Origin of the sequence: Streptomyces sp. NPDC085900, from assembly GCF_044540925.1 — a bacterium.
In the GTDB taxonomy this organism is placed as follows: domain Bacteria; phylum Actinomycetota; class Actinomycetes; order Streptomycetales; family Streptomycetaceae; genus Streptomyces; species Streptomyces gilvifuscus.
This window is the reverse complement of record NZ_JBITSP010000011.1, coordinates 168296-280983: the sequence shown is the minus strand read 5'-3', so window position 1 is coordinate 280983 and position 112688 is coordinate 168296. Positions and strand designations below refer to the sequence as shown.

Here is a 112688-nt window from a genome sequence, read left to right as displayed (position 1 = left end):
CAGGGGTGACACGGCGGGGCGTCGGCCGCGCGCGGCACCGTCAGGGCTGGTCGCGGGTGGGCCGTCGGGCTTCCGCGGCGCCGTCAGGGCTGGTCGCGCAGTTCGGCGCGCGGGACGTTGCCGTTCACGGACGCCAGGGGAGTGTCGGCCACTCCCAACTCGCCTGCCCTGTCGAGCAGTTGCCGCAGTGCGACCGAATCCGCCCCGCCCGTGTTCATCAGCTTCAGCAGCAGCGCCGAGACGGTGAGGTTCTGTACGTCGGCGGTGGAGACCGAGCCCAGCACGCGGCTCACGTCCTGCGTGAAGCTCGCCGTGCCGTCGAGCCAGGGCTTCGCCAGGGCCTGTGCCGTGTGCGAGTTGTCCATGAACCCGTCGACGCCCTTGCCCAGCGAGATCGCCGACACCAGCCGGTCGAAGAAGACGGACTCGCCGCCGACGATGTCGATGTCGGCGTTCTCCAGGCCGGTCGCCAGGACCGTGGCCTGCGCCTCGGCGACCTGACGCTGCGTGTCGAGGCCGGCCAGGCGGATCTCCTTCTCCGCCGCCAGCCGCAGCCGGTACTCCTCGTGGCCGCGGGAGGCGTCGTCCAGGGCTGCCATCGCGACCGCCTTCTGGCTCAGGCCCTCGGCCTCGGCCTTGAGCTTCTCGCCGATGCCGGTGGCCTCCGCGAGCGCCTTGGCCCGCGCGCCCTCGGCCTCGGCACGCAGCCTGGCCTCGGCGCCCTCGGCCTCCGCGAGCGTCTTCGCCCGGGTGCCCTCCGCCTCCGCCCGCAGCCGGGCCTCCGTGGCCACGGCCTCCGCGCGGCCGGCCTTCTCGGTGACCTCGGCCTCCTTGTCGCGGACCTGCACGGCGGCCAGTCCCGCGGCCGCCTCCTCCGCCTGTACGCCTTCCGCGAGCCGCAGCTTGGCCCGTGCGTCGAGGTCGGCTGACTTCAGCCGCGCCTCGGCGAGGGTGAGCTGCTCGGCCGCCCGGTGCCTGGCCGCGGACTCGGCCGCCTCGGCGGCCTTGATGTCCTTGACCAGCTTCTCCTGCGCCTCGGCCTCCGCGGCGATGATCACCGACTGGCGTTCGCGCTCGGCCTCCTCGACGACCCGCAGCTTCTTGATGGCCTCCTCCTGCTCGGCGACCGTCCGGTCGACGGCGATCCGCTCCCGGATCACGTCCGCGACGGTCCGCCGCTCGGCCTCGACCTCCTTGTCCTTGGCGATCCCGGACAGGGCGGTCTCCCGCTCCCGCGCGATGACCTCCAGCAGGCGGTCCTTCTCGATGCGCTCGTTCTCGACGGCGATGACCCGCTCACGGTTCTTCTGCGCCACGGCGATCTCGCGGGCCTGGTTCTCGCGCTGGACGCCGAGCTGTTCCTCGGTGCGCAGGAAGGCGGTCTGGGCGCCGAGCCGTTCCTCCTCCTGCACCTTCGCGGTGACGGCCTCCTCCTTGGCGCGCAGGGTCTCCACCTCGCGCCGCTGCCTGATCTCCGCCTCGGCCTGGCGGCGCTCCAGCTCCAGGATGGTCTCCCGGGCCTCGACGTTCTGCCGGGTGATCTCCTTCTGCTCGGTGCGCTCGTACTCGTTGGTGCGCACGTGCTCGACCGTGGTCAGCTCGGTGATCTTCCGGATGCCCTGGGCGTCGAGGATGTTCGCCGCGTCCAGCTGGGTCATCGGGGTCTGCTCGAGGAAGTCGATGGCCGCGTCGTCGAGGTGGTAGCCGTTGAGGTCGGTGCCGATGACCTGGATGATCCGGTCGCGGAACTCCTCGCGCTTGGTGTAGAGGTCGACGAAGTCCAGCTGCTTGCCGACCGTCTTGAGGGCCTCGGAGAACTTCGCGGCGAAGAAGTCCTGGATCGCCGCAGGGTCGCTGGCGGTCTGCGTGCCGATGGCCTGGGCGACCTTGATGACGTCCTCGACGGTCTTGTTGACCCGTACGAAGAAGCTGATGTGGATGTCGGCGCGGATGTTGTCCCGGCAGATCAGGCCCTCGCGGCCGGTGCGGCGGATCTCGATGGTCTTCACCGAGATGTCCATGTACTCGGCCTTGTGCAGCACCGGCAGGACGACGGCCCCGGTGAAGGTGACGTCGACCTTCTTCGTCTTGGAGATGATCAGCGCCCGGCCCTGCTCCACCTTGCGGAACAGCCGGCCGACCACCAGCAGCAGGGTGAGCGCGATGAGCAGCACGACGGCGACGAGCACGCCGATGCCCACGGTGATGGCGTTCATGACATGAGTCCTCGAAGGATGAAGTGAGTGGGTGAGCCGGAACAAGGCGAAGCGGGGGGGCGGGCGGTACGGGGATACGGCGGTACGGGGATCAGCCGGAGCCGGGACGCCGCGGGTCGAGCGCGCTGTCGTAGGGCGCGACCCAGAAGAACTCGCCGGCCTCGTCGTACGCGTACAGAAGCCCGGTGCTGCCACTGCCCAGGGCGTCGTCGCCCGACTGGCGCACCTGGACCAGCGCGCTGGAGCCGTCGGCCGGCCTGACCTCGGCCTGTCCGAAGCCTCCGTCCACCCGGCCCGTGCGGATGGTGCAGGTCAGACCGACGAAGTCGTGCCGCGAGGGGCCGGGGGCGTCCGGGAGGAGGTGGCGCAGCGGGCGGACGAGCAGCCGGGTCGTCCGCCAGGCGACCAGCAGTGCGACGGCCAGGACGGCGACCCGGAACGCGGCCCGGGCGAGCCCGAACGGCACCAACGGGTCCAGCAGCACGGTCGTACTGAGGCTGACGAACCAGGCGACCGCGGTGAGCAGGGAGAACGCGACCGTCACCGGCACCCCGCCCATCCCCCACGCATCGAAGTGCTGGTGCCCGTGGAAGCCGTGGTGGTCGGCGGCGCCGACGGCGGTCAGCAGCCAGAAGACGACGACCACGACGAGTGCCGAGCTGAACAGGATGGTGGGAAACCCCGCGGCGGCCGCGAGAAACGCCCCCATGATCCCCGACCCCCGTCCCATGGGTCCCGATGCCGGAGTCCGGCATCGGGACCGTCCGTCGTGCTCCCCTCGGTCCATGGTGCGCGCCCTGCGCACGCCCGCGCATTGCCGGTTTCCGGCAGTGTTCACTAGGGTCTCGATGCCGGGGCCGCGCTAAGAAACCGTCACCGGCGCGTCAGGAAACGGGGGACGAGGTGGCGGAGCGTGAGATGTCCGGCCAGTATCTGGACGGGTATGCCCAACTGCTGGCGGACGTGTCGGCGACCGGCCGGCGGCTGACCCGCGACGAGATAGCGGCCCGGCGCGCGCTGGGCGAGCAGGCCGCGGAGGCCGGTCACGGGCTGCGCGCCCTGATCGTCGCCCACCTCACGGCCACCCGGGCCGCCTGGCCGGCCACGCCCGGCTCCGCCGACAGCACGCTCGCCGCCATGACGCAGGTCGTCGACGCCTTCGCCGAGGGCTACGAGCACGCCCAACTGGTCGCCGTACGCCGGGAGGAGGCCGCGCGCCGGGAGTTCATCGACGACCTCCTCTACGGCCGCAGCGATCTCGGGCACCTCGCCGAACGCGCCGAACGCTTCGGCCTGCGCCTCTCGCACGCCCACGCCGTCGCGGTCGCGCAGGGGCCCACGGCCTACGACGAGGGCGCGCCGGTCCCCCGCCGGGTGGAGCACGCTCTCAACGCCCGCTTCGGCGAGCGCAACATCCTGCTCACCACCAAGGACGGACGGCTGCTGTGCGTCGCGCCCGGCGACCAGGACGAGGTGCTCGCCCACTTCGCCAAGCACGCGTACGCCGCCACGGACGGCTGCCGTGTCGCCATCGGCCGGCCGCAGCAGGGTCCCGGCGGGGTCGTCCAGTCCTACGAGGAGGCCCTCAACACCCTCGAACTGGCCGAGCGGCTCGGGCTGGACGGGCCCGTGCTGCGCGCCGCCGACCTGCTGGTGTATCCCGTTCTCACCCGGGACCGGCAGGCCATGGCCGACCTGGTGCGGGACGCGCTGGGTCCGCTGACCGCGGCGCGCGGCGGCGCGGAGCCGCTGCTGGAGACGCTGAACGTGTACTTCGAGTGCGGGTGCGTCGCCGCTGAGGCCGCGCGGCGGCTGGCGCTGAGCGTGCGGGCGCTGACCTACCGGCTGGCGCGGATCCACCAGCTGACCGGGGCCGATCCGTGCGACCCCGGCCACCGGTACACACTGCAGACGGCCGTCATCGGGGCGCGGCTGCTGGACTGGCCGGCGAAAGCGCTCTGACTACAGGGCGCTCCAGTCCAGCGTCCGGCTCGTCAGCCGGGCCACGTCCGCCAGCAGGGACAGTCGCGCAGCCCGGATCCCCAGGTCGAGGTCCATGACCAGCACCTCGTTGAAGAACGCGTCGATCGCCTCGACCAGCGGCGCGGATGCCCCGACCAGCGCGGTGAGGTCGTCCTCCCGGCCCTGAAGGACGCCGCGGACCGCCTCCGTCGCCTCGGCCAGGCGCAGTTCGGCCGGTGCCGTGAGCAACGAGCGGTCGGCGTCCTTGGGTTCGTCGGCGGGAAGGATGCGCACCACCCGCTGCAGCGCCGCCACCAGCGCCCCGAACTCCGCTGTCTCCACGTGCTGTTCCAGTGCCGCCAGCACACGGTCCCCGGTGGCCGGGCGGTCCGCCCACACCCGTACCGCCTGCACCAGACGGTGTTCGTGCCCCGCGTCGGTGAGCTGCTGCTCATAGCGGCGGGCGATCAACTCGGCGGCCTCGGTGAGGCGTTCGGCGGGGACCTCGATGCCCTGGGCGGTGTAGCGGGCGGCCGCCGCGCGCAGGCCGTCGCTCACGCCGACGGCGGCCGTCGCCGGTACCGCGCGCAGGACGTTGACCAGGCCGATCGCCGCCCTGCGCACGCCGTACGGGTCGGAGCTGCCCGTGGGCACCGCGCCGATCACGAACATGCCGGTCACCAGGTCGAAGCGGTCGGCGAGGGAGAGCACGGCGCCCGCGTCGGAGGCGGGCAGGGCGCCGCCGGCCGAGCGCGGCAGCTCCATCTCGGCCAGCGCCCGCGCGACCTCCTCCGGCTCACCGGCGCGACGGGCGTACTCCTCCGCCATCACCCCGGCCAGTCCGGAGAACTCGACGACCATCTGCGAGGCCAGGTCGAACTTGGCCAGCTCACCGGCGCGCCGGACGGTCGCCGTCGTGTCCTCGGCAAGGCCGGCGCGGCCCGCGAGGTCGAGGGCCAGGGCGGCGATGCGGGTGGCGCGGTCGGCGACCGTGCCGAGGCGGTCCTCGAAGGTCAGCTGGTCCAGGCGGGCACGGAAGTCGGCGGGCGCCACCTTCAGATCGGCCCGCCAGAAGAAGGCCGCGTCCTCGTAACGGGCGCGCAGCACCGCCTCGTTGCCCGCCCGCACCACGTCGTCGTCGCAGGCGCCGTTGGCGAAGGTGACGAAGTGCGGCATCAGGCGGTCGCCGTCCAGCACCGGCAGATAGCGCTGGTGCTTGCGCATCACGGTGGTCAGCACGCTCGCCGGGAGGTCGAGGTAGCGCTCCTCGAAGGAGCCGCGCACCGGGTGCGGGAACTCCAGGATGTCGGTGATCTCGTCGATCAGCCCGGCCTGCCCCTCGGCGTCGATGCGGCCGCCGACCTCGGCCGCCAGCCGCTCGGCGCCGCGCACCACGGCGTCGTAGCGGACCTCGCGCTCCAGCACGATGCCGTGCATCTTCAGGAAGTGCGAGTAGCCCTCGGCGGTCGTCACCTGGACGACCGGGTCGGCGGCGGTGCGGTGAACCCGGGTGGTGGTGCCGGAGGCCAGCGCGGAGACCGTCACGGGCAGCGGGGTGCGGCCGAGCAGGGCCAGCAGCCAGCGGACCGGGCGGGAGAAGGAGAGCGCGGGATCGTTCCAGCGCATGTTGCGGGAGGCTCGCAGCCCGGAGACGACCTCGGAGAGCAGGTCGCTGAGCACCTCGGTGGCCGGGCGGCCCGGCTCCTCGCGGGTGACGGCGACGTAGTCGGTGCCCTTGACGGTGACCGTCCGGACGGCGTCGGGCTCGACGCCCTGGCTGCGGGCGAAGCCCAGCAGGGCCTGCGTCGGGGCGCCGTCCTTGTAGGCGGCCGCCGCCTTCGGCCCGCGCACGGTCTTCTCGGTGTCCGCCTCGCGCGGCTCCACCCGCTCGACGGTGACGACGACCCGGCGCGGGGTGGCCATCACGTTGATCTGCCCGTGCCGCAGGCGGGTCGCGGCCAGCTTGGCGGTGACCGACTCGCGCATCGCGTCGGTGGTGGCGACGACGTCGGCGTACGGCAGCTCCTCCAGGCCGATCTCGAACAGCAGCGTCTCGGTCCCGGGCACGGTGGGCAGTGGGGCGCGCACCGCCGGGGCGGGCTCGGGGGTGACACCGAGCGGGTGACCCAGCGCGGTGCGGCGCGCGGCCCACAGCTTGGCCGACTCATGGGTCAGGCCGCGCATCAGGGAGAACGCCTTGGCCCGCTCGGTGGTGCTGATCGCGCCGCGCGCGTCGAGGACGTTGAAGGTGTGGCTGCACTTGAGGACGTACAGATACGCCGGGACCGGCAGCTCCAGGTCCAGCAGGCGCCGTGCCTCGGCCGCGTACGCCTCGAACAGCCGGTGGTTCGTGTCCACGTCGGCGTCGTCGAGGTAGTAGCGGCTCATCTCGTACTCGTTCTGGCCGAACACCTCGCCGTAGGTGATGCCGGGCGCGTAGGCGATGTCCTTGAAGTGGGAGACGCCCTGGAGGTTCATCAGGATGCGTTCCAGGCCATAGGTGATCTCCACCGAGACCGGGCTGAGGGAGACGCCGCCCACCTGCTGGAAGTAGGTGAACTGGGTGATCTCCATGCCGTCCAGCCAGACCTCCCAGCCCAGTCCCCAGGCGCCCAGCGCGGGCGAGGCCCAGTTGTCCTCGACGAACCGGATGTCGTGGGCGGTCAGGTCGACGCCGAGCGCCTCGAGGCTGCCGAGGTAGAGCTCCTGCGGGTTGCCCGGGTCGGGCTTGAGGATCACCTGGAACTGGGTGTGCGTCTGCAGACGGTTGGGGTTCTCGCCGTAGCGGGAGTCGTCCGGGCGCACGCTGGGCTCGACGTAGGCGACGCTCCAGGGCTCGGGGCCGATGACCCTGAGCGCCGTGGACGGGTTGGCCGTACCCGCGCCGACCTCCGTGTTCAACGGCTGCGTGATCATGCAGCCGTTGGCGCTCCAGTAGTTCTGGAGCGTGAGGATGGCGTCCTGCATCGTCAGCGGGGTCTGGCCGGTCGTCATGGGGCGCATGATGTCACAGGGCCGACATGAGTGACCTGCTGTTTCTCGGTGCGGACAGCGCGGTGGCGAGGCGCGTCAGTTGTTCCAGCTCTCGTCGTACGGGTCCTTCGGCGTCGCCACCGGGGTCGCGGAGGTGACCTTCAGATACGGGACGGGGCCGTCGTTCACCGGGTCCCTGGTCTGCCGGGCGGTGTAACTCCCCGTGATCTCAAGCCACTTGTCGGGTTGCAGCACCGGAGGGATCTTGCCGGTCAGGGCGATCTTCACCGGCTGGGCGTCGGCGGCGCAGCAGTTGAGGGCCATGCGGACGAGGTAGGGGGCGCCGGAGCGGTCGAGGGCGACGAAGCCGGTGACCTTGATCTCACGGCCCTTCAGGGAGCGGCCGTGGTCGTAGACGGCGCGGGTGGCGTAGTCGACCACGTTGAGGTCGAGCGGGCCGGTGGCGGGCAGCTTGCCGTAACCGTACGGCTGCTGCAGAGCCGTACCGGTGCGCATCGCGCTGTAGGAGCCGAGGGCCGGCGGGGCGACCAGGATGAGGGCGAGCAGGGGCAGGACCAGCAGCCAGGAGATGCGGGGTTCGCGGTGGGTGTGCCCGTGGTCGTCGTGGGCGTCCGCCTCGTGGTTCCGGCGGCCCCGCCACTCGTACCAGATCGTCGCCAGCGCCGCGACGATCAGCACCGCGCCGGAGGCCAGCAGCAGCGGCTGGAGCCCCGCCTTGACATAGCGCAGGTAGAGGTTGGTGAAGCCGGCGTGCAGCAGGGCCGCGCCGGTCAGGAACAGGATCGCCGCCTGCGCCTGCCGGTTCACAGCAGCACCGCCCCGGTCAGCACCGCGCCCGTGATCGCGAGGACGAAGGTGGCGGGCGCGAAGCGCAGGGCGAAGCCGCGGCCGAAGGTGCCCGCCTGCATGGCGAACAGTTTGAGGTCGATCATCGGGCCCACCACCAGGAACGCCAGCTTGGCCGTCAGCGAGAACTGCGTCAGCGACGCCGCCACGAACGCGTCCGCCTCCGAGCAGATCGACAGCAGGACCGCAAGGACGGCGAGCGCGAGGATCGCCACCAGCGGGTTCTCGGCCGCCGTGCGCAGCCAGCTCGCCGGGGCCACCGCCTTGAGCGTCGCGGCGGCCATCGCGCCCACCACCAGGAATCCGCCCGCGTGCATCACGTCGTGCCGGACCGAGTTCCAGAACGCGGCGCCCTTGCTGGGGCCCTCGTAGTGGGAGCGTTGCGGTGTGCGCAGCCAGTCCGTGCGGCCGAGCCGCTGCCACAGCCAGCCCATCACGCACGACACGGCCAGGCTGGCGACGAACCGGCCCACGACCATCTCGGGGTTGCGGGGGAAGGCCACCGCGGTCGCCGTCAGCACGATCGGGTTGATCGCCGGGGCGGACAGGAGGAACGCGAGCGCCGCGGCCGGGGTCACCCCGCGCCGCACGAGCGCCCCGGCCACCGGCACGGACGCGCACTCGCAGCCCGGCAGCATCGCCCCCGCCATCCCGGCGACCGGCACCGCCAGGGCGGGCCGGCTGGGCAGCGCCCGCGCGAAGAACGCCGGTGGCACGAACACCGCGATGGCCGCCGAGAGCAGGACGCCGAGCACGAGGAAGGGCAGCGCCTGCACCAGCACGGCGACGAACACCGTCATCCAGCTCTGCATGACGGGTGCGTTGAGGGCGCCGCGGATGGGGCCCTGCAGCAGCACCAGCGTCAGCAGGAGCATGGTGAGCACGAGCGGCGACCTGGACTCCGACCCGGAGCCGGGCGCCGGCCGCGGTGCCGCATGCGGTTCGGGGGCGGCGTCGCGCGTCGGCTCGTGGGTGTCCGTGCCCGTCGGGGCTGGTCTGGTGATGGCCACGGGCGAGGTACCTCCGGTGGTGCGCTGCGGCGGTGCGCTGGTCCTGCTCCCCCTCAGTACGGCGGGAGCGCCGTGGACGTTCAGTGACCGTACGGGTTCTTCGCTGGAACCACCCGTCCCGGTGGGGCAGTCTTTGCCCTCGTGGCGAGCGTTCCGAATCAAGTTCAGCCGGACGATGGCGGGTCCGCGCACATGGTGGTCTGCGGTGACGACGGACTGGCCCACCGGCTGGCCGCCGAGCTGCGCGGTGTCTACGGCGAACAGGTCACCCTCGTCGTCCCGCCCTCCGAGCGCGGTGTCCGGCTGCCGGTGGTGGGCCGGGCCCGCGCGACGACGACGGCACTGCTCGACCGGGTGACCGCGGCCGTGGGCCGGGCTGGCGGGGCGGGGATGGCCGAACCCGTCGGCGCCCAGCAGGTCGTCGAGGCCACCGAGGCGACCGAGACCGTGCTCGCCGAGGCCGGCGTGGAACGGGCCGCCGCGCTCGCCCTCGTGTACGACGACGACGAGACCAACATCCGCGCCGCCCTCACCGCCCGCCGCCTCAACCCCCGGCTGCGGCTCGTGCTGCGCCTGTACAACCGGCGGCTCGGCCAGCACATCGAGGAACTCCTCGACCAGGCGTCCGCGCTGGCCGCGGGCGGCTCCGACACCACCGGCTTCGACGCGTCCACCACCGTGCTGTCCGACGCCGACACGGCCGCGCCGGCGCTGGCCGCCACCGCCGTCGCCGGCACCAGCAAGGTCGTCCAGACCGACGGGCTGCTGCTGCGCGCCGTGGAGCGCACGCCGCGCCCCGGTCAGCTCCCGGAGCCGGGTCTGGCCACGCTGGCGGTGCTCTCCAGCAACGACCCGGCCGGGGCCGACGGCGTCGGACTCGGCCCCGACCAGGAGCCGTTGCTGCTGCCCGACGCGGAGGCGGTGCGGGGTGCGACCGGACGCGGGACGGTGGTGCTGGAGCAGGTGTCGTACTCCGGGCCCGCGCTGCCGCCGGCCCGGGGTGCCGTGCCGTTCGCGTCGCTGTTCTCGCGGCGGCTGCGGTGGTCGCTGGCGGGCATGGCGGCATGCGTGATCGCGCTCGCCATCGCCCTGTCGGCGGTGACCCGGATGCACCCGCTGCAGGCCTTCTACCTGACCCTGCTCGACCTCTTCGCCATCGACGACCCCGCCATCGGGCAGCCCATCGGCCGCCAGATCCTCCAACTCCTCTCCGGACTGGTGGGGTTGCTGCTGCTGCCGGTGCTGCTGGCGGCGGTCCTGGAGGCGCTGGGCACCTTCCGCACGGCCTCCGCGCTGCGCAAGCCGCCCCGCGGACTGAGCGGGCATGTCGTCCTCCTCGGGCTGGGCAAGATCGGCACGCGGGTGCTGACCCGGCTGCGGGAACTGCAGATTCCGGTGGTGTGCGTCGAGTCCGACCCCGACGCGCGGGGCCTGGCCACGGCCCGGCGGCTGCGGGTGCCCGTCGTCCTCGGTGACGTCACCCAGGAGGGCGTCCTGGAGGCCGCCAAGATCCACCGGGCGGAGGCGCTGCTCGCGGTGACCAGCGCGGACACGACCAACCTGGAGGCCGCGCTGTACGCCCGCTCCGTGCGGCCCGATCTACGGGTGGTGCTGCGGCTGTACGACGACGACTTCGCGACCGCCGTGTACCGGACCCTGCGGGCCGCCCATCCGCGGGCGTCCACCCGGAGCCGGAGCGTGTCCCATCTGGCGGCTCCCGCTTTCGCCGGGGCGATGATGGGGCGGCAGATCCTGGGGGCGATCCCCGTGGAGCGGCGGGTCCTGCTGTTCGCCGCGGTGGATGTGGACGGGCATCCGCAGCTGGAGGGGAAGACGGTCGCGCAGGCGTTCCGGGCGGGGGCGTGGCGGGTGCTGGCGTTGGAGCGGGGGGTGTCGGCGGGGGGTCGGCAGGAGCCGGCCGCCGAGGAGGCGTACGAGGACGCGCGGGGCGTCGGGGGAGCGGGGCTGGTGTGGGATCTGGACGGGGCGTATGTGCTGCGGAAGTCCGATCGGGTGGTGATGGCGGCGACGCGGGTCGGGTTGGCGGAGTTGTTGGGGCGGCGGCGGGAGGCGGCGGGGGCGTGAATTGGCAGGGCGGCGCGGGTGCCGGGGCCGGGTTGGCGCCGGGCGCCGGGGATGGCGCCGGGCGCCGGGGATGACGCCGGGCGCCGGGGATGACGCCGGGCGCCGGGGATGACGCCGGGCGCCCGGAGCCGGGGTTGGCGCGGGGCGCCGGAGCCGGGGTTGGGCAGGGACCCAGGTTGGGGCTGTCCGGGTGGGGTTTCGCTGCCCGCGCTTGCGGGGTGCCGCCGCGCCCACCCGTGCCGCCCCAGCGGCACGACTGCCCGCGGCTGCTGCCCTCGCGGCTATGCCTCTCTCAAGTGCTTTTCCGCGAACTCCAGTTCCAGGCGTACCTGTTTGATGCGTTCGTCCACTACCAGGGAGCCGTGGCCCGCGTCGTAGCGGTATACCTCGTGGACCGCGCCTCTGGCCTCCAGGCGCTTGACGTAGTTCTCGATCTGGCGGATCGGGCAGCGTGGGTCGTTGACGCCGGCCGAGATGTAGACCGGGGCGGTGACCTTGTCCACGTAGGTCAGGGGTGAGGACGCCTCGAAGCGCTCGGGGACCTCCTCCGGGGTGCCGCCCAGCAGGGTGCGGTCCATGGCCTTCAGGGCTTCCATCTCGTCGTGGTAGGCCGTGACGTAGTCGGCGACCGGGACCGCGGCGATGCCCAGGGTCCAGGCGTCCGGCTGGGTGCCGAGGCCGAGGAGGGTGAGGTAGCCGCCCCAGGACCCGCCGGTGAGGACGAGCCGGTCGGGGTCGGCGAGTCCGGAGGTCACCGCCCACTCGCGGACCGCCGCGATGTCCTCCAGCTCGATCAGGCCGACGCGGTGCTTGAGGGCGTCGGTCCAGGCGCGGCCGTAGCCCGTGGAGCCGCGGTAGTTGACGCGGACCACCGCGTAGCCGTGGTCGACCCAGGCCGCCGGAGCGGCCGCGAAGGCGTCGCTGTCGTGCCAGGTGGGTCCGCCGTGGATGTCGAACACGGTCGGCAGGGGGCCGGTGGCTCCGGCCGGCTTCTGGACCAGGGCGTGGATGCGGCCACCGGGGCCGTCCACCCACACGTCCTCCACCGGGACCGAGCCCGGGGACTTCAGGCCGGGCGGGTCGAGGACGACCTTGCCGGTGGTGGAGCGCACCGCCGAGGGCTCGGCGGCCGAGGACCACAGGTACTCCACGCTGCCGTCGGGGCGGGCCGAGGCGCCGGAGACGGAGCCGGGCGGGGTGGGGATCCGCTCCAGGGCGCGGCCGGCCAGGTCGTACCGGAAGAGTTCGCTGCGGGCCTCGAAGCTGTGCACGATGAGCAGGCCCGCGCCGTCCGGGTACCACTCGGCGCTGACGTCGCCGGGCAGCTCCAGGGCCAGGTCGGTCTCCTCGCCGGTCGCCACGTCCCACACCAGCGGCTCCCAGCGGCCGCGGCGCTGGTGGCCGATGAGCAGGCGGGTGTCGCCCTCGACGGGGGCGAAGCCCAGCACCTCCAGGCCCAGTTCCTCGGTGCCGCCCTTGGTGTCGTCGAGCTCGGCGACGGGGGTGCCGTCGGGGCGCAGGACGCGCAGCGCCGAGTGCATGGCGTCGCCGTGCTCGGTGTGCTCGATCGCGATCAGGGTGCCGTCGTGGGAGAGGTCGCCGACGCCCGCCGACTCCCGGTGGCGGTAGATCTCCACGGGGGCCGAACCGGCGCGCGCGAGGTGGATCGTGGTGCCCTCCTCGTCGGTGGAGCGGCCGACGACCGCCGTGTCGCCGTCGCGGCCCAGGGCCAGGCCCGCCGGGTAGGAGGCGTCCAGGCCGGGGGCGGCGAGTTCGTCGGGGCCGCCGTCGAAGGGCTGTCTGCGCCAGACGCCGAACTCGTCGCCGTCCTTGTCGTCGAACCACCAGATCCACGCGCCGTCCGGGGAGAGCACGCCGTCCGTCGTGCCGTTCGGCCGGTCCGTGACCTGGCGCTGAGCACCCGTGGCCCGGTCCCAGGCGTACAGCTCGTACGTGCCCGTGGCGTTCGACACGAACAGGGAGCGGTCCGGGGCGTCCTCGGCCCATTCGGGCAGCCACACCCGTGGCGCCCGGAAGCGCTTCTCCCAGTCGGGCATGTCCTCGTTCCGCTTGGGGGCAGCGAACCCGTTGCTCTCAGTCATGGCCCCATAGTGCCTGCTCGCGCGGACAATTCGCCGCCAGGGTCCGCAGGCTGTGGACAACTTCTACCGCGCCCTTACCGAACACACGTCCAGGCCGTCGAACGGTGGGCGCGGCGGAGCGAACCCCGCGGCCGGGCGTGCCACGGCGGCCCCGTACCGTGGAAGGCGTGTACCGGTTTCTGCTGACGCCCCGGTGGTGGGGGATCAACGTCTTCGTGCTGCTCGCCATCCCCTTCTGCATCTTCATGGGGTCATGGCAGCTGAGCCGCTTCGAGGGCCGGGTGCAGGACCACCGCGCGGCGACCGCGCAGGCCGCCGACAGCAAGCGGGAGGCCGCGCGCCCCCTGCGGGAGCTGCTGCCCGTGGACAAGGCCACCTCGGGCCGGCAGGTCACCGCGACCGGCCGCTGGGGCAAGCAGCTGCTGGTGCCGGACCGCACCCTGGACGGCAGGCAGGGGTACTACGTGCTGACGCTGCTGCGCGTCGACGGCGGCAAGGCGCTGCCGGTCGTACGAGGCTGGCTGCCGGGGTCGGCCGACGCGGCCCGGGCCCCCGCCGCGCCGAGCGGTGAGGTCACCGTCACCGGCGCGCTGCAGGCGTCCGAGACCCCCGGGGACAACGGGGTGAGCGCGCGGGGCGGCCTGCCTGCCGGGCAGACCGCCGCGATCAGCGCGGCGTCGCTGGTGAACCTGGTGCCGTACGACGTGTACGACGCCTGGGTCACCCTGAACACGGCGGACTCCGGGATGAAGGCCGTGCCGGCGAAGGCGCCGGCCGACTCCGGGCTGGACCTGAAGGCCTTCCAGAACCTCGGTTACACCGGCGAGTGGTTCGTGTTCGCCGGGTTCGTGGTGTTCATGTGGTTCCGGCTGGTGCGCCGGGAGGTGGAGTTCGCGCGCGACGCGGCGATGGGGCTGGTGAGCGAGGCCGAGGCTCAGGACCCCGCGAGCAGCCCCGTGTAGTAGACGATTCCGGCGCACGCGTTCGGCACCGTCGCGGTGGCCGTGGGTGATCCGGCCTGCGTCGTGTGCGACACGATCACGCTGCCGTCCGCCGTGCCGTCCGTCCTGAGCATCTGGGTGGTCACGCCGCTGTCCGTGCCCGTGGACGTGGTGCCGCTGGTGCTGCTGGTGGTGTCGCCCGTGGGGGACGGGTCGGCGGTGGGGCCGCCGTCCGTGGTGCCGCCGCTGTCGCCACCGGTGCTGGGGCAGCTCTGGGAGGGCACCCAGGCGAACTTCACCTCGTAGGCCGCGCCGGGCTGCAGGATCAGTGAGGCGAGCTCGGTGGACGGGTCGGGCAGCCCGGCCGCCGCGTCGCCGGACACGTGCCGCATGGTGCTGATCTTCGCGGCGTCCGCGGCGCCCGCCGTCTGGAAGCCCACCGAGCCGAGGGCGTCGACGGTGCAGGAGGCGGTGGAGATGTTCACGACGCGGAAGGTGCCGTAGACGGTGCCCGCGGCGTCCGGGGCGGCGGCGCTGCCGGTGGCCTGGCCGAGCTGGCCGGCCGCGCAGACCGGGGCCGTCGCGGAGGTCGCCGAGGGGTCGGTGCCGGCCGTGCCGCCGGTGCCGGCGCCGGAGTTCTTGCCCTTGTCGTCGCCCTTGGTGCCGTTCTTGCCGGGGTTCCCGGACTTGCCGGAGGTGCCGCCGGCAGTGCTCTCACTGCCGTCGGTTTTTCCCTGGTTCGCCCCGCCCTGGGCCTGTGAGGCCTGGCCGGCGACGGACGGGTTGACGTCCGAGCCGGTGGAGTTGGAGACGTGCACCAGGGCCGGGACGGCGGTGCCGAGGAAGAGTGCCGCGGCCGCCATGCCGACCATCGCCTGCCGCTTGCGGGCGCGCCGGGCGGGCACGGCCCGCCGCAGGTGCTCCAATGTGCCGTCGCGCGGCTCGACCGTCTGCACCGCCTGGTGCAGCATCCTGCGCAGAGCCAGCTCGTCCGAGTCGAACCCGTCCGGGCTCTGGTCGTCGGGGCCGTGGTTCACAGTTCCGTTCCCAGCGTGCGATTGCGTGTGCTCTTGCTCGTGCGGTGCCGTCGGCTCGTGCCAGGCGAAGGGCTCGTGGCGGTCTCGGGAGTCGGGTCCCTGGGCGTCGCGGTTCATGCCGACGCCTCCATCGCGACGCGCAGGGCGGCGATACCGCGGGAGCCGTACGCCTTCACCGAGCCCAGCGATATGCCGAGCGTCTCGGCGACCTGCGCCTCGGTCATGTCCGCGAAGTAGCGCAGCACCAGCACCTCGCGCTGCCGGCGCTGCAGCCCCTTCATCGCCTTGATGAGGGAGTCGCGCTCCAATTGGTCGTACGCCCCCTCCTCCGCGCTCGCCATGTCCGGCATCGGCTTGGACAGCAGCTTGAGGCCGAGGATGCGGCGGCGCAGGGCCGAGCGGGAGAGGTTGACGACCGTCTGCCGCAGATAGGCGAGGGTCTTCTCCGGGTCACGGACGCGCTTGCGCGCGGAGTGGACGCGGATGAAGGCCTCCTGGACGACGTCCTCGCAGGACGCGGTGTCGTCGAGCAGGAGGGCGGCGAGGCCCAGCAGCGAGCGGTAGTGCGCCCGATAGGTCTCGGTCAGGTGGTCGACGGTGGTTCCGGCCGCCACGGCGTCCTCGACGCCGTCGCGCTGACTGGGTATGCGGGCGGGCCGCGCTGCGGGCATGGGCGCGATCACCGGCATGCCGCCGGGCGCGCCGGGCATGCGGGGTCGGCTGCGCGTAGCAGCGCTGAAGTCGAGAACCTGGGCCACGTCAGTTGGACACGCTTCCCCCCGTCAAGGTTGTACGTGCCGGGCGTCACTTTCGCGTCATGTGCCGTGACCGGCCGTCTCGCGTCAGGCAGCACAACCGACCGTGCGTCAAACGCCCTCATGCCTACCCGCTCTTCCCCTATATACCGAATGACCGAGATGTCCCCACACCTCGTACCGCGTCCCTGCCGACTCCCGAAGGCGGTCGGCCCCCTGAAGGACGTTCGACCCTCTGAAGGGCGTTCGCAAAGACGCTCCCCGCCCTTCGCGCGGTTGCGGAAGGACGGGGAGGAAAATCTTCGGACGCCGACGGGGTCCACAGCAAGTGGTCCGGACCATGGACCGGCTCACACTTCGTTCACAGATCATACAAACCGCCCCGGACCCGCGTCCGGGGCGTCTCGCGTCACGCCCGCTCGGCGGCCACCAGCTCGGCGATCTGGGCGGTGTTGAGGGCCGCGCCCTTGCGCAGGTTGTCCCCGCAGACGAACAGTTCGAGCGCGGTCGGATCGTCGAGCGCGCGCCGCACCCGGCCCACCCAGGTCGGGTCGGTGCCCACCACGTCGGCGGGCGTGGGGAACTCCCCGGCGGCCGGGTCGTCGAAGAGCACGACACCGGGCGCGGTGGCCAGGATCTCGCGGGCGCCGTCCACGGTGACCTCGCCCTCGAATCGGGCGTGGACGGTCAGGGAGTGCGTGGTGACGACCGGGACCCGTACGCAGGTGACCGCGACGGGAAGGCCGGGCAGTCCGAGGATCTTGCGGGTCTCGTCCCGCACCTTCATCTCCTCCGACGACCAGCCGTCCTCGCGCAACGACCCGGCCCACGGTACGACGTTCAGCGCCACCGGCTCCGGGAACGGCCCGGTGTCGTCGCCGACGGCCCGCCGCAGGTCACCGGGGTGCGTCCCCAGCTCCGTGCCGGCCACCAGCGCCAGCTGCCGGCGGAGCGTCTCGACACCGGCGCGGCCGGCGCCGCTCACCGCCTGGTACGAGGACACCACCAGCTCGCGCAGCCCGAACTCGGCGTGCAGCGCGCCGAGCGCCACGATCATCGACAGGGTCGTGCAGTTGGGGTTGGCGATGATCCCGCGCGGCCGGCGGCGGGCGCAGTGCGGATTGACTTCGGGGACGACCAGCGGGACCTCAGGGTCCATCCGGAAGGCGCCCGAGTTGTCCACCACGACCGCGCCCCGGGCGGCGGCGAGGGGCGCCCACTGCTCGGCGACCTCGTCGGGCACGTCGAACATGGCGACGTCGACCCCGTCGAAGGCCTCCTCGGTCAGCGCCACCACCTCGACCTGCTCACCGCGCACGGCCAGCTTGCGGCCGGCCGAGCGCGGCGAGGCGATCAGACGGATCTCGCCCCAGATGTCCGCGTGCTGGGACAGGATCTGGAGCATGACCGTGCCGACGGCCCCGGTCGCGCCCACGACCGCGAGCGTCGGCCGTCCGGTCCCAGACATCAGCGCCCGGTGCCCCCGTAGACGACGGCCTCGTCGCTGTCGGAGTCCAGGCCGAAGGCGCTGTGCACGGCGCGCACGGCGTCCGGCACGTCGTCGGCGCGGGTGACGACCGAGATCCGGATCTCGGAGGTCGAGATCAGCTCGATGTTCACGCCCGCGTCGGACAGCGCCTCGAAGAAGGCGGCGGTCACGCCCGGGTTCGTCTTCATGCCGGCGCCGACGAGGGAGATCTTGCCGATCTGGTCGTCGTAGCGCAGCGAGTCGAAGCCGATGCCGACCTTCGCCTTCTCCAGGGCGTCGATGGCCTTGCGGCCCTCGGTCTTGGGAAGGGTGAAGGAGATGTCGGTCAGCCCGGTGGACGCGGCCGACACGTTCTGCACCACCATGTCGATGTTGATCTCGGCGTCGGCGATGGCGCGGAAGATGACTGCGGCCTCGCCCGGCTTGTCCGGCACGCCGACGACCGTGACCTTGGCCTCGGAGGTGTCGTGCGCGACACCGGAGATGATGGCCTGCTCCACCTTCTTGTCCCCAATCGGCTCATTGCTGACCCAGGTGCCCTGCAGTCCGCTGAAGCTGGACCGGACGTGGATCGGAATGTTGTAGCGGCGGGCGTACTCCACGCAGCGGTGGAGCAGCACCTTGGAACCGGACGAGGCCAGCTCCAGCATGTCCTCGAAGGAGATCCAGTCGATCTTCTTCGCCTTCTTCACCACACGCGGGTCGGCGGTGAACACGCCGTCGACGTCGGTGTAGATCTCGCACACCTCGGCGTCGAGGGCCGCGGCCAGCGCGACCGCCGTGGTGTCGGAGCCACCGCGACCGAGGGTCGTGATGTCCTTCTTGTCGGCGCTGACACCCTGGAAGCCGGCGACGATGGCGATGTTGCCCTCGTCGAGCGCGGTGCGGATGCGCCCCGGTGTCACGTCGATGATGCGGGCTTTGTTGTGGACGGAGTCGGTGATGACGCCCGCCTGACTGCCGGTGAAGCTCTGGGCCTCGTGGCCCAGGTTTTTGATCGCCATGGCCAGCAGTGCCATGGAGATCCGCTCTCCGGCGGTCAGCAGCATGTCGAACTCCCGCCCGGCAGGCATGGGAGAAACCTGCTCGGCGAGATCGATCAGCTCGTCCGTCGTGTCGCCCATCGCGGAAACGACGACAACCACCTGGTTGCCGTTCTTCTTCGCTTCCACGATCCGCTTGGCGACGCGCTTGATGCCTTCGGCATCGGCTACGGAGGAGCCTCCGTACTTCTGCACGACAAGGCCCACGTGCGCTCCTCGCTCAGTCCCGTATATGTCGGCTCAGTTTAACGAGCGTCCGAAAATCCCCTCCGCGATATCGCATCGTGAGATCTCGGCCCGCTCGCGTTCCGGACAGCACCTGCCCCCCGAACGTCCGCGCCACTCGGAAAGTGCCCCGGGTCACAACCCGCTCGCTCAGGGGCACCGCCGGGACGCGCCATTGATCACACCCGCCGGTGGGGGGAGGATTCCGAGGCGTGACCGAGGGGTGGGCCGGCGACGCGCTGCTCGCGGGCATCGTGCTGCTCGGCTCGTCGGTGCAGTGGCTGACCGGCATGGGCTTCGCGCTGGTCGCCGTACCCGCACTGGTCCTGCTGCTGGGGCCGGTGGACGGGGTGGTGCTGGCCAACTGCGCCGCGGGCGCCATCAGCGTCGTCGGGCTCGCGGGCGGGTGGCGGCGGGTGCGGCCGGCCGCCATGGTGCCGCTGTGCCTGGCGGCGGCGTGCACGGTGCCGGCCGGGGCATGGGTGACGCGTCGGCTGCCCGAGCCCGGCCTGCTGCTGGTGATGGGCGCTCTGGTGACGGTCGCCGTGCTGCTGGTGATGCGGGGTGCGCGGGTGGCCGCGCTGCGCGGGACGAAGGGGGCCGTCGCCGCCGGTGCCGTCGGCGGGTTCATGAACTCGGCGGCGGGCGTGGGCGGCCCGCCGATCTCCCTGTATGCGCTCAACGCGGGCTGGACGGTACGGGAGTTCGTGCCGAACGCGCAGTTCTACGGGGTGGTGGTGAACGCCTTCTCGGTGGCCGCGAACGGGGCGCCGCGGCTGGGCGGCGCCCAGTGGACGGCGGTGGCCTGCGCGATGGCGGCCGGCGCGCTCGTCGGCAGGTCGCTCGCGCAGCGCATACCGGAGAAGCGGGCCCGACTGCTGGTGCTGACGCTCGCGCTGACCGGCGGGGTGACGGCCGTGGGGAAGGGACTGTGGGGGCTGTGAACGCCTCCGCCGTACGGCAGTTCGGATACGGTCGCCGGATGGAGATTCTGCGATACGTGGCGTTCAGCACCGACCCGGCGGGAGGCAACCCGGCGGGTGTCGTGCTCGATGCCACCGGCGTCGACGACGCGGCGATGCTGGCGGCCGCGGCCGAGGTCGGCTACTCGGAGACGGCGTTCGTGGTGCCGTCCCATGACGGCACCCTGGACGTGCGGTACTTCAGCCCGCTCGCCGAGGTCCCGTTCTGCGGTCACGCGACGATCGCGACAGCTGTCGCGCACGCGGAGCGGCACGGCACCGGACGGCTGGAGCTGCGCACGAAGGCGGGCCCGGTCACGGTCACCACCGACCGGACGGCCGACGGCACGCTGGTGGCGACCCTGGTGAGCGTCGCCCCGCGTTCGGTGCCGGTCCCGGAGGCCGACCTGGCCGAGTTGCTGGCGATCCTGGGCTGGGCCGCCGAGGACCTGGACCCGGCGCTCCCGCCGCGCGTGGCCTTCGCCGGCGCCTGGCATCCGGTCCTCGCCGCCGCCGACCGCGAGCGGCTGGCCGAACTGCGCTACGACATGGGCGCGCTCGCCGCCCTCATGGACCGTCGCGGCTGGACGACCGTCGACCTGGTCTGGCGGGAGTCCCCCACGGTCTTCCACGCCCGCAACCCGTTCCCGCCCGGCGGTGTCGTCGAGGACCCGGCGACCGGCGCCGCGGCGGCCGCTCTCGGCGGCTACCTCCGCGAGTTGGGGCTGGTGGCGACGCCCGCGACCGTGACCGTCCACCAGGGCGCGGACATGGGCCGGCCGAGCACGATCACCGTGACGGTACCGGCGGAGCCGGGCACGGGTATCGGCGTGGCCGGCGCGGCCGTAGCGCTCTGATCCGAGGCCGGAGCAGTCCTAGCCCCGCTTGATGCCCAGCGGGCCCGCGATCTCCTCCGCCATCACCTTGCCCGCCTCGAACTCCAGTGTCTCGTCGCCCATGCTCTGGTCCGTGTCCAGGCCGTCCAGCTCCTCGAGCGGCTGGTTGAGGCGGACGTGGATGAGGACGGACTGCAGGGCGCGCAGGGCGGCGGAGGCCGTGGAGCCCCAGTTGGAGAAGTAGGAGAACTGCCACCACCACAGGGCCTCCGTGACGCGGCCGGCGCGGTAGTGGGCCATGCCGTGGCGGAGGTCGGTGATGACGTCGGCGAGGTCGTCGGAGAGCCGGGCCGGCACGGGGGCCTTGCGAGGCTCGTAGGGGTCGAAGACCTCCGAGTAGACGTCCACCGGGTCCAGCAGGCGGGCGAGGTTCTCGCGGAGTTCGTCCACGTCGGCGTCCGGGCCCGTGTCCGGCTCGTAGCGCTCGTCGGGGACGATGTCCTCGTGCGCGCCGAGGCGGCCGCCGGCCAGCAGCAGCTGGGAGACCTCCAGCAGCAGGAAGGGGACGGCCGAGCCGGGCTCGTCGCCCTTGGCCACCTCCGTGACGGCCACCAGGAAGCTCTCTACCTGGTCCGCGATCTGGACGGCGAAGTCGTCCGGGTCCTGCGTCGCGTCGTGCAGCGTGGCGTCAGACATCTAGGAGTCGTCTCCCCTCGAAGGCGCGACCGAGGGTCACCTCGTCCGCGTATTCCAGGTCGCCACCCACCGGGAGGCCGCTGGCCAGGCGGGTGACCTTGAGGCCCATGGGTTTGATCATTCGGGCGAGGTACGTCGCCGTGGCCTCGCCCTCCAGATTCGGGTCCGTGGCCAGGATCAGTTCCGTGACCGTACCGTCGGCCAACCGCGCGAGAAGTTCTCGGATGCGCAGGTCGTCGGGGCCGACGCCCTCGATGGGGCTGATGGCCCCGCCCAGGACGTGGTAGCGGCCGCGGAACTCGCGGGTGCGCTCGATCGCGACCACGTCCTTCGGCTCCTCCACCACACAGATGACGGAGGGGTCGCGGCGGGTGTCGCGGCAGATGTTGCACAGCTCCTCCTGCGCGACGTTGCCGCACGTCGCGCAGAAGCGGACCTTCGCCTTGACCTCCATCAGAGCCTGGGCGAGGCGCCGTACGTCCGTCGGCTCCGCCTGCAGGATGTGGAAGGCGATCCGCTGGGCGCTCTTGGGACCGACGCCGGGCAGCCGTCCCAGCTCGTCGATGAGGTCCTGGACCACGCCTTCGTACAACGGATCGCCCTTCCTGGAGTCTTTCAGTTCGTACGGTAGTTGCCACAGGCCCCGCTTAGAAAGGCGGTGCCGGCTCCTAGAACGGCAGGCCCGGGATGCCGCTGCCGCCGCCGAGGCCCTGGGCCAGCGGGCCGAGCTTCTGCTGCTGCAGGGCCTGCGCGTTCTCGTTGGCGGCCTGGACCGCCGCGACGATCAGGTCGGCGAGGGTCTCGGTGTCCTCCGGGTCCACAGCCTTCGGGTCGATCTTCAGGGCGCGCAGCTCGCCGGAGCCGGTGACGGTGGCCTGCACCAGGCCCCCGCCCGCCTGTCCGTCGACCTCGGTCTGCGCCAGTTCCTCCTGCGCCCGCTGCAGGTCCTGCTGCATCTTCTGGGCCTGCTGGAGCAGCTGCTGCATGTTGGGCTGGCCACCACCGGGAATCACGATCAGCTCCTGGTTTCGTCGTCTCATCCGTTGTGCTTCCACCGTTGTGCACGAGCCTACGTGTTCCGCGCAGCCATCGCCCCGCCACTCTTTCGAGTGAGATCGCCGCGACTCCCATACCTGATCAAGGCCCCCTTGCGAGCGGAAAAGAGACGAAAGGCAGGCCTTCGCCACCCATTGGGCGGTAGGAAGGGTCCCGCGTCGTCATCCAATGTCACGCAATGTGAACGGTCGGCGTCGGTTCGGGATCAGTGGATCAGTAGGGAGTGCCGGGTGGGTCAGCCGGAGATGCAGCCCGAGGGTCCGCCTCAGGACGGGCGCGGCGAGGGCGCGGCCGGACTGCGGCCGGGCGATCTGGCCGGGCGGTCGTTCCCGCTCGGGGACTGGGGCGAGCCGGCCGAGCGGCTGTACGAGCTGTACCGGTGGGTGGAGCGCGGGGCGATGGACACGGCGGCCTGGTACCTCGCCGACCGGGTGTGGAAGCGGCGCGGCGCGCGGGCGCTGCGGGCCGGGACGGCGGCGGGGGCGGTCACCGGGGCCGCGCTGCCGCTGCTCGACCTCACCGGGGTCCTCAGCGGGGCCGCCACCTGGGGATATCTGGCGCTGCTGCTGGCCGTGGCCTGCGTGGCGGTGGACCGGTTCTTCGGGGTGACGTCCGGGTGGATAAGGGACGTGGCCACGGCGCAGGCGGTGACGCGACGACTGCAGGCACTGCAGTTCGAGTGGGCGTCGGAGAGCGTGCGCGAGGTCCTGGGGCCGACCGAGGGGACCGCCGGGGAGGCCGCCGAGCGTTGTCTGGCGGTGCTGCGGCGGTTCGCGGAGGACGTGACGGAGCTGGTGCGGACCGAGACGGCGGACTGGATGGTGGAGTTCCGTACGGGGTCGGCGCCGATGGGGATCCAGTCGGTGGGCGCGAGTGGCGGCCGCCAGGAGCCGGGGAGCGCGCAGGGGCGGTTGCCGCTGCCGCCCGGCGCGAACTCCCGGCCGAACATGCCGCGCCAGCGGCCGCCGGAGCCGCGGTGAGGGGTGCGGGACGCGGGTGCCTGGTCGCCGTGGGGGTGCGGGGCCGTTCGCGGCTGCGGGTTGCGTGTGGCTGGTCGCGCAGTTCCCCGCGCCCCTAACTAAGGGCGTGCCCGCCCCCTATGTCTGGGGGCTCGGGAAGGCCACCGGGCTGCACTGGCCGCGGGTGTTGCGTGCTCGTACGCCGAAGAAGACGTTGTCCTTCGACAGGTCCACCTCGTACGTCGTGACGTCGCCCGCCGGGATCACGTGGGTCCATTCCGGCGCCGTCGTCTCGCGCCAGACCACCTCGTACCCGGCCAGGTCCGGCTCCGTGCCGCGGCTCCACACCAGCGTCGTGGAGTTGGTCAGGGCGGACGTGACGATCTTCAGCCCCTTCGGTGTCCCCGGCGCCTGGGCCAGGGTCCACAGGGCGGCGGCGTTGACCCTGGCCACTCGGGCGACGAAGCCGAAGTCGCAGAACTCCGGCAGGTCGCCGTACTGCTTTCCGTTCTCGACGCGCACGTCCTGGTGCTGATGGGCGAAGTCCTCGGCGGGCTCGGTGAAGCGGGCGGCCGGGTAGGCGCGTTCGAGGAACGGGATGTGGTCGCCGCCGCGGAGGTAGCGGTCGCGGCGGTAGACCACGCGGACGCGCATGCCGGTGGCATCGTTGTCGGCCACGTCCCGGACGAAGCGGGCCAGCTGGCGGGTGGCCGAGTCGTTCTCGCCGCCCACCGACCTGCGGATCGCGGCCTGTTCCGGGGTCTCGGAGGTGGGCACTCCCTCGGCGAAGAGTCGGATCGTGTGCGGGTCCCGCGTCCCGTCGTCGGCGGTCGGGCTGCCGACGATGTCGTTGGTGAACATCCCCTGCACGTCCGTACCGGCCGCCTTCAGCAGCTCGGCCAGGTGCGTCGACCCGTACAGTCCCTGCTCCTCCCCCGCCACCGCCGCGAACACGATCGTGGCCGCCGGCCGCCGCTTCGCCATCACCCGCGCCAGTTCCAGTACGACCGCCACCCCGGACGCGTCGTCGTCCGCGCCCGGCGCGTCGGACGTGGCGTCCATGACGTCGGTGACCCGCGAGTCGTAGTGCCCGGAGACGACGTACACACGGTCCGGTGTCACCGAGCCGCGCAGGGTGGCCACGACGTTGGTGATGCGGGTGGCGGTGGGGATGCGGGAGGCCGGTTCCTGGACGTACGACTGGAGCTCGACGGTCATACGGCCGGCCGACTCGGCGGCGTACGACCGCAGTTCGGCCAGCAGCCAGTCGCGGGCGGCGCCGATGCCGCGGGCCGGGTCGTCCTGGGCGGAGAGGGTGTGCCGGGTGCCGAAGGAGACCAGCCTGCGCACCGTCGCCTCGATCCGGTCCGGATCCAACTCCCGTAACAGCGAACGGAGTTCCCGTGAGGGGCGTTGGGCCGTCGGTGGCGGCGCCGGGGCGGCGGCCTCGGCGGGGGCGGCCCCCGCGGCGCCCAGTGCGGTCGCGCTCGCCGCCGCCGTCGCGGTCAGGACCGTTCTCCTGGTGGGACGCATGTGCCCTCCCGAGTCTGCCGATACCCCCACCATCGTCATGGGCACGCCAGGCGGGCACAAGGGTGTGGGGCAGGCGCCGGCCGGGTCCGCTCAGCCCCTGGTGTACTTCAGCTTCTCCCCGTTGGTGGTGTTCACGCGCTCCAGGCTGCCGTCGGGCAGCAGGCTGATCTCGGTGGGGTCGCCCGGCTTGCAGTAGCCGGAGTCGCCGACCGTGACGATGGAGGGCCCGAGCTCCAGCGGGCCGTCGCCGCCCGGGTCCTGGGTCAGCTCGGCCTGGAACACGCAGTGGTAGCTGCCGCTGGAGGTGGGGCCGTCGGCCACGAGGGAGAGCACGTTGTCGCCGACCTTGCCCTGCTGGATGGTGAGCCGGCGGGTGTTCTCGCCGTCCGCGTTGGTGATCGTGGCGCTCCAGGTGCCGAGGTAGGCGGCGGGCACCGCGCCGTCGGAGGGCGCGGACGTGGTCGGAGAGGCGGACGTGGGCTGCTGCGTGGTCGGTCCGGGGGTCGTGGGCGCGCTCGTGGAGGGCCCCGGCCCGGGCTTGTCGTCGGCCTTGTCGTTGCCGCCGCCGTTCATGATGGCGTACACCGAGCCGCCGGCACCGAGCGCGACGACGAGGGCGACGGCGATCAGCAACGCCGTGGAGCGGCCGCTTCTGCGGGGCGCCTCCTGGGGGACGGTGGTCGACGGGCCGGTGTAGGGGCCGGGCCCGTACGGCGGGGTGGAGCCGAGGGCGCCGTAGGAGCCGGGCTGGTGGGGGTAGCCGTAGGCGGGGGGCTGTTGCTGGGGATACCCGTATCCGGCGGGCTGTTGCTGCGGATACCCGTATCCGGGTGGCTGTTGCTGCGGATACCCGTAGCCCGGCTGCTGCTGGGCGCCCCCTGTGCCGGACTGCGACTGCGGCTGTTCGGGATGGCCGTGGGCGGACTGGCTCTGAGACTGCGGGGTGGGCGGGGGTGTCGGGGCGGACGGTCCGGCGACCTGCGTCGGGAGGTGGTTCAGGGGCGCGCCGCCGGCCGGCTGTCCCGGCGGTGGCGGCCCGGCGGGCGTGTCCGGGCCCGGCCGCGCCGGCGTGTCATCCCCGGCGGGGGCGTGCTCGGGCGAGACCTCGGGCGCCGGCTTGTCGAGGGACGGTGCCGTGCCCGGGGCGACGGCCGTGGCGCCCGCGGCCCAGGCCCCCTCCGCCGTGCGATCCGGGTCCTCCGTGTCCAGCAACTGCACCGCGTGCCGCCCGAGTTGGGCCACCAGGGCGCTCGGCAGCCACGGGTCCTTCGAGCGTCCGCCCAGCACGGTGTCCTCGGCGCCCGTGCGCTCCAGGACCTGGTCCAGGGTGGGCCGGGCGGCGGGGTCCTTCTTCAGGCAGTCCCGTACGAGGTCGGCGATGCCCTCGGGCACCCCCTCCAGGTCCGGTTCCTCCTGGGCGATCCGGAACATCAGGGCGTGCACGCCGCTGTTGGCGGTGCCGAAGGGCAGGGCGCCGGTGGCGGCGTACGCCAGGACGGAGCCGAGGCAGAAGACGTCGCAGGCGGGCGTGATCCGGTCGCCGCGCACCTGCTCGGGCGCCATGAAGCCGGGCGACCCGACGAGCGCGCCGGTCCGGGTGAGCCCCCCGTCGGTCACGGTCTCCAGCGCCCGGGCGATCCCGAAGTCGATGACCCGCGGGCCGTCGATGGTCACCAGCACGTTGGAGGGCTTGAGGTCCCGGTGCACGATCCCGGCGGCGTGGATGTCCTTCAGCGCGTGCGCGAGCCCGGCGGCGAGGATGCGTACCGACCGCTCGGGCAGCGCCCCGTGGTCGTGTCCGACGACCTGCTGCAGGCTCGGCCCGGCGACGTACCCGGTGGCGACCCAGGGCACGGCGGCCTCGGTGTCGGCGTCCAGCACGGGCGCCGTCCAGTACCCGCCGACCTGCCGCGCGGCCTGCACCTCCTTCCGGAAGCGCTCCCGGAACTCCTCCTGCGCGGCCAGCTCCCGGCGCACCAGCTTGACGGCGACGGTACGGCCGCGGTCCGACCGCGCGAGGTACACGAACCCCATCCCGCCCGCGCCCAGCCGCGCCAGCAGCCGGTATGCCCCGATCCGTCGCGGATCGCCGGCCCCGAGCTTCTCCATCCCCGGCCCCCCGAAATCCCCCGATACCCTGTGGAACGTGCCCACGATAGTGCGGGGCGGGGGGCCTGACGGCCGGAGCGGTGTCTACGGTTCCGTAACAGGGGGTCCGAGCTTCTCGAGCACGTCGGCCAGCCGCTCCAGGGTGCCCACCGCCTCGGCGAGTTCGGCCTCGCCGAAGGCCTCCGCCAGCCGGTCGGCGAAGGCGGCGTGCCCGGGGCCGATGCGCCCGATCGCCGCGCGCCCCTCGTCGGTCGGCGCGAGGAGCTTGGCGCGGCGATGGGCGGGGTTGGGCCGGTACTCGGCGAGGCCGCGCTCCACCAGCAGGTCGGCGATGCGCTGCACACTCTGCCGGGTGATGCCCATGACCCGGGCGATCCCGGCGACGGACAGCGGCTCCGGCAGCACCGCGCCGAGCACCTGCCACCGGGCGGCGGTGAGCCCGGCCGGCCCCGCCAGCTCCTCGGCGACGCCCAGGAACTGGCCGTTGAGCCGGAAGACCCCGAGCGCGCCGCGGCTGAGCAGTTCCTGACGCTCCCTGCTCAACGCGCGTTCTCCAGGACGGCGTAGGCCTCGGCGTCGGAGTCGTGGAACAGCCGGTACCAGGCGTCGAGGACCTTCCCCTCGTACACCCCGAGCAGCCCGAACACCTCCCGCGCGAACGCGACGGGCTCGGTGGGTCCGGCGGTGATCAGGTTCCCGTCGGTGACGGCGTCCGCGTCGACGTACCGCCCGCCGCCGCCGTATCCGGTCGCGGCGAGGTAGAAGGAGACCGCACTGGTGTGGTTCCGGTCGTCGAGCAGCCCCTCCCGGGCGAGCCCCGCGGTGGCTCCGCAGATCGCGGCGACGGGCGTGCCGGCGTCGAGGAACTCCCGCGCCTTGCGGGCGAAGGGCGCCAGCTTGTCGCCCGAGTCCCACAGATCGGCGCCGGGCAGGATCAGCAGCTCACTGTCCTCGGGGCGTACGTCGTCCAGGACGAGGTCGGGTTCGACGCGCAGCCCGCCGATGCTCCGGACCGGCGCCGCGGACGCGCCTACCGTCCGGACGCGATACCCGGCCCGGGCGAGATACGCCGTCGCGTACCCGGTCTCCCAGTCGGCGAGCGTGTCGTACACAGCCAGATGCACGGACTTGGAGTTCATGACAGCAGACTGTCAGTGCGACAGCATGCTGTCAAGAGGTGGGCCGGGTGCCGATGTCGACAACCTGTCGCGGAAACCCCCGGACCACAGACAGGACGCCGATGTCGCATCCCCCTCGGCGCTCCCTACGCTCGCCCGCATGACCCCTCAGCCGAATCCCCGGGCCGGTGCCGCCGTGAAGGCGGCGGACCGTGCGCACGTCTTCCACTCCTGGTCCGCACAGGAGCTCATCGACCCGCTCGCCGTCGCCGGCGCGGAGGGGTCGTACTTCTGGGACTACGACGGGAAGCGGTACCTCGACTTCACCAGCGGGCTCGTCTACACCAACATCGGCTACCAGCACCCGAAGGTCGTCGCCGCGATCCAGGAACAGGCCGCGACCCTGTCCACCTTCGCGCCCGCCTTCGCGGTCGAGGCCCGTTCGGAGGCGGCCCGGCTGATCGCCGAGCGGACCCCCGGGGACCTGGACAAGATCTTCTTCACCAACGGCGGGGCGGACGCCGTCGAGCACGCCGTGCGGATGGCCCGGCTGCACACCGGGCGGGCGAAGGTGCTGTCGGCGTACCGGTCGTACCACGGCGGTACGCAGCAGGCCGTCAACATCACCGGTGACCCGCGGCGTTGGGCCTCCGACTCGGCCGCCGCCGGGGTCGTGCACTTCTGGGCGCCGTACCTGTACCGGTCGCGCTTCTACGCCGAGACCGAGGAGCAGGAGGCCGCGCGGGCGCTGGAGCACCTGGAGACGACCATCGCCTTCGAGGGGCCGGGCACCGTCGCCGCGATCGTCCTGGAGACCGTCCCCGGCACGGCCGGGATCATGGTGCCGCCGCCCGGATACCTCGCCGGCGTGCGCGAGATCTGCGACAAGTACGGGATCGTCTTCATCCTCGACGAGGTCATGGCCGGGTTCGGGCGGACCGGCGAGTGGTTCGCGGCCGACCTGTTCGACGTCACCCCCGACCTGATGACCTTCGCCAAGGGCGTCAACAGCGGGTACGTGCCGCTCGGCGGCGTCGCCATCAGCGGCGAGATCGCCGAGACCTTCGGCAAGCGGCCCTACCCCGGCGGCCTCACCTACTCCGGGCATCCGCTCGCCTGCGCCGCCGCCGTCGCGACGATCGGCGTCATGGCGGAGGAGGGCGTCATCGACAACGCCCGGCGGCTCGGCGAGACCGTCGTGGGCCCGGCCCTGCGGGAGCTCGCCGAGCGGCACCCCAGCGTCGGCGAGGTCCGCGGTGTCGGCATGTTCTGGGCGCTGGAGCTGGTGAGGAACAGGGAGACCCGCGAACCGCTGGTGCCCTACAACGCGGCCGGCGAGGCGAACGCCCCGATGGCCGCCTTCGCCGCCGCCGCCAAGCGGCACGGCATCTGGCCCTTCGTGAACATGAACCGCACGCACGTCGTGCCGCCGTGCAACGTGAGCGAGGCCGAGCTGAAGGAGGGCTTCGCGGCACTGGACGCGGCACTGTCCGTGGCCGACGAGTACACGCAGTAGCCGGACCGCGGTCGGCGAGTACACGGAGTAGCGGGAACGTGGCCGGCGGGCACCGGGCACACGGATAAACGGGCGAATCCCGAACGCGTAAGGTGGCGTGCTCGTAGGTATAGACGTGCACGCCACCCGACCGCCCCGAGGAGACCGCCCGACGATGCCCGGCAGCAGCGGCAACGGCGCCGTGACCCGCAGCACCCTGCGGCAGCAGATCGCCGACGCGCTTCGCGACGAGGTGCTGGCGGGACGACTCCAACCGGGGCAGGAGTTCACGGTCAAGGAGATAGCCGAGCAGTACGGGGTGTCCGCGACGCCCGTGCGCGAGGCGCTGGTCGACCTCTCCGCGCAGGGCCTGCTGGACGCAGACCAGCACCGCGGCTTCCACGTCCACGAGTACTCCGTCGCCGACTACCGCGGCATCGTCGAGGCCCGCAGCCTGGTGACCGACGGCATGTTCCACGCCCTGGAGGCCGGCACCGGGCGTCTGCCCGCACCGGACGACGCCCGCGCCAACGCCGCCCTCGCCGGAGTGCGCCGACGCGGCGAGGAGGCCCAGCGTGCCTCACTGGCCGGCGACCTCACCGTGCTGATCGGCTACGACCTGCGCTTCTGGCACGAACTGGGCAACCTCTTCGGCAACCCCTACCTGGCCGACTTCCTGCACCGCCTGCGCGTGCAGTCCTGGGTGTGCGCGACACAGCACCTGCGCCGGCTCACCGACCTGCGCGGCGCCCTGTGGTCCGGCCACACCGATCTGGTCGAGGCGCTGTCCCGGCGCGACCTGCCGGCCGCGCGGGAGATCGTCGACGCCTACAACGCCCACGCCCTCGCCCTCATCGAACGGCTGGCGAACGGATGAGCGCCCTGGCGGGCGAGGAGCGAACCGCCGGGGAAGGGGAAGAGGGAGGGAACGGCAGCGGCCCAGGGGCGAACGCCACGACCCTCGACCTCTCCGTGGTCATCCCCGCCTTCGACGAGGAGCAGCGGCTCGGGCGCACTCTGGACGCCGTCACCCACTACCTCTCCCACGGCGACGGGCGCTGGGGGACGTGGGAGGTGGTCGTCGCCGACGACGGGTCCGGTGACGGGACGCGCGAGGTGGTCGCCGGCCGTGCCGACCCCCGCGTCCGGCTCGTCGTCGCGGACCGGCACCGCGGCAAGGGCAGCGCGCTGCGGCTGGGCGTCGCCGCCACCCGTGGCCGGCGCGTGCTGGTCACGGACGCCGACCTCGCGTCCCCCATCGAGGAGCTGGAGAAACTCGACGCGGCGCTCGCCGAGGGCAACTCGGCGGCGATCGGCTCCCGTTCGGTGCCCGGCGCCACGATCGGGGAGCGTCAGCATCCGGTGCGCCGGCTGCTGGGCCGCGCCGGGAACCTGCTGATACGCAGCGGCACCGTCCCCGGCGTACGGGACACCCAGTGCGGCTTCAAGCTCTTCGAGGGCGACCGGGCCCGCGAGGCCTTCGCCGCCTCCCGGGTCGCCGGGTGGGCGATAGACGTCGAGGTCCTGCACCACTTCCACCGCGCGAACTGGCAGGTCACCGAGGTCCCCGTGCGCTGGTCCCACCAGCCCGGCTCGAAGGTGCGCGCCCTCGACTACGTCCGCGCCCTCGCCGAACTGGCCCGCGTGCGCGCCCGGTCCGTGCGCCCGGCCGACCTGTTCGCCCTGCTGCTCTTCCTGCTGATGTCGATGGCCCTGTACTCGGGCCGGCTCTTCGACCCCGGGCACCGCTACCTCGTCGACTCCCTGCAGGACCAGAACCAGTGGGAGTGGTTCTTCGGCGTCACCGCCCACAACCTCGCCCACCTGGACAATCCGCTCTTCTCCGACGCCCAGAACTTCCCCGCCGGCGTGAACCTCATGGCCAACACGGTCATGCTCGGCCTGTCCGTCCCCTTCGCCCCGCTCACCCTCCTCGCGGGCCCGGCGCTCTCCCTCGCCGTCGCCATGACGCTGGGCCTGGCCGTCACCGGGTTCGCCTGGTACCGGCTGATCGTCGAGCGGGTCGTGCGGCACCGCCCGGCGGCCTTCCTCGGCGCGTCTCTGGCCGCCTTCGCCCCGCCGATGGTCAGCCACGCCAACGCGCACCCCAACTTCGTGGTCCTGTTCATGATCCCGCTGATCGTCGGCCGCGCCCTGCGCCTGTGCGAGGGCGGCCGGGTGGTCCGGGACGGGGTCGTGCTGGGTCTGATGGCCGCCTACCAGATCTTCCTGGGCGAGGAGCCGCTGCTGCTGGCGGCGCTCGGCCTGGTGCTGTTCGCCGCCGCCTACGCCGTCGTACGCCCGGAGGTGGCGAGGGCCGCGTGGCGCCCGCTGCTCAAAGGCCTGGGGATCGCGGCCGCGGTCTGCCTCCCGCTGGTCGCCTACGCCCTCGTCTGGCAGTTCACCGGCCCGCAGAGCTACGCGAACATGCCGCACGGCGACAACGCCGGCAACAGCCCGCTCGCGCTGCTCTCCTTCGCCGAGCGCTCCCTCGTCGCGGGCAGCGCGGAACGCGCGAACGAGCTGTCGATGAACCCCACCGAGCAGAACGCCTTCTACGGCTGGCCCCTGGTCGCCCTCGCCTTCGCGATCACGGTACGGCTGTGGGACCGGGCCCTGGTCAAGGCGCTGGCGGTGACCGCGGTCGGGGCGGCCCTGCTCTCGCTGGGGGCCGGCTTCCGCATCCCGCTGACGGAGAGGACCTACCCCGGGCCCTGGGCGCTCCTCGCCCACCTGCCCCTGTTCGAGTCGGTCATCGAGGGCCGGGTCGCGATGGTCTGCGCCCCCGCGCTCGGCATGCTGCTCGCCCTCGCGCTGGAGCGTCTGGCGGCCACCCCTGAGAGGGGCACGCAGTACCTGGGCCTGCTCGGCGTCTGCCTCGCCCTGCTCCCGCTGATCCCGGCCCCGCTCAAGACCGTGCCCCGGGCCGAGACGCCGGCGTTCTTCACGAACGGCACCTGGAAGTCGTACGTCCACGGGGGCGAGTCGCTCGTCACGGTGCCGCTGCCCGACGCGGGCGACGCGACGCCCCTGCGCTGGCAGGAGGAGGCGGACTACGGCTTCAGGCTCCCCGGCGGCTACTTCAACGGTCCATGGGGCAAGGAGCGCAGGGGCATCTACGGAGCCGCTCCGCGCTACACCTCGCAGCTGTTCAGTGATGTCCGTGACACCGGTGTGGTCCCCGAGATCGGCGAGAACTGGCGGGCACAGGCCGCACGGGACCTCGCGTACTGGAAGGCGGGAGTGCTGGTGGTGGCGCCGCAGCCGCACGCCGACGCCCTGCGCAGGGCGCTGCGGGAACTGATGGGCCGTGACGGGAAGTGGGTGGACGGCGTGTGGGTATGGGACCTGCACAAGGGCACCTGACCCGACGACCCGGTCCCACCCCGAGCCGCACCGACTACCCTTCCTTGACTGACCACCTCGCTAGGGAGCCCTCTTTGGCCTGTGACCTGTGGCTGGTACCGCTCGTCGACGTGTTGTGCCACACCCCCGACAATCCCTTCGCCGACGAACTCGCGCAGTACAACGACGTGCTCGCCGCGGCGGGTCTGCCGCCGGTGCCGGTGTACCAGTACATGCCGGGCCTGTCCGGCGAGGTCGCCCCGGTGGCCGGCTTCGACTACGACGCGCTGCACTTCCTGCGCCGGGTCTACCTGCTGCAGGTCTGCGGTCTGCCGGTGACCCCCGTCGACGATCTGGGCGGCGACTACGAGCAGTTGCTGGAGATGTTCGACTCGACGGCACAGCAGTCGCACCTGGTCTGGCACTACGACCACGCGGGCGCGTACGTCCCCGTGGACTTCCCGCAGCCCCTGTCCAACGACGAACTGCTGTCCGGCGGCGGCCCCTTGGGCTCCTCGCAGGCGCTGCTGCGGGAACTGGAGTACGTCGCCCCGGCGATCGGCATCGACCCGGCCAACCCGCCGGCCGCCCCGGAACCGCCGCGCGCTCCCACGGAGCTGGAGGAGCCGGCGGTCCCGGCGCCGTACGACCCCAGCCCCTTCGCCCGCGAACGTCACGTCTGGCTGGGGCTGCACGCGGCGGCGACGCGGAGCCTGGCACAGGGGTCGATGATCGTCTTCAGCTGAGCGGCCGCTGCCCTACCGGAGCTGCGAGAGACCCTTCTGCAGGTCCTCGCCGTTCATGACCGGCGTGAGGTCGATCTCGGCGCCCAGGTCCAGGAAGAAGGGCTCGCCGACGGACGGCATCTGGGAGCTGTCCTGGAGGTCGAAGAAGAGGTAGGCGGTGCGTACGCCGTGGTCGAGGGTGAAGTAGGCGGCCTCGGGCTTGAGATTTCCGAGGATCTCCTCCATCAGCTGGGGCATCTTGCCGCTGCGAATGACGTCGTTGGCCTTCTCGGTGTTCATGGACGCTTTGAGCAACACGCGCATCGCACTCACCTTCTCCTGTAGACCGATACGCGGCTTTTTCATCGTATGCCCGATACGCCCTGCCTGGGCGACCGGCCGCTGGACCGCCGGTCGCCCTTCGCCCGCCGCGCTCCGGTCAGAAGACCGGGGTCCCGTCCTGGGTCAGCTTCCAGTTCGTCACCGCGAAGTCCTTCGGGTCCAGCGTCCCCTTCGACGTCACGTAGTCGATCATCAGCTGGCGGATCTCGTTGGTGGAGCTGTAGGCGATGTCCGCCGAGGCGATGTGCGGGTAGCCCGAACCGCCGTTCGCCCGGTAGTTGTTGACGGCGACGACGAAGACCTGGTCGTCGGCGATCGCCGCGCCCTTGTAGGTGAGGTTCTTGATTCTCGAACCCTCCGCCTGCGCGATGTCGATCTCGTAGTCGACCCCCGCCGCGGTGTCGTACATGTAGTCCCAGAAGTTGTTGGCGTTGGTCAGGGTCGAGGTGTCGACCTTCGTGCCGGACGGGACCTGGTGGTAGTACTTCGCCGCGTACTCCAGGTAGTCCTTGAGCTGGGCGCCCGTGAGCTTCTTGCCGTAGAGGGTGTTGTCGTAGATGTAGAGGCCGGCGATGTCCTTGATGGTGACGCTCCCGGCCGGGATGTCGGCGGTGCGGCTGAAGGGCGCGGCCACCGAGATCAGCGGCAGCGCCGCGTCGCTCGTGGACAGGCCGGCCTTCACCGTGTCCATCTGGACCTGGTGGATGAAGTCCATGATCGGCACGTCCTTCCAGCAGGACTCCGTCGCCGAGAGGTCCTCGGTGCAGGTGCCCACCGCCGTGTTGACGTACTTCACGACCAGCTCGTGGTCGGCCTCCAGGAGCTTCTTGATCTCCGGGTCCTCCTCCACCGTGTTGGGGTTGAGGGTCTGAGCCGTCTTCTTCGTGACCTTCCAACGGCCGTGGTGGAGTTCGAGCTCGAAGTCGAAGACGCTCAGCCGGTAGCCCCAGCAGTACGGCTCGGAGAGCAGGACGTCCTCGCCGGTCTCCGCGTTCTTCACGGTGTAGGACGGCACCTCGACGTGCGTGTGGCCCACCAGGATCGCATCGATGCCGGGGACCTGCTCGGCGACGAGGTTGGAGGCGTTCTCGACGTACGGCAGGGCGTCGCCGTACGAGCTCGACCCGTCGAGTCCGGAGTGGTCGGTCAGGAAGACGACGTCGCAGCCGAGCGCGCGCAGCCTCGGCACGTACTTCTTCGCCTGCTCGACCAGGCCCGGGAAGACCATCTTCCCGCTGACGTTGTCCTTGTCCCACAGGGCGATGCCGGGGTTGGTCAGGCCCAGGATGCCGACCTTGATGTCGGGCGCGCCCGGCACGCAGATGCGCTTGACGGTGTACGGGTGGAATGCGGGGCGCAGGGTCTTGGCGTCCAGCGCGTTGGCGCCGAGCAGCGGGAAGCGGCACTGCTGCTCGAACTTGCGCAGCACCTCGATGCCGTAGTTGAACTCGTGGTTGCCGAGGGCGGCGGCGTCGTAGCGCATGTGGTTCATGGCCACGGCCATCGGGTGCTTGGGGCCGGGCTTGCCGTCGGTGCCCGTGATCGGGGCGACGCGCGCGAAGTAGTAGGCCAGGGAGGTGCCCTGGATGATGTCGCCGGCGTCGACGAGCAGAACGTGCTCCTCGCCCTTGGCCGCGCGCTGCTGCTTGATGAGCGTGGCGACCCGGGCGACGCCGACGGAGTTGCCGGCCTTGTCGCTGTAGGCCGCGTCCTTGTAGTAGTCCCAGTCGAAGACGTGGCTGTGCAGGTCGGTGGTGCCCAGGATGGAGAAGGACCAGGTCTTCGGGGCCATCCCGGGCATCTGGCCGTCGGCGGCCCGGGCGGTACCGGTGCCGACAGCCCCCGCCGCGGCGACGGCCGCTCCGGTGACGGCCGACTTCTTCACGAACTCGCGGCGGTTCAGGGGACTGACGGGCATAAGGGGCTCCTGGAAGCTGGCGTGGCGCGACGCGCGTAGACAAGTCGGACGTGCGGGGCTACTCGCGTAGAGCGTGACCTCTGCCCGGCCGCCCGGAAAACCAGGAATTGGCCATGTCCAGTTCAAAGATGAGTCAGCTTGGGTGAGGCGGGGAAGCGGGTGGAGTTGCCGCGGCTGTTCCTCTACGACGCCCACGGCGTCCTCGATGTCGGGCACCGGCCTCTCACTGCCTCGACGCCCCCCACCATCGCCCGTGGTGATGACGGACCCGGTTCCACTCCTCGGCAGAGGCGTCGTCAGGCACCGGAACAAGCATCGACTCCGCCTCGTCCCGCACGAGCCCCACCTGAACCGGCGTCAGGCGTCGGCAGCTCCACAGCAGCCCCGCCATCTCCGCCGGCAACGGATCGTCGGGCCAAGGTGGTTCGACGAGTTCGAACGGCTCTCCGGTCCGACGGCAGTGCCATCGCGATCCGGACCAGGTCCACGACAGCGGTCCGGCCGACGGCGACGTCCCCGACACCACCGCCCGGAGTTCGGCCTCCGGGACGCCGGACGCGGAGGACAACCGCGCGACATCCGTCCGGCGGTGGTTCATGAGCCGGGTCAGCGCGACGCCGAAGCCCGGGTGAATCGCCAAGGTGTCACCCGGGTTCACTGAATCGGTACTGCTCCAGCCTCACCGGATCCCACTCCACTATGTCCAGCACATCGTCGGCGTATCCCTTGGCCACGGGACCACTGGCATCAAGAAGGGCCCGGTAGACGAGCCACAACCCGTCGCGGACCGTTTCCACGCAGCGCATCTGGAGACGGTCCTCCACCGAATCACCGTCCACCTCGCCCGCGACCAGAGCCAGCAGCAGCCAAAGGAGCTCCTGCTCCTGCGCCACCGTCATGCCATCCGCCAGATACGCCATGACGACCGCACAGACTGCGGGCGCCGGGGGCATCAGAACGGACTGGACAACCACGTGGTCGTCCAGACTTCGCACGGCACCGGAGGCGCCCCCGGCAAGGATGGTCTCCAAAGTGGCGAGCAGATGCCCGGCAGACTGACCGCACCCACACCGGATCGCGTCCCAGTCATGCCGCTCCAACTCCGCCCGCGCGAGACTCCCGTGAATGCGCACACAGTCATCGTCAGGCATCCGGGCCCTCCGGATCTACGATGGCCTCGTCCGCAGTAGGGGGACGGCCTCGCCCAGGCCACATCGGCTCTGTCCGATCAGTCGGCGAGGTAGTCGGGCAGGGCGAATCGACCTGTATTCCGGTAGGCGCGGAGCCGGGCCTCGTCGTCCTCGATCGCCCGCAGAACGTAATAGGCACACGCGGCAATGCCGGGCGATGCGCCCGACCACAGGTCTCGGTACAGCACCCAGAGCCCCTGCCGCGCGATCTGCCGACACTTCTCCGACGAGTCGTCGTCGTCGCTGAACACCAGCCCGCCGAGCAGATCCAGGCATACGAACCTCGCCCCAGGGGACAGGTCACCCGCAAGTGCCGCCATGAGCACCGAGGCGACGTGAACCGCCGGCTCCTGCGGGATCGACTGAATCAGGGCGTGGTTCTCGATGTGAAGCGCCCGCGCCTCCTCGCTGGACTGCGCCGAGGCCAGCCGAAGCAGGTCGTCGGCCAGGTGAGCGGCCGTCTTCGTACATCCACAGGTGAACGCCGACCAGTCGTACCGGTCGATCTCCACATCGATCAATCGCACGCGTGCTTCCACTTCGATCGTGCCGCGGCGGAAGTGGTGTCGTACTGCCGCGGGAGGTGCCGGTCGGCGCGGGAGCCGGTGCGCCCGGCGGCAGTGTGGTCGTCACCCGGCTCGGCCAAGTCGCCCCCGGCGAGCAGCGCGAAGGAGCCGCCCCGGGTGGGGCGGCTCCTTCGAGGCGTCGGGTCAGAGGAACGAGTTGATCTCGATCGTCTCGTCCCGGCCCGGGCCCACGCCGATCGCGGAGATCGGGGCGCCGGACATCTCCTCCAGCGCCTTGACGTAGTTCTGGGCGTTCTTCGGCAGGTCGGAGAAGGACTTCGCCTTGGTGATGTCCTCGGACCAGCCCGGGAGGGTCTCGTAGACGGGCTTCGCGTGGTGGAAGTCCGACTGCGAGTACGGCAGCTCCTCGACGCGCTTGCCGTCGATCTCGTAGGCGACGCAGACGGGGATCTGCTCCCAGCCGGTGAGGACGTCGAGCTTGGTCAGGAAGAAGTCCGTCAGGCCGTTGACGCGGGTGGCGTAGCGGGCGATCACCGCGTCGAACCAGCCGCAGCGGCGGTCTCGGCCGGTGGTGACACCCCGCTCGCCGCCGATGCGGCGCAGTGCCTCGCCGTCCTCGTCGAACAGCTCCGTCGGGAAGGGACCGGACCCGACGCGGGTGGTGTACGCCTTGAGGATGCCGATGACCCGGCTGATCTTCGTCGGGCCGACGCCGGCGCCGGTGCAGGCGCCGCCCGCGGTCGGGTTCGACGAGGTCACGAACGGATACGTGCCGTGGTCGATGTCGAGGAGCGTGCCCTGGCCGCCCTCGAACAGCACGACCTTGTCGTCGTCCAGGGCCTGGTTGAGCACCAGGACCGTGTCGGCGACGTAGGGCGCGAGCTTCTCCGCGTAGCCCAGCAGCTCCTCGACCACCTGGTCGACGGCGATCGCGCGCCGGTTGTAGAGCTTGGTGAGCATCTGGTTCTTGACGTCGAGGGCCGCCTCGACCTTCTGCGTGAGGATCGACTCGTCGTAGAGGTCCTGCACCCGGATGCCGACGCGGTTGATCTTGTCCGCGTAGGTCGGTCCGATGCCGCGCCCCGTCGTACCGATCTTCCGCTTGCCGAGGAAGCGTTCCGTGACCTTGTCGACGGTCACGTTGTACGGCGTGATGATGTGCGCGTTACCGCTGATGAGGAGTTTGGACGTGTCGACGCCGCGCTCGTTCAGTCCGTTCAGCTCGGAGAACAGGACCGAAGGATCGACGACGACACCGTTGCCGATGACCGGGGTGCACCCCGGCGAGAGGATTCCGGAAGGGAGCAGGTGGAGGGCGTACTTCTGATCCCCCACGACGACGGTGTGGCCGGCGTTGTTGCCGCCCTGGTACCGCACGACGTAATCCACCGAGCCACCGAGCAGGTCGGTCGCCTTTCCCTTGCCTTCGTCACCCCACTGAGCACCGAGCAGCACAAGTGCGGGCACGCGCGTACACCCCTTCCGGGCGGGGCATGTCCAAGGTCAGGGGCGCACGCGTAGGGTTCACCGCCGCGTGCACCATGGCCGTCGTTGGCCGTAACCCGTCGGACCGGATGCCCCGGAATAGACGAAGCCCCTGGCGCAATAGCGCAAGGGGCTCTTGCACAAAGATGCTACCCGAGGAAGCGAGGCAGGACCGAGGTGGCGACTTCCGCGACTTCCGAGGCGAGTTCCGAACAGCTGCTGGTGGTCATCGATCCGGTGGCCCGACGGACGGACGGGGAGTCGGTACGCATCGCGAAAGACGTGCTCAGCGCGGGTGCGCAGACCAAGGTCTGCCTCCCGGACGGTCCGGAGGAGTTCGTCCGGGCCCTCTCCCGGCGCGGGTCGAGACGCTTGGTGGTCATCGGCGACGACCGGGCCCTGGTGCGAGCCGTGTCCCTTTTGCACCGGCAGCGGGAACTGGCCGGATGCGCGCTGTCGATGGTCCCGGTGGGGGCCGCGCTGTCGGTGGCCCGATCCCTGGGGGTGCCCACGGGCGCGGTGGCGGCGGCCCGGTCGGTTCTCGACGGGGCCGTACGGCGGATGGACCTGCTGGTGGACGACAGCGACGGGGTGGTGCTGGGCGCGCTGCGGATCCCTCCGCTGAGCGAGGCGCACACGCCGCTGGAGGAAGCCGCGGGGCGCCCGTGGCTGCGCACGGCGCAGTCCCTGGTACGCACCCTCGTCCCGGCCCGTGAGGCCCCGGCGCAGCCGCCCCGCGCCGCCCGCCTGCGCATCGAGGTCGACGGCGAGACCCTGGTCGACCTGGACCAGCCGGTGGAGGCGGTGTCGGTCGTGCCGGGCGAGCGCGGAGTGGCCGAGGTCGAGGTACGGCCCCTGTCGGTGGGCGCGGAGGCCTCGCCGGTACGGGCCCAGGGGCGGACCGTGAGCGTGTCGGGGGCGGACTTCCGCTACCGGGCGGACGCGGGCGTGTGCGGGCCGGTACGCAGGAGGACGTGGACGGTGTGGGAGGGCGCCTGGGGGCTCACGCTGCCGGGGCGGTGAGGAGGCTCCCGGGGCGCTCGGGGGCTCACGCTGCCGGGGCGGTGACGAGGCTCCCGGGGCGCTCGGGGGCTCACGCTGCCGAGGCTGTGAGGAGGCTCCCGGGGCGCTTTCGGGCTCACGCTGCCAGGGCAGTGGCGAGGCTCCCAGGGCGCCTGGGGGCTCACCCTGCCGGGGCGGTGACGAGGCTCCTGGGGCGCTTGGCGCCCTAGGACTCGGCGCCTCCGAAGAGTTCCTCTCGGTGGACCCGCCAGCGTTCCATCATGGCCGCGATCTCGTCGTCGACGAACTCGAAGAAGGCGAGCGTCTCGGCCATGCGGCGGCCCGCCGGGGTGTCGGCGCCGAGGCTGCCGACGCCTTCCCGCAGGGCGCCCTCCCAGCGTTTGATGACGGCTTCGCGGTTGGTCAGCGCCTCGTACCACTGGTTGCTGTGCACCCGGTAGCGCTCCCGCCGCGAGCCGGGCTCGCGCTCGCGGGACACCATGTGCTGCTGGGCCAGGTACCGCACCCCGCCGGAGACCGCGGCCGGGCTGATCCGCAGCTGTTCGCCCAGCTCGGCCGAGGTCATCGCCCCCTCGTCGGAGGAGAGGAGCGCGGCGAAGATCCGCGCGGGCATGCGCTGCATCCCGGCCTCGACGAGCTGTGCCGCGAAGCTCTCCACGAACTTCGAGACCGCTTCCTGGTCCCGCCCCGCCTCGTCAGTCATGGACACCACCCTAACCGGGCTTCACACACTTCCTTATCTTCACAAATTTCTGAAAGAAGCGTACGTTCTGAAGCATGACGAAGGCCATCACGGTCGCCGGACTCCACAAGTCCTTCGGCCGGACCCACGCCCTGGACGGTCTGGACCTCGACGTGGAGACCGGCGAGGTGCACGGCTTCCTCGGCCCGAACGGCTCCGGCAAGTCCACCACCATCCGCGTCCTGCTCGGCCTGCTGCGCGCCGACTCCGGCGCCGCCCAGGTGCTGGGCCGCGACCCGTGGAAGGACGCGGTGGAGGTGCACCGCCGGATCGCGTACGTCCCCGGGGACGTGACCCTGTGGCGCAACCTGTCGGGCGGCGAGGTGATCGACCTCTACGGCCGCCTGCGCGGCGGACTCGACGCGACCCGCCGCGCCGACCTGATCGAGCGCTTCGAACTGGACCCCACCAAGAAGGGCCGCACCTACTCCAAGGGCAACCGCCAGAAGGTCGCCCTGGTCGCCGCTTTCGCCTCGGACGTGGACCTGCTGATCCTGGACGAGCCGACCTCGGGCCTGGACCCCCTGATGGAGGAGGTCTTCCAGCGCTGCGTGGAGGAGGAGCGGGCCAGGGGCCGGACCATCCTGCTGTCGTCGCACATCCTCAGCGAGGTCGAGGAACTCTGCGACCGGGTGAGCATCATCCGCAAGGGCCGGACCGTGGAGAGCGGTTCGCTGGCCGACCTGCGCCATCTGACCCGGACCAGCGTGACCGCCGAACTGGCCGGCGCCCCCAACGGGTTGTCGCGCCTGCCGGGCGTCCACGACCTCGACGTGCAGGGCCGGCGGGTGCGGCTGCAGGTCGACACCGACAAACTCGACGCCGTACTCAAGCAGTTGAGCGAGTCCGGCGTTCGCTCGCTGACCTCCACGCCGCCCACGCTGGAGGAGCTGTTCCTGCGCCACTACCAGGACGAAGAGGTGGCGGCGCGATGACGTCCCTCGTGGGCACCCGGATCCTCCTGCGCTTCAACCTGCGCCGCGATCGGCTGATGATCCCGGTGTGGGTGGCGGTCAACACCCTGATGGTCCTCTCCATGCCGAACACGCTGAGGACCCTCTACGGCACCCCGGCCGAACGCGCCGACCTCATCCACCAGGTCGCCACCAACGCCTCCTTCCGCGCCCTGATCGGCCCCGTCTTCGACGACTCCGTCGGCGCCCTGACGGCCTGGCGCGTCGGCGTCTACGCCGCGCTGCTCGCCGCGATCACCAGCCTGCTGGTCGTCGTACGCCACACCCGCGACGAGGAGGAGAGCGGGCGTCAGGAACTCCTCTCCTCCGGCGCGGTGGGCCGCCGGGCCTCCCTGACCGCGGCCCTGCTCGCGGCGGCGGTGGCGAACGCCGTGCTGGCCCTGCTGGTCGTGGCCGGTCTGGCGGGCCAGGGAGCCGTGGGCGCGCTGGCCTTCGGGCTCGGGCTGGCGGCCGTCGGCATGGTCTTCGCGACGGCCGCGGCGATCGTCGCCCAACTGACGGAGAGCGCACGGCTGGCGCGCGGCCTGACCGCGGGCGTGCTCGGGACGGCCTTCGTGCTGCGCGCGGCGGGCGACTCCGCGACGACCGACGGCTCCTCGGCGTGGACGTGGCTGTCCCCGCTGGGCTGGCTGGAGAACCTGCGCGCGTACGCCGGCGAACGCTGGTGGGTGCTGCTGCTCTTCGCCGCGGCGATCGCGCTCCAGGCGGCCGTCGCCTACGGGCTCGCGGGGCGCCGGGACATCGGCATGAGCTTCCTGCCCACCCGGCCCGGACCGTCGGTCGGCCGCCTGGGCACGGCCGGCGCGCTGGCCTGGCGGCTGCAGCGGGGCAGCGTCCTGGGCTGGTCGCTCGCCTTCTTCATCGTGGGAGTCGTCTACGGCGGCCTCACGGACGGCGTGGCCGACATCGTCGGCGACAACGAGAACGCGCGGAGGATCTTCGAGCGGATGGGCGGCCAGAGCGCGCTGACCGACGCCTTCCTGGCCGCGATGGTCGGCATGATGGGCCTGGTCGCCGCGCTGTACATCGTCGGCAGCGTGCTGCGCCTGTACGGCGAGGAGACCTCCGGCCGTGCCGAACCGGTGCTGGCGAACCCCGTGGGCCGGCTGCGCTGGGCCACCGGCCACCTGGTCATCGCCTTCGGCGGCTCGGTCCTGCTGATGCTCGTGACCGGCCTCGGCTTCGTCGTCGGCTACGGCAAGGAGGCCGGGCCGATCCTGGGGGCCTGCCTGGTGCAGCTCCCCGCGGTGTGGGTGATCGGCGGGCTGGCGGTGCTGCTGTACGGGGTGCTGCCCCGGGCGGCGACGGCGGCGTGGGGAGTGGCGGGCGCCGTGCTGCTCATCGGCTGGGTCGGCCCCGCTCTGGACGCGCCCCAGGCGGTGCTGGACCTGTCCCCTTTCGGACATCTGCCGAAGCTGCCCGGCGGGGGGATGGAGTGGGGGCCGGTACTGGTGCTGCTGGTACTGGCCGTGGCGCTGGTCGCCACGGGCCTGACGGGACTGCGGCGCCGGGGCCTGACGACCTGAGCGACACCTCAGAGGACGACGCCGAGTCCCTCCAGTCCCCGGATCACGAAGTTCGGCTTCCGCCGCGGCTCCTGAGCGAGGCTCAGCGTGGGCGCCTTCTCCAGCAGGGCCGTCATGGAGGCGGCCAGTTCGATGCGCGCGAGCGGGGCGCCGATGCAGTAGTGGATGCCTGCGGAGAACGAGATGTGGGGGTTGTCAGCGCGGGTCAGATCGAGCCGCTCGGGGTCCTCGAAGACCTCCGGGTCGTGGTTGGCCGACCCGAAGAGCATGGCGATCTCGGCCCCCCTGGGGATGACGGTGCCGTCGATCTCGATGTCGTCCAGCACCCAGCGCTCGAAGAGCTGCAGCGGGGTGTCGTAGCGCATGAGCTCTTCCACGGCGGTGGGGACGAGCGAGTGGTCGGCGCGCAGGGCGGCCAGTTGCGCCGGGTTGCGGAAGAGGGCGTACCAGCCGTTGACGGTGGCGTTGACGGTCGCCTCGTGCCCGGCGTTGAGCAGCAGCACGGCCGTGGAGATCATCTCCTGCTCGGTCAGCCGGTCACCCTCGTCGTGGGCGGCGATGAGCCCGGAGATGAGGTCGTCGCCGGGCTCCTTGCGCCGCTCGGCGATGAGCTCGCGCAGGTAGTCCGAGAACTCCACGGAGGCCTGTACGGCCTTGTGGGCCGTCTCCTCGGACGGGTTCAGCTCGTACATCCCGCAGATGTCCGCCGACCAGGGCCTGAGCGGGGCCCGGTCCGCCTCCGGGATGCCCAGCATCTCGGCGATGACGGCGACGGGGAGCGGCTCGGCGACGTCCGTGAGGAGATCACCGCCGCCGCTCTCGACGAGCCGGTCCACGAGCTCCCCGGCGAGCGCGCTGACATAGGGCTTCAGCCGATCGACGGTCCTCGGCGTGAACGCCTTCGACACCAGTCGCCGGATCCTGGTGTGGTCCGGCGGCTCCAGGTCGAGCATGCCGTGGTCGTTGAGCGTGTGGAACGGCTCGTGCTCGGGCGGCGGCGCGGTACGTCCGAAGTCCTCGTGGTCGAACCGGTGCAGATACGTCCGCCCGAGCCGGCGCTCCCGCAGCAGCGCCGAGACGTCCGCGTGGTGCGGCACCAGCCACTGGTCGGTGGCCTCGAAGTAGTGCACGCGCCCCTTGGCACGCAGCTCGGCATAGGCGGGGTAGGGGTCGGCGAGAAACGCCGCGTCCCACGGATCGAAGACAGCCATGCGGGGACGCTAACCCGACGCGCCGGGCCCTGACCAGGGGTGTTCCTTCAGGTGATCGACGAGGGCGGCGAAGGCCGGGGCGGGGAAGGTGAGGGTGGCGCGGGCGGGGTACGTGTGGTGGGAACCGGCTACCGACCGAACATCTTCAGCGCGGGAGCTGCCTGCGGTGGGCGGTTTCGAGTGAGCCCAGGCCCGTGTCGAGCAGGCGGGCCGCGCGGCGGACGTCGCCGTTCACCGCGTCGTACAGCTGCTCCGGCGTCTTCGTGCGGTCCAAGTGGCGGTGCAGCGACTGGAACTGCAGCGGCCACAGGGCCAGCAGCGCTGCCGCGGCGATCCGGGGTTCGGGGGCGTCCGGGGCCGCGCCCGTGCGGTGGACCAGGATCTCGGTGGCGACGGCGACCTGCCGGTCCGCCATGTCGTGGTGGTAGGCGCGGAGGGACGGGGTGGATCTGGTGAGGGCGGCGAAGCGCAACAGGGCCGCCTTCGCCTCCGCCGGATCCTCCTGCGCGGCCAGCCAGGAGGTGATGGCGGCCAGTTCGGCGGAGAGGATCTCCAGTACGGCCTCGACCGGCGACAGGTCCGGGTCGGACAGAACGGTCCGCAGGGAGTCGAGGGTGGTCTCCCCCAGATCCAGGACCAGTGACTCCTTCGTCGGGAAGTGGTTGAAGACCGTCTTCTCCGACACCCCGCAGGCCTCGGCGATCTCGGCCACCCGTACCGCGTCGAAGCCCCGCTCCAGGAACATCTCGGTGGCCGTGTCCGACAGCCGCTGGCGCAGCTGCCGTTTCTTGCGCTCCCGCAGTCCCGCCCCGGCCGGCTCCTCCTCCCGGCGGCGCAACGCCGTCCAGTCCACAGTGCGCGTGCTCATGGCTGGAGCTTAAAGGTCCCGCCCCCTATTTTTTTACTGCTACAGTAATTTTTCAGTGACTGTAATTACTGGCTGGGATTCGTCACCGAGGAGCCTCCATGAGCGCCATTCACATCGTCCGTGACTACCCGCATCCGCCCTCGAAGGTCTGGCGGGCGGTCACCGATCCCGAGCTGGTCCCGCAGTGGACGGCCACCGGGGCGGGCGCGCGGCCGGAGGGGTTCGCCACCGTGCCGGGCACGCGGTTCCGGTTCGTCGCCAGGCCGAAACCCGGCTGGAGCGGTGTCGTGGTGTGCGAGGTGCTCGAGGTCCGGGAGCCGTCGCTGCTGCGGTACTCGTGGCAGGACGAGGGCGGCGGTGAGGTGACCGAGGTCGCCTACCGCCTCGCACCGCACGCCGACGGCACCCGCTTCACCTACGACCACACCGGCTTCAGCGGCGCCGGAGGCTTCCTCATGGCGAGGATCCTCGGCAGCGTCCGCACCAAAATGCTCGCCAAGGGCCTGCCCGCCGTACTCGACCGGCTCGACTAACCCGGCGTCACCAACCGCGCCTCGTACGCGAACACCGCCGCCTGCGTCCGGTCCCGCAGTCCCAGCTTCACCAGAATCCTGCTGACATGAGTCTTGATCGTCGACTCGGCGACCACCAGGCGCTCGGCGATCTCGGCGTTGGACAGGCCCTGGGCGATGAGGACCAGGACCTCGGTCTCGCGGTCGGTGAGGTCGCCGTAGGCCTGATGGGCGGACTGCATGACGCGCGGGGCCTGGGAGAGCTTGGAGAACTCCGTGATCAGGCGTTTGGTGACCGTGGGGGCGAGGAGGGCCTCGCCGGACGCCACCACCCGGACGCCGTCGGCCAGTTGGCGGGCCGAGGCGTCCTTGAGGAGGAAGCCCGAGGCGCCGGCGCGCAGCGCCTGGTAGACGTACTCGTCGAGGTCGAAGGTGGTCAGCACCAGGACCTTCGACGTGCTGTTGGCCGCCACGATCTCCCGGGTCGCCTCGATGCCGTTCATCTCGGGCATGCGAATGTCCATCAGGACGACGTCGGGCGTGAGCTCACGGACGCGGTCGACCGCCTCGCGGCCGTTGACCGCCTCGCCGACGACCTCGATGTCCGGCATCGCGTTGAGGAGCACCGAGAAGCCTTCGCGCACCATCATCTGGTCGTCCGCGATCAGGACGCGGATCGTCATGCCTCTCCCTCTCGCACCCCGGCGACCGGCAGGAACACGGTCACCTCGTAACCGCCCTCGTCCGTGCGACCGGCCGTCATCTCGCCGTCGAGCATGGTGACGCGTTCGCGCATGCCCGTGATGCCGTGGCCGGCACCGGGCGACGGTTTCACCGCCGACGGCTCCGGAGGCGGGCCGTTGACTATGCGCAGGCCGAGACCGCCGAGGACGTAGGACACCTCCACCTTGGCCGCGGCGCCCGGCGCGTGGCGCAGGGTGTTGCTCAGCGCCTCCTGGACGATCCGGTACGCCGACAGCTCGACGCCCTGCGGGAGTTCGCGTATCGCCCCGGTCGTCGTGCTGTCCACGCGCAGGCCCGTCTCGCGGACGTTGGCGAGCAGCGCGTCCAGGTCGGCGAGCGTGGGCTGCGGGGCGTCCGGCGCCTCGTAGTCCTCGGCGCGGACCACGCCCAGCACGCGGCGCAGCTCGGTCAGGGCCGCCACCGCGTTCTCCCGGATCGTGGCGAACGCCTTCTCCAGCTCCGGCGGCGGGTTCTCCACCCGGTAGGGCGCGGCCTCCGCCTGAATGGCGACGACCGACATGTGGTGCGCGACCACGTCGTGCAGCTCGCGGGCGATGGTCGTGCGCTCCTCCAGCAGGGTGCGCCGGGAACGCTCGTGCGCGGTCACCGTCTGCTGCGCGGTCACCTCCTGGCGGGCCTCGCGGCGGATGTGCCACACGGTGACGGCGAGGAGGGCCAGGGCCGCGAAGAACACCATCGGGACGGAGTTCGTACCGAAGCCGGAGTGCCCCCAGCCGAAGAAGTTCTCCACCACGAGGCCGTACACCGCCGTCAGCGCCCACATCCACGCCGCGGTGCGCGGCCGGGTGCGGACGGCCACGATGGTGAGGACGAACAGGTGACAGGCGAAGCTCCCGGGCAGCCACGGCCACTCGGCGTCCCAGCCGCCGCCGATCACGCCGGCGAGGGGGGTCGCGGCCATCGACAGCCAGAACGCGCCGACCGGCCGCACCATGGTCAGCAGAACCGGGACCAGCGCGAGCAGGCCGAGGACGAAGTTGTCACCCGCGCCGATCATGGCGCTGTTCGAGGCGATCAGCATCGCGAACAGCCCGAGCGCGACGATCACGGCGTGCGCCCGCCAGGCCGCGTACTCCCGCATCCGGCCCTTCATCCGCCGGGTGAGCGGGCCGTCGACGCTCATCCGGGGCAGCGGACGGTAGGCGAAGGCGTCGTGGAACAGGTCCTGCCGCAGGCCTTGCAGCGCGTCCATGGCGGCACGGAACTCCGGGCTGCGCGGCTTGTACGGCTCGTACGCGGCGTCCGACGGCTCCATCAGCCTCGTCGGCTCCGGCTGCCTCTGGGTCTTCTCGGTCACATGGAAACCGTAGGCGCAGGCCCGGTGCGGGGTCGTCCCCTGTGAGAACGGTCCTTCGGCATCCACCTGAAGTACTACGGGTACGGGGCGCGGGCGCGGCCGTCAGTAGCCGGACGGCCTGACCAGTCCCGACTCGTACGCGAACACCGCCGCCTGCGTCCGGTCCCTGAGCCCCAGCTTCACCAGGATGCGGCCCACATGCGTCTTCACGGTCTGCTCCGCGACGACCAGCCGCTCGGCGATCTCCGCGTTCGACAGGCCCTGCGCGATCAGCGCGAGGACCTCCGTCTCCCGCTCGGTGAGATCGCCGACGCGCACCTTCAGCGGGGCCCGGGGCCGGTCGCCCAGGCGGGAGAACTCGGCGATCAGCCGACGGGTGATGCCGGGCGCGAGCAGCGCGTCGCCGGCCGCCACCACGCGGACCGCCTCGGCCAGCTTGTCCGCCGAGGCGTCCTTCAGCAGGAACCCCGAGGCGCCCGCCCGCAGCGCCTCGTACACGTACTCGTCGAGGTCGAAGGTGGTGAGCACCAGCACCTTGATGTGCGGCAGCTCGACGGCGATCCGGCGGGTCGCCTCGATGCCGTTCAGCTCGGGCATGCGGATGTCCATCAGGACGACGTCCGGGGCGATTTCGGCGACCTTGGCCACGGCGTCCGAGCCGTCCACCGCCTGCCCGACGACGTCGATGTCGGGCTGGGTGTTGAGCAGCACGGTGAAGCCCTGCCGGACCATCTGCTGGTCGTCGGCGATCAGTACGCGGATCGGGCTGCTCGTCATGCGGTGTGGTCCTTCACGTCGGAGATGTCATCGGCGGCGACGGGTCCCGCGGCCTCGGCGTGCGGGGTGACCGGGAGGAACGCGGAGATCTGGTAGCCGCCGCCCGGCCGGGGGCCCGCCAGGAGGTGACCGCCCAGCATCCCGGCCCGCTCCCGCATGCCGAGCAGCCCGTGCCCGGCGCCCGGCGACTCGGAGACGGGTCTGCTCGAAGGCGAGTTGAGGACCTCCACCCGCAGGCCGTAGGGCACGTAGGCGATCTCGACGCTCGCCGTCGCGCCGGGCGCGTGGCGCAGCACGTTGCTCAGCGCCTCCTGCACGATCCGGTACGCCGACAGCTCCACGCCGGACGGCAGCGGCCGCCGCTCGCCGACGATCCGCGTGGTCACGCTCAGCCCGGCCGCCCGGGTGTTCTCCACCAGCGCGTCGAGCCGGTCCAGGGTGGGCTGGGGGCTGTGCGGGTCGGTGCCGGCCCGGTCGAGGGCGTCGGTGTCGCCGTCCTCCGAGCGCAGCACGCCCAGCACCCGGCGCAGCTCGGTCAGCGCCTCCAGCGCGTTGTGCCGGATGCCCTCCAGGTTCTCCCGCAGCTCCGCGGGCGGATCCTGCACGAGGTGCGGGGCGACCTGGGCCTGGATGGAGATGACGGACATGTGGTGGGCGACCACGTCGTGCAGCTCGCGCGCGATACGGCTGCGCTCCTCGAGCAGTGTGCGCCGCGCCCGCTCCTCCGCGGCCATCGTGGCCTGCCGGCCGAGCTCCGCCCGGGCCTCGCGACGGCCGCGCAGTGCGCTGCCGAGCGCCCACACGATCGCCGACAGGGCGACGGCGACGACCCCGGTCTCCTGGTAGTACGGGGCGCCCCACACGCCCTCGAGGGCATAGGTGACCAGGGCGGTCAGGGCCAGAGCCTCGGCGGAGACACGGGTGGGGACGCGCAGGGCGAGCAGCAGCATCACGAGCGTCTGCGCGACAATCCCGGCCGTGGTCCAGGGCCAGGTGAACGGCATCGCCGGTCTCATGCCCAGCCGGCCGTGCAGCAGGACGGCGCCGACGAGGGTGGCGCCCGTGGACAGCCACCACGCCGGGATCGGCCGCCTGAGGGCGAGGACCACCGCGCCGCCCTGCGCGAGCGCGAGCGGGAAGGCGGTCCCGTTGCCCAGATGCCCGTTGTCCCTCAGCTGTGCCACGGCGCCGAGCGCGACACCGAACGCGGCCAGGCACAGCACCGCGTGCGGCACCCGGCGCAGCCGCGAGAAGCGTGGCAGCGGGTCGGCCCGCACGGTCCACAGGTCCTCGCGCAGCACCCGCGGCCAGCGCGGCACCCGCTCCCCCAGCACCCGCCGGATGCCCGGCCCCGTCCCCGTCACGCGGACCACCCTAGACACGGCGCGGCCCCGCCGTCCTCGGCCGATCGGCCGGTGCGTGCCCGGTCCGGAGCACCCGCGAGCGGCCGCCCTCGGCCGGACGGCCGTGTTCGTAGGTGCGGAACGCCGTCCAGCAGACCGTCAGGGCCAGGGCGAAGACCGGCAGCCAGGTCAGGCGGCAGGCCACCCAGACGAGGTCGTCGGGGCGCGTGTGCAGGCCGGGCAGGCGGCCCGCGAGGAGGCCGGTGGCGGTGATCGCCATCATGGCGGTCTGGTGCCAGAGGAAGATCGTCATGGCGGAGAGGTTCACCAGGGCGACCGCCGCCCAGACGAGGGGGCGGCGCATCGTACGGCGCAGCCGGTCGCGCAGGAGCAGGGCCAGGCCGCACTGGGTCAGGCCGAAGGTGACGGCGGCCAGCGTGGGCGGGTCCAGGTTGGACACGGACGCGCCGGGGACGCCGACCATCGAGGCCGGGTAGCCCGCCCACAGCACCAGCCCGGCCGTCGCCGCGGCCCCGCCGAGGAGCAGCACCCAGCCGGCGCGGGCACGGTCCAGCTCACCACGGGCCCAGGCCGCGCCCAGGGTGTACGGCACCAGCCAGCCGGCCGCCAGGTTCACCCAGCCCAGGCTCTGCGGGGCGCCGAGGCCGAAGCGGAGAAGGTCCACGTGGAGGACGACGGCCAGCGGCCACAGCGGGTTGAGCCGGGTGACGAGCGGAGTCGCCGCCGTCAGCGCGGCGAAGACGACGAGGAACCAGAGCGGGGAGAGGGCCAGTTTCACGAGGGTGCGGACCGTGGAGTAGTCGGTGCCGGAGGAAAGAAGTGCGACGGTGACGACCGTCCACAGGGCGAGGACGGCGGCGACCGGTTTGAACAGGCGGGACAGCCGGGTCGCCAGCCAGGTCCGGTACGGCACGCCCCTGGCCCGGGCCGCGGTGTAGCCGCGGGTCGCCACGTGGCCGCCGACCAGGAAGAACACGGCGAGGGTCTGGAAGGCCCAGGAGATCGGGGCCAGCCGGGGCATGTGCTGCAGCGGGCTGGCGGTGTGCAGGTTGCCGCCGTCCGCCACCGGGGCGGTGACCAGCCAGTGGCCCAGGACCACGCCGAGGATCGCGAAGGCGCGCAGGGCGTCCACGGCCCGGTCCCGGTCGGCGGGGGTGGCGGCGTCGACCCGGTGGGCGGCGCGCCGTATGCCCTCCCAGGTGCCGTGCGGGGTGGGCTCACGCATGGGACACCTCCCCCGTCTCGCCGAGGACGATCCTGGCGAGGTTGGCCAGGGAGACCGAGCCCGGCCGGAAGTAGTCGCTGTGGCCGCCACCGCCCGCCGCGAAGACGCGGGCGCCGAAGGCCGGGGAGACGGGATCGGTGCCGAAGCCGACGGTCGTGCCGAAGAAGTCGGTGCGGACGTGCGGGACCTCGGCGATCCAGTCGTCGCTGCCGCGGGCCGCCCAGACGCGGGCGCGGGTGTGCAGGTCCGCGGCCGAGTCGACGCCGGTGCCGGGGCTGCCGACGAGGACGATGTCGCTCACGCCGAGGCCGGAGAGCCGGGCGGCCGAGCGGCCGCAGACGACCGTGCCGTAGGAGTGGCAGAGCAGGGAGACGCTCGCGTGCGGGCGGGTCAGGGTGTGCAGTTCGGCGAGGAAGTCGCGCAGGCGCGGGGCGGCCCGGTCGGCGCGTGCCGTGGTGAGGACGGTCGTGCTGACCGTGGCGGGGGTGGTGTAGCCGAGCCAGGCCACGACGGCCGTGCCGGTGCCGTGCGGGGCCTCGCGCAGCAGGCGTTGGCGGAGGGCGACGGCGGTGGCGCGGAAGCGGGCCCAGGTGTCGAGGGAGGTGTCGGAGCCCGGGACCAGCACGGCCACGCGGGAGGCGCGCGCGAGGTCGCCGAACACCTCCGTGGCCCGGCCCTCGCCTCTGCCGTCGAAGGCGAGGAGCCGGCGGGCGGGGCCGGCCATGGCGTGGTCGGCGGCGGCGCGGGTGGAGTCGCCGTGGGCGGCGGCCATGCGGGACGCCTCGGCGGCGTCGGCACGGTTGGCCGCGTAGGCCGCGTCGAGGGTGGAGGGCGTGAGGGGCGCCAGGGAGGCGGGGGGCGGGGCGGGGATGCCCGGCCTGGTGGCACCGGTGAGGGGCAGGACCACGGCGGCGGCGACGAGGACGGCCAGCGCGGTACGGCGCCCACGGTGCCTGCGGCGGCGCGGAGGCCGCGGGGTTTCGTGCTCGCTCGACCGTGCCGCCCCGGGCGGCTCGGATGTCCGCACACCTCGTGCGGACACCGTCGCCCCGGCCCCCGTCTCCCGCCCCATGACGCGTCTCCCTTCCCCACCGCCCGGTCATCGGGCTTGTCTGGAGGGGAAGTTACGGAGACGACGGCGTCGTCCGCGTCACGCTGAAGAGCCCATGTGCGGGGTAGCTCTCAGGTACTACGGGTATGTAGGGGACACCCCGAGAACAGGGCGAAAGGCCTGTTCAGCGCGTGTCACCAGGCCAGTTGAGCGATCTCCTCCGCCACCACCGCGCAGGCGTCCGCCGCGGGGTCGATCAGGGGGAAGTGGCCGACGTCCTCCAGGAGCGTGAGGCCCACCATCTCGCCGGACTTGGCCGCCGCGTCGGCGTAGGACTCGGCGACCGCGTGCGGGACGACGATGTCCGTGCGGCCCTGGACGAGGGCGGTCGCGATGCCGGTGGGCAGCAGCAGCGCCGGGTCGGCGTAGGGGCGGCGCTCGGCGAACTTCTCGTCGCCGCCCAGGAGTTGCCGTACGGCCCCGCCGCAGACCTCCAGCTTGTCGGAGACCTCGAGGTCGGCGATCGGGGCGAGCGCGACCACACCGCGCAGGGGTGCGGGGCCGCCGGTGCGCCAGGGCGCGTCGGCCGGCAGGACATGCCGGGCCGCCGCCCAGAGGGCGAGGTGGCCGCCCGCCGAGTGCCCGGTGATCACCATGCGCCGCGGGTCGGCCTGCGGAAGCGCCTCGCGGGCGAGCGCGGGCAGTGCGTCCAGCGCCGCGGCCACGTCGTCGAAGGTGTCCGGCCAGCGGCCCGCGACGGGACCGCCGGCGGCTCCCTCGCCGCCCTGTCCCGGAAGCACCGCACCCCGCCGGTACTCCACGCTGGCCACGGCGAACCCGCGCCGCGCCAGGAAGTCCGCGAACGGCGAGATGTGCTTGCGGTCGTACGGTGCCCGCCAGGCACCGCCGTGCAGGACGACGACCAGCGGGACGAGCCCGGCGCCGGGGACCGTCTCGCCGCGCGGGGCGTAGAAGTCGATCACCTGGTCGGGGTGGTCGCCGTAGGCGGCGGTGGAGTCGGGGTCGACCGCCGGGTGCGAGAAGGCCGACTCCTCCTCGGCGGCGGCCCGGGCTGCTGCGGCGTCGTCCGGCATGCTCCAACCTCTCAGCGGCGTAACTGTTTTGACGGACCGGGCGGGAAAGCGTCCCAGATGGGAATGCGGCCGTTGGCGGGGACGGTACCAGGCCGGTGACGTGCGCGGACACGTGGATGTCACGCTGGGTGAGGGGAAAACGGTTCGGCAGACGCAACGGGGCCGGGCGGCGTCACACACCCCCCGGCCCACATCCCCCGAAAGCGCCGCAAGCTACCCCGCGACCGTCTCCCCCAGCACCCGGGCCGCCCGCTCGACGTCCGCGAAACCGACGTACAACGGCGTGAAGCCGAAGCGCAGGACGTCCGGGTGCCGGAAGTCCCCGACCACTCCCCGCTCGACGAGCCGTTTCATCACGTCACCGGCGTCGTCACAGCGCAGCGCGACCTGGCTGCCGCGCTCCGCGTGGGCGGCCGGTGTCACGGAGTCCACGCGGCCGGCCGGGGTGTACGCGTCCACGCACTCCAGGAAGAAGTCCGTCAGCGCCAGGGACTTCGCCCGCACCGCCTCGACCGACACCCCGTCCCAGACCTCCAGCGCCGCCTCCAGGGCCAGCATGGACAGGATGTCCGGCGTACCGACCCGGCCGCGCACGGCACCGGACGCCGGTTCGTAGCCGGGCCGCATTCCGAAGGGCTCCGCGTGGGAGTTCCAGCCGGGCAGCGGCGAGTCGAAACGGTCCTGCAGATCACGTCGGACGTACAGGTACGCCGGGGAGCCCGGGCCGCCGTTGAGGTACTTGTAGGTGCAGCCGACGGCCAGGTCGACCCCGTGCTCGTCCAGGCCGACCGGCAGCGCGCCCGCGCTGTGGCACAGGTCCCAGACCGCGATCGCGCCCGCCGCGTGGACCGCGGCGGTGAGCGAGGGCAGGTCGTACAGCCGGCCGGTGCGGTAGTCGACGTGGTTGAGCAGGACGGCTGCGGTACGGCCGGACAGCGCCGAACCCACCTCGGCCGGCGTCACCGGGCGCAGCGTGCGGCCCGTCATCCGGGCCGCGGACTCGGCGATGTAGCCGTCCGTGGGGAAGGTGGTGGCGTCGACGAGGATCTCGTCGCGCCCCTCGCCCGCCATCCGCACGGCGGCGACCAGCGCCTTGAAGACGTTGACGCTCGTGGAGTCGCCCACCACGATCTGCCCGGCCGCCGCCCCGACCAGCGGGGCTATCCGGTCGCCGATCCGCTCGGGCGCCGTCCACCAGCCGCTCTCGTCCCAGGACCGGATGCGCAGCTCGCCCCACTGCCGTCGTACGACGTCCTCGACCCGGCCGGGGACGTTCGCCGGCAGGGCGCCGAGCGAGTTGCCGTCCAGGTAGACCACGTCGTCCAGCACGAACCGCCCGCGCAGCCCGGCCAGTTCGTCGGCGGAGTCCAACTCCATTGCGCGCGAGGCCAGTTCAGACATGAGAGCGCGCCGTCCACAGCTCGGGGAACACGTTCTTGCGCGCGCGCTTCTCCAGCCAGGCCACCCCGGCGGAGCCGCCCGTGCCGGGCTTGGCGCCCATGGCCCTGCGGGTGGCGACGAGATGGTCGTTGCGCCAGCGCCACACCAGTTCCGCGACATCGGTCAACGCCTCGCCGAGCCGGGCGAGTTCGGCGTTCTCGTCGCCCGCGTAGACGGCGGTCCAGGCGGCCTCGACGGCGTCGTTCGCCTCGTAGCGCAGAGAGACGTCACGGCGCAGGACGGACGCCGGGATCGCGCAGCCGCGCCGCGCCATCAGCCGCAGCACCTCGTCGTAGAGGCTCGGCTCGGCCAGCGCCTTCTCCAGCTCGGCGTGGACACGGGGCGCGCCGCGGTGCGGGACCAGCATGGACGCGGACTTGTCACCGAGCAGGAACTCCATGCGCCGGTACATCGCCGACTGGAAGCCGGAGCCGTCGCCGAGGGCGGAGCGGTACGAGTTGAACTGGGCCGGGGTCAGCTGCCCCAGCGGCTTCCAGGAGGCGTTCAGCGCCTCCAGTTCCCGTACGGAACGCTTCAGCGCGGCGATAGCGGTCGGCACGTCGTCGGAGCGCAGCGCGTCGGCCGCGGTCTCCCACTCGTGGACGATGACGGTGAACCACAGCTCCATGACCTGGGTCGTGACCAGGAAGACCATCTCTCCGGGGTCGTCGGAGAGGGTGTGCTGGAGGTGGGTGAGCACGTCCGCCTTGACGTAGTCCTCGTACGGCGTCGTGCCGGCGAAGTCGAGATGCGGGGTCTCGGGCTCCTCGGCCTCATGAGCCTCGTGGGACATCGCTGTCTCCTGTGATGTTCTCCGGGTAGCGGTCCGCCCCTGCCGTTACCGACACGGGGGCCCCGGTCCCCACCCGCATTCTTTGCAATGACCCCCCGCATCGCAAGGCCCGCCTCGTCACACCGGACGGGCGGGCCCGGAGGCGACGGTCAGCCCAGGGTCTGGGCGGCCGTCGGCGAGGAGTCCTTCAGGAACTGCGTGCAGCGCTCGTGCTCCTCCTGCTCACCGATGGCTCCGGCGGCGCGGGCGAGGGCGTGCAGGGCGCGCAGGAAGCCGCGGTTCGGCTCGTGCTCCCACGGGACCGGGCCGTGGCCCTTCCAGCCGCTGCGGCGCAGGGCGTCCAGGCCCCGGTGGTAGCCCGTACGGGCATAGGCGTACGACTCCACGACGCTGCCCCGCTCGAACGCCTCGTCGGCCAGCTGGGCCCAGGCCAGCGAGGAGGTGGGGTACTTGGCGGCGACGTCCGCGGGCGGGGTGCCGCCCGCCAGGAGCTCGCGGGGCTCGGGGTCGTCGGGCAGGTGGGTCGGGGGCGGGCCCCCGAGAAGGTTCTCGTGAATCGACATGTGCACCAGTGTCGCCCTTGCCGAAGCCGACCGCTCCCTCCCCCCGCCCCTAGGCGATCCGCCTGCCCGCCCGTTCCCCCTCCAGGGGCGGTGTCGTGATCGAGCCGTGGTGGCGGCATTCCGGGCGGCGGCAGTCCGGGGGCAGGGAGCGTACCGTCGCGAAGGCGACCACCGATCCGACCACCAGGACGCCCGCGCACAGCAGCATCGCCCGGTCGAAGGCGTCGTCGAAGGCGGCCGGGGAGCGGTACGCCTCCGGGCCCATCCCGGCGAGCAGCGGCAGCGCGGCCACCGCGATCAGGCCGGCCGCGCGGGCCGCCGCGTTGTTGACGCCGCTGGCCAGGCCCGCCCGCGCGGTGTCGACGGAGGCGAGGACGGTCGCGGTCAGCGGGGCGACCAGGGTGACCATGCCGGTGCCCAGGACGAGGAGGGCGGGCAGGACGTCGGCGACGTAGGACGCGCCGGGGCCGACCCGCAGCATCAGCAGCATGCCGGCGGCGCACAGCAGTGGCCCCACCGTCAGCGGGATGCGCGGTCCGATGCGGTCCGCGAGGGCGCCGGAGCGGGCCGAGAACAGCAGCATCATGGCGGTCGTCGGCAGCAGCGCGGTGCCGGCGGCGAGGGGGGACCAGCCCACGGCGACCTGGAGCTGGAGCGCGGTGAGGAAGAAGAAGCCGCCGAAGGCCGCGTACACGCACAGGGTGACCAGGTTGACGGCCGTGAACTGGCGGGAGGCGAAGATGTCCAGCGGCATCATCGGATCCGGGCTGTACTTCTCGACGTACACGAAGGCGACGCCCGACGCGAGGCCGGCGACCGCCGTGAGGACGACCACCAAGGAACCCTGGCGGGCCTCGATCAGCGCGTACGTCAGCAGGCCGAGCGTCAGCGCGCCGAGGACCGCGCCCAGCACGTCGAAGCGGCCGTGGGAGCGGCCGTCCCTCGACTCCGGGACGTGCCGCAGGGCGATCGGCGCGCACAGCAGGGCGAGGGGGACGTTGAGCAGGAACACCCAGCGCCAGCCGGGACCGTCCACCAGCCAGCCGCCCAGGAACGGGCCCACCGCCGCGCCGATCCCGCCGAAGCCGGACCACAGGCCTACCGCCCGCCCCCGGTCGTCGGGGTGGAAGGACGCCTGGATCAGGGCCAGCGAGCCGGGCGTCAGCAGCGCCCCGCCGACGCCCTGCAGGGCCCGGGCCGCGATGAGCACTCCGGACGTCGGGGCGATCCCGCACAGCAGGGACGCGGCGGCGAACCACACCACGCCCACCACGAAGACCTTGCGGCGGCCGTAGTGGTCGCCGAGCGAACCGCCGAGCAGGATCAGCCCGGCCAGCGTCAGCATGTACGCGTTGACGGTCCACTGCAGGGCGGCGAGGTTCGCGTCGAGGTCCTGGCCGATGCGCGGCAGGGCGACGTTGACGACGGTCGAGTCCAGCATGGCCATGCTGGAGCCGAGGACGGTGGTGAGCAGGATCCACTTGCCCTGCGATGAGGCCAGCCGGACATCGCGCATGGCCTCAGGTATACAGGCGGCCCGGTGCCGTAGCACCGGGCCGCCGGAAAACATGCGGCGAAGGACCGCTTACTTGATCTTGTTGCCCGCCGAGCGCAGGTTCTGCGTGGCCTCGACGACACGGGCCGCCATGGACGCCTCGGCCAGCTTGCCCCAGGTGCGCGGGTCGTAGGTCTTCTTGGAGCCGACCTCGCCGTCGACCTTCAGGACGCCGTCGTAGTTCCGGAACATGTGGTCGGCGACCGGGCGGGTGAAGGCGTACTGGGTGTCGGTGTCGAGGTTCATCTTCACGACGCCGTTGTCCAGCGCGGTGGCGATCTCCTGCTCGGTGGAGCCGGAACCGCCGTGGAAGACGAAGTCGAACGGGGACTGCTTGCCGAACTTGGCGGCGACGCCGTCGCTCAGCTCCTTCAGCAGCTCGGGACGGAGCACGACGTTGCCCGGCTTGTAAACGCCGTGGACGTTGCCGAAGGACGCGGCCAGCAGGTAGCGGCCCTTCTCGCCCAGGCCCAGGGCCTCGGCGGTGCGGATCGCGTCGTCGACCGTGGTGTACAGGGAGTCGTTGATCTCGTGCGAGACGCCGTCCTCCTCGCCACCGGTCGGCGTGATCTCGACCTCGAGGATGATCTTCGCGGCCGCGGCGCGGGCCAGCAGCTCCTGCGCGATGGCGAGGTTGTCGGCGAGGGTCTCCGCCGAGCCGTCCCACATGTGCGACTGGAACAACGGGTTGCGGCCCGCCTTCACGCGCTCCTCGGAGACCGCGAGCAGCGGACGTACGTACCCGTCGAGCTTGTCCTTCGGGCAGTGGTCCGTGTGCAGGGCCACGTTGACCGGGTACTTCTCGGCGACGATGTGCGCGAACTCGGCGAGGGCGACCGAGCCGGTCACCATGTCCTTGCTGTACTGACCGCCCAGGAACTCGGCACCACCGGTCGAGATCTGGACGATGCCGTCGCTCTCCGCCTCCGCGAAACCGCGCAGGGCCGCGTGCAGGGTCTGGGTCGAGGTCACGTTGATGGCCGGGTAGGCGAACTTGCCTGCCTTCGCCCGGTCCAGCATCTCGTTGTAGACCTCGGGAGTTGCGATGGGCATCTGTCCGCTCCTTGTATGTGCGGGTTGGCGTTCTGCGTACTACGGCCCTGACCTAGAACCTGGGGGTGACATCGTCGTCGGCCACATCTTCGCAGACGTGGCAGGGTGCTTTGCCCGCCGTGTCCAAGTTGTGGATAACCCCCTGTGGACAACTCAGTCCAGACCCAGCTCGTCCTTGGAGAAGGCGAAGAGGTAGGGCACTCCCGCGCCCTCCTGGATCTTCTCGGCGGCGCCCGTCGCGCGATCCACGATGGTCGCCACGGCGACGACCTCCGCGCCCGCCTCGCGCACCGCCTCGACGGCCGTCAGCGGCGAGCCGCCGGTGGTCGAGGTGTCCTCGACGACGAGGACGCGCCGCCCCGCGATCTCCGGTCCCTCCACACGCCGCTGCAGGCCGTGGGCCTTGGCGGCCTTGCGCACGACGAAGGCGTCGAGCCGCTGCCCGCGGGCGGCGGCCGCGTGCAGCATGGCGGCCGCGACGGGGTCGGCGCCCATGGTCAGGCCGCCCACCGCGTCGAAGTCGAGGTCCGCGGTCAGGTCCAGGAGCACCTGACCGACCAGCGGAGCGGCCTCCCCGTCGAGGGTGATGCGGCGCAGGTCGATGTAGTAGTCGGCCTCCAGACCCGACGACAGGGTCACCTTGCCGTGCACCACGGCCTTGTCCTTGATCTGCTGCAGCAGCGCGCCACGTGTGCCTGGCGGCATTACTTCGTCGACGTCCGTCATGGCAGTCAGCTTAAAGGCGACGCCAGGTCCAGGTGGTCGCCGCCTCCAGCGGCTCCAGCGGCGTGACCTGGCGGGGCAGGGTGTTCAGACCGTTGGGCGGCCCGGTCTGCGGCTCCACGCAGACGGCGGCCTCCTGCTCGTCGTACACCACGACCCACTCCTCCCGGCTGGCCACCTTCAGCTCCAGTTGTCCGGGCCAGGTGAGGGTGACGTCGACGCCGCCGGGCATGCCGAAGCAGTCGTCCCACGGGCCCGGCCTCGGTTCGGTCCGGTCGCCGGTGGGCAGGTGGTCGTCGCCGCGCTCCTCCTGCCAGGCGGGCGTGAAGTCGAGCCGCACGTCCTCGCCGCCCAGGTTCCGGTTGAACCACGGGTGCCAGCCGATCTGGGCCGGGAAGGAGGAGTCGTACGTCTCCACGGACATCGTCAGCGTCAACGCGTCCGGCGTGAGGACGAACTGCTGGGTGACGCGGCCGGTGTAGGGCCAGGGGTCGACGAGGTCGTACGTGATGACGGCCTCGTCGGCGCCCACCCGCGCCACCCTCCAGGCGCCGTCGCGGGCGGTGCCGTGGATGGCGTGCGGCGGGGAGTTGAGCGGCATCTGGTGGACGGCCGCCCCGTCCCGGAACCGCCCGTCCCTGATCCGCCCGCACCAGGGGACCATCGGGAAGCACCCGAACCTCTCCCCCTGCCTGAGCAGTTGTGTGCCACCGACGCGCAGCCCACCGACCCGGCCGCCGTTGCCGGGCTGCACGGTCACCTCCGCGTCACCCGCGATCAGCGTGATGTCTTCGTTACTCACGGGACGACCCTACTGGGGCGATCAAGACCGCCGCGCACGTCTCGTCAGTGGCGCTTGCGCAGGGCCCTGCCGACCACGATGGCCGACGCCAGGGCGAGGGCCGCGGCGGGGGCCGCCCAGCGCAGCGGGGAGTTCGCGGCGACCGTCTGCGGCGCGGGGACGGGGGCGTACCGGCCGCGGGGCGGCGCGTGGTCGACCTCCTCCGCGCTGCGGCCGATCATCGTACGGCGGGCATGCGCGGCCTCGGCGGCAGGCTCGACGGCGTCCGCCGGCTCGGGGGCACCTTCGCGCTCCCGGGCGTCCCCCGGCTCGGGGGCGCTTTCGCGTTCCCGGGGGTTGTCCGGGGCGGGCGCGGCCGCGTCGTCGGCGTCCGGGGTGGTGTCGAAGTCGCTGGTCGCCTTGGCCTCGAAGTCCTGCGTGACCAGGGGCTCGGGCTCCTGCGGCCCTTCCTGCGCCGCCGCGGCCAGCTGCTCCGCGAAACGGTTCAGCAGGCGGTGTACGGCGGAGGTGACCGCGTCGGCGGGCAGCTCGGTGAGCCGGCCGTCCGCGGAGGCCGTGCCGCCGAAGGTCAGCCGGGAGCCGCCCTCCGCCTCCTCGACGCGCAGCGTGAGCGCCAGCTTGACCGACCCGGTGCCCCGGGCCTCGACGGCGTCGCCCTCGGCGGCGTACGAGCCGTCGTCCAGCCGGGTGATCCGCACGCTGCCGCGATAGGTGACGGAGTGACTGCCCACGCGCACCTTCAGCCGCCCGGAGACGGGCTCGGCCCCGGCGTCCTGCTGGAGCCCGGGGACGGCCCGGGCGACCCTGGCGGGGTCGGCGAGGGTCTCCTCGAGCCGCTGGACCGCAACCGGAACGAACACCTCATGCTCCATGACGTCGGAGCCTACCCAGGACCCCGCCGCATGCACCCCCGTTGGTCGAAAGTGACCGCGCGTCGCGTGGCGGCGCCTGCCGGGCGCCGGACGGGCCGGGGCGGGCCCGGGCGGTTCATTCCCCCGGCACCACCAGCCCAGTCTCGTACGCCACGACCACCACCTGGGCGCGGCTGGTCAGTCCCAGCTTGGTCATCGTGCGGTTCAGGTGGGTCTTGACCGTCGCCTCGCTGATGAACAGGCGGTCCGCGGCCTCCGCGTTGGTCAGGCCCCGGGCGACGAGCCTGAGGACCTCCAGCTCACGGCCGGTCAGGGCGTCGAGGCCGGGCGGTGGTTCAGGGGTGCGGGTCGTCCGGGTGAAGGCCTCCACCAGGCGGCGGGTGACCGCAGGGGCGAAGAGGGCGTCGCCGCCGTGGACGGCGGTCACCGCGGCGAGGAGCCGTTCGGGGCCGGCGTCCTTGAGGAGGAAGCCGGAGGCGCCGGCGCGCAGGGCGCCGTAGACGTACTCGTCGAGGTCGAAGGTGGTCAGGACGAGGATGCGCGGGGGCGGGTCCGAGGTCGCCGCCAGGATGCGCCGGGTCGCCTCGATGCCGGTGGTGCCCGGCATGCGGATGTCCATGAGGATGACGTCGGGGTGGGTCTTCGCGGCGAGCGTGACCGCCTCGGCCCCGTCCGCGGCCTCACCGACGACCTCCATGCCGGGCGCGGCGCGCAGCAGCGCGACCAGGCCGCCGCGGACCAGGAACTGGTCGTCGACGACGAGCACCCTGATCGTGGGCGGCTGGTTGTCGGTCTCGGTCATTCCGCGCCAGTGTCTCCCCGGCGTGCCGTCCGTGCGGACGTCGGCAGGGTCAGGTGCACGCCGAATCCCCCCTCGCTGCGCGGGCCGACGACGATCGTCCCGCCGTAGAGCTTGGCCCGCTCCCGCATACCGATCAAGCCGTGGCCACCGCGCTCCGGCTTTCTGGCCGGATTCACCCCCTTCCCGTCGTCGCTGACCGTCAGGGCCATCTCGCCCGCCCGGTAGGCGAGTTCGACGCGCGCGTGCGCGCCGGGCGCGTGTTTGAGGACGTTGGTGAGGGCCTCCTGGAGCACGCGGTAGAGGCAGAGCTGGACGCCGGGCGGCAGGGGGCGCGGCTCGCCCGTGATGTGCAGGTCGACGGGGACGCCGCCCGCGCGGACCCGGTCCACCATCTCGGCGAGCTGGTCGAGGCCGGGGGCGGGGGCGCCGTCGGGGGCGCCCTGGACGCCGTCGGCGCGCAACAGGCCGAGCATGCGGCGGAGTTCGGCGAGGGCCTCGCCGCTGGCGGATTCGATGGTGTCCAGGGCGCCGCGGGCGGTGGGGGCGTCGGAGGCAAACACGAAGCGGGCCAGGCCCGCCTGGACGTTGATGACGGCCATGTGGTGCGCGACGACGTCGTGCAGTTCGCGGGCGATGCGGACCCGTTCCTCGGCGACCTCGCGGCGGGCCCGTTCGGCCTGCTCGGCCTTCAACTGCCGCGTCAGGTCGGCCGTTTTGCGGGCGGTGTGGCCGAACCACCACAGCACCACCGGGTACGCGACGGACTGCGCCACGACCGACGCCATCGAGCTGCCGGCGGTGACCAGCCCCGCGTAGATCCACACGGCGGCCATCAGGGCGGCGCAGGCCGCGGTGGCGCGGGTCGGGCGCAGGGAGGCGACGGTGTAGAACGCCAGCATCGGGCCGAGGGAGTTGACCACCGGCCAGTCGCCGCGGGCGGTGTAGCCGACCGAGGCGGCGAGAACGAGGACGCACACGGTCACGGGCGCCCTGGTGCGCAGCAGGGTCGGCAGGTTGGCGAGGGCGACCAGCGCCCAGGCGGGTGCGTCGAGCGCGGGCCATCCCTGGGCCGCGGACTCCCTGCCGAGCAGGACGGCCACGGTCGTCTGCGCCGCCGTGATCAGGCCGTCGACGGCGAGGGGGTGGATCCGCATCGCCGCAGCGTAACCCCGGTGCCCGCGGCGGGGCGTCAACCTCCGGCGGTACCGCGGAAGTTGGAGGAACCGTTGGGTTACCGCGCGGGTTGGGACACGGATCCACCCCTTGCGGGATTCGGGGTCGGCCGGGGCGGCCGTAGCTTCTCGATGCGGGCCGGAACGGGGGACCGACGGGGGAACCACGGCTCGCTCACGGGAGGGAACAGCACATGTCACTTCGTACCAGGGCGCTCGCGCTCACCGTCGTCGCCGCCGTCGGGGGCGGGCTCGCGCTCACCGCGTCGCCGGCGTCGGCCAGTGTCTCGCAGGGCTGGTTCTCCGGCTCCGGCGACCCGTCGAACGACTGGGGTGACGAGGGCACCCTGTCCGCCTCCAGCCACGCGCGCAGCAACGCGACGGCGCTGGTGCAGATGCTGCTGTGGGCCGACGGCGCGAAGGAGCAGAACGGCACCGCGTTCGACTGGTCCGACATCGACGGCAAGTACGGGCCCAACACGACCTACGCCGTCAAGTCCTGGCAGAAGCTGTACAACAGCAGGCTCGGCGCGAGGCTCGTGGTGGACGGCAAGGCGGGCCCGAAGACCCTCGGCGCCGCGGACGTCTCCCTGTACGCCGACGGCGGCACCGTCACCTTCCAGGGCTGGAAGCACGACGTGACCTTCAAGCGCTCGGGCGGCAAGTACTACCTGAAGGTCAACAACTCCCGCGGCTGGAAGCTCGCTTCGTACAGCACGCTGAACGTCGTCTGAGCCGGGGCTCGGGGGAGGCGGGGGAACGGGGGAAGCGGGGGAGTACGGCGGTCCGTCCGATGGGGGAAGGGGCGGGCCGCCGTTCCCGCGCGCGTGGTGGTCAGTTCGCGTACCGCGGGTGCACGAGGGTGGACGGCGGCAGGCCGGTGAGGCGGGTGCGGGCCGCCGCGCGGGCGTCCGCCGCGAGGGACGAGCGGGTCAGGGTGCGCGGGGGCGGGGCGTGCGCGTCGAGGCCGAGGGGCGGGGTGGTGCGGACGGCGGCCAGTACGAAGCCCCAGTCGCGGGGCGCGCGCAGGACGCCCGCGATCCGGTCGGGCCCCGAGGCGAATCGGGCGTCGCGGTCGCCGACACGGTAGGGGGCGGTGTGCAGGCCGACGGCGCGCAGGGTCGCGACGACCGTCCAGAACGCGTGCGGCCGGGCGGAGAGCGGGCCGGCGTGCACCGCCAGCCGCCCGCCGGGGGCGAGCACCCGGCGGGCCAGGCCGTAGAACTCCTCGGAGTAGAGCTTGGTGCTCGCCGTGATGCCCGGGTCGGGCAGGTCGCAGACCACGACGTCGTACGTCGCCTCGCGTGCCGTGCGCAGCCAGTGGAAGGCGTCCGCGGTGATCACGCGCACGCGTGGGTCGTCGTAGGCGTGGCCGTTGAGGGCGGACAGCGCGGTGTCGTGGCGGGCCAACCGGACGACCCCCGGGTCGACTTCGACGACGTCCACCCGCCGCACGCCCCGGTGGCGCAGCACCTCGCGGGCGGCCAGTCCGTCGCCGCCGCCGAGGATGAGCACGCGCGCGTGGGGGCCGTTCATCACGGGCCGGACCAGGGCCTCGTGGTAGCGGCGTTCGTCGCGGCCGCTGACCCGCAGGCGGCCGTCGAGGAACAGGTGGAGGGGGCGGCCGTGGGTGCCGCCGGTGAGGACGACCTCCTGGACGCCGGTCCGCAGCGCCACCCGTACGTCGGCGCCGTAGACCGCGTGCCGTGCGGCCCGTTCGAAGTCGTCGACCAGGGCGGCGGCGGAGGCGAGGAGGCCGAGGACGGTGAGGTTGGCGATCAGCAGGGTCCAGCGGGCGCGGCGGGTGAGGTCGCGGCGGAACAGGCCGAGGACGAGGGCGCCGCCCGCGAGCGCGTTGACGGTGCCGGTGATCAGGGCGCCGGTCAACTGGCCGAGCAGGGGCAGCAGGAGGAACGGGAAGGCGAGGCCGCCGACGAGCGCGCCGACGTAGTCCGCGGCGAACAGGTCGGCCACCGCACCGCCCGCGTCCTGGCGCCGGATGCGCTGGATCAGCTCCATCAGCAGCGGCACCTCGGCGCCGATGAGCAGGCCTATGGTCAGGGAGAAGGCGACCAGCAGCCAGCGCGGGCCGTCCGCCCACAGGCCGCCCCAGTCGCCGGTCCAGGCGAAGACGGCGTACATGGCCATCGCGCTGCAGCCGCCGACCAGCGCGAGGCTCGCCTCGATGGCGCCGAAGCCCGCCGCGGCGCGCCAGCGCAGCCGCTTCGCGGCCAGCGAGCCGATGCCCATGGCGAACACCATCACGGACAGCACGACCGAGGCCTGGGTGACCGAGTCGCCGATCAAGTACGAGGCGAGGGCGACGAGTTCGAGTTCGTACACCAGTCCGCAGGCCGCGCAGACGAAGACGCACGAGAGGACGAGGAACCGGCCGGTGGCCGCACGGACGGGCAGCCGCGCGGGGACCGCCCACGGGGGTGGGGGGCTCGGCGGGGCTGGCGCGTGCGGCTCGATCACAACTGCGACGTTACGTCACGGAGACATCACGGTTCGTCACCCACACGTGTGGATCTCATGCCCTCAAACGCCGGACGCGCTGAGATCCCCGGCCCGCACGGGCGCGCGTACACCCACGCGCGTACGCGTCGCCACCAGCTGCCCGTCCTGCGGGTAGGCGTGCCAGGTCCGCCACAGCACCTGCCCCTCGTGCCGCTGCGCCAGCAGCGCCGTGAAGGCGTACGGGCTGCCGGGGAAGACGCCCGCGAGGCCGTGGGGATGGTCGGAGACCAGGTCCAGCAACTCCTGGGCGCGGCCCGCGAAGGAACCCGGGGAGAGGACCTCCACCCGCGCCGCGAACTCGTACTCCCAGTCGTCGACCCGCTTGGCGACGCCCAGGGGCAGCGGGGTGCTGCTGCCCGGGATGCACGCCACCGTCTCCGAACAGGTGCCCCGGTCCTCCTCCAGGATGACCTGGTGGGATGCCCCCAGGAGTCTCAACTGCAATCTCGTCCCGGCCAGTTCGAGGTCGAGTGTCGCCAGTGCGGGAAGCGGCTCACGCCCCAGGGCCCAGGCGAGGTCGGCCGCGCGCGTGTCGGTGTACGAGGTGTTCAGGGTCGTGAGCATGGATCGGCTCCGCTAGCACGCAAAGAAAGGAGTGGAGTGGGGTCCGGCACACCCGGGCGACTGTGGGGGGATCGGCCCGGTCAGCCCAGTCGGGAGGTCAGGACATGTCCGCAGGACGTCCGAGGGGCTGCGTTGGTGATTTAGAGGGAATCATGAACAGTGGCGCCACCACAGCGTTTTTACCCAACTTCGTGGCGTTTCCATCCCTCAGAGGGCTCCACAGCTCAACTGTTCAACCTTGGCGTGCGCCACGGCGGCCAGGGCGTGCGCCGGAGCGCGCGAGCGCCCGCCGGGTGCGTGCCCCGGCGGGCGCTCCTTCGCATGGACGCGGATCCCCCTTCACGGGGGACAGCCGCCGCCCGTCAGTTGCCTCCCCCGCATCCACCGCCTCCACCGCACCCGCCGCCCCCGCACGACGAGCCGCCGCCGCAGGACGACCCACCGCCGCACGACGAATGGCCGCCCCCGCAGGAGTGGTGATGCCCACCGGAGTGGTGGCCACCCGACGACGAGTCGTACGACGCAGCGCCGCCGCCCGCGTCGCCCGCCCACCAACTGCTGCCGCTGCCGCGGCTGTACGACCGCGTCCCGAGCGCGCTCTTCGGGCTCCTGCGCACCGCCTTCACGACGACCCCCACGAACAGGAGCACGATCGCCACCACGATGAGGCCGGTCAGCATGGCGTCACCGTCCTTCCGAGTCCCCCGAAGCGACCCCCCGTGGGCGCCTCGCTTGCTGTGTGCCGGGGGGATGCCCGTCGGCGTCGACGGCCAAAGCAGAGTTGAGGAACTTCAGAGGGTTGGCCGCAGCCGGCGTCCGGCTGCGCCAACGGGCCGTTCGGCTCTACCGGCCGTCGACGGCCGCGGTTAGCGTCGTGTGTGACCGGAGCCGGTCGGGCCTGAGGGAGGTCGCCATGTCGGTCGGACAGCGGGCGAGGACACCATGGCTGCCGCCGCGCTGGTTCATCCGTCTGGCCTGGTTCACGCACCGGGGTCTGTACCGGGTCTGCGGAGGCCGACTCGGGCTGTGGCGGCCGCGTGCCGACGGCTGGGGCGCCCTGCGGCTGACCACCACCGGCCGCCGCACGGGCCGCCGGCGCAGTGTCATCATCGGGTATTTCGAGGACGGTCCGAACCTCGTCTCGCTCGCGATGAACGGGTGGGGCCCGGGCGAGCCCGCCTGGTGGCTCAACCTGCAGGCGCATCCGGACGCGCGCGTGGACCTGGTGGACGGCCCACGGCTGGTGCACGGTCACGCCGCGGCGGGTGACGAGCGGTCGCGGCTGTGGGCCCGGTGGCGCGAGATCGACAAGAACCTGGACGCCTATGCGGCCCGTCGCCCGTCCGAGACCGCGGTGGTGGTCCTGGCACCCCGGGCGGTCGAGGGTACGGCCACCGGGCGGTGACCATCGTGCCGCGGCCCGCCTGACACCCGTGACACAACCGCTCGACCCCGCGCACGGTTGAGGAACCCCGCGCCTTCGGCGCAGGATGGCCCGCATGACCTCCAGCACCCGCCCCTTCCTCAACCGTCGGCTCGCCGAGTTCGGGACGACGATCTTCGCGGAGATGTCGGCCCTCGCGCTGCGGACCGGTTCGATCAACCTGGGTCAGGGTTTTCCCGACACGGACGGCCCGGAGGAGGTCCGGGAGGCGGCCGTGCGGGCCCTGCGGGGCGGCCGGGGCAACCAGTACCCGCCGGGTCCGGGCGTGCCGGAACTGCGCACCGCGATCGCCGCGCACCAGCAACGGTGGTACGGGCTGTCGTACGACCCGGACACGGAGGTCCTGGTCACGGCCGGTGCCACGGAGGCCATCGCCGCGGCCCTGCTGGCGCTGCTGGAGCCCGGCGACGAGGTGATCGCCCTCGAGCCGTACTACGACTCCTACGCGGCCTGCATCGCGATGGCGGGCGGCACGCGCGTGCCGGTCACCCTCCGGCCGCACGAGGGCGGCTTCCGCCTCGACCTCGACGAACTGCGCGCGGCGGTCACCGACCGCACCCGCCTGCTGCTCATCAACACCCCGCACAACCCCACCGGCACGGTCCTCACCCGCGCCGAGCTCGCGGCGATCGCCGAGCTGGCGGTGGAGCGGGACCTCCTCGTCGTCACCGACGAGGTCTACGAGCACCTGGTCTTCGACGACGCCGAGCACCTGCCGCCGGCCACCTTCCCGGGCATGCGGGACCGCACGGTGACCATCGGTTCGGCCGGCAAGACCTTCTCCTTCACCGGCTGGAAGGTGGGCTGGGTGACCGCCTCGCCCCCGCTGGTCGCGGCCGTGCGCTCGGCCAAGCAGTTCCTGACCTACGTCTCCTCCGGCCCGTTCCAGTACGCGGTCGCCGAGGCCCTGGCCCTCCCGGACGCGTACTTCACGGCCTTCCGCGAGGACATGCTGGCCAAGCGGGACCTGCTGGCGGCGGGCCTGAAGGACGCCGGCTTCGACGTCTTCCACACGGCCGGCACGTACTTCATCACCACCGACATCCGCCCCCTCGGCGAGAGCGACGGCTTCGCCTTCTGCCGGGCCCTGCCGGAGCGCGCCGGAGTCGTCGCGATCCCGAACGCGGTCTTCTACGACCATCGGGAGGCGGGGGCGCCGTTCGTGCGGTTCGCGTTCTGCAAGCGGGTGGAGGTGCTCGCGGAGGCGGTGCAGCGGCTGAAGACGCTCGCCTGACGCGCGTCACGCCGACACGCCGGGCCCGGCGCATCCGTACCCACCCGGACGCCCCCTGCTCGCGTCCGCCCGGTTCGCCCTGCAATGTGCCGGTGTGACCCACGTCAGCATCCTCACCCGCCCCTCGCTCACCGAGCCCGCTCCCGGCACGAAGGATCGTGCGCGGCACTCCGTCATCGTCGCGACGGGCACGGCCCTCGGGCTGTTCCTGGCCGCCCGGCTGCTCGGCGCGGCCGCGCTCGCGCTCGTGGCGCGGGCGGCCGGGCACGGCGCCCTCGCCCTGCTCGGGCGGTCCTGGGACTCCCGGTGGTACCTGGGCATCGCCGCGCACGGCTACGGCCACACCCTGCGCCCTCGCCCCGGTGTCGCCTACAGCGACCTGGCGTTCTTCCCGCTGTATCCGGGGCTGGTGCGGGCGGTGACGACGGTGATCCCGCTGAGCGGCGGCGCGGCGGGGCTGGTGGTGTCGTGGACGGCGGCGGCCGTGGCCGCCTGCGGGATCTACGCGGTCGGCGCACGGCTGCACGGACGGGCCGTGGGCACCGCGCTGGTCCTGCTGTGGGGCCTGCTGCCGCACTCGGTGGTGCTGTCGATGGCGTACACGGAGCCGGTGCTGACCGCGCTCGCCGCCTGGTCGCTGTACGCCGTGATGGGCGGCCGGTGGGTGTGGGCCGGCGTGCTGGCCGCCCTGGCCGGGCTGGCCCGGCCCAACGGGTGCGCGGTGGCGGCGGCGGTGCTCGTGGCGGCGACCTGCGAGGTGTGGCGGCGGCGCGGAAAAGTTTCCCACAGGCTGTGGACGGGCGCCGCGCTCGCGCCGCTCGGCTGGAGCGCGTACGTGCTGTGGGTGGGGCGGCGGACGGGGAATCCCCTCGACGGGTACTTCGAGGTGCAGCGGCGGTGGGGGTCGCGGTTCGACTTCGGCCGGGGTGCGCTGCTGTTCGTACGGCGGCTGCTGCTGCACGGGGACCGCTTCGTCTTCCCGATGACGCTGCTGATCGTCGCGGCCGGGGTGCTGCTGTTCGCCCTGCTGCTGGCCGACCGAGCCCCGCTCCCGCTCATCGCGTACAGCGGGGTGCTGCTGCTGATCGCCGTCGGCGGCTCCGGCTTCTTCGAGTCCAAGCCCCGCTTCCTGCTGCCGGCGTTCCCCCTGCTGATCCCGCTCGCCCGGGCCCTGGTCCGTACGGCCAGAGCCCGGCCCTGGCACGCGACCGTGGTGGTCGGCGCCCTGGCCGGGCTCTCTTTCGGCTACGGGGCGTATCTGGTCGTGATCGCCCACACGCCTCTGTAGAGGACGTCTCCGGGAAGACCTACTCCTCGTCGTCCCCGGGCTCGCCCTCGGCTTCGTTGACCTCCTGCTCGAGGCCGAGCTGCTCGACGAGCCACTTGTCGAACTCGATGGCGGCGCGCACCCAGCTGACCGTGGAGGACACGAAGTGCTCCAGGCTGACGCCGGTGCCGATCAGCATCTGCGCCTCGCCGATCAGCCGGACGGTGCCGTCGTCATGGGTGTGGCTGTAGACCTTGGGCCACAGGGTCCGCCGGTTCCAGTCGTCGATGGACTCCAGAAGCTGCGGCTTCTCGTCGATCTTGTGGGGGCGGTCGTAGAACGTCCGCACCGAGAAGACCTGCTGGTCCGCCTCGCCGCGGAACATGAAGTACGTACGGAACTGCTCCCACGGCGCCGCGAGGTCACCCTCGTCGTCGACGACGTACTTGAGCTCCATCTGGTCGAGGAGCTGCTTCACGAGGTCCTGATCCGGGACGACGGGGCCCGCCGGTCCTTGGGGCTGCGGCTCGGGCTGGCCCCCGAAGTTCGGAATCGAGGACGGGTCGATGGTCACCGTGAATTTCCCTTCGTACGGATGCCGCCATCCTCCCCCATGCGGGGCGGGTGGTGGCAAGCCTCGGCGGTCCTGTCAGCCCACGGCTGACACGATGCGTCTGCCGGGACCGCCCACTGCGAGTACCCCGCCGGTGCGATGATCCCTCCGTGACCGCGCCCAAAGCACTGCCCAAGGCTGTACGTCTGTTGCTGTGGACCCTGTGGCTGGGGTGTCTGGTCTTCTCCGTGTGGTTCTTCGTCACCGTGTACCTCGCCATGACCGAGGTATGACACGCGAGGGGCCCGCCACCCGGTGGGGTGACGGGCCCGTACGGCTCCGGAGGGGTTACAGCGTCTTGCCGGTGGCCGGGCCCACGATCAGGCCGTCGCCGAAGGCGTCCACCCGGACCGTGTCGCCGTCCTTGACCTCGCCGGCCAGGATCTCCTTGGCCAGGCGGTCGCCGATGGCGGTCTGGACGAGGCGGCGCAGCGGGCGGGCGCCGTAGGCCGGGTCCAGACCCTCCGTGGCGAGCCAGGCCAGGGCCTCGTCGGTGATCTCCAGGGTGAGGCGGCGCTCCGCCAGCCGCTTGGCCAGGCGCTCGATCTGGAGCTTGGCGATCCGCTCCAGTTCGGGCTTGGTCAGCGCGGAGAACACGACCAGGTCGTCGAGGCGGTTGAGGAACTCCGGCTTGAAGGAGGTTCGGACCACCTCCAGCACCTGTTCCTTCTTCTCCTCCTCGCTCGTGAGCGGGTCGACCAGGAAGTGGCTGCCCAGGTTGGAGGTGAGGACCAGGATGGCGTTGCGGAAGTCGACCGTGCGTCCCTGTCCGTCCGTCAGCCGGCCGTCGTCCAGCACCTGCAGCAGGACGTCGAAGACCTCGGGGTGGGCCTTCTCGACCTCGTCCAGCAGCACCACGCTGTACGGGCGGCGGCGCACCGCCTCCGTCAGCTGGCCGCCCTCCTCGTAGCCGACGTAGCCGGGAGGCGCGCCGACCAGCCGGGCGACGCTGTGCTTCTCGCCGTACTCGGACATGTCGATGCGGACCATGGCCCGCTCGTCGTCGAAGAGGAAGTCGGCGAGCGCCTTGGCGAGTTCGGTCTTGCCGACGCCCGTGGGGCCGAGGAAGAGGAAGGAGCCGGTGGGGCGGTCGGGGTCGGCGATGCCCGCGCGGCTGCGGCGGACGGCGTCCGACACGGCCTGCACGGCCTCCTTCTGCCCGATCAGGCGCCTGCCCAACTCCTCCTCCATACGCAGGAGTTTCTGGGTCTCGCCCTCCAGAAGGCGGCCGGCGGGGATGCCGGTCCAGGCGGCCACGACGTCCGCGATGTCGTCGGAGCCGACCTCCTCCTTGACCATGGTGTCCTTGGCGGCCTCCTCCTCGGCCTCGGAGGCGGCCTCCAAGTCCCTTTCCAGGGAGGGGATCTCGCCGTACAGCAGCTTGCTGGCGGTGTCGAAGTCGCCGTCGCGCTGGGCCCGTTCGGCCTGGCCGCGCAGCTCGTCCAGCTTCTCCTTCAGCTCACCGACGCGGTTGAGGGACTGCTTCTCCTTCTCCCAGCGGGCGGTCAGGCCCCGCAGCTCCTCCTCGCGGTCGGCGAGGTCGCGGCGCAGCTTCTCCAGGCGCTCGCGGGAGGCCGGGTCGGTCTCCTTCTCCAGCGCCAGCTCCTCCATCTTGAGCCGGTCGACCGAGCGCTGGAGTTCGTCGATCTCGACGGGCGAGGAGTCGATCTCCATGCGCAGCCGGGAGGCCGCCTCGTCGACGAGGTCGATGGCCTTGTCGGGCAGGAAGCGGGAGGTGATGTAGCGGTCGGACAGGGCCGCGGCGGCGACCAGCGCGCTGTCGGCGATCTGGACCTTGTGGTGGGCCTCGTAACGGCCCTTGAGGCCGCGCAGGATCGCGATGGTGTCCTCGACCGTGGGCTCGGCCACCAGCACCTGCTGGAAGCGGCGCTCCAGGGCCGGGTCCTTCTCGATCCGCTCGCGGTACTCGTCGAGGGTCGTCGCGCCGACCATGCGCAGCTCGCCGCGGGCCAGCATCGGCTTGAGCATGTTGCCGGCGTCCATGGCCGAGTCGCCGCCGGCGCCCGCGCCGACGACGGTGTGCAGTTCGTCGATGAAGGTGATGATCTGGCCGTCGGAGTCCTTGATCTCGGCCAGGACGGTCTTCAGCCGCTCCTCGAACTCGCCGCGGTACTTGGCGCCGGCGACCATGGCGCCGAGGTCGAGCGCGACCAGCCGCTTGTCCTTCAGCGACTCGGGCACGTCGCCCTTGACGATCCGCTGCGCGAGCCCCTCGACGACGGCGGTCTTGCCGACGCCGGGCTCGCCGATGAGGACGGGGTTGTTCTTCGTACGGCGGGACAGCACCTGCACCACGCGGCGGATCTCGTGGTCCCGGCCGATGACCGGGTCGAGCTTGCCCTCGCGGGCCGCTGCGGTGAAGTCGGTGCCGAACTTCTCCAGGGCCTTGTACTGGCCCTCCGGATCGGCGGTGGTCACCCGGCGTCCTCCCCTCGCCTTCTGAAAGGCCTCCTGCAGCTTCTTGGCGGTGGCCCCCTGACCGGACAGTACGTCACCGGCCGCGCCGCCCTTCGCGGCGATGCCGATCAGCAGGTGCTCGGTGGAGAGGTACTCGTCGCCGAGGTCCCGGGCGCGGGCCTGCGCGTCCGCGATGACGGCGAGCAGTTCCCGGTTCGGCTGCGGAGGTGCGACGGTCGTGCCGGTCACGCTGGGCAGCGAGGCGAGCACCTTCTCCGCGCCGGCGCGCACGGCCGCCTGGTCGGCGTCCACGGCGGAGAGAAGATCGACGATGTTCTCGTTGTCCTGCCCCTGGAGCAGAGCAAGGAGCAGGTGAGCAGGGGTCAGGTCGGGATGCCCCTCGGTCACGGCCCGGTTACCGGCCGCGTTGATGGCGTCCCGGCTCCGGTTGGTCAGCTCGGCGTCCACGTTCGCGTTCTCCTCCTGGCGTCAGCCGTCATCCGCACTGACTTGAGCAACGTACACAAAGTTGAGTCTATTCCACTCAAGGTGAGACGGGCTACCTTCCAGGCATGGCCACATACGCCCAGGATCCCGGTGCCCCCGACCCCTCGTATCTCACCTTCTGGCGGGAAAGGCACCTGTGCACGCTGACGACCCCGCGCCCGGACGGCAGCCCGCACGTCGTGCCCGTCGGGGTCACCTACGACCCCGAGGCACGGCTGGCGCGGGTGATCACGAACAGGACGAGCGCCAAGGTGGCGAACGTCCTGGCGGCCGGGCCGGAGGGGGCGCGGGTCGCGGTGTGCCAGGTGGCGGGGCGGCGCTGGGCGACGCTGGAGGGGCGGGCCTTCGTACGGACCGAGCGGGAGCGGGTCGCGGAGGCCGAGCGGCGCTATGCGGAGCGCTACGAGCGCACGCCGGCGCCGAACCCCGACCGGGTGGTCATCGAGATCCGGCTGACGGGGGCGATGGGACATGGCTGAAGTGGCCCGACTGACGGTTTTCGGCCACTGAGGCGCGCCGGACGATTGCGTCGACGGCGGGAAATGTCGCCCGAAAACTGCAGCGGCGTCACCGTGTTCAGGTCACGGTGACGCCGCTGCGGGGGGAAGCACCTGAGCGATCTGTTACGACGGGGGAATCGCGTCAGGCACTGCGGGGGGTGGCTGAGATGGTCCGTACGTTGGGGGACTCCGGTTCCACCAGCCGATGGTCTCGTTGGTCCAGGTTGACGAAGATCATTCCGTACCGGACGGCACATCGCACGGGCTGCGGCGCCCCCCGAGGCCGCCGCAGACATCGATACGCCCGCACGTCCTCGTCCTCGTCCCGCGTCACGACGACCGGCTCACCGAAGACGGTCACCATCAACGAGTCACCGGAGTGGGGGATCGCGGTGACCAGGTCGATGAAGTGCCATCCGGATCGGTAGGCGGTGGCCATTTCTCTACGGAAGGAACGGTCGTCCGGTGGAGTGGTCACGTCGTCAGCTCCCGGCGCTGTCGTCTGTGCCGACCGTCGATGCGGGGCCGTCAGCGAGCACGGTGGACGCGGCGGCCGCCGGCCAGTGGGAGTCCGCTCGGGTGTTCTCCTTCGCGTCGGAAGAACCGCCCAGCACTGCGAGTCCGACAACGGCGGAAAGGGCGGCCACAAGCACCGAGCGAAGCATTCTGTTGCGCATGGTCGGCTTCGTCCTCACTTGAAAGTCTCCTCTTCCCCCGTCGGATAAGACGATGGCTCATTCAGGCACGTCATGGCCACAGGATCGATGCATCATGTTCCTGCATGTTCAGGACCCTGGGGGGTGGAGATTTCGTGGCAAATCAGACTAAGGCGGCGCATCCCCATGCGGTGACCGAGCTCTGCGAGGAAGGTGGCCGACTCTATGCGAACGCCCTGCGCATGGGGCGGGTCGCGCGAGCCGACGCGGAGTCCGCTCCCTGTCTGATCGAGTTCGCCCTTCTCCACCCGGATCCGGATGATGCGGACTGGCTGCGGCCCGTGTCGCCGTCGGCCGCGCTGGCCGAACGGCTCTACCCGATCGAGCGCGACATCACAGAACGCCGGCGGCTGTCCATTCAGCTCGCCGACACTTTCGAGCCGTTCATGGCGCTGAGCGCCAAGGCCGCCGCGACCGACGACTCGATCACCGTGCTGGAGGGCGGAAAGCGGATCAACGCGGCGCTCAACATGGCCACGGCCCAGTGCCGGAGCGAGATGCTGACCATCCAGCCGAGCGACGACCGCTTCTCCGAACAGAGCCTCATCCAGGGGCTGGAGAGAGACAAGCCACTAATCGAACGTGGTGTGCGCATCCGGACGCTGTACCAGCACACGGCCCGCTACAGCCCGGAAAAGCTGGCGTACGTCGCTCAGCTCGCCAACGGCAAGGTGGAATACCGGACGATCGACGAGGTGGTGGAACGCCTCATCATCTGCGACGAGACGGTCGCCTTCATCCCCGCCAGGGACGACCAGCAGGTCGCCCTGGAACTCCGTCATCCCGGGCTGATCCGGTACCTGATGCGGCTGTTCGAGTTCATGTGGGGGCGGTCCGTGCCGCTGAACGCCGGCGCCCCCTACGAGACCGCCCGCGACGGCATCACCGACATCCAGCACTCGATAGCCAAGCTCCTGGTGGAGGGACACGTCGACGAGGCGATCGCCCGCCGCCTGGGCATGAACGTCCGCACCTGCCGGGCCCACATAGCCAAGCTGGCCACGGTCCTGGGCAGCGGCAGCCGGGCCCAACTCGGCTACCTGATCGCCCAGTCGGGGATCCTCGACCCCGACAGCTGATCCGGACGGGCAGAGCGGGCTCCGTACGCCCTCAACGGGCCGTCCGGGACTCCTGACCCGGAAGAGTGACCGGCGTGACGTCAGCGGGGTGACGGGGGCCGTCCAGGCCCACCTGGGCGATGCGGACGCCGAGTTGGGTGCGGCTGGCCGCGCCCAGGGTCTCGGACAGCCGCGCGATGTGGGCGCGGCAGGTGCGGACGCTTATCCCCAGCCGTTCCGCGATCACCGCGTCCTGGTGGCCCTCCGCGAGGAGTGCCGCGATGGACTGCTCGCGGTGGGAGATGCCCTCGATGCCGGTGTCGGGCAGCGGGGCGGTCAGCGGGATGGCCAGCCGCCAGAGGCGGTCGAAGACCGTGCCCAGATAGCCGACCAGGGCCGGGTGGCGCAGTTCCAGGGCGAGGGTGCGGTCGGCGTTGGCGGGGATGAAGGCGACCGTGCGGTCGAAGAGGATCAGGCGGTCGATGACCTCGTCGAGGGTGCGGGCCTCGACCGCGTCGCCCATCAGCTCCAGGTAGTTGAGCAGGCCCTGGCCGTGCCGGGCCACGTGCGTGTACAGGTCGCGCATCCGCACGCCCCGGCCGCGCAGGGCGAGCGCCCGGTGCAGGCCCTCGGTCAGCTCGTGCTCCGGCCGGATGCCGCCGGGCTGGACGGTGAGGACCTCCGTGGTGCAGGCCTCCGTCGCCTCGTCCATGGCGGCCTGGATGCGCGAGAGCCCGTCCAGGACACGGATCGCGGAGCCCTCGGCGGGGCCCGGCTGCTGCCGGGAGGGCCCGAGACCGGCGTACCACTCGAAGGCCGCCACCGCCGAACCCACCCGCCGCTGACTGGAGCTCACCTCGTCGTACACCCCGCGCAGCAGCCGGGTCATGACCTCCTGCGGCGACGTGGGGACCAGCCAGTCCATGTCGTCGGGGTCGGGGTGCAGCAGGGCGAGTTCCAGCAGGCAGGGCACCGGCTCGGCGTCGCGGCGCGACACCCGTCCGCGCCGTACGGCCCGGGAGTACACGCGGTCCCCGGCCTCGCAGAGTCGGTCAGCACCGTGTGGATGAGCGTCCGCCCCGTGCCCGGCCATCGTCCATCCCACCCCCCGGTTCCGCCGTCTTCCGCAGCGCAACTATGCGCGGACATACCCTGCTCCGCAACACGGCTTCGACGGCCACTTCCGAAAGAAAGCACCGGTTTGTACGGGTATTTCGGACCCTCCGTACGGAGGGTTGCAACAAGATGACGGTGGTACAGGGGACTTGTGGGGGCATCGTGAAGAACCCCGTCAGAACGTGCTTCTGACGGGGTCTCATGGCGGATATGCGACGCTGCGCGCTCCTGGCTACTTCAGCCCGATGGACGCGCAGCCGGAGGCGAACTTCGAGGTGCAGATCTGCGAGACGGTGTAGATGCCGTCCGCGATCACCGTCGACTTGATGTTCTTCCGCGTCAGGGCGGTCACCGTGACGAGCTGCGCGGGGATGTCCTTGTCGGTGGGGCTGTCCACGGTGTCCTGGGTGAGGGCGTCGAACTGGATGTCGTGGCCCTGCACCTTGGCCACCGCCATCTGCGCGGCGGCCTCGGCCTCCTGCGGGTAGGACTTGTAGACGCTCATGTACTGGTCGCCCGCGACGATGCGCTGCACGGCGGCCAGTTCGGCGTCCTGGCCGGTGATGGGCGGCATCTTCGTCACGCCGGCCTTCTTCAGGGCGGCGATGACGCCGGCCGCCATGCCGTCGTTGGCGGAGTAGACGGCCGCGATGTTGTCCTTGCCGATCTTGGCGATCGCCTGGGTCATGTTGGCCTCGGCGTTCTCCGGCTTCCAGTCCTTGGTGTCGTAGGACGCGGCGATCGTGACCTTGCCGTTGAGCTCCGACTGCGCACCGGCCTTGAACTGCTTGGCGTTGGGGTCGGTGAGCGAGCCGTTCATCATGACGACCTTGTCGGAGGTGTCGGCGTTGCCTCCGAGGGCGTCGAGCAGGGTGCGGCCCTGGACCTCGCCGACCAGTTCGTTGTCGAAGGAGATGTAGGCGTCGATGGGGCCCTCGGCGAGGCGGTCGTAGGCGATGACCGGGATGCCGGCGTCCTTGGCCTTCTTCACCTCGTCGGCGATGGCGTGCGAGTCGACGGCGTCCAGCAGGATGATGTCGACCTTGTCGTCGATCATCTTCTGCATCTGGCTCGCCTGCTTCTTGGCGTCCTGGTCGGCGTTCTGGTAGTCGACGCTGCCCCGCTTCTTGGTGAGCGACTCCACCTGCTTCTTGATGATGGGGTAGTCGAAGTCCTCGTAGCGGGTGTTGGCCTTCTCCGGCAGCAACAGGCCGATGGTGACGTCGTTGCCCTTCGTCGGGCTCGCCGAGCTGCTGTCCCCCGACACGTCGAGCATGCCGCACCCGGCCAGCGACAGGGTCATCGTGGACGCGGCCACGGATATGGCGATACGACGCGTGGGACTGCTCACAGGCCTGCTCACTTCTGGTGCCTACGGGACACGGGCGCCTCAAGGTGCCCGGATGTCTGAAAAGACAACGCGCAGCCGCCCCCGGGCGTCAAGCGGAACTACTTAACGAGTGCGCAACGCCACGCTCCGCTTGAGTTGTGAAGACATGAAGGAAACGCCTCCAAACGCTCTTTACGGACTCTCCATGCAACGGCAGGCAATCGTCAGGCAAAGATCCGTACAACCAAGCCGATACCTCGCGAGTCGTGATCATGACGGTCCCGAACAGCCGTCCTCGACCGATCAGAGGATCGAATGAACTCAGCCAGACGTACGACGGCTTCGGCGCTGGTGCTCGCGACCGCGGGCGCCCTCCTCGGCGCGTCCGTCTCCTCCGCCTCCGCGGCGACCACCTGCGCCTCGCCGGTCTTCAAGCGCCAGTTCTTCGGGAACACCGCCTTCTCCGGTACGGCGAAGAAGACGGACTGCGACAGCGTCATCGACCAGAGCTGGAGCGGCGCCCCCGCGACCGGCCTGCCGAAGGACGGCTTCGGCGTGCGCTGGAGCGTCACCCGCGACTTCGGCTCCGGCGGCCCCTTCGCGCTGGCCGCGAGCGGCCTCGACGGCATCCGCGTCTACCTCGACGGCACCCGCAGGATCGACCTCTGGAAGAACGTGTCGTCGACGGTGCAGAAGACCGTCGACGTCACGATCCCCTCGGGCAGACACACCCTCCGGGTGGACTACGCGAACTTCACCGGCGCCGCCAAGGTCACGTTCACGTACACCCCCCGCACCTCCGCCACCGTCGACAAGGTCAAGCCCCTGGTGCCCGCCGGGACTTCGCTGTCGTACGACACGGCGACCGGGCAGGCGAAGCTGACCTGGGCGAAGAACAAGGAGATGGATTTCGCCGGGTACCGGGTGTACCGGCGGCCGAAGGGCACGTCGTTCGGCTCCACGCCGCTCGCGACGACCACCTCGACGTCGTACACCGACACCACCCTGCCGACGACGGGCGAGACGTACTACTACGAGGTGCGCGCCTACGACAGGGCGGGCAACACCTCGGCCGGCACGGCGGACCAGGGCGTGACCACCGTCGACCGCACCGCGCCAGGACAGCTCACCGGCGTCACGGCGAACGGCACCACCGCCGGCAACACCGTCCGGTGGGAGGCCTCCGGCTCGGCGGACGTCCACCACTACGAGGTGTGGGGCGCGCCCGAGGGACAGCAGGACACCGACGGACCCGACCTCGTCACCGGCACGTCCTTCACCGACGTGCGCGCCGGGACGGGCACCGCCTACGTCTACCGGGTGTACGCGGTCGACGGCGCCGGGAACGTCTCCCCCGCCTCCGCCCCGGTGACGGCCACCCGCCCCGAACCGAGCGGCACGCCGGCCCCGGCCGGACTCACCGCCACCCTCCACGACGACCGGACCGAGCTGCGCTGGGACCTGCCCGAGGACTCCGGCCAGTACAACGTCTACCGCCGCACCGACGGCGGCTTCACCGCCATCGGCAGCGTCCGCGGCGGCGGTTGGGACGACATCATCGCCCCGGCGGGCGAGGCGTCCTATTACGTGGTCGCCGTGGACGGCACGGGCGCCGAGTCCGCGCCCTCCGACGTGATCACCGTCGACCGGCTCACCCGGGCCACCGGGACCGGCCCGGCCGCCCCGCAACTGACGCTCGTCTCGGCGGGCATCCCCGCCCGCTCCCCCGTCAAGGTCACTGCCGCGCCCGGCGTGGGCGACGAGGGCCGCGTACTGAAGGGCTACTCCTGGGAGATCGAGGGCGCCTGCGGCGCCAGCGGCACCCAGCTGTCCACCACCGGCGACATCTCCTGGACGCCGCCCTACAACGGCCCCTGCACGGCCACCGTGTACGCCGTGGACGCCTACGGGCGCCAGAGCGAACAGAGTTCGACGCTGGAGTTCTTCGTCGGCCGCTGACACCCGCGAGGGCATGCGAAGGGGCCCGGAGGTCAGCACCTCCGGGCCCCTTCGGCCACGCGTCGCTAGTCCTTCGCCTTCTTGGGCCGCCACACCACCAGCGCGCTGGTCTGCTGGACCTCCTGGTACGGCACCAGGTCGCGCCGGTACGAGGCGTGCACCGCGGCCTCGCGCTGCTGCATCGCCGCCGCGGCACCGTCGACGGCCGCCTGGAGCTCGATGACGCGCTGCTGGAGCGCGGCGACCTGGTTCTCCAGCTCGATGATGCGCTTGATGCCCGCCAGGTTGATGCCCTCGTCCTGCGACAACTGCTGCACCTGGCGGAGCAGTTCGATGTCGCGGGCCGAGTAGCGGCGGCCCCGCCCGGCCGTGCGGTCGGGGGAGACCAGGCCGAGGCGGTCGTACTGGCGCAGGGTCTGCGGGTGCAGACCGGAGAGCTGGGCAGCCACCGAGATGACGTAGACCGGGGTCTCCTCGGTCAGTTCATACGGGTTGCGTCGACGGCCGTCCATCTCGATCAAGCTCCCTTCGCCGCCTGGAACAGCTCCGCCCGCGGGTCCTCGCCCGCGGTCGCCTCGCGATACGCCTCGAGCGCGTCACGAGCCTTCCCCGTCACGTCCTTCGGGACACTCACCTCGACGGTGACCAGCAGGTCCCCGCGGGTGCCGTCCTTGCGGACCGCGCCCTTGCCCCGGGCGCGCATGGTACGGCCGTTGGGCGTGCCCGGCGGCAGCTTCAGGGTGACGGGCGGGCCGCCCAGGGTGGGGACCCTGACCTCGCCGCCGAGCGCCGCCTCGGAGAACGTCACCGGCACGGTGACGGTGAGGTTGTCGCCCTTGCGGCCGAAGACGGGGTGCCCGGAGACGTGGACCGTGACGTACAGATCGCCCGCCGGACCGCCCCGTTCACCCGGCGCGCCCTTGCCGCGCAGCCGGATGCGCTGGCCGTCGTCCACCCCTGCCGGGATGCGGACCTGCATGGTCCTGGACGACTTGGCGCGCCCGCTGCCGTGGCAGACCTCGCAGGGGTTCTCCGCGATCAGGCCGCGGCCCTTGCAGTCCGGGCACGGGTCGGTCAGCGAGAAGCCGCCGCCCGAACCCCGGGCCACCTGGCCGGTGCCGACGCACGTCGGGCACACCCGGGGGTTGCCGTTGGCGTCGCCGGTGCCGGAACAGGCCTTGCACGGTGCCTGCGAGGTCATGCGCAGCGGGACCGTCGCACCCTCGATCGCCTCGGTGAAGTTGAGGCTGACCTCGGTGTCGATGTCCTGGCCGCGCCGGGGCTGCACGCGCGTGGTGCCCGAGCCGCCCCGGTTGAACAGGCCCCCGAAGACGTCACCGAGCCCGCCGCCGAAGCCGCCGGCTCCCCCGCCGCCGCCCTGGGCGCCGCCTCCGAAGAGGTCGCCCAGGTCGAAGTTGAAGGAGCCGCCCGCGCCGCCCGGCCCCGGGCGGAAGCCGCCGTTGCCGAAGAGGGCGCGGGCCTCGTCGTACTCCTTGCGCTTCTTGGGGTCACCGAGGACGTCGTTCGCCTCGGAGATCTCCTTGAAGCGCTCCTCGGCCTTGGCGTTGCCCTTGTTGGCGTCCGGGTGGAACTCGCGGGCGAGCTTCCGGTACGCCTTCTTGATCTCGGCCTCGGTGGCGTCCTTGGGGACGCCGAGGACCTTGTAGTAGTCCTTCTCGATGAAGTCCTTGGTGCTCATCCTCGACGCGCCCCCTTTCCGGTGTTCCGCTCGGTGTCTACGTCAGCCCTCCTCAGGGCCGTTGTCCTTCTCGTCGCCGGCCGCGGGAGCCTCTTCGGCCCCCTCGGCCTTGACCGTCTGCGCGCCCGGCTGCGGTTCGGCGACGGCCACCCGGGCGGGCCGGATGGTGCGTTCGCCGATGCGATACCCGGGCTGCAGGATCGCCACGCAGGTCGTCTCGGTGACGTCCGGCGCGTAGCTGTGCATCAGGGCCTCGTGGATCGTCGGGTCGAAGGGCTCGCCCTCCTTGCCGAACTGCTGCAGACCCATCTTCGCCGCGACGGTCTCCAGCGACTCCGCGACGGACTTGAATCCGCCGACGAGTTCGCCGTGTTCCCGGGCGCGGCCGATGTCGTCGAGCACGGGCAGGAGTTCGGTCAGGAGGTTCGCGATGGCGATCTCCTTGACCGTGATCCGGTCCCGCTCCACGCGGCGGCGGTAGTTCTGGAACTCGGCCTGGAGCCGCTGGAGGTCCGCCGTGCGCTCCTCGAGCGCCTTGCGCACCTGGTCCAGCTGAGCCGTCAGACCGGCGATCTGAGCTGCGTCCCCGGCCGGGGCCGCCCCCTCGGAGGAGGCGGCCTTCGGCTCGGCGTCGTCAGAGGTGGCGCCTGAGGGGACGTCGGGCTTCTCCTCGAAGCCCGGGGTCTCCTCCGTCACGCGGCACCGTCCTTGCGCTCGTCGTCCACGATCTCGGCGTCGACGACGTCGTCGTCGGCCTTGGGCGCCTCGGCGCCGGCGTCGGCGCCACCCGCGGCCTGCCCGGCCTGGGCGTCGGCGTACATGGCCTGGCCGACCTTCTGGGAGACCGCGGCGACCTTCTCGGTGGCCGTGCGGATCTCGGCGGTGTCCTCGCCCTTGAGCGCGGTCTTCAGCTCCTCGACGGCGGCCTCGACCTCGGTCTTGACCTCGCCGGGGACCTTGTCCTCGTTGTCCTTGAGGAACTTCTCCGTCTGGTAGACGAGCTGCTCGCCCTGGTTGCGGGTCTCGGCGGCCTCGCGGCGGCGGTGGTCCTCCTCCGCGTACTGCTCGGCCTCCTGGCGCATCCGGTCGACCTCGTCCTTCGGCAGCGAGGAGCCGCCGGTGACGGTCATCTTCTGCTCCTTGCCCGTGCCCAGGTCCTTCGCGGTCACGTGCATGATGCCGTTGGCGTCGATGTCGAAGGACACCTCGATCTGCGGCACGCCACGCGGGGCCGGCGGCAGACCGGTCAGCTCGAACATCCCGAGCTTCTTGTTGTAAGCCGCGATCTCGCGCTCGCCCTGGTAGACCTGGATCTGCACGGACGGCTGGTTGTCCTCGGCCGTCGTGAAGATCTCCGAACGCTTCGTCGGGATCGTGGTGTTGCGCTCGATGAGCTTGGTCATGATGCCGCCCTTGGTCTCGATACCGAGGGACAGCGGGGTGACGTCGAGCAGCAGGACGTCCTTGACCTCGCCCTTGAGGACACCGGCCTGGAGCGAGGCGCCGATGGCGACGACCTCGTCCGGGTTCACACCCTTGTTGGCCTCCTTGCCGCCGGTCAGCTCCTTGACGAGCTCGGCGACGGCGGGCATACGGGTGGAGCCACCGACGAGGACGACGTGGTCGATCTCGTTGATGGAGATGCCGGCGTCCTTGATGACGTTGTGGAACGGCGTCTTGCAGCGCTCCAGCAGGTCCGCGGTCAGCTGCTGGAACTGGGCGCGGGTGAGCTTCTCGTCGAGGTGCAGGGGGCCCTCGGCGGAGGCGGTGATGTAGGGCAGGTTGATCGAGGTCTCGGTGGACGAGGACAGCTCGATCTTGGCCTTCTCGGCGGCCTCGCGGAGGCGCTGGAGGGCCATCTTGTCCTTGCCGAGGTCCACGCCGTGACCGGACTTGAACTGCTGCACCAGGTAGTCGACGACGCGCTGGTCCCAGTCGTCACCACCGAGGTGGTTGTCACCGTTGGTGGCCTTCACCTCGACGACGCCGTCGCCGATCTCCAGCAGCGAGACGTCGAACGTACCGCCACCGAGGTCGAAGACGAGGATCGTCTGGTCGTCCTTGTCGAGGCCGTACGCGAGCGCGGCCGCGGTGGGCTCGTTCACGATGCGCAGGACGTTCAGGCCCGCGATCTCGCCGGCCTCCTTGGTCGCCTGACGCTCGGAGTCGTTGAAGTAGGCCGGGACGGTGATGACCGCGTCCGTGACCTTCTCGCCCAGGTACGACTCGGCGTCCCGCTTCAGCTTCTGCAGGATGAACGCGGAGATCTGCTGGGGGTTGAAGTCCTTCCCGTCCAGCTGGATCTTCCAGTCGGTACCCATGTGGCGCTTCACGGACCGGATGGTCCGGTCCACGTTGGTGACCGCCTGACGCTTGGCCACCTCGCCGACGAGCACCTCACCGTTCTTCGCGAAGGCGACGACGGACGGCGTGGTCCTGGCGCCCTCGGCGTTGGTGATGACGGTGGGCTCGCCGCCCTCCAGAACGCTGACGACGGAGTTAGTCGTGCCCAGGTCGATGCCGACCGCACGTGCCATGGTTGATTCCTCCAGCTGACTTGAGTGGAACGGACTCAAGTGTGCATGACGGCGGCGAATGGGTCAACAGACCTGAGTCGTACGGGCTCAACTCTTATCCGTTCCTTACACGCAACCTGCCGGTGACCTGCGCAGATGCCGAACCCCTACGGGAAGGATCAGGGATTCGGAGCAGTGCCAGGACGAGGATCAGAGCGCCCGCCCCCACCCACCACACCCCGGATCCGGCGATCCACCCCATGTCCACGAGCACCCCGACGAGCACCCCCGCAAACGCCCCGATTCCCAGAAGCACGGTGATTCCCGGCGGGGTCAGTCCCAACCGCCGCAGCCGGTGGGCGAGATGGTCCGGTCCGCGCCGCTGCAGCGGCCGCCCGCCGAGCCGCCGCGCCAGCACCACGAGCAGCACGTCGGCAGTGACGACGGCGGTGAGCGGGAAGAGCACGCCCGCGCTGGAGGCGAGCCCGTAGCCGGCACGCGTGAAGACCGCGGCGGCGGCCGGCACGAACCCGGCGAACAGCGAGCCGCACGCGCCGAGCCCCACGCGCGCGGGATGCCAGTTGTGCATCAGGAACCCGGTCAGCGCGGCGGCCAGCACGCTCAGCAGCACCGCGAGCCCGTCCATCACCTCGGCGGCGGCGCAGGCCCCCACCCCGAAGGCGGTGAGGACGCCGACGGTCCCGGCGAGCGCGTCGGCGTGGTCCAGGGCGCGGAAGCCGAGCGCGACGAAGGTGATCCACCCGACGGCCAGCAGCCCTCCGCCGACACCCGTCTCGCCGTACGGCACCACGCAGGCCGCCGCCACCGCCGTACCGGCGACGAGCACCCACAGTCTGAGCCGTCCCACGTCGCCGAGGAGACCCAGCGCGGCGACCGCGGCCCCTGCGACGAGCAGGCGTCCCACGCCGCCGCCGAGCGGCGCGACGCCCGCCCAGTCCCCGGCGCCGGCGACCAGACAGCTGGCGAGCACGACGGCCACTCCCCCGAACAGCGGCAGCGGCCGCTGCCGCCGTCGGTCGACCACCCCGAGGCGCAGGGCGGGGATCCGCAGGAGTGCGGAGAGCACGGCGGCGAGGAGCAGGGCGGTGGTGGCGGCGGCGATCCCGTAGAGCACGGGTCTAAATTAGGGGCGAATGTACCAATTTGGTACGAATAACACGATCGGATTGTCCCGGACCTTTGAGGTGACCCTCAGCGACACAGATCACCGCACCGCTGACTACATTGCGACGGAGAATGTGGGTAGTCTCAGACGGACTGAATAAGTTACCGCTTAGTAATGTCGAGGATTCCCTCGAAGAACCCCTCGCAGGCCCGAGGAGCCCCCAATGCAACTCGCCGCGATCATCGTGTCGCTGGTTCTGATCGTGGTTGGCGTCGCCCTGTTCGCCCGCGCCATCCTGCAGATCTACAACTTCATGCGGCTCGGTCAGAGCGTGCCCGCGGGTACCCGCACCGACGAACCCGGCCGACGCACCGTCACCGTGGCCAGGGAGTTCCTCGGCCACACCCGGATGAACCGGTGGGGCGTCGTCGGTGTGGCGCACTGGTTCGTGGCGGTGGGCTTCTTCACCCTGCTGCTGACGATCGTCAACGCCGTCGGCCAGCTGTTCCAGGCCGACTGGATCCTGCCGGTCATCGGCGACTGGGCGCCGTACAACGTCTTCGTCGAGTTCATCGGCACGATGACCGTGCTCGGCATCCTGGTGCTCATCGGCATCCGCCAGCTGAGCCACCCGCGCAGGCCGGGCCGCAAGTCGCGGTTCGCGGGCTCCAACTTCGGCCAGGCGTACTTCGTCGAGGCCGTCATCCTCATCGTCGGTGTCTGCATCTTCATGCTGCACGCCCTCGAAGGCGCCCAGCACCACGTGGACGGCTACGAGGCCTCGTTCTTCATCTCCTACCCGGTGGTCCACTGGCTCTCCGGCATGGACGTCTCCACGCTGCAGAACCTCACCTACTTCTTCGCCGGCCTGAAGATCGCGACCTCCTTCATCTGGATGATCACGGTCGCCCTGAAGACCGACATGGGCGTGGCCTGGCACCGCTTCCTGGCCTTCCCCAACATCTGGTTCAAGCGCAACGCCGGCGGCGAGACCTCCCTGGGCGCCCTGCTGCCGATGACGTCCGGCGGCAAGCCGATCGACTTCGCCGACCCCGGCGACGACGACATCTTCGGTGTCTCCCAGGTCGAGCAGTTCTCCTGGAAGGGCCTGCTGGACTTCTCCACCTGCACCGAGTGCGGCCGCTGCCAGTCGCAGTGCCCCGCGTGGAACACCGGCAAGCCGCTCTCCCCGAAGCTGCTGATCATGTCGCTGCGCGACCACGCGCACGCCAAGGCCCCCTACCTGCTGGCCGGTGGCGGCAAGTCCATGGAGGGCGAGGAGAAGGCCTCCGAGGAGCAGCTGGCCGGCGTGCCCGCCGCCGCCCTCGCGGAGGCCGAGCGCCCCCTCATCGGCACCGCCGAGGAGAACGGCGTCATCGACCCGGACGTCCTGTGGTCCTGCACCACCTGCGGCGCCTGCGTCGAGCAGTGCCCGGTGGACATCGAGCACATCGACCACATCGTCGACATGCGCCGCTACCAGGTGATGATCGAGAGCGCGTTCCCGTCCGAGGCGGGCACGATGCTCAAGAACCTGGAGAAGAAGGGCAACCCCTGGGGCCTGGCCAAGAAGCAGCGCCTGGAGTGGCTCAAGGAGGTCGAGTTCGAGGTCCCGGTCGTCGGCCAGGACATCGAGGACCTCACCGAGGTCGAGTACCTGTACTGGGTCGGCTGCGCGGGCTCCCTGGAGGACCGCGCCAAGAAGACCACCAAGGCCTTCGCCGAGCTGCTGCACATCGCGGGCGTCAAGTTCGCGATCATGGGCGGCGACGAGAAGTGCACCGGCGACTCCGCCCGCCGCCTGGGCAACGAGCCCCTGTTCCAGGAGCTCGGCATGGAGAACGTCATGGCGCTGAACATGGCGTTCGGCGAGGAGCTGGACGACGACGGCAAGGTGGTCCCCGAGTCCGCCAAGCCCAAGTCGGCCAAGAAGATCGTCGCGACCTGCCCCCACTGCCTGAACACGATCGGCAACGAGTACCCGCAGCTCGGCGGCGACTACGAGGTCATCCACCACACCCAGCTGCTGCAGCACCTGGTGGACGAGGGCAAGCTGGTCCCGGTCACCCCGGTCGAGGGCATCATCACGTACCACGACCCCTGCTACCTGGGCCGCCACAACAAGATCTACACGCCCCCGCGCGAGATCATCGCCAACGTCCCGGGCCTGCGGAACGAGGAGATGCACCGCCACAAGGAGCGCGGCTTCTGCTGCGGCGCCGGTGGCGCGCGGATGTGGATGGAGGAGCGGATCGGCAAGCGCATCAACAACGAGCGCGTCGACGAAGCCCTCTCGCTCAACCCGGACATCGTCTCGACGGCCTGCCCGTTCTGCCTCGTCATGCTGACCGACTCGGTCAACGGCAAGAAGAACGACGGCAAGGCCAAGGAGTCCATCCAGGTCGTCGACGTCGCCCAGCTGCTCCTCGAGTCGGTCAAGACGCCGGGCGACCCGGCGGGCGAGGAGGAGACGGAGAGCGCACCGGAGCCGGAGCCGGTGAAGTAGCCCGTACGACCACGACGGCGCCCCCTGCCTCCCACGAGGCGGGGGGCGCCGTCGTACGCGTCACGGCGGGGGTGTCGTCGTACACCTCACAGCGCGCGCCGTCGTACGCCTCACGCGCCCCTCGGCCCCGACTGCTGCACCACCTCGAAGGACCACAGCGTCGAACCGCTGGCCGCCGGCTTCGGCCGCTCGCCGCCCTCCTGCCCGCCGCCCTGGTGCGCGGACTTCATCGGGCCCTCCATCCACGCCTGGAAGGACTCCTCGTCCCGCCAGCGGGTGTACACGAGGTACTGGTCGGTGCCCTCGACCGGTCGCAGCAGCTCGAACCACTCGAAGCCGTCGGAGCCGTCCACGGCGTGGGCCCGCGAGGCGAACCGCTTCTCCAGGACCTCGCGCTGCTCGGCGGGCACGGTCAGTACGTTGATCTTGACTACGCTCATGGGCCCATCCTCCACCCGCCCACCGGACTCTCAGAACACCGGCTGCCCGACGGCCAGCAGGTTGCCCTCGCTGTCCCGGAACCACGCGCCGAGCTCCCCGCGGGCACCCTTGCTCGGATAGTTCCCCTCGACCTCCGCGATCCCGTCCACTGTCCGCAGCCCCGGCGCGTCCACCTCCTCGAACACCACCCCGCGCCGACGCAGCTCCGCCACGACGGCCGGCAGGTCCTCGATGCCCTCGAACGCCATCTGCGTGAACGTCCCCGGCGAGGTCCCCGTGGACCGGAAGAGCACGAACTCCACTCCCCCGCACCGGTACAGCAGCCCCCCGGGCCGCTCGTCCACGGGCTCCAGCCCGAGCATCTCGGCGTAGAAGCGGCGTGCCCGGTCGAGGTCCCGGGCGGGCAGCCGGGTCGCCACCCGCGCCCCCGACAGTACGTTCCCTCCGTCTGCGCTCATCCCTCCACTGTGCCCATGCACGGGCGAGCTGTCGCGGTGTCCCGGTCGCGGGCATGATGGGGCCGGCGTTGTCGGCTGGGCGGGCGGGGTGGGCGGTGCGCGTGCGAAGTGGCGGGGCGACGGTCACGGCGGCGATGTGCGGCTGCCTCCTGCTGCTCGCCGCCTGCGGCCCCGGCACGGACACCCCCGCCGCCGGGCACACCCCCGCACGGGTCGCGGACGCCCCCGCCAAGCTGGCCGTCCCGCACGGCACGGGCAGCGAGGTCGCCGACGACTTCAACGGCGACGGCCACCGCGACCTCGTCCTCGACGACCTGGTCAAGGCCCACCGCCACGCCGACGACGCCGGCATCGGCATCGTCTACGGCAGCGCGCGCGGACTCGTCCCGGGCGCACGGCAGTTGCTCGCCCCCGCCGCCTACGCGGCCCGCACCGGGGGCCGCCTCCCGGCCGTCTTCGACGCGGAGGCGAGCTGCGACCTGGACCGGGACGGCTTCACCGACCTCGTCGTCTCCACGGACCCGCCCTACGACGGCCGCGGCCGGCCGCCGGTCCCGCTCCAGATCCTCTTCGGCTCCCCGGCGGGCCTGACCCGTGCCGTCCACCTCACCGTCCCCGCCCGCGCCCGCGCCGGCACCGACTGGCCCGACCAGCCGGTGTGCGGCGACTTCGACGGCGACGGTGCGCGGGACCTGGTGCTGCACGCGTCGGGCGGCCGACTCACCTATCTGCGCGGCCCGTTCGGCCGCAACGGCACCCCGCGCGCGTCCGCCGCCCCCGTCCCCTCCACCGGCGAGGTCCCGACGGGCCCCGCGGCCGACGTGAACCGCGACGGATACGACGACCTCGTCGTCCGTACGACGGAGGGTTCCGGCACCTCGACGATCGTGCTGGGCGGCCCGGACGGCCCCACCCGCACCGGCACCGCACTCCCCGAGGGCCTCGACGTCGCCCTCGGCCGTTTCGGCCGGGGCAAGGCCCTGGACGCGGCGGTCGGCACCACCGCCGAAACGTCCCTGCGCTACGACCTCCCCGCCTCCGCCCGCGCCGCCCTCCCCGTCCCCGGCCCCCGCCTGACCACGGCCGACCTCGACGGTGACGGCCTGGGCGAACTCATCGCCGAAGGGCACGAGTTGAAGGTGTTCCACGGCCGCGAGGCCGGCCTCTCGACCTCGGACACGGTGACCGTGAAGCCACCCGCCCCCGGCACGACGAGAGTCCTCGCGGCAGCGGACTTCGACGGCGACGGCCGCGCCGACCTGGTGGTGCGGACGTACCGGGGAGAGACGAAGGACACCGTCGCCGTCCTTCCCGGCGTCGCGGTGAGGGAGGGGCTGGTGGCGAAGAAGCCGGCGGTCGGTTTCTCCACGTCGGAGTTCCTGGCCGACCGCTGACCCGCCCCCTCATCCGCCTCCGACCCACGTGAGAATATTTACCGAACTCACGTACAACCCTTACCCGACGGCAAGGGTCTCCTGATCGCCTGCCACCCCGCACCCGGGACGGCGGGCACGCCACCGACTGTCGATGCCCCCGGGCATCCCCGCATGCCGCAGGAGACCCCGCATGCACAAGCCCCTGCGACTCGCCCTCGCGTCGGCCACCGCGGCCGCGCTGACGGGCGGGCTGCTCACCCTCTCCGCCGCCCCGGCGACGGCCGCGCCCTCCGGCCCGGCCGCGGACTTCAACGGCGACGGCTACCGCGACACCGCCGTCGGCGCCCCCTGCGCCACCGTCGGCACGGTCTCGTGCGCCGGCGCGGTCGTCGTGCTGTACGGCTCCTCCTCCGGTGTCTCGGCCACCAGGAAGACCGTGATCACGCAGAACTCCACCGGCGTCCCGGGCACCGCCGAGGAGCTCGACCGCTTCGGCGGCGGCCTCGCCACCGGCGACCTGGACGCCGACGGCTACGCCGACCTGATCGTCGGCACCCCGAACGAGGGCGTCGGCGACCGCGCCGGCGTCGGCAGCGCCACCGTGATCTGGGGCTCCAAGTCAGGCCTGTCCGGCGGCGCCTCGCTGCCCTCCCCCTCCGGCCTGAGCGAATGGGGCGGCTACTCCGGCTCCATCGCCACCGGCGACTTCAACGGCGACGGCAAGACGGACGTGACCGTCACCGGCCAGAGCCGCACCGGCCTGTACCGGGGTCCCTTCGCCCGCACCGGCACGCCCACGGTCCTGTCCGCCGTGGACGAGGTCGGCTCCACCGACGAGGTGATCGCCGGGAACATCGACGGCGACCTGGCGGCCGAACGGGCGTACCCGTACACCCTGGAGAGCGACGAGGCCGGGGTCATCGAGTACGTCGACTACGACCCCGAGGGCTGGGAGAGCCACCCCGAGTCCGACTACACCACGACCGCGCTGCCCGCCGCCGAGGGCCATCAGGGCGCGGTCGGCGACATCAACGGCGACGGCTACGGCGACCTGGTCCTCGGCGACCACGAGGACCCGCGCGCCGACAAGACCAGCGGCCACAAGGGCGGCGAGATCAGCGTCTGGTACGGCGGCCCGAACGGCCCCGACCCCGCGCAGACGCCGACAATCGTCCACCAGGACACGACCGGCGTGCCCGGCTCCGGCGAGGCCGACGACCTCTTCGGCTCGGCGCTCGCGGTCGGCGACATCAACGGCGACAAGTACGCCGACGTCGCCGTGGGCGCCTTCGGCGAGGACAACGGCACCGCCGAGGAATCGGGTTCGGTGACGGTCCTGTTCGGCTCGGCCACCGGTCTGAAGACCTCGAACGCCAAGTCGTACACCCAGAACACCGCGGGCGTGCCCGGCAGCAGCGAGACCGGCGACGCCTTCGGTATGACGGTCCGTCTGACCGACCTCGACAAGAACGGCAAGGCCGACCTCGTCATCGGCACCGGCTACGAGAACGGCTACGGGGCGATCACCGTCCTGAAGGGCACCGCCTCCGGCCTCACCACCACCGGCGCCAAGTCGTTCACCGCCCGCGACCTCTCCCTCAAGGGCGGCGCGGACCTCGGCTGGGAGATCGCCCAGTGACACAAGGGGACTTACGGTCGCCGGGGGCTCCCTGGGCACCCGGCTCCCTAGGGGCCCCCGGCCCGTCCCCTTAGGGGATGTCACAGGTCGGCCGCAAAGCCGGGCCCGAACGGCCGGGCCCGGCACGTCACTCTCCGGGACCAGGTACGTTCGAAGACGTGGCTGGATTCAGGATCGGACGCGGCGGCCGGAACAACGGCGCTCCGCAAACGCGACCGCAAAACCCCCCGCACGGACAGCAGACGCCGCAGGGACCGTCGTACGGCTACCCGCCGGCGCCGCATCCCCACCCGGGCCGGCAGCAGTACGGCAACGGCGGCGGCCAGTGGCCGCAGTCGGGCGGCGCCGGCGGCTACGGCGAGCCGGAGTACTTCGGCGGCGACGGCGGCGGCTACGCACCGCAGGGCGCCCCGGACCCGTACGCGGCCAACAACCCGGGTCACACGCAGGCGTTCTCCGTCGGCGAGGACCCGTACAGCCAGGGCGAGACCTACCGCGCCGGTTCGGCCCAGCCGCCGTCCGGCCCGATCGGCCCCCGCCTGCACTGGAAGGACCTGCTGCGCGGGATCGTCCTCTCCCCCTCCCAGACGTTCCTGCAGATGCGGGACTACGCCATGTGGGGCCCCGCCCTCGTCGTCACCTTCCTCTATGGCCTGCTGGCCGTCTTCGGCTTCGACGGCGCCCGCTCGGACGCGATCAACGCCACGCTGTCGAACGCGGTGCCGATCGTCCTGACGACCGCGGTCGCCATGGTCGTGTCGTCGTTCGTCCTGGGCGTGGTCACGCACACCCTGGCCCGCCAGCTGGGCGGCGACGGGGCCTGGCAGCCCACGGTCGGCCTCTCCATGCTGATCATGTCCCTCACGGACGCCCCCCGCCTGGTCTTCGCCATGTTCTTCGGCGGCGACGCGACGTTCGTGCAGATGCTCGGCTGGGCGACCTGGGTCGCGGCCGGTGCCCTGCTGACCATGATGGTCAGCCGCTCCCACGACCTGCCCTGGCCGAAGGCCCTGGGCGCGTCGGCGATCCAGCTGATCGCCCTGTTGTCGATCGTGAAGCTGGGCACGTTCTAGGAGCCGGAAGCACGTTGCCGGCGCCGGACGGCACGTGCTGGGAGCCGGTGGGCACCGGACCGGCGAACGGGGCTCCCGGGGTGTCACCGGGAGCCCTCGCAAGGTCGGCGAGGGCGGCCCGTGCCGACCAGTGGCCGGAAATTTTTCCCGACCGCGTCCCTGCCCTCGTCCTGAAACACCAGGTCAGCGGCGAGCCGCGGTCTTCTCCGTCCGGATCTGTGCCGATGGCCACAGCGAACGGGACTCGGCTGGGCGCATACTGAGCCATGACAAAGCCTGCGGCACCGAAGCGCCACCTGCCCACCAGCCCGTTCAAGGCACCGGTCGCACCGGCTCCGAAGCACTTCGCGACGGGCGACCAGGTCACCCACGACATGTACGGACTCGGTCGGGTGATCGGCATCGAGGAAGGCATCGCGGCCCTCGTGGATTTCGGCACGGCACAGATGCGGATCCTCAGCCCGTACTCCAAGATGACCAAGTTGTAGAACCGCTGTGCCCGGACACGGCACACCAGGCTCCGTCAGGAGCCTGTAACGAAAGGCAGAACTCTCATCGACCAGACTTCGCTGTTCTCCGCCCTGGAAGGGCAGCCCCGCCGTTCCACCGCCGTCTCACCGCCTCCGGCGACGGAGCCCTTCCAGGCCCCGGACTTCGGACGCGACGAGATCTTCGAGGACGAGCCCTTCTCGTCCGGGGCAGAGGAGCCCGAGCCGACCACCCGTACGGCGCCGCGCAAGGCCGCCCGGCGGTAGTCGACGGCGGCTACGGACCCCACGCCGCAGCAGCGAGAGAGCCCCACGGCACTACGCCGAGGGGCTCTCATGCTGCCTGTGACCTCATATGACCTCACCGCAGGCCTCGCGGCTCAGACGGCTTCCCGGTTCTCCTTGGGCGCCTTCCCCGGCCCGTGCACGGGCGGCAGGACACTCCACGGGAAGTTGATCCACTCATCGGTGCGCTTCCACACGTACTCGCACTTCACCAGCGACTGCGACTTCTCGTAGATGACAGCGGAGCGCACCTCGGCGACGTGGTCGAGGCAGAAGTCCCGCACCAGCTTCAGCGTCTTGCCGGTGTCGGCGACGTCGTCGGTGACGAGGACCTTCTTGTCGGAGAAGTCGATGACGTTGGGGACGGGCGCGAGCATGACCGGCATTTCCAGGGTGGTCCCCACCCCGGTGTAGAACTCCACGTTCACCAGGTGGATGTTCTTGCAGTCCAGGGCGTAGGCGAGCCCGCCGGCGACGAACACGCCGCCGCGCGCGATGCTGAGGACGACGTCCGGCTCGTAGCCGTCGTCGGCGATGGTCTGCGCCAGCTCGCGGACGGCCGTCCCGAACGCCTCGTAGGTCAGGTTCTCCCGCACACCGCTCACACCCGTCACACCTGCGTCCTGTGGAAGTTGAGGTAGGAGCGCGAGGCGGTGGGCCCGCGCTGCCCCTGGTACCGGGACCCGTACCGCTCGCTGCCGTACGGGAACTCGGCCGGCGAGGAGAGCCGGAACAGGCACAGCTGCCCGATCTTCATGCCGGGCCACAGCTTGATGGGCAGGGTGGCGAGGTTGGAGAGCTCCAGGGTCACGTGACCGGAGAACCCGGGGTCGATGAACCCGGCGGTGGAGTGGGTGACGAGCCCGAGCCGGCCGAGGGAGCTCTTGCCCTCCAGGCGGGAGGCGAGGTCGTCGGGAAGCGTGATGACCTCGTACGTCGACGCGAGCACGAACTCCCCGGGGTGCAGGATGAACGGCTCGTCGCCCTCCGGCTCCACCAGCCGCGTGAGGTCGGGCTGCTCGACGGAGGGGTCGATGTGCGGGTACCGGTGGTTCTCGAACACCCGGAAGTACCGGTCCAGCCGGACGTCGACGCTCGACGGCTGCACCATTGATTCTTCGAAGGGATCGATCCGTACCCGCCCGGCGTCGATCTCGGCCCGGATGTCCTTGTCTGAGAGAAGCACGCCCCGAGGATACGCAAGGCGCGCGAGCCGACCACAATCGTGGCAACCCGCGCGCCTGCGGTCACGTACTGCCTGCTTGCCGCTCTGCCCGCTACCGCTTCTCGAGACTGACCGGTACGACGCTGCGAAGCCGCGCACAGCGTGGACATCGGAGCAACCGACCGGGGCCGAGCCGCTCGGCCTGCTGCATCGGGAACGAAGCGGTGCTGAACACGTGCCCATCGGCACAACGGACGACGGTGCGCTCCATCAAGTTCTGGAGTCCCTTCCCCAAAGAGCCTCGCCGGGCTGCTCACCGGACGACAAATGCCACATTACGGGATCAAAGGAACGACTCTCCAGGCGGCACTCCGGCCTCACCCGGACCCTCTCCCACCCCTCCACCGTACGCCCCAACTCCGGCCGCTCGCAGCCCCGTCCCTCCCCTGAAACACACTCAGACCCCGCGGCTTCAGCGCCGGGGGTCTGCCATGAGGTAAGGTGACGTTGCGTTCCAACACCGACCTCGGTCGACGTCTTACGCGGGTGTAGTTTAATGGTAGAACATCAGCTTCCCAAGCTGAGAGCGCGAGTTCGATTCTCGTCACCCGCTCCAAAAGAAGCCCCAGGTCAGTGACCTGGGGTTTATGTATTTCGGGGGTCCCCACCAGGTTCCGATCCGTTTCGTACCGCGGCCGACCACCCCACCTACAACGGGACCAAGGCCGCACTGCACTCCTTCGCCGAGAGCCTGCGCGTGCAGCTCGCGGGCGTCGACGCCGGTGTCCAGGTGATCGGGGTGGCGCCGCCGGGCGTACGCGCGACCCTGCTGGGCCAGCAGGACGACGAGAGCTCGATGCCGTTGGACGACTACCTCACCGAGACCCTCGACCTGCTGCGCGACAAACCCGACGCGAAGGAACTCGTCGTCGAGCGCGCCCGGTTCGTACGCGACGCGGCGCACCAGGCGTTCGAGCGCGGCGGCGTCGTGGGCAAACACGTGGTGACGGTGGAGCGCAGCTCCGTCTGACGGAGTCCGGTCAGCGGGGTGTGGTGCGCAGGTCGATGCCTCGGCCGTGGGCTTCGGCGGTCACGATCCGGGTCGCCATCCGTGACAGCAGTCGCCGGTCGGTTTCGGGCAGTGGTGCGACAGACCTCTCGATCCGCTCGGCGAACTGAGCGGCGACCTGTTCGACGAGCTGCCGGCCGGTGTCGGTGATCGATACCTGGAACGAGCGGCGGTCGACGGTGCTGGCGGTGCGGGTGACCAGACCGCGGCGCTGTGCACGGTCGACCAGGCCGGTGATCGAGGACTTGTCGAGGCCGAGGTGTCGGCCGAGCTGGTTCATGGTCGGTTCCCGGTCCCGCAGTATCCCGAGCATGCGGGTCTGGACGACCGACAGGTCGTGGTGCCCTGCGATCTCGGCCAGGGCGCCCTGCACCAGGAACGACAGCTGGGCGAGGGCGTCGACCAGCCCGAAGTCCTCGTCCGCGGGCGGCGGTTCGGGCGGGGGCGGCATGTCGTGTGATGACGTCATATCCCGATTCTACTTGCAAAGGTACGTGGCACCTACTACTTTAATTTGTGCCACGTACTAAACTGTTCGCTTCGCATACTAAATCCTTTGTCCCGCGTACCAAATCTGAGGAGAGCCCTCATGGACATCCATGCCGCCGTCGTCAGCTCGTTCGGCAACCCGCCCCGCTACGAGCCCTTCGACCTGCCGGCCCCGACCGACGAGGACCAGGCACTCGTCGACGTCCTCGCGGTGGGCCTGCACCCCCGCGTGCGCACCGGCGCGTCGGGCAGCCACTACACGAGCACCGGAAAACTGCCGATGGTGCCCGGAGTCGACGGGGTCGGCCGGCGCGCGGACGGCCGCCTGGTGTACTTCGTCGCCGATGACGAACTCGTCGGCCCGATGGCCACCCGGACCGTCATCGACAGCCGCCACAGCATTCCGCTGCCCGACGGTGCGGACGTCGTGAAGATCGCCGCGGCGATGAACCCGGCCATGTCGTCCTGGGTGGCGCTGCGCCGCCGTGTCCCGATCGAGGCCGGCCAGGCGGTGCTGATCCTCGGCGCCACCGGCAACGCCGGCCAGATGGCCGTCCAGGTCGCCAAGCGCCTCGGTGCGGGCCGGGTCGTCGGCGCCGGCCGCGACCAGGCCCGGCTGGCGGCCCTGCCGGGAATCGGCGCGGACGCGACCGTCGCGCTCACCGACGACGCCGACGCCACCGCCGCGGCCCTGGCCGAGGAAGCCGCCGACGTCGACCTGGTCATCGACTATCTGTGGGGCAAGCCCGCCGGCGACGCGATCATGGCACTGCTCCAGGCCCGCGCCGACCGCAGCCGCGCCCTGAACTGGATCCAGATCGGCGCCATGGCCGGCCCCACCATCGAGCTGCCCTCGGTCGCGCTGCGCTCGGCGAACTTCCGGCTCCAGGGCAACGGCCAGGGCGCCGTGTCGACGAGGACGTACCTGGAGGAACTGCCGTCCCTCGTCGACGAGATCGAGGCCGGAGGTCTCATGGTCGCCGCCAAGGCGGTACCCCTTGCCGACGTCGAAAGCGCGTGGACCGCGCCCGAGGTCCCGGGCGTGCGCACCGTCCTGGTGCCCTGACTCCGGCGAGACCGCCATGCAGTTCGTACCGGAGTTACCGAAGGAGCGTAGAGCCATGTCACACACCACTGACACCGACGCCGACGTGATCATCTGCGGGACCGGCGCGGCAGGGCTGACCCTGGCCGTCGACCTCGCCCGCCGGGACGTCGCCTTCCTGCTGATCGACAAGGCGCCGCACCCGTTCGTCGGTTCCCGCGGCAAGGGCATCCAGCCCCGCAGCCAGGAGGTGTTCGAGGACCTCGGCGTGATCGACAGGATCGTTGCCTCCGGCGGCGAATACCCCGTCCAGCGCATCTACACCGACGACGGGCCCATCGACCAGGTCGGCGTGGAGATGTCGGAGCCCACGCCGGAGGAGCCGTACCAAATACCCTTGCTCGTCCCGCAGTTCCTCACCGAGCGCAGGCTGCGCGAGCGGCTGGCCGAACTCGGGCACGCCCCGCACTACGGCCACGAACTCGTCGGCTTCGACCAGGACTCCGAGGGCGTGACCACGCGGATCGCCACCCCGGACGGCGAACAGACCGTACGAGCCACGTACTTGATCGGCGCCGACGGCGGATCGAGCTTCGTCCGCAAGACGCTCGGCATCGGCTTCCCCGGCAAGACCCTCGGCGTGCGGGCGATCGTGGCCGACGTGTACGTCGACGGCGTCTCGGCGGACGCCTGGCACCGCTGGGGCGAGGACACCGCCGGGCAGGTGTCGATGTGCCCGCTCTACGGCACCGACATGTTCCAGCTCCAGGCCCCCGTCCCCTTCGACGTCGACCTGGATCTCTCGGCGGAGGGGCTCACCGCGTTCTTCCGCGAACGCACCGGCCGGGGCGACGTCGTCATCCGCTCCGTGAACTGGGCGTCCGCGTTCCAGATGAACGCCCGGCTGGCCGACACCTACCGGCGCGGACGGATCTTCCTGACCGGGGACGCGGCGCACTGCCACCCGCCGACCGGCGGACAGGGCCTCAACACCAGTGTCCAGGACGCCTACAACCTCGGCTGGAAGCTCGCCGCCGTACTCGACGGCGCCCCGGAATCCCTGCTGGAGACGTACGAGCAGGAACGCCGGCCCATCGCCGAAGCCGTCCTCGGACTGTCCGAGAAGCTGCTCGAAGCGGCCAAGAACCGTGATATCCACCGGGGCCGCGAGGTCAGCCAGCTCGACCTCGGCTACGCCGACTCGCCCCTGTCGCTGCACACCCCGGAGCGTGCCAAGGGGGTACTGGCCGGCGACCGCGCGCCCGACGCGCCCGTGACCGGCGCGGGCGGCCTCCCCACCCGGCTCTTCAGCCTGTTCCAGGGACCTCACTGGACCCTGCTCGGCCACGACGTCGACGACGCCCCGGCACCACGCCGCGGCCTGCGCATCCACACCATCGGCACCCGGGGTGACATCCTCGACACCGGCGACCGCGTCCAGAGCGCCTACGGACTGTCCTCCGAACAGTGGGTGCTCGTCCGCCCGGACGGATACGTCGCTGCCGTGGTCGGCACCGCCGACCTCGCCGGCATCGAAACCTATCTCGACACCGTCGGCGTCCGCCCCGTCGCGGCGACGCGACCCCCCATCACGGAATCGAGCACCGACATCCCCACCGAGACCTCTTCCGACAGCACCGGCACACCCCGTACCCGGCGAGAGCACCGTCAGATGCGCACCGCCGCGGAGAAGCGACTCGCCACCGCCCAACGCGAACTCCACCAGCTCTCGCGCCAGGTCCAGCGCGACCTGCGCAGTGTCCGACGGCACGGGGAGACCACCGCCATCGTCGCCCGCTCGAACTTCGCCGAACTCGCGGTCCAGAGCATCAACCGGCTGACGGCCAACCTCCGCACCGACCGCACCGACCAGTAAGCGCTCCCCATGACCGTGGGCGGCACTTTCTTCGTCGCCGCCGTCAGCGCCAGGGGGTTGCGTCGTAGACGACGGCAGCAGGACCGATGAGGGGAAGCCGGTTGCCGCGCAGCAGCGAAACGCAGCAACCGGTACGACCACAGCGGACCCAGCAAGTCTCGGCGACCGCCGTGCCCGTAGTTCGCATTGAGGTTAAGACCGGTCAACCGCGGTAAACAGCGGTGCGATGCTGTGCTCTCGGGCATCGAGCCGGCCCACAGGCTGCTGGATCGGCGAGCCCCTGCCGAAGCGGGTCATCCACAGGGGTGTGGAAGGGCAGCACGGGAATGCCCTGCCGCAAGGTCGGCGAGGCGCTCGGAGCGGCCTTGCCGGGTCGGGATCTCGCTGCCGTCCCGCACCTTCCCCGACCAGCCATCAGGCGTTCGCCGCCGCCGGCGTCAGCCGTGCCGTGCTGCGCGGCGAACGGGAAGCGGTCAAGGCGAAAAAGATCTGTGGATCTTCGCGGCAACCTTTTCGGCCTCTCGGACCACTCAGCGTTGTCCGGCCAAGTGGTCCGGTCAGATGCAACGGCGGAAAGAGAGCAAAGGCATGTCCCTGGAACGAGAGCACAGACATGTCCCCGGCCCACCCACGTCATCGGTGGCGTCCCGCGTCGGCGGCCACCGTGCCGACGGCGGCGCGCGTGGTGATCGTCCGAAGCATCGTGGCCGTCGGTTGCTCGCGCGTCGGGGTCTCTGGGCGGGTCTCGCCATGGTGGTCGTGGCCGGCTCGGCTGTCGTGGTCAGCCAGGCTTCGGCGCAGCAAAAAACCCTGGATCTGAAGAAGTGGTACGTGCTGGTCAACCGCAACAGCGGCAAGGTGCTGGACGACCGCGCCTTCGCCAAGAACGACGGCGCGGCGGTGGTGCAGTGGAGCCGTCATGGCGGCCCCAACCAGCAGTGGCGGTTCATCGACGCGGGTGACGGTTACTACCGGCTGCAGAACCGGAACTCCGGCAAGGTGCTGGACGACCTCGGCTGGTCGAAGACCGCCGGCTCCGCCATCGTGCAGTGGAAAGACGTGAACGGCACCAACCAGCAGTTCAAACTGGCCAAGTCGCCGGACGGCTACGTGCGTTTGGTCAATCGCTTCAGTGGCATGGCCGTCGATGTCCACAACGCCGCCAAAGCCAACGGGAGCGACATCGTCCAGAACCGCGACCGGGGCGGCGCCGATCAGCAGTGGAAGCTCGTCCCGGCCGGTAGCGCCGCCGGCACCGGGAACCCGGGGAACTCCGGCAGCACGCCCACGCCCGGCGGCAGCGCTCCGGCGAGCTCGGCTCCGAGCGGCACCCACCCGGCGTCGCCGCCGGCGTCTCCGACAGCCACCGACGGCAGCTCGACGAAGCGTTTCATGGGCAGCAGCACGGTGCTCATCGGCGGCTCGATGTCCGACGCCTCGGCGGCCGCCGCGCCGTTCGACGTGCGGTACGCCTATGTGCACAGCCAGCCCGCGCCCTCGTCGGACTACTACTCGGCAGCGCGCTGCCACGACGGGTGGTCGGGCTGGTGGGGCTGCTGGAACGGCAGCACCACGGCGCCCGGCACTTACGTGACCTGGCGGGACACCGTGGCGGCCCAGGCGACGTACAAGGGCAGCCCGCGTCCACAGAAGATGCTGTGGACCTGGTACTCGTTGCGCGACCTCGGGGATGCGGCAGGCCAGGGCGACGGCCCGGGCGAGGTCAAGGCCATCAACCGGCTCGACCTGCTCACCCGGTACCTGAACGACTACCGGTTCTTCCTTCAGAAGATCGGCACGTCGCACGATGCGATCGACCTCGAGCCCGACTTCTGGGGCTACGTCCGGTCGCTCGGCAATCCGCACCAGGTTCCCGCACAGGTCTCGGGCGCAAATCCGACGGATTGCGGATCGCAGGAGAACAGCGCCGCCGGACTCGCCCGCTGCCTGGTCTCGATGGCGCACAAGTACGCGCCGAACACCGCCGTGGGGCTGCACCTTTCCTGCTTCGACTGGCAGACCAACACACAGGCATGCGTCAAGGACTACGCGAACCTCGGGGCGCAGAACGCCGACTTCCTGGTCACCGATGTGTCGGACCGCGACGCAGGCTGGTACGCACAGCCGGCCCACGGCGGCAGTGACCACTTCTGGACCGACCAGAAGGCCGCCGCCGCGCTGCAGTTCTACAAGACGATGGCCGAGTCCGTGGGCAAGCCGGTGGTCCTGTGGCAGATCCCCGTGGGCAACATGGCGCAGAACAACACCCTCAACCATTACAAAGACGACAAGGTGGACTGGCTCTTCGGGCACATGGACCAGGTGGCGAACGCCCATGTCGCCGGCCTGTTCTTCGGTCCAGGGCAGCAGGAACAGACCACGGTCGAGTCCGACGGCGGAAACCTGATCCGCAAGACGATCGCCTATCACAACTCGGGCGGTACAGCACTCAAGTAGACGAAGATGACGAAATGCGCCCCCATCTCTTCGATGGGGGCGCATTTCGTCATCTTCGTCGGGCTGAGGAGGTCAGCGCACCGGCCATGCCGCCGTCGGTGCGGGCGCCGATCGAGGCAGCCTTGGCGAAGGGGACAGGCGGGTCAGCGCTGCAGGGTGAGGACACCCGGGCCGCTGCCGGTCGCCGCGGCGGCCAGGGTCGGTGTGCGGGCCTCCGGCGTGCGTGCGGCCAGCGCGACCAGCGGTACGGCGGCAGCCGCGGCGGCGAGGACCACGACGGCGGCGAGCACGCGGCGGGTAGCCGGACGGCGGCGATGAGAGCGGTTCCGATCTGACAACGGCATGTCCTTCTGGCACAGCGGGCCTTGATCCGGACCCGGTTACCTGCCAGTTGCCGCCACGCACACACAGGTTGCCGCGATCGAGGGAAGAGTTTTCGAGGCCGCTGTCACCGTCCGCACCCAGTTCCACGGCGACTCGCCGGCCACCATGGAGGCCACCCACGCCGACGGGACCGACGTCGACCCGGCCGACTGGACCCCGTACCAGCAGTGCGGGTACTTGTTCTCCAATCGAGCTGTGCGGCAAGGGGACTCGTCCCTTGCCGCACAGCGGCGTTCACCGGGTCGGGACGAACCCTCCCCGGACCGACGCGGAGCCGGACGAACCCTGCGCGTCGACGCGGTAGGCGTCGCCTGAGGCACGGCGCACGCCGGTGCCGTTGTTGAACTGGGCGGCAAACTCATAGCTCGCGGCCGGCACGGTCAGGCCCGGCTTGAGGACCCAGCGGTAGACCAGCGCGCCGCCCGCCTCCTGGACGGTGACGGTGAAGTCACCACTCGGCAGGGTCTGCCAGGTGCCGGTGTTCTTCACCCCGCCGGTCTGCGCGATCCGGATCTCGACCGTGAGCGAGGTGAGGGGCCGGGTCGTCTTGAGGGCGAGGTTGCTCTGCGTCCAGTAGACGGTGCTGGCCGGATCCAACGAGCCGGCCGACCACAGCGGCCCGTTCTGGCTCTCGCCGGCGGCCGGCGAGGGACTGGTGGCCGACGGAGTCGGGCGCGCGCTGCCCGGGGTGGTGGCCGGGGGCGGCGCAACAGGGGTGGGGCGGCCCGATGTCGGGTGCGGGGAGCTGACGGTCGGGGACGGGGTGGCAGGCGTGGTCACGGTGGCCGACGGCGACGAGTGCGTGACGATGGCGGCGACGGCGAGGCCGCCGGTCGCCAGGATGCCGGTGGCGGCGAGCCCGGCGAGCGCGACCCTGGTCCCGGACCTCGCGAACGGCCGCGCGCGGTGACGGACGGCGGGGCCGGCCATGTCGCGTTGCACCCGGGCCAGCATCCGCGCGCGGTCGGGCCGGTGCGCCTCGGCGGCCTCGCGCAGCTGGCGGGCGATCTCGTCGTTCACCGGTTCCTCCTCCCTGCCACCAGGTCCCCGGCCGCTCGTGCGCCCAGTATCCTTTCCAGCTCGGCCATGCCCTTCGAGGTCTGGCTCTTCACCGTGCCGACCGATATGCCCAGCGCTGCCGCCGTGTCCTTCTCCGACAGGTCGAAGGCGTGCCGCAGCACCACGCAGGCACGCTTGCGGAAGGGCAGCCGGGCGAGCGCCGCGCGGACGTCCAGTACGGCCGCCATGTCCGGCCCCTCCACCTTCTCGGGGCTGCGGGACCAGAACAGCGTGATCCGGCGTCGCTCGCGCACCGCGCTGCGGATCCGTCCGCGCGCCAGGTTGGCCACCACACCGCGGGCGTAGGCGAGCGGGTGGTCGGCCTGCCGCAACCGGTCCCAGCGCTGCCACAGGGCGACCAGGGCATCCGCCGCGAGGTCGTCCGCCGCGTCGGTCTCGCCGGTCAGGAGGTGTGCCAGACGGGCGAGTTCGGCATAGTGGCGTTCGAAGAATTCGTGGAACTCCGCGGACGCGTCGTCGACGAGCATCCCTCCGTCGCCCTCTCCTGGCGATGATGTGCGCGTTAGTTGCATGTTTAACAACAGGGGGCGCAGCCTAACAGTGCGCGGCCCGGGATTCGAACGGCGGTCGTGCTCGGTTGCGGACCGGTGAAGGCTGTCCGGCGGGCTGGTCAATGCCGGGCGAACTGGACGCCCGTCGGCTGCGCGACGTCCGGCTGCACGGCGGTGCCGTCGACGGTCAGCCGCTCCCCGTAGATGTCGGTGATCCTGACACCGGTCCCGCTCCCCCACGCCGCCGCCTCCCAGCCGCCTCGTGGGGCTTATCGGGCCGTGAGTGAGACTCGATGAGTGGCCGCCAGCAGGTGAGCACTCGTGATCAGTCCCGAACCCCCAGACGAACATTTGGACGGCGTGTTGAGGGTTGCCCCTTGCTGCAGAGGCGTCCGCGACGGAGCGTCATGCGCGGGATTGAGTGCACGACCCGCATGTTGCTGACCAGGTAAGACAAACAACGGTAAACAGCGGCACGAAGCCAGCCCTCCGAAACCGCTTCGCGGCAACCAAACTGCAGGTCAGAAGCAGTACCACCATCCAAGCGCCGTCGCTTCCCAAGCTGAGAGCGCGACTTCGATTCTCGTCACCCGCTCCATGGATAAGGCCCAGGTCAGAGACCCGGGCCTTTTTGCTGTCCTCGGTGATCACTCGCCGGATGCCGGATTCGTGCCCGCAGGCTTGTCGCCCGCCTTCTTGGCTGCGGCGACCCGGGCCTTCCGGACGGTGGCGTCGGGGCCGGTGGCGACCTCCTCTGCCGCTCCTCGTCCGGTGCTGATAAATCAGCGCCGCTCACGCGGACGACTGCCCAGAACTTCCGGCACCAGCACCGGGCCCCGGGGCAGGGACTCCGACTCCGGCGTCGGCCGCAGAGTCAGGAGCCGGAGCCGTCCAGGGGAATCCGGGTCCAGCTGAGGGCCTGGGGGTTGTGCGGCTGGACGGTGACCTTCAGGTAGTCCTTGGCGTTGCTGGAGCCGTCGACGGTGATGCGGTGCAGGTTGGGCACCACGCTGGTCAGGTGGTAGAAGGACAGCCACGAGGAGCCGGCGGCCAGCGGCTGGTCGCTGTTGTAGAGGTGGCTGTCGCCGTTGAAGAGGTAGACCGGGCCGTCGAAGGCGGCCGACTCGCGGGCGACGGCGGCGACGATCGGCTGGAAGGCGTAGTAGTCGGCGTAGGAGGGATCGCTGACGGTGGGGTCGAACATGTCGGCCTGCATCATCAGGGTGACGGCCCGGCTGTGGTGGCGGCGGGCCGAGGCGAAGGTGTCGTGGATGGATTCGGTCACCGACGCCGTGCGGGCCAGTACCTCGGCGGCCTGCTCCGGGGTGGGCTGGGTGTTGCCGGTCCACGGCGCCATGCTGTTGTTGCTGCCAACGACGTCGACCGCGGCGAAGGCGACCCCGGCACGGGTGTAGCGGACGTCCTCCGGGACACCCTCGTCGGCCTGCGAGGTCACCGGCACGCTGTTCTGGCCCAGGGTCCGGCCGGGGCGGGGGAAGAACACCTGGCGGATCTTGGCGAGACGCTCAAGCGGGTTGTAGGAGCCGTTGTTCGGCCGGTGGCAGTCGGTCCACTCGTTGTCGCCCACGGTGTACACCAGCGGGTCCTTGAACTGGTCGAAGTCCGACTTGATCATCTGGAAATACGCGTCGCTGCACACCGTCGAGCCGTTCTTGATGTCCCCGAGGTGCGTGACGAAGGTGACGTCGGGGTCGGCGTTGATCTGGCTGATGACGTGCGGGAAGTCGGCGATCTCGGCGTCGCCGTAGGGCATGTCGCCGAACACCGCGAAAGTGAACGGCGTGTCGTCGTTGGTGGTGCCCGTGTCGGCGGTGTCCGGGCCGGCCGAGGCGGTCCCGGTGGACACGGCGAGCGTGAGCAGGCTCAGGGCGGCGGTGGCGGACAGGGTGTGGCGCCACGATCTCATCGGGTTCTCCCTCACGTCGGCGGCCCGGGTGGGCCGGGGGCACGGCTGGTCGGCGGCCGGCGTGGGGGTAGCTGTGCGGCCCGCAGTGGCGCGGGCGGCAGTCGCCGATCGGCCCGGCGGGCAGTCTGGCGGCCCCGGTTGGCGTCAGGGTCCGTGGGTGAACGGACGGGCGGTGAACTCTTGTCAGCGCTCCGGTGGCCGATCGGCGAGTGAGGCGGGACGTGAGCATCGGTCACCGTCCCGCCCCAACCGGCCACACCCCTACTTGTCGGCCGGGGTGATCTCCCAGGTGGTGTTGTCGCCGTGCTGCTGGGTCCAGAACAGCCGCCAGCCGTCGCGGAACAGCGTCGGCACCTTGGCGCCGAGGATGCCGTCCGTGCCGGGGTCGCCGTCGGAGACGTGGATGCCGGTGATCTCGTTGTCACCGTCGTTCTGGATACCGCCGTTCACCGCGGACAGCATGTTGTCCAGCGTTGCCGAGGGGTCGCGGCCCTCGGCCAGGAAGCGCACCGGCTGTGCGCCGCGCGAGTAGTCGGTCGTCGTGGCGAAGCCGTACCCCGAGTCCAAGGCTCCCCGCTGGGTGTGCACCGTGTCGCTGGCGTCCTCGACGAAGGCGACATGCGTGCGGTCGAGGAAGGTGACGTTGTCGATGCCGGTGTGCGCCTTGTCGCCGGCGTAGAAGACGCTGAGCCTGCCGTCGTCGGAGCGCGGGTCGCTCTGGGTGAGCTTGTAGAGGGTGCCCCAGCCGCCGTAGCCGTCGTTGGCCGTGCTGGTGGTGTTGGTGTCGCCGGTTGCGTCGAAGTAGAACTCGCGGAAGTCCGTGCCGGGACGGAACTGGCCGTTCTCCGGGCGCTTGAACGGGGTCGCCTTGGCCGCTTTCGCCAGGGCGTTGGCATCGAACGCCTTGCCGCTGGTGTCGGTCTTGGTGTCGTGGATGGTCACCCAGTGGGTGCTCAGGGCCGGACCGTAGTTGGTCAGGTCCTTCTCGTCGTCGGTGAACGCTCCGCCGGTGGGGTGCGCGCTGTCGACGTTCTGGTACGCGATGGGCGAGCCGCTGCGGCGGGAGACGACCTGCAGGGCCTGGAGCCTGCCGCCCTTGGTGAGGTCGTGCTTGTCGTAGGGGATCAGCCGGTAGACGAAGCTGTTGGGGACCTTCGTCTTGGTGGCGACCGTTGCTCCGCCGCTGTCCTCGACCATCAGCAGGTTGCCGGCGGAGTCGTTTTGGATGCCCTCGTAGCCGGCCCGTCCGGTGACGGAGGAGATGTCCTGGACCTTCGAGTCGATGTCCGGGGTGGCCTGGAGCACGGTGCCCTCGGCCCCTTCCTCGGAGGTGAACAGCAGTCGCTTGGTCCAGGGGTCCCAGGTGGAGCCGTCGATGGCGGGGATGTTCGTGCCGTCGGTCTTCTTGGTGGCCAGCAGCGTCACCCGGTGGGCCTGGTCGGCGTCGAGGTTGATGCGGGTGATGTACCCGGCTTCGCCGCCCTCGTGGCCCTGGAAGAGGAAGTGCGTGCCGTACGGGTACGACGCGTCGGCGCCGTGCAGACCGGACAGCCTCAGGTAGGTGTTCTTGTCGGGCTCGGTCTTGCCGGCCTCGATCTTCACGCCCGGGGCCTGCTTGATGGTGGGGTCGGGCAGCAGTGTGCCGTCGCCGAGGTATCCGTAGTACGGGACCTGGTCGGTCGGGTTCTCCAGCTTCAGGGAGCCCTGCGCGACGGGGTGTTCGGTGAGCCCGGGCGACAGGACGTTCGGAGCGGTCGCGCCGCGGGCGTCGATGACAGGCGGCACCGACGACCAGGCGGCCACGCCGCCACTGGCGTCGGCCGCACCGGAGGACAGTGCGAGGCCGGCACCGATCACGCCCGTCGCCACCGCTGTTGCGACAACGCGGCTACGTCTCTTCTTGGCCATGTGCGATCACCTTCCAGATGAGCGAGGGCACACAGTCAAGGCACAGCCGCCGTCACAGGATGGCTGGATCAGTGTCAGTCCGATTGATGATTCGTGAACATTGCGCGGTCTTGTGCCAGAAGGCTGATCGTCGGGCGTACCCGGTGGATCATCCGGCACACCAGCAGCTTCCTGGCGCGCCTTGCGCACGGTCGCGTCGAGACCGGCAGCAACTTCCTGCTGTCGATCACCTGAACGTCACAGACGTCACTGGCAACGGCACAGCTCAGTCGCTGCTACGGGCTGCCGGACGTGGTCGTCAGGTCGCGGAAGCCCGTAGCCCGGGAACTGAGGGAACGACCGGCCCAGGCCTGTCGGGTCTCGGTTGATGCTGGGCAGTTCGGCGTCAGGTGATGCTTGACGTCTGACCCAGACACCGTGACTTACTGTCTGCCATGGCGGACCGTTTCTCTGAGATCACCTCCGTGGAGGAGTTCATCCGGCTGCGACAGAGCGAGAACCCGGCGGAGTACAACCGCTCAACGTGGGCGACCTTGTCGCCGGCAGTCTGGTGGGACCTGGTGCGCAACCATCCCGACATGCGTTTTTGGGCTGCGCACAACAGGACGGTGCCGCCGGAGATTCTGGCCGAGCTGATCAAGGATTCCGACTGGCGGGTGCGGGACCGGGTGGCGAGCAAGGGCAACTGCCCGTCCGAGGTGTTGGAGCGGTTGGTCGATGATCCGCATGACTCTGTGCGGCGACTCGTTGCTGGCCATCCACGCTCGCCGCGCTCGGCAGTTGCGCGTTTGGTTGACGACCCGTGGCCGGTCATTGCGCAGGAAGCCCGTGACCGGCTGGCCAAGTGGCCGTCGGCGGAGTCGCCGGAGCCTTCCTGACTCGACCTCACACGATCTTGCGACAGGTGTGTTCGCCGGACTTGCGGAGAGAAACGCGCGTGCCGCCGGTCTGTCACCGTGCACCGTCCTCGTGGTCGGTGCTGACGGGGTGTGCGGCAGGATGCTCGCCATGAGCGATGTTCCTGTCCCTCCCGATAGAGCCGCCGAGTTCATCGAGCGAGGTCGGCAAGCCGCTGCCAGGGAGGACTGGAAGGCCGCCGTCGCTGCCTGGATCGCTGGTTCCAATGCCGGCAGTGTGGAGTCGGCGAACCTGGTGCTCACGGGGATCGCGCCTCTGAAGGCTCTGGCCGACGCCGGGGACGTCGACGCGCAGGCCCTGGTGGCCGGAGCGATGCTGGACTTCGTGGACGATTCGGCTCTGCCGATGGTGCTTACCTACGCAACAGCCGCGGCACGGGCCGGGCATCCGGCGGCCCAGCGCACTTTGGGCTTCCTGTACCGCACCGGCCGTGGAGTGCAGGCAGACACATTCCAGGCCGAGGCTCTCTTCACAGCAGCCGCGAAGGCCGGCGACGCATACGCCGCTTTCAACTTGGCGAGCATGCACATCAACGGCGATGCCCGGGTGAGAGACCACGACGAGTGCCTGCGTCTGCTGCGCCGAGCAGTCGAAGGGGGTGTGACACAGGCCGCTGCCGTACTCGGTGATCGCCTCGCCGCGATGGACGAGGACGCCGAAGCGCTGAGCTGGTACCTGCATGCCGCGGAGCGGGGCCACGCGGGTGCGATGTTCGCCGCCGCTTGCTGGTACCGCGACGGCCTCGGTACAGCACCGGACCCGGTCCAAGCCGTGCGGTGGTTCCTGGCCATGCTCGACCGCGGCAACGGAGACGGGATCCACGAAGCCATCCAGCTGGTGAAGCGCGGCATGACCGAAGAGCAGATCCGCAGCGCGGGCGAACTGGCCGACCGGTCCTCCGAGGCCGAAACGCTCATCACCATGGCCCGCGAGCGTGGCTGGTAATCGTCCACCGACGCCGCCGCTGCCCGACTCGGTTTCCGTCTCATTCAGCACCGTTCACGGCCGTTCAGGCGAGACCTGAGCCGTACACAGCGCACCACCCCACCAACACAGTTGATGTCAGACGTCGATGAGAGTGTGTCCGGTATGGAGACACCAAGTTCCCCTGACAGCAAGGATGAGGAACACGCCGTCATTGGGCACTTCCGGCTTGCCGGTGACGGCTTCGGTGATACCGACCAGCGCGACCTGGTCTACAAGGCCGCGCAATTGATGGCGACAGCTGTCGAGGGGGCTGGCGTCGGCGAAGTCGACGGCAACGAGTTCGGAGGAGGCGAAGCCGTGGTGTACGCCTACGGGCCGGATGCAGATGATCTCTTCCAGGTCATGGAGCCGACCCTGCGCAGTCTGCCGTTCCGGCCGGGGTACGTGGTTCTAAGACGGGGCGACAGCGAGTCACGTGTGGACCTGTGAGTTGACCGAAGATCGAGCTGGGAACGGTGGGGAATCACGGTGAAAGCTAGTAGGCCCGACGAAGCTCCAGCCCGGCAGTTCGCGTAGAGCCGCAACCCCTCCGGTACGCCGACGACGGCTCGGGCAGCCGGACCCGCCTTGGGGTAGCGGTGATCACGCGTCGGGTGTGTCGGGCGTGGAGCGGGGAGCTTCGAGGCGTAGTACGAGTGCGCGTAGGGCTCGGAGTTCGGCGTCGAGGGCCTGGGCGCCTTCGCGGGTGAGGGTTACCCATGTTCGGGGGCGTCGACCGGCGTAGCCCTTCTCCACGGTGATCATTCCGGACTCCTCCAGCACCTTCAGGTGCCGGGAGAGATTTCCGTCGGTGACGGCCAGTTGCTTCTTCAGGAAGCCGAACTCGACCCGGTCGGCTTCGCGGGCGACGGTGAGGACGCCGAGCCGCACGCGCTGGTGGACGGTGTCGTCCAGCGCGTGCGTGGGATGCAGTTCCTCTTGGTCGTCCTGCGTAGCGGTCGAGTCTTCGACGCTCATGAGACGACCGTACCCGCAGCTCCGGCACCGGGCGCGCCCCGGCGGCGGACCGTCGTCCACTCGCACAGGCCGGCGAGAAGCAGGACGGCAGCGAGCAGAAGGGCCTTGACCTGCGGTCCGTCGGCCCAGCCGGGGTGGGCGGGGTGCTGCCAGGGAAGCCATCCCGTGCCCCAGGAGGCTCCCAGGTACCCCGTGAGCAGCAGGGCGTGAGCGATGCCGGCCGCCGCGGCGATCCAACTGCGTTCGGCAATTCCGAGGGCGAGAAGTCCGATGCCGACCAGGTACCACGGGGAGGCGTAGCTGTTCTCCAGCAGCACGGCCTCCCACGGCTGGTCCTTGCCGAACAGCAGCGCCACCAGAGCTGCCGTGATCACAGTGGTGGTCACGGCAGTCACGCGCACCCACATGCCGCGCCGCGGGACGACGCCCCGGGCCTCGCCCCGCAGGCGGTACCAGCGGGCGAAGACGAACCATGCGAGGGGGAGGAGCGCGAACCACACACCCCATGCCGCGAAGCGCAGGACGGCTCCGTCGAACTCGCCTTTCAGGCAGGGGGTTCCCGGTTCGTGGACGACACACAGGCCGGTCAGCTCGGCGTAGGCGAAGGCCGGATAGGACACGATGCTGCGCCCGTGGGCTCCGAAGTTGAAGGCGTACCGGGCGACCGGAACAGCCGCCAGTGCAAGGAGCCCGAAGCCAAGGAGCGGAGTCCATGCTCCGTTGGTCTGCGTGCGGGTCCTCGCCCGGAGGCCTTCCGTCGCAGCCAGCAAGGCGGCCGCGGCCGCCCTCGGTTCCGATCCCGCGCCGCTCGCTGCGGATGTCCCCATATGTCCCCCTTGTGACTGGCGCTCAGGCAGCGCTCGTGAGCGGACCGCCAGATGGCCGCCGCTGACAATTAACTTTGCGATGCAAAGTACATGGCAGTCAAGAGTCAGCTCGCAGAAGCGCGGCGGAAGCCGGCCGAGGGGAGCGGCCGTTGGGGTGCCCGCCATCGTCGGGCACCCCAACGGCCGGCTGCGTGCCCTCGACCCAACTCTCAGCTCAATTACGGGAGTTGACCGCTCCGCGGCGGAGTCCGATCGGCGGCGCCCTTTCGCTCGGCGAGCGTCGGCGTCTGCTGCGTCCCTACAGCGCTCCATCGCCATCAGGAGATCGGGGTCGGGACGCGCCATCACGGACGGTCGTTCTGTGATGTGTAGTTTGTTCGTATTTGAGCCTTCGCGGATGCGCCGGACGCCGTCGCGATGGTCGCGAGCTTCGCCGACGGCATGTCAGGTGGGCATGGCAGTCGCGACCCGCCTGCCGCAGTGTGCGCCGTCTCACGCATCGTAGATGCGCCCAAGTTGCCCAGGTCACAGCGCAAATGCCCTTTTGGCGTCCATGCTCGAAACGGACACACAGTCCCGAACTAGAGCGCACTGTCATCGATTTCATCGAATCCCGCCCAAGTGGCCCATGACACAGCGTTCGTGATGTCCCCCCTCGTTCTCTGTAGAAAGGTGCCGAAAATGGCCGCTTACCTGTGCCCGCCTGCCGTGATACACGGCGAGAATTCCGTGCGGACGAGTCAGATCGTGGACGAAGTGCGCAGTCGGCACCCGCATGCGGCGTGGGCGCCGCGGATCGACGGCATCGCGGCCAGTACGGGCATCGAAACCCGTGGGTGGATGCTGCCGTTGGAGGCGGCCGTCGCGCCCGGCAGCGGGAGTGGTCTGCCGGCCGCCGGCGTCGGGGCGGCCCGGGAGGCGCTGGTCGGTGACGGTTTCACCGAGCAGGACGTGGATCGCGTGATCGCCGCCCTCGAGGCGATGCCCGCGCCACAGACCGTCCAGGAGCGCACCGCGCCGGCATGGGAGGCGGTTCAGTCCTACGGGGAG

Annotated in this window: 104 protein-coding genes and 1 tRNA gene (1 of these 105 cut by a window edge); 37 read left to right on the top strand and 68 right to left on the bottom strand. The window is 71.2% G+C overall.

From position 1 onward, the window contains the following. Positions 1–83 precede the first annotated feature (83 nt). A complete protein-coding gene (locus tag ACIGDI_RS33125) occupies positions 84–2216 on the bottom strand; it encodes a flotillin family protein (RefSeq protein ID WP_399904456.1) in 2133 nt (710 codons plus the stop codon). A 91-nt stretch (positions 2217–2307) separates the two neighbouring features. Then, on the bottom strand, positions 2308–2925 hold the full coding sequence (locus tag ACIGDI_RS33120) for a hypothetical protein (protein ID WP_399904453.1): 618 nt from the start codon (positions 2923–2925) through the stop codon (positions 2308–2310). Positions 2926–3134: 209 nt separating this feature from the next. On the opposite strand from ACIGDI_RS33120, the gene ACIGDI_RS33115 reads away from it, so the two are divergent. Further along, the gene (locus tag ACIGDI_RS33115; RefSeq protein WP_399904450.1) at positions 3135–4178 is read left to right on the top strand and encodes a PucR family transcriptional regulator; all 1044 of its coding nucleotides are present in this window, start codon (positions 3135–3137) and stop codon (positions 4176–4178) included. On the opposite strand, the gene ACIGDI_RS33110 is transcribed toward ACIGDI_RS33115, so the two are convergent. The 3 genes from ACIGDI_RS33110 to ACIGDI_RS33100 form a co-directional block, all read right to left on the bottom strand. Continuing rightward, positions 4179–7172, bottom strand: coding sequence for a glycine--tRNA ligase (locus ACIGDI_RS33110; protein WP_399904447.1), 2994 nt, complete (start codon positions 7170–7172; stop codon positions 4179–4181). A gap of 75 nt (positions 7173–7247) precedes the next feature. Beyond that, positions 7248–7979 carry a TIGR03943 family putative permease subunit gene (locus ACIGDI_RS33105; RefSeq protein ID WP_399904444.1) on the bottom strand — a complete coding sequence of 244 codons (732 nt, stop codon included), beginning with the start codon at positions 7977–7979 and terminating at the stop codon, positions 7248–7250. Further along, positions 7976–9028, bottom strand: a complete 1053-nt coding sequence (locus tag ACIGDI_RS33100) for a permease (RefSeq protein WP_399904441.1) — start codon at positions 9026–9028, stop codon at positions 7976–7978. The genes ACIGDI_RS33105 and ACIGDI_RS33100 overlap by 4 nt, the downstream gene beginning before the upstream one ends. A gap of 192 nt (positions 9029–9220) precedes the next feature. On the opposite strand from ACIGDI_RS33100, the gene ACIGDI_RS33095 reads away from it, so the two are divergent. Further along, entirely contained in the window at positions 9221–11113 is a 1893-nt protein-coding gene (locus ACIGDI_RS33095; protein ID WP_399904438.1) for an NAD-binding protein, read from the top strand. Between the two features lie 281 nt (positions 11114–11394). Here the strand turns inward: ACIGDI_RS33095 and ACIGDI_RS33090 are convergent, their stop codons facing one another. Next, a complete protein-coding gene (locus ACIGDI_RS33090) occupies positions 11395–13215 on the bottom strand; it encodes a prolyl oligopeptidase family serine peptidase (protein ID WP_399904436.1) in 1821 nt (606 codons plus the stop codon). Between the two features lie 167 nt (positions 13216–13382). Here ACIGDI_RS33090 and ACIGDI_RS33085 point away from each other — a divergent pair, with 167 nt between their 5' ends. After that, complete coding sequence (locus ACIGDI_RS33085) at positions 13383–14177, top strand: SURF1 family protein (protein WP_399904433.1); 795 nt, start codon at positions 13383–13385, stop codon at positions 14175–14177. On the opposite strand, the gene ACIGDI_RS33080 is transcribed toward ACIGDI_RS33085, so the two are convergent. From ACIGDI_RS33080 to ACIGDI_RS33065, 4 genes are all read right to left on the bottom strand, one after another. Then, on the bottom strand, positions 14150–15193 hold the full coding sequence (locus tag ACIGDI_RS33080; protein WP_399904430.1) for a hypothetical protein: 1044 nt from the start codon (positions 15191–15193) through the stop codon (positions 14150–14152). The two genes, ACIGDI_RS33085 and ACIGDI_RS33080, sit on opposite strands and share 28 nt — an antisense overlap. 113 nt (positions 15194–15306) lie before the next feature. Then, positions 15307–15903 (bottom strand): SigE family RNA polymerase sigma factor, encoded by a 597-nt coding sequence (locus tag ACIGDI_RS33075; protein ID WP_399904427.1) that lies wholly within the window; start codon positions 15901–15903, stop codon positions 15307–15309. 454 nt (positions 15904–16357) lie between these two features. After that, positions 16358–17416, bottom strand: a complete 1059-nt coding sequence (locus tag ACIGDI_RS33070; RefSeq protein WP_399904424.1) for an aspartate-semialdehyde dehydrogenase — start codon at positions 17414–17416, stop codon at positions 16358–16360. Next, complete coding sequence (locus ACIGDI_RS33065; protein ID WP_399904421.1) at positions 17416–18687, bottom strand: aspartate kinase; 1272 nt, start codon at positions 18685–18687, stop codon at positions 17416–17418. Before ACIGDI_RS33065 ends, ACIGDI_RS33070 begins: the two co-directional genes overlap by 1 nt. A gap of 230 nt (positions 18688–18917) precedes the next feature. Here ACIGDI_RS33065 and ACIGDI_RS33060 point away from each other — a divergent pair, with 230 nt between their 5' ends. Together ACIGDI_RS33060 and ACIGDI_RS33055 are read left to right on the top strand one after the other, a co-directional pair. Beyond that, positions 18918–19649, top strand: a complete 732-nt coding sequence (locus ACIGDI_RS33060; protein WP_399904417.1) for a TSUP family transporter — start codon at positions 18918–18920, stop codon at positions 19647–19649. Positions 19650–19687: 38 nt separating this feature from the next. Continuing rightward, on the top strand, positions 19688–20524 hold the full coding sequence (locus ACIGDI_RS33055) for a PhzF family phenazine biosynthesis protein (protein ID WP_399904414.1): 837 nt from the start codon (positions 19688–19690) through the stop codon (positions 20522–20524). Positions 20525–20542: 18 nt separating this feature from the next. On the opposite strand, the gene ACIGDI_RS33050 is transcribed toward ACIGDI_RS33055, so the two are convergent. From ACIGDI_RS33050 to ACIGDI_RS33040, 3 genes are all read right to left on the bottom strand, one after another. Further along, a complete protein-coding gene (locus ACIGDI_RS33050) occupies positions 20543–21199 on the bottom strand; it encodes a DUF5063 domain-containing protein (RefSeq protein ID WP_200701686.1) in 657 nt (218 codons plus the stop codon). After that, the gene (recR, locus tag ACIGDI_RS33045; protein WP_055536881.1) at positions 21192–21791 is read right to left on the bottom strand and encodes a recombination mediator RecR; all 600 of its coding nucleotides are present in this window, start codon (positions 21789–21791) and stop codon (positions 21192–21194) included. Before recR ends, ACIGDI_RS33050 begins: the two co-directional genes overlap by 8 nt. A gap of 76 nt (positions 21792–21867) precedes the next feature. Beyond that, on the bottom strand, positions 21868–22212 hold the full coding sequence (locus ACIGDI_RS33040) for a YbaB/EbfC family nucleoid-associated protein (protein WP_200701697.1): 345 nt from the start codon (positions 22210–22212) through the stop codon (positions 21868–21870). A gap of 273 nt (positions 22213–22485) precedes the next feature. On the opposite strand from ACIGDI_RS33040, the gene ACIGDI_RS33035 reads away from it, so the two are divergent. Continuing rightward, complete coding sequence (locus ACIGDI_RS33035; protein ID WP_200701687.1) at positions 22486–23235, top strand: SLATT domain-containing protein; 750 nt, start codon at positions 22486–22488, stop codon at positions 23233–23235. Positions 23236–23352: 117 nt separating this feature from the next. Here the strand turns inward: ACIGDI_RS33035 and ACIGDI_RS33030 are convergent, their stop codons facing one another. From ACIGDI_RS33030 to ACIGDI_RS33015, 4 genes are all read right to left on the bottom strand, one after another. Continuing rightward, on the bottom strand, positions 23353–24747 hold the full coding sequence (locus ACIGDI_RS33030; protein WP_399904410.1) for a M20/M25/M40 family metallo-hydrolase: 1395 nt from the start codon (positions 24745–24747) through the stop codon (positions 23353–23355). Between the two features lie 90 nt (positions 24748–24837). Then, positions 24838–26856, bottom strand: a complete 2019-nt coding sequence (locus ACIGDI_RS33025) for a protein kinase (RefSeq protein WP_399904407.1) — start codon at positions 26854–26856, stop codon at positions 24838–24840. A gap of 84 nt (positions 26857–26940) precedes the next feature. Continuing rightward, positions 26941–27399: a MarR family winged helix-turn-helix transcriptional regulator gene (locus ACIGDI_RS33020; protein ID WP_399904405.1), complete on the bottom strand. Its 459-nt coding sequence runs from the start codon at positions 27397–27399 to the stop codon at positions 26941–26943. Continuing rightward, positions 27396–27995: a type 1 glutamine amidotransferase family protein gene (locus ACIGDI_RS33015; protein ID WP_399904402.1), complete on the bottom strand. Its 600-nt coding sequence runs from the start codon at positions 27993–27995 to the stop codon at positions 27396–27398. The genes ACIGDI_RS33020 and ACIGDI_RS33015 overlap by 4 nt, the downstream gene beginning before the upstream one ends. Before the next feature lie 139 nt (positions 27996–28134). On the opposite strand from ACIGDI_RS33015, the gene ACIGDI_RS33010 reads away from it, so the two are divergent. From ACIGDI_RS33010 to ACIGDI_RS32995, 4 genes are all read left to right on the top strand, one after another. Continuing rightward, a complete protein-coding gene (locus ACIGDI_RS33010; RefSeq protein WP_399904400.1) occupies positions 28135–29490 on the top strand; it encodes an aspartate aminotransferase family protein in 1356 nt (451 codons plus the stop codon). Between the two features lie 154 nt (positions 29491–29644). Further along, positions 29645–30346, top strand: a complete 702-nt coding sequence (locus tag ACIGDI_RS33005; protein ID WP_399904397.1) for a GntR family transcriptional regulator — start codon at positions 29645–29647, stop codon at positions 30344–30346. Then, positions 30343–32835: a dolichyl-phosphate beta-glucosyltransferase gene (locus ACIGDI_RS33000; protein ID WP_399904394.1), complete on the top strand. Its 2493-nt coding sequence runs from the start codon at positions 30343–30345 to the stop codon at positions 32833–32835. Before ACIGDI_RS33005 ends, ACIGDI_RS33000 begins: the two co-directional genes overlap by 4 nt. A 74-nt stretch (positions 32836–32909) precedes the next feature. After that, positions 32910–33560 (top strand): hypothetical protein, encoded by a 651-nt coding sequence (locus tag ACIGDI_RS32995; protein WP_142154000.1) that lies wholly within the window; start codon positions 32910–32912, stop codon positions 33558–33560. A gap of 12 nt (positions 33561–33572) precedes the next feature. Here the strand turns inward: ACIGDI_RS32995 and ACIGDI_RS32990 are convergent, their stop codons facing one another. The 6 genes from ACIGDI_RS32990 to ACIGDI_RS32965 all read right to left on the bottom strand — a co-directional run bounded on the left by ACIGDI_RS32990 (position 33573) and on the right by ACIGDI_RS32965 (position 38983). After that, on the bottom strand, positions 33573–33863 hold the full coding sequence (locus ACIGDI_RS32990) for a hypothetical protein (RefSeq protein WP_399904391.1): 291 nt from the start codon (positions 33861–33863) through the stop codon (positions 33573–33575). Positions 33864–33978: 115 nt separating this feature from the next. Then, a complete protein-coding gene (locus tag ACIGDI_RS32985) occupies positions 33979–35799 on the bottom strand; it encodes a bifunctional metallophosphatase/5'-nucleotidase (protein WP_399904388.1) in 1821 nt (606 codons plus the stop codon). Between the two features lie 223 nt (positions 35800–36022). Continuing rightward, the gene (locus ACIGDI_RS32980; protein WP_399904385.1) at positions 36023–36457 is read right to left on the bottom strand and encodes a hypothetical protein; all 435 of its coding nucleotides are present in this window, start codon (positions 36455–36457) and stop codon (positions 36023–36025) included. Next, the gene (locus ACIGDI_RS32975; protein ID WP_399904383.1) at positions 36444–36950 is read right to left on the bottom strand and encodes a hypothetical protein; all 507 of its coding nucleotides are present in this window, start codon (positions 36948–36950) and stop codon (positions 36444–36446) included. Before ACIGDI_RS32975 ends, ACIGDI_RS32980 begins: the two co-directional genes overlap by 14 nt. Positions 36951–37027: 77 nt before the next feature. Beyond that, on the bottom strand, positions 37028–37528 hold the full coding sequence (locus ACIGDI_RS32970; protein WP_399904380.1) for a hypothetical protein: 501 nt from the start codon (positions 37526–37528) through the stop codon (positions 37028–37030). Between the two features lie 171 nt (positions 37529–37699). Then, positions 37700–38983 carry an adenylosuccinate synthase gene (locus ACIGDI_RS32965; RefSeq protein ID WP_142153988.1) on the bottom strand — a complete coding sequence of 428 codons (1284 nt, stop codon included), beginning with the start codon at positions 38981–38983 and terminating at the stop codon, positions 37700–37702. A gap of 195 nt (positions 38984–39178) precedes the next feature. Here ACIGDI_RS32965 and ACIGDI_RS32960 point away from each other — a divergent pair, with 195 nt between their 5' ends. Next, entirely contained in the window at positions 39179–40024 is an 846-nt protein-coding gene (locus tag ACIGDI_RS32960) for a diacylglycerol kinase family protein (RefSeq protein WP_399904377.1), read from the top strand. Between the two features lie 205 nt (positions 40025–40229). On the opposite strand, the gene ACIGDI_RS32955 is transcribed toward ACIGDI_RS32960, so the two are convergent. Then, positions 40230–40727, bottom strand: coding sequence for a GbsR/MarR family transcriptional regulator (locus ACIGDI_RS32955; protein ID WP_399904374.1), 498 nt, complete (start codon positions 40725–40727; stop codon positions 40230–40232). 74 nt (positions 40728–40801) lie between these two features. On the opposite strand from ACIGDI_RS32955, the gene ACIGDI_RS32950 reads away from it, so the two are divergent. Then, positions 40802–41701: an ATP-binding cassette domain-containing protein gene (locus ACIGDI_RS32950; protein WP_399904371.1), complete on the top strand. Its 900-nt coding sequence runs from the start codon at positions 40802–40804 to the stop codon at positions 41699–41701. Continuing rightward, a complete protein-coding gene (locus ACIGDI_RS32945; protein WP_399904368.1) occupies positions 41698–43266 on the top strand; it encodes an ABC transporter permease in 1569 nt (522 codons plus the stop codon). Before ACIGDI_RS32950 ends, ACIGDI_RS32945 begins: the two co-directional genes overlap by 4 nt. An 8-nt stretch (positions 43267–43274) precedes the next feature. Here ACIGDI_RS32945 and ACIGDI_RS32940 read toward each other — a convergent pair whose 3' ends face one another. Both ACIGDI_RS32940 and ACIGDI_RS32935 read right to left on the bottom strand, forming a co-directional pair. Continuing rightward, positions 43275–44477, bottom strand: coding sequence for a cytochrome P450 (locus ACIGDI_RS32940; RefSeq protein ID WP_399904366.1), 1203 nt, complete (start codon positions 44475–44477; stop codon positions 43275–43277). Positions 44478–44622: 145 nt separating this feature from the next. Next, positions 44623–45345 (bottom strand): TetR/AcrR family transcriptional regulator, encoded by a 723-nt coding sequence (locus ACIGDI_RS32935; RefSeq protein WP_399904363.1) that lies wholly within the window; start codon positions 45343–45345, stop codon positions 44623–44625. A 98-nt stretch (positions 45346–45443) separates the two neighbouring features. Here ACIGDI_RS32935 and ACIGDI_RS32930 point away from each other — a divergent pair, with 98 nt between their 5' ends. After that, positions 45444–45878 carry an SRPBCC domain-containing protein gene (locus ACIGDI_RS32930; protein WP_399904360.1) on the top strand — a complete coding sequence of 145 codons (435 nt, stop codon included), beginning with the start codon at positions 45444–45446 and terminating at the stop codon, positions 45876–45878. Here ACIGDI_RS32930 and ACIGDI_RS32925 read toward each other — a convergent pair. The 17 genes from ACIGDI_RS32925 to ACIGDI_RS32845 all read right to left on the bottom strand — a co-directional run bounded on the left by ACIGDI_RS32925 (position 45875) and on the right by ACIGDI_RS32845 (position 63187). Next, complete coding sequence (locus tag ACIGDI_RS32925; RefSeq protein ID WP_200704367.1) at positions 45875–46540, bottom strand: response regulator transcription factor; 666 nt, start codon at positions 46538–46540, stop codon at positions 45875–45877. The two genes, ACIGDI_RS32930 and ACIGDI_RS32925, sit on opposite strands and share 4 nt — an antisense overlap. Beyond that, entirely contained in the window at positions 46537–47919 is a 1383-nt protein-coding gene (locus tag ACIGDI_RS32920; RefSeq protein WP_399904357.1) for a sensor histidine kinase, read from the bottom strand. The genes ACIGDI_RS32925 and ACIGDI_RS32920 overlap by 4 nt, the downstream gene beginning before the upstream one ends. Before the next feature lie 102 nt (positions 47920–48021). Next, positions 48022–48696: a response regulator gene (locus ACIGDI_RS32915; protein ID WP_399904354.1), complete on the bottom strand. Its 675-nt coding sequence runs from the start codon at positions 48694–48696 to the stop codon at positions 48022–48024. Then, complete coding sequence (locus tag ACIGDI_RS32910; protein WP_399904351.1) at positions 48693–50078, bottom strand: histidine kinase; 1386 nt, start codon at positions 50076–50078, stop codon at positions 48693–48695. The genes ACIGDI_RS32915 and ACIGDI_RS32910 overlap by 4 nt, the downstream gene beginning before the upstream one ends. Continuing rightward, complete coding sequence (locus ACIGDI_RS32905) at positions 50071–51285, bottom strand: acyltransferase (RefSeq protein WP_399904348.1); 1215 nt, start codon at positions 51283–51285, stop codon at positions 50071–50073. The genes ACIGDI_RS32910 and ACIGDI_RS32905 overlap by 8 nt, the downstream gene beginning before the upstream one ends. After that, on the bottom strand, positions 51278–52357 hold the full coding sequence (locus ACIGDI_RS32900; RefSeq protein WP_399904345.1) for an alpha/beta hydrolase: 1080 nt from the start codon (positions 52355–52357) through the stop codon (positions 51278–51280). Before ACIGDI_RS32900 ends, ACIGDI_RS32905 begins: the two co-directional genes overlap by 8 nt. Positions 52358–52530: 173 nt before the next feature. Next, positions 52531–53430: an alpha/beta hydrolase gene (locus ACIGDI_RS32895; protein ID WP_399904342.1), complete on the bottom strand. Its 900-nt coding sequence runs from the start codon at positions 53428–53430 to the stop codon at positions 52531–52533. A 213-nt stretch (positions 53431–53643) separates the two neighbouring features. Continuing rightward, positions 53644–54831 carry a kynureninase gene (gene kynU / locus ACIGDI_RS32890; RefSeq protein WP_399904339.1) on the bottom strand — a complete coding sequence of 396 codons (1188 nt, stop codon included), beginning with the start codon at positions 54829–54831 and terminating at the stop codon, positions 53644–53646. Next, a complete protein-coding gene (locus ACIGDI_RS32885; protein ID WP_399904336.1) occupies positions 54824–55663 on the bottom strand; it encodes a tryptophan 2,3-dioxygenase family protein in 840 nt (279 codons plus the stop codon). The genes kynU and ACIGDI_RS32885 overlap by 8 nt, the downstream gene beginning before the upstream one ends. Before the next feature lie 149 nt (positions 55664–55812). Further along, entirely contained in the window at positions 55813–56226 is a 414-nt protein-coding gene (locus ACIGDI_RS32880) for a DUF3151 domain-containing protein (RefSeq protein ID WP_058924140.1), read from the bottom strand. Positions 56227–56275: 49 nt separating this feature from the next. Continuing rightward, on the bottom strand, positions 56276–57742 hold the full coding sequence (locus tag ACIGDI_RS32875; protein WP_399904333.1) for an MFS transporter: 1467 nt from the start codon (positions 57740–57742) through the stop codon (positions 56276–56278). A 69-nt stretch (positions 57743–57811) separates the two neighbouring features. After that, entirely contained in the window at positions 57812–58834 is a 1023-nt protein-coding gene (fbaA, locus tag ACIGDI_RS32870; RefSeq protein WP_399904330.1) for a class II fructose-bisphosphate aldolase, read from the bottom strand. Positions 58835–58987: 153 nt separating this feature from the next. Then, positions 58988–59560: an orotate phosphoribosyltransferase gene (gene pyrE / locus ACIGDI_RS32865; protein ID WP_362984290.1), complete on the bottom strand. Its 573-nt coding sequence runs from the start codon at positions 59558–59560 to the stop codon at positions 58988–58990. 10 nt (positions 59561–59570) lie between these two features. Then, positions 59571–60359, bottom strand: coding sequence for an aldose 1-epimerase (locus tag ACIGDI_RS32860; RefSeq protein ID WP_399904327.1), 789 nt, complete (start codon positions 60357–60359; stop codon positions 59571–59573). Positions 60360–60403: 44 nt separating this feature from the next. Further along, complete coding sequence (locus ACIGDI_RS32855; protein WP_399904325.1) at positions 60404–61231, bottom strand: SRPBCC domain-containing protein; 828 nt, start codon at positions 61229–61231, stop codon at positions 60404–60406. A 115-nt stretch (positions 61232–61346) separates the two neighbouring features. Next, entirely contained in the window at positions 61347–62033 is a 687-nt protein-coding gene (locus ACIGDI_RS32850) for a response regulator (RefSeq protein ID WP_399904322.1), read from the bottom strand. After that, positions 62030–63187 carry a sensor histidine kinase gene (locus tag ACIGDI_RS32845; RefSeq protein ID WP_399904319.1) on the bottom strand — a complete coding sequence of 386 codons (1158 nt, stop codon included), beginning with the start codon at positions 63185–63187 and terminating at the stop codon, positions 62030–62032. The genes ACIGDI_RS32850 and ACIGDI_RS32845 overlap by 4 nt, the downstream gene beginning before the upstream one ends. A 212-nt stretch (positions 63188–63399) precedes the next feature. Between ACIGDI_RS32845 and ACIGDI_RS32840 the strand changes: the two genes are divergently transcribed. Then, complete coding sequence (locus tag ACIGDI_RS32840) at positions 63400–63939, top strand: peptidoglycan-binding protein (protein WP_399904317.1); 540 nt, start codon at positions 63400–63402, stop codon at positions 63937–63939. A gap of 100 nt (positions 63940–64039) precedes the next feature. Here ACIGDI_RS32840 and ACIGDI_RS32835 read toward each other — a convergent pair whose 3' ends face one another. The 3 genes from ACIGDI_RS32835 to ACIGDI_RS32825 form a co-directional block, all read right to left on the bottom strand. Then, positions 64040–65683 carry a polyamine aminopropyltransferase gene (locus ACIGDI_RS32835; protein WP_399904314.1) on the bottom strand — a complete coding sequence of 548 codons (1644 nt, stop codon included), beginning with the start codon at positions 65681–65683 and terminating at the stop codon, positions 64040–64042. Between the two features lie 63 nt (positions 65684–65746). After that, positions 65747–66289, bottom strand: coding sequence for a DUF2617 family protein (locus tag ACIGDI_RS32830; RefSeq protein WP_399904311.1), 543 nt, complete (start codon positions 66287–66289; stop codon positions 65747–65749). Between the two features lie 362 nt (positions 66290–66651). Continuing rightward, positions 66652–66969, bottom strand: coding sequence for a hypothetical protein (locus tag ACIGDI_RS32825; protein WP_399904308.1), 318 nt, complete (start codon positions 66967–66969; stop codon positions 66652–66654). Positions 66970–67202: 233 nt separating this feature from the next. Here ACIGDI_RS32825 and ACIGDI_RS32820 point away from each other — a divergent pair, with 233 nt between their 5' ends. The 3 genes from ACIGDI_RS32820 (at position 67203) to ACIGDI_RS32810 (ending at position 70255) form a co-directional block, all read left to right on the top strand. Next, on the top strand, positions 67203–67694 hold the full coding sequence (locus ACIGDI_RS32820) for a nitroreductase/quinone reductase family protein (RefSeq protein ID WP_399904305.1): 492 nt from the start codon (positions 67203–67205) through the stop codon (positions 67692–67694). An 85-nt stretch (positions 67695–67779) separates the two neighbouring features. Next, complete coding sequence (locus tag ACIGDI_RS32815) at positions 67780–68967, top strand: pyridoxal phosphate-dependent aminotransferase (protein WP_399904302.1); 1188 nt, start codon at positions 67780–67782, stop codon at positions 68965–68967. Positions 68968–69061: 94 nt separating this feature from the next. Further along, positions 69062–70255 (top strand): hypothetical protein, encoded by a 1194-nt coding sequence (locus tag ACIGDI_RS32810; protein WP_399904299.1) that lies wholly within the window; start codon positions 69062–69064, stop codon positions 70253–70255. A 19-nt stretch (positions 70256–70274) separates the two neighbouring features. Here ACIGDI_RS32810 and ACIGDI_RS32805 read toward each other — a convergent pair whose 3' ends face one another. Then, on the bottom strand, positions 70275–70808 hold the full coding sequence (locus ACIGDI_RS32805) for a YbjN domain-containing protein (protein ID WP_362984274.1): 534 nt from the start codon (positions 70806–70808) through the stop codon (positions 70275–70277). Positions 70809–70957: 149 nt separating this feature from the next. Here ACIGDI_RS32805 and ACIGDI_RS32800 point away from each other — a divergent pair, with 149 nt between their 5' ends. Next, positions 70958–71080, top strand: coding sequence for a hypothetical protein (locus ACIGDI_RS32800; protein ID WP_267956058.1), 123 nt, complete (start codon positions 70958–70960; stop codon positions 71078–71080). Between the two features lie 55 nt (positions 71081–71135). Here the strand turns inward: ACIGDI_RS32800 and clpB are convergent, their stop codons facing one another. Then, positions 71136–73733: an ATP-dependent chaperone ClpB gene (gene clpB / locus ACIGDI_RS32795; RefSeq protein ID WP_399904295.1), complete on the bottom strand. Its 2598-nt coding sequence runs from the start codon at positions 73731–73733 to the stop codon at positions 71136–71138. 104 nt (positions 73734–73837) lie between these two features. Between clpB and ACIGDI_RS32790 the strand changes: the two genes are divergently transcribed. Next, a complete protein-coding gene (locus ACIGDI_RS32790) occupies positions 73838–74251 on the top strand; it encodes a pyridoxamine 5'-phosphate oxidase family protein (protein ID WP_399904292.1) in 414 nt (137 codons plus the stop codon). Positions 74252–74414: 163 nt separating this feature from the next. Here ACIGDI_RS32790 and ACIGDI_RS32785 read toward each other — a convergent pair whose 3' ends face one another. Further along, positions 74415–74711: a hypothetical protein gene (locus ACIGDI_RS32785; RefSeq protein ID WP_058924153.1), complete on the bottom strand. Its 297-nt coding sequence runs from the start codon at positions 74709–74711 to the stop codon at positions 74415–74417. A gap of 342 nt (positions 74712–75053) precedes the next feature. Here ACIGDI_RS32785 and ACIGDI_RS32780 point away from each other — a divergent pair, with 342 nt between their 5' ends. After that, positions 75054–76067, top strand: coding sequence for a helix-turn-helix transcriptional regulator (locus ACIGDI_RS32780; RefSeq protein ID WP_399904289.1), 1014 nt, complete (start codon positions 75054–75056; stop codon positions 76065–76067). A gap of 31 nt (positions 76068–76098) precedes the next feature. Here ACIGDI_RS32780 and ACIGDI_RS32775 read toward each other — a convergent pair whose 3' ends face one another. After that, on the bottom strand, positions 76099–77139 hold the full coding sequence (locus ACIGDI_RS32775) for a LuxR C-terminal-related transcriptional regulator (protein WP_399904286.1): 1041 nt from the start codon (positions 77137–77139) through the stop codon (positions 76099–76101). Between the two features lie 255 nt (positions 77140–77394). Further along, a complete protein-coding gene (locus ACIGDI_RS32770) occupies positions 77395–78513 on the bottom strand; it encodes a sugar ABC transporter substrate-binding protein (protein WP_399904284.1) in 1119 nt (372 codons plus the stop codon). A 294-nt stretch (positions 78514–78807) separates the two neighbouring features. Between ACIGDI_RS32770 and ACIGDI_RS32765 the strand changes: the two genes are divergently transcribed. After that, entirely contained in the window at positions 78808–80451 is a 1644-nt protein-coding gene (locus ACIGDI_RS32765; protein ID WP_399904281.1) for a fibronectin type III domain-containing protein, read from the top strand. A 65-nt stretch (positions 80452–80516) separates the two neighbouring features. Here ACIGDI_RS32765 and ACIGDI_RS32760 read toward each other — a convergent pair whose 3' ends face one another. The 5 genes from ACIGDI_RS32760 to ACIGDI_RS32740 all read right to left on the bottom strand — a co-directional run bounded on the left by ACIGDI_RS32760 (position 80517) and on the right by ACIGDI_RS32740 (position 85801). Further along, entirely contained in the window at positions 80517–80963 is a 447-nt protein-coding gene (locus ACIGDI_RS32760; protein WP_058924156.1) for a heat shock protein transcriptional repressor HspR, read from the bottom strand. Positions 80964–80968: 5 nt separating this feature from the next. Continuing rightward, positions 80969–82150: a molecular chaperone DnaJ gene (gene dnaJ, locus ACIGDI_RS32755; RefSeq protein WP_399904278.1), complete on the bottom strand. Its 1182-nt coding sequence runs from the start codon at positions 82148–82150 to the stop codon at positions 80969–80971. Positions 82151–82192: 42 nt separating this feature from the next. Then, entirely contained in the window at positions 82193–82846 is a 654-nt protein-coding gene (grpE, locus tag ACIGDI_RS32750) for a nucleotide exchange factor GrpE (RefSeq protein ID WP_399904275.1), read from the bottom strand. Continuing rightward, the gene (gene dnaK, locus ACIGDI_RS32745; protein ID WP_399904272.1) at positions 82843–84687 is read right to left on the bottom strand and encodes a molecular chaperone DnaK; all 1845 of its coding nucleotides are present in this window, start codon (positions 84685–84687) and stop codon (positions 82843–82845) included. The genes grpE and dnaK overlap by 4 nt, the downstream gene beginning before the upstream one ends. Positions 84688–84781: 94 nt before the next feature. Beyond that, positions 84782–85801, bottom strand: a complete 1020-nt coding sequence (locus tag ACIGDI_RS32740) for an MraY family glycosyltransferase (RefSeq protein ID WP_399904269.1) — start codon at positions 85799–85801, stop codon at positions 84782–84784. 214 nt (positions 85802–86015) lie between these two features. Here ACIGDI_RS32740 and ACIGDI_RS32735 point away from each other — a divergent pair, with 214 nt between their 5' ends. After that, positions 86016–88298, top strand: coding sequence for a heterodisulfide reductase-related iron-sulfur binding cluster (locus tag ACIGDI_RS32735; protein WP_399904266.1), 2283 nt, complete (start codon positions 86016–86018; stop codon positions 88296–88298). Between the two features lie 110 nt (positions 88299–88408). Here the strand turns inward: ACIGDI_RS32735 and ACIGDI_RS32730 are convergent, their stop codons facing one another. Then, positions 88409–88738 (bottom strand): antibiotic biosynthesis monooxygenase, encoded by a 330-nt coding sequence (locus ACIGDI_RS32730; RefSeq protein ID WP_200704762.1) that lies wholly within the window; start codon positions 88736–88738, stop codon positions 88409–88411. Between the two features lie 30 nt (positions 88739–88768). Next, positions 88769–89197 (bottom strand): VOC family protein, encoded by a 429-nt coding sequence (locus ACIGDI_RS32725; RefSeq protein ID WP_399904263.1) that lies wholly within the window; start codon positions 89195–89197, stop codon positions 88769–88771. A gap of 134 nt (positions 89198–89331) precedes the next feature. Here ACIGDI_RS32725 and ACIGDI_RS32720 point away from each other — a divergent pair, with 134 nt between their 5' ends. From ACIGDI_RS32720 to ACIGDI_RS32705, 4 genes are all read left to right on the top strand, one after another. Beyond that, complete coding sequence (locus ACIGDI_RS32720) at positions 89332–90591, top strand: FG-GAP repeat domain-containing protein (RefSeq protein WP_399904569.1); 1260 nt, start codon at positions 89332–89334, stop codon at positions 90589–90591. 172 nt (positions 90592–90763) lie between these two features. Beyond that, positions 90764–92212: an FG-GAP-like repeat-containing protein gene (locus ACIGDI_RS32715; protein WP_399904260.1), complete on the top strand. Its 1449-nt coding sequence runs from the start codon at positions 90764–90766 to the stop codon at positions 92210–92212. A gap of 77 nt (positions 92213–92289) precedes the next feature. Continuing rightward, positions 92290–93285 carry a YIP1 family protein gene (locus ACIGDI_RS32710; RefSeq protein ID WP_399904257.1) on the top strand — a complete coding sequence of 332 codons (996 nt, stop codon included), beginning with the start codon at positions 92290–92292 and terminating at the stop codon, positions 93283–93285. Between the two features lie 266 nt (positions 93286–93551). Further along, complete coding sequence (locus ACIGDI_RS32705; RefSeq protein WP_399904254.1) at positions 93552–93773, top strand: hypothetical protein; 222 nt, start codon at positions 93552–93554, stop codon at positions 93771–93773. Positions 93774–94153: 380 nt separating this feature from the next. Here the strand turns inward: ACIGDI_RS32705 and ACIGDI_RS32700 are convergent, their stop codons facing one another. Together ACIGDI_RS32700 and dcd are read right to left on the bottom strand one after the other, a co-directional pair. Beyond that, positions 94154–94663, bottom strand: a complete 510-nt coding sequence (locus ACIGDI_RS32700; protein WP_399904566.1) for a phosphoribosyltransferase — start codon at positions 94661–94663, stop codon at positions 94154–94156. Positions 94664–94668: 5 nt separating this feature from the next. Further along, positions 94669–95244 carry a dCTP deaminase gene (gene dcd / locus ACIGDI_RS32695; protein ID WP_142153886.1) on the bottom strand — a complete coding sequence of 192 codons (576 nt, stop codon included), beginning with the start codon at positions 95242–95244 and terminating at the stop codon, positions 94669–94671. Between the two features lie 521 nt (positions 95245–95765). Between dcd and ACIGDI_RS32690 the strand changes: the two genes are divergently transcribed. Both ACIGDI_RS32690 and ACIGDI_RS32685 read left to right on the top strand, forming a co-directional pair. Continuing rightward, positions 95766–95839, top strand: a tRNA-Gly gene (locus tag ACIGDI_RS32690). A gap of 141 nt (positions 95840–95980) precedes the next feature. Continuing rightward, positions 95981–96253 (top strand): hypothetical protein, encoded by a 273-nt coding sequence (locus ACIGDI_RS32685; protein WP_399904250.1) that lies wholly within the window; start codon positions 95981–95983, stop codon positions 96251–96253. A gap of 10 nt (positions 96254–96263) precedes the next feature. Here the strand turns inward: ACIGDI_RS32685 and ACIGDI_RS32680 are convergent, their stop codons facing one another. Further along, complete coding sequence (locus ACIGDI_RS32680; protein ID WP_399904247.1) at positions 96264–96761, bottom strand: MarR family winged helix-turn-helix transcriptional regulator; 498 nt, start codon at positions 96759–96761, stop codon at positions 96264–96266. Positions 96762–96881: 120 nt separating this feature from the next. Here ACIGDI_RS32680 and ACIGDI_RS32675 point away from each other — a divergent pair, with 120 nt between their 5' ends. From ACIGDI_RS32675 to ACIGDI_RS32665, 3 genes are all read left to right on the top strand, one after another. After that, positions 96882–97847, top strand: a complete 966-nt coding sequence (locus ACIGDI_RS32675; protein ID WP_399904244.1) for a zinc-binding dehydrogenase — start codon at positions 96882–96884, stop codon at positions 97845–97847. Between the two features lie 55 nt (positions 97848–97902). Further along, positions 97903–99702, top strand: a complete 1800-nt coding sequence (locus ACIGDI_RS32670) for an FAD-dependent oxidoreductase (protein WP_399904241.1) — start codon at positions 97903–97905, stop codon at positions 99700–99702. A 639-nt stretch (positions 99703–100341) separates the two neighbouring features. Then, positions 100342–102159 (top strand): RICIN domain-containing protein, encoded by a 1818-nt coding sequence (locus tag ACIGDI_RS32665; protein ID WP_399904238.1) that lies wholly within the window; start codon positions 100342–100344, stop codon positions 102157–102159. Positions 102160–102302: 143 nt separating this feature from the next. Here ACIGDI_RS32665 and ACIGDI_RS32660 read toward each other — a convergent pair whose 3' ends face one another. Beyond that, positions 102303–102497: a hypothetical protein gene (locus tag ACIGDI_RS32660; protein ID WP_399904235.1), complete on the bottom strand. Its 195-nt coding sequence runs from the start codon at positions 102495–102497 to the stop codon at positions 102303–102305. 46 nt (positions 102498–102543) lie between these two features. On the opposite strand from ACIGDI_RS32660, the gene ACIGDI_RS32655 reads away from it, so the two are divergent. Then, positions 102544–102858: a hypothetical protein gene (locus ACIGDI_RS32655; RefSeq protein ID WP_399904563.1), complete on the top strand. Its 315-nt coding sequence runs from the start codon at positions 102544–102546 to the stop codon at positions 102856–102858. Here ACIGDI_RS32655 and ACIGDI_RS32650 read toward each other — a convergent pair. From ACIGDI_RS32650 to ACIGDI_RS32635, 4 genes are all read right to left on the bottom strand, one after another. Beyond that, complete coding sequence (locus tag ACIGDI_RS32650; RefSeq protein WP_399904232.1) at positions 102778–103563, bottom strand: hypothetical protein; 786 nt, start codon at positions 103561–103563, stop codon at positions 102778–102780. The two genes, ACIGDI_RS32655 and ACIGDI_RS32650, sit on opposite strands and share 81 nt — an antisense overlap. Then, positions 103560–104090, bottom strand: a complete 531-nt coding sequence (locus ACIGDI_RS32645) for a SigE family RNA polymerase sigma factor (protein ID WP_399904229.1) — start codon at positions 104088–104090, stop codon at positions 103560–103562. Before ACIGDI_RS32645 ends, ACIGDI_RS32650 begins: the two co-directional genes overlap by 4 nt. An 898-nt stretch (positions 104091–104988) precedes the next feature. Then, positions 104989–106041: a metallophosphoesterase gene (locus ACIGDI_RS32640; RefSeq protein ID WP_399904226.1), complete on the bottom strand. Its 1053-nt coding sequence runs from the start codon at positions 106039–106041 to the stop codon at positions 104989–104991. A gap of 261 nt (positions 106042–106302) precedes the next feature. Continuing rightward, a complete protein-coding gene (locus ACIGDI_RS32635; RefSeq protein WP_399904223.1) occupies positions 106303–107949 on the bottom strand; it encodes a hypothetical protein in 1647 nt (548 codons plus the stop codon). A 434-nt stretch (positions 107950–108383) separates the two neighbouring features. Here ACIGDI_RS32635 and ACIGDI_RS32630 point away from each other — a divergent pair, with 434 nt between their 5' ends. The 3 genes from ACIGDI_RS32630 (at position 108384) to ACIGDI_RS32620 (ending at position 110283) form a co-directional block, all read left to right on the top strand. After that, positions 108384–108827 carry a hypothetical protein gene (locus ACIGDI_RS32630; RefSeq protein WP_399904220.1) on the top strand — a complete coding sequence of 148 codons (444 nt, stop codon included), beginning with the start codon at positions 108384–108386 and terminating at the stop codon, positions 108825–108827. 130 nt (positions 108828–108957) lie between these two features. Then, positions 108958–109812 (top strand): tetratricopeptide repeat protein, encoded by an 855-nt coding sequence (locus ACIGDI_RS32625; RefSeq protein ID WP_399904217.1) that lies wholly within the window; start codon positions 108958–108960, stop codon positions 109810–109812. 144 nt (positions 109813–109956) lie between these two features. Continuing rightward, entirely contained in the window at positions 109957–110283 is a 327-nt protein-coding gene (locus ACIGDI_RS32620) for a hypothetical protein (protein ID WP_399904215.1), read from the top strand. Positions 110284–110436: 153 nt separating this feature from the next. Here the strand turns inward: ACIGDI_RS32620 and ACIGDI_RS32615 are convergent, their stop codons facing one another. Continuing rightward, the gene (locus ACIGDI_RS32615; RefSeq protein WP_399904213.1) at positions 110437–110811 is read right to left on the bottom strand and encodes a winged helix-turn-helix domain-containing protein; all 375 of its coding nucleotides are present in this window, start codon (positions 110809–110811) and stop codon (positions 110437–110439) included. Further along, the gene (locus ACIGDI_RS32610) at positions 110808–111431 is read right to left on the bottom strand and encodes a hypothetical protein (RefSeq protein WP_399904210.1); all 624 of its coding nucleotides are present in this window, start codon (positions 111429–111431) and stop codon (positions 110808–110810) included. The genes ACIGDI_RS32615 and ACIGDI_RS32610 overlap by 4 nt, the downstream gene beginning before the upstream one ends. Before the next feature lie 888 nt (positions 111432–112319). Here ACIGDI_RS32610 and ACIGDI_RS32605 point away from each other — a divergent pair. Further along, positions 112320–112688: the start of a type III polyketide synthase gene (locus tag ACIGDI_RS32605; RefSeq protein WP_399904208.1), read on the top strand. Its footprint extends 816 nt past the window's final position; 369 of the gene's 1185 nt are visible here — the first part of the coding sequence; the start codon lies at positions 112320–112322; its stop codon lies off the right edge, out of view.

Excerpts from the sequence above, each read along its gene's own strand:
- ACIGDI_RS32720 (WP_399904569.1), top strand. The coding sequence starts at position 89,332 with ATGTGCGGCTGCCTCCTGCTGCTCGCCGCCTGCGGCCCCGGCACGGAC.
- ACIGDI_RS32830 (WP_399904311.1), bottom strand. The coding sequence starts at position 66,289 with ATGCTCACGACCCTGAACACCTCGTACACCGACACGCGCGCGGCCGAC.
- ACIGDI_RS32900 (WP_399904345.1), bottom strand. The coding sequence starts at position 52,357 with ATGGGGCGGGAGACGGGGGCCGGGGCGACGGTGTCCGCACGAGGTGTG.
- ACIGDI_RS32820 (WP_399904305.1), top strand. The coding sequence starts at position 67,203 with ATGTCGGTCGGACAGCGGGCGAGGACACCATGGCTGCCGCCGCGCTGG.
- ACIGDI_RS32725 (WP_399904263.1), bottom strand. The coding sequence starts at position 89,197 with ATGAGCGCAGACGGAGGGAACGTACTGTCGGGGGCGCGGGTGGCGACC.
- ACIGDI_RS32945 (WP_399904368.1), top strand. The coding sequence starts at position 41,698 with ATGACGTCCCTCGTGGGCACCCGGATCCTCCTGCGCTTCAACCTGCGC.
- ACIGDI_RS32955 (WP_399904374.1), bottom strand. The coding sequence starts at position 40,727 with ATGACTGACGAGGCGGGGCGGGACCAGGAAGCGGTCTCGAAGTTCGTG.
- ACIGDI_RS32940 (WP_399904366.1), bottom strand. The coding sequence starts at position 44,477 with ATGGCTGTCTTCGATCCGTGGGACGCGGCGTTTCTCGCCGACCCCTAC.
- ACIGDI_RS32815 (WP_399904302.1), top strand. The coding sequence starts at position 67,780 with ATGGCCCGCATGACCTCCAGCACCCGCCCCTTCCTCAACCGTCGGCTC.
- dnaK (WP_399904272.1), bottom strand. The coding sequence starts at position 84,687 with ATGGCACGTGCGGTCGGCATCGACCTGGGCACGACTAACTCCGTCGTC.
- ACIGDI_RS33095 (WP_399904438.1), top strand. The coding sequence starts at position 9,221 with ATGGTGGTCTGCGGTGACGACGGACTGGCCCACCGGCTGGCCGCCGAG.
- pyrE (WP_362984290.1), bottom strand. The coding sequence starts at position 59,560 with ATGACGGACGTCGACGAAGTAATGCCGCCAGGCACACGTGGCGCGCTG.
- ACIGDI_RS32735 (WP_399904266.1), top strand. The coding sequence starts at position 86,016 with ATGCAACTCGCCGCGATCATCGTGTCGCTGGTTCTGATCGTGGTTGGC.
- ACIGDI_RS32915 (WP_399904354.1), bottom strand. The coding sequence starts at position 48,696 with ATGACGAGCAGCCCGATCCGCGTACTGATCGCCGACGACCAGCAGATG.
- dnaJ (WP_399904278.1), bottom strand. The coding sequence starts at position 82,150 with ATGAGCACCAAGGACTTCATCGAGAAGGACTACTACAAGGTCCTCGGC.
- ACIGDI_RS32670 (WP_399904241.1), top strand. The coding sequence starts at position 97,903 with ATGTCACACACCACTGACACCGACGCCGACGTGATCATCTGCGGGACC.
- ACIGDI_RS32885 (WP_399904336.1), bottom strand. The coding sequence starts at position 55,663 with ATGTCCCACGAGGCTCATGAGGCCGAGGAGCCCGAGACCCCGCATCTC.
- ACIGDI_RS32730 (WP_200704762.1), bottom strand. The coding sequence starts at position 88,738 with ATGAGCGTAGTCAAGATCAACGTACTGACCGTGCCCGCCGAGCAGCGC.
- ACIGDI_RS32935 (WP_399904363.1), bottom strand. The coding sequence starts at position 45,345 with ATGAGCACGCGCACTGTGGACTGGACGGCGTTGCGCCGCCGGGAGGAG.
- ACIGDI_RS33055 (WP_399904414.1), top strand. The coding sequence starts at position 19,688 with ATGGAGATTCTGCGATACGTGGCGTTCAGCACCGACCCGGCGGGAGGC.
- ACIGDI_RS32930 (WP_399904360.1), top strand. The coding sequence starts at position 45,444 with ATGAGCGCCATTCACATCGTCCGTGACTACCCGCATCCGCCCTCGAAG.
- ACIGDI_RS32925 (WP_200704367.1), bottom strand. The coding sequence starts at position 46,540 with ATGACGATCCGCGTCCTGATCGCGGACGACCAGATGATGGTGCGCGAA.
- ACIGDI_RS32905 (WP_399904348.1), bottom strand. The coding sequence starts at position 51,285 with ATGCGTGAGCCCACCCCGCACGGCACCTGGGAGGGCATACGGCGCGCC.
- ACIGDI_RS33070 (WP_399904424.1), bottom strand. The coding sequence starts at position 17,416 with ATGTCTGGGACCGGACGGCCGACGCTCGCGGTCGTGGGCGCGACCGGG.
- ACIGDI_RS32880 (WP_058924140.1), bottom strand. The coding sequence starts at position 56,226 with ATGTCGATTCACGAGAACCTTCTCGGGGGCCCGCCCCCGACCCACCTG.
- ACIGDI_RS33015 (WP_399904402.1), bottom strand. The coding sequence starts at position 27,995 with ATGAACTCCAAGTCCGTGCATCTGGCTGTGTACGACACGCTCGCCGAC.
- ACIGDI_RS32630 (WP_399904220.1), top strand. The coding sequence starts at position 108,384 with ATGGCGGACCGTTTCTCTGAGATCACCTCCGTGGAGGAGTTCATCCGG.
- ACIGDI_RS32840 (WP_399904317.1), top strand. The coding sequence starts at position 63,400 with ATGTCACTTCGTACCAGGGCGCTCGCGCTCACCGTCGTCGCCGCCGTC.
- ACIGDI_RS32780 (WP_399904289.1), top strand. The coding sequence starts at position 75,054 with ATGTTCAGGACCCTGGGGGGTGGAGATTTCGTGGCAAATCAGACTAAG.
- ACIGDI_RS32715 (WP_399904260.1), top strand. The coding sequence starts at position 90,764 with ATGCACAAGCCCCTGCGACTCGCCCTCGCGTCGGCCACCGCGGCCGCG.
- ACIGDI_RS32775 (WP_399904286.1), bottom strand. The coding sequence starts at position 77,139 with ATGGCCGGGCACGGGGCGGACGCTCATCCACACGGTGCTGACCGACTC.
- ACIGDI_RS32990 (WP_399904391.1), bottom strand. The coding sequence starts at position 33,863 with ATGCGCGTGTTGCTCAAAGCGTCCATGAACACCGAGAAGGCCAACGAC.
- ACIGDI_RS32635 (WP_399904223.1), bottom strand. The coding sequence starts at position 107,949 with ATGGCCAAGAAGAGACGTAGCCGCGTTGTCGCAACAGCGGTGGCGACG.
- ACIGDI_RS32705 (WP_399904254.1), top strand. The coding sequence starts at position 93,552 with ATGACAAAGCCTGCGGCACCGAAGCGCCACCTGCCCACCAGCCCGTTC.
- ACIGDI_RS32825 (WP_399904308.1), bottom strand. The coding sequence starts at position 66,969 with ATGCTGACCGGCCTCATCGTGGTGGCGATCGTGCTCCTGTTCGTGGGG.
- ACIGDI_RS33090 (WP_399904436.1), bottom strand. The coding sequence starts at position 13,215 with ATGACTGAGAGCAACGGGTTCGCTGCCCCCAAGCGGAACGAGGACATG.
- fbaA (WP_399904330.1), bottom strand. The coding sequence starts at position 58,834 with ATGCCCATCGCAACTCCCGAGGTCTACAACGAGATGCTGGACCGGGCG.
- ACIGDI_RS32640 (WP_399904226.1), bottom strand. The coding sequence starts at position 106,041 with ATGAGATCGTGGCGCCACACCCTGTCCGCCACCGCCGCCCTGAGCCTG.
- ACIGDI_RS33125 (WP_399904456.1), bottom strand. The coding sequence starts at position 2,216 with ATGAACGCCATCACCGTGGGCATCGGCGTGCTCGTCGCCGTCGTGCTG.
- ACIGDI_RS32765 (WP_399904281.1), top strand. The coding sequence starts at position 78,808 with ATGAACTCAGCCAGACGTACGACGGCTTCGGCGCTGGTGCTCGCGACC.
- ACIGDI_RS33000 (WP_399904394.1), top strand. The coding sequence starts at position 30,343 with ATGAGCGCCCTGGCGGGCGAGGAGCGAACCGCCGGGGAAGGGGAAGAG.
- ACIGDI_RS33120 (WP_399904453.1), bottom strand. The coding sequence starts at position 2,925 with ATGGGGGCGTTTCTCGCGGCCGCCGCGGGGTTTCCCACCATCCTGTTC.
- ACIGDI_RS33075 (WP_399904427.1), bottom strand. The coding sequence starts at position 15,903 with ATGCCCGGCGCGCCCGGCGGCATGCCGGTGATCGCGCCCATGCCCGCA.
- ACIGDI_RS32710 (WP_399904257.1), top strand. The coding sequence starts at position 92,290 with ATGTCACAGGTCGGCCGCAAAGCCGGGCCCGAACGGCCGGGCCCGGCA.
- ACIGDI_RS32875 (WP_399904333.1), bottom strand. The coding sequence starts at position 57,742 with ATGCGCGATGTCCGGCTGGCCTCATCGCAGGGCAAGTGGATCCTGCTC.
- ACIGDI_RS32850 (WP_399904322.1), bottom strand. The coding sequence starts at position 62,033 with ATGACCGAGACCGACAACCAGCCGCCCACGATCAGGGTGCTCGTCGTC.
- ACIGDI_RS33025 (WP_399904407.1), bottom strand. The coding sequence starts at position 26,856 with ATGGAGAAGCTCGGGGCCGGCGATCCGCGACGGATCGGGGCATACCGG.
- kynU (WP_399904339.1), bottom strand. The coding sequence starts at position 54,831 with ATGTCTGAACTGGCCTCGCGCGCAATGGAGTTGGACTCCGCCGACGAA.
- ACIGDI_RS32645 (WP_399904229.1), bottom strand. The coding sequence starts at position 104,090 with ATGCTCGTCGACGACGCGTCCGCGGAGTTCCACGAATTCTTCGAACGC.
- ACIGDI_RS32620 (WP_399904215.1), top strand. The coding sequence starts at position 109,957 with ATGGAGACACCAAGTTCCCCTGACAGCAAGGATGAGGAACACGCCGTC.
- ACIGDI_RS33050 (WP_200701686.1), bottom strand. The coding sequence starts at position 21,199 with ATGTCTGACGCCACGCTGCACGACGCGACGCAGGACCCGGACGACTTC.
- ACIGDI_RS32985 (WP_399904388.1), bottom strand. The coding sequence starts at position 35,799 with ATGCCCGTCAGTCCCCTGAACCGCCGCGAGTTCGTGAAGAAGTCGGCC.
- ACIGDI_RS32895 (WP_399904342.1), bottom strand. The coding sequence starts at position 53,430 with ATGCCGGACGACGCCGCAGCAGCCCGGGCCGCCGCCGAGGAGGAGTCG.
- ACIGDI_RS33115 (WP_399904450.1), top strand. The coding sequence starts at position 3,135 with ATGTCCGGCCAGTATCTGGACGGGTATGCCCAACTGCTGGCGGACGTG.
- ACIGDI_RS33010 (WP_399904400.1), top strand. The coding sequence starts at position 28,135 with ATGACCCCTCAGCCGAATCCCCGGGCCGGTGCCGCCGTGAAGGCGGCG.
- ACIGDI_RS32975 (WP_399904383.1), bottom strand. The coding sequence starts at position 36,950 with ATGCCTGACGATGACTGTGTGCGCATTCACGGGAGTCTCGCGCGGGCG.
- ACIGDI_RS33005 (WP_399904397.1), top strand. The coding sequence starts at position 29,645 with ATGCCCGGCAGCAGCGGCAACGGCGCCGTGACCCGCAGCACCCTGCGG.
- ACIGDI_RS32675 (WP_399904244.1), top strand. The coding sequence starts at position 96,882 with ATGGACATCCATGCCGCCGTCGTCAGCTCGTTCGGCAACCCGCCCCGC.
- ACIGDI_RS32855 (WP_399904325.1), bottom strand. The coding sequence starts at position 61,231 with ATGGAGCATGAGGTGTTCGTTCCGGTTGCGGTCCAGCGGCTCGAGGAG.
- ACIGDI_RS32680 (WP_399904247.1), bottom strand. The coding sequence starts at position 96,761 with ATGACGTCATCACACGACATGCCGCCCCCGCCCGAACCGCCGCCCGCG.
- ACIGDI_RS32845 (WP_399904319.1), bottom strand. The coding sequence starts at position 63,187 with ATGCGGATCCACCCCCTCGCCGTCGACGGCCTGATCACGGCGGCGCAG.
- ACIGDI_RS33030 (WP_399904410.1), bottom strand. The coding sequence starts at position 24,747 with ATGCGTCCCACCAGGAGAACGGTCCTGACCGCGACGGCGGCGGCGAGC.
- ACIGDI_RS32950 (WP_399904371.1), top strand. The coding sequence starts at position 40,802 with ATGACGAAGGCCATCACGGTCGCCGGACTCCACAAGTCCTTCGGCCGG.
- ACIGDI_RS33110 (WP_399904447.1), bottom strand. The coding sequence starts at position 7,172 with ATGACGACCGGCCAGACCCCGCTGACGATGCAGGACGCCATCCTCACG.
- ACIGDI_RS32790 (WP_399904292.1), top strand. The coding sequence starts at position 73,838 with ATGGCCACATACGCCCAGGATCCCGGTGCCCCCGACCCCTCGTATCTC.
- ACIGDI_RS32615 (WP_399904213.1), bottom strand. The coding sequence starts at position 110,811 with ATGAGCGTCGAAGACTCGACCGCTACGCAGGACGACCAAGAGGAACTG.
- ACIGDI_RS32785 (WP_058924153.1), bottom strand. The coding sequence starts at position 74,711 with ATGGCCACCGCCTACCGATCCGGATGGCACTTCATCGACCTGGTCACC.
- ACIGDI_RS32760 (WP_058924156.1), bottom strand. The coding sequence starts at position 80,963 with ATGGACGGCCGTCGACGCAACCCGTATGAACTGACCGAGGAGACCCCG.
- ACIGDI_RS32625 (WP_399904217.1), top strand. The coding sequence starts at position 108,958 with ATGAGCGATGTTCCTGTCCCTCCCGATAGAGCCGCCGAGTTCATCGAG.